This window comes from Streptomonospora alba, from assembly GCF_000826685.1.
Lineage (GTDB): Bacteria > Actinomycetota > Actinomycetes > Streptosporangiales > Streptosporangiaceae > Streptomonospora > Streptomonospora alba.
The window spans coordinates 1-115,343 of sequence record NZ_JROO01000003.1; the positions used below are offsets into that span (position 1 = coordinate 1).

98 protein-coding genes (1 of these 98 running past the window's edge) are annotated in these 115,343 nt (G+C 71.6%); 31 read left to right on the forward strand and 67 right to left on the reverse strand.

Going from position 1 to position 115,343, the window contains the following annotated elements:
* Positions 1-40: 40 nt before the first annotated feature.
* The 7 genes from LP52_RS00770 to groES all read right to left on the reverse strand — a co-directional run bounded on the left by LP52_RS00770 (position 41) and on the right by groES (position 8,931).
* Positions 41-1,768 carry a glycerol-3-phosphate dehydrogenase/oxidase gene (locus LP52_RS00770; RefSeq protein WP_040269834.1) on the reverse strand — a complete coding sequence of 576 codons (1,728 nt, stop codon included), beginning with the start codon at positions 1,766-1,768 and terminating at the stop codon, positions 41-43.
* 164 nt (positions 1,769-1,932) lie between these two features.
* Positions 1,933-2,814, reverse strand: coding sequence for a lytic murein transglycosylase (locus tag LP52_RS00775; protein ID WP_040269836.1), 882 nt, complete (start codon positions 2,812-2,814; stop codon positions 1,933-1,935).
* Positions 2,815-3,028: 214 nt separating this feature from the next.
* Positions 3,029-4,132 (reverse strand): GuaB3 family IMP dehydrogenase-related protein, encoded by a 1,104-nt coding sequence (locus LP52_RS00780; RefSeq protein WP_040270016.1) that lies wholly within the window; start codon positions 4,130-4,132, stop codon positions 3,029-3,031.
* Positions 4,133-4,294: 162 nt separating this feature from the next.
* A complete protein-coding gene (gene guaB / locus LP52_RS00785; RefSeq protein WP_040269838.1) occupies positions 4,295-5,788 on the reverse strand; it encodes an IMP dehydrogenase in 1,494 nt (497 codons plus the stop codon).
* Positions 5,789-6,045: 257 nt separating this feature from the next.
* Positions 6,046-6,669 carry a sigma-70 family RNA polymerase sigma factor gene (locus LP52_RS00790; RefSeq protein WP_040269840.1) on the reverse strand — a complete coding sequence of 208 codons (624 nt, stop codon included), beginning with the start codon at positions 6,667-6,669 and terminating at the stop codon, positions 6,046-6,048.
* Positions 6,670-6,907: 238 nt separating this feature from the next.
* A complete protein-coding gene (groL, locus tag LP52_RS00795; RefSeq protein ID WP_040269841.1) occupies positions 6,908-8,518 on the reverse strand; it encodes a chaperonin GroEL in 1,611 nt (536 codons plus the stop codon).
* 101 nt (positions 8,519-8,619) lie between these two features.
* Positions 8,620-8,931, reverse strand: coding sequence for a co-chaperone GroES (groES, locus tag LP52_RS00800; RefSeq protein WP_040269843.1), 312 nt, complete (start codon positions 8,929-8,931; stop codon positions 8,620-8,622).
* A gap of 193 nt (positions 8,932-9,124) precedes the next feature.
* Here groES and LP52_RS00805 point away from each other — a divergent pair, with 193 nt between their 5' ends.
* Complete coding sequence (locus LP52_RS00805; RefSeq protein WP_040269844.1) at positions 9,125-10,393, forward strand: class I SAM-dependent methyltransferase; 1,269 nt, start codon at positions 9,125-9,127, stop codon at positions 10,391-10,393.
* A gap of 397 nt (positions 10,394-10,790) precedes the next feature.
* On the forward strand, positions 10,791-12,965 hold the full coding sequence (locus LP52_RS00810) for an apolipoprotein A-IV repeat region-like domain-containing protein (protein WP_040269846.1): 2,175 nt from the start codon (positions 10,791-10,793) through the stop codon (positions 12,963-12,965).
* Positions 12,966-13,229: 264 nt separating this feature from the next.
* Here LP52_RS00810 and tsaD read toward each other — a convergent pair whose 3' ends face one another.
* From tsaD to ectA, 18 genes are all read right to left on the reverse strand, one after another.
* Positions 13,230-14,270, reverse strand: a complete 1,041-nt coding sequence (tsaD, locus tag LP52_RS00815) for a tRNA (adenosine(37)-N6)-threonylcarbamoyltransferase complex transferase subunit TsaD (RefSeq protein WP_040269848.1) — start codon at positions 14,268-14,270, stop codon at positions 13,230-13,232.
* Positions 14,270-14,809 carry a ribosomal protein S18-alanine N-acetyltransferase gene (gene rimI / locus LP52_RS00820; RefSeq protein WP_052809293.1) on the reverse strand — a complete coding sequence of 180 codons (540 nt, stop codon included), beginning with the start codon at positions 14,807-14,809 and terminating at the stop codon, positions 14,270-14,272. The genes tsaD and rimI overlap by 1 nt, the downstream gene beginning before the upstream one ends.
* Before the next feature lie 23 nt (positions 14,810-14,832).
* The gene (gene tsaB / locus LP52_RS00825) at positions 14,833-15,510 is read right to left on the reverse strand and encodes a tRNA (adenosine(37)-N6)-threonylcarbamoyltransferase complex dimerization subunit type 1 TsaB (protein WP_040269850.1); all 678 of its coding nucleotides are present in this window, start codon (positions 15,508-15,510) and stop codon (positions 14,833-14,835) included.
* 11 nt (positions 15,511-15,521) lie between these two features.
* Entirely contained in the window at positions 15,522-16,043 is a 522-nt protein-coding gene (gene tsaE / locus LP52_RS00830) for a tRNA (adenosine(37)-N6)-threonylcarbamoyltransferase complex ATPase subunit type 1 TsaE (protein ID WP_040269852.1), read from the reverse strand.
* A gap of 130 nt (positions 16,044-16,173) precedes the next feature.
* Positions 16,174-17,298, reverse strand: a complete 1,125-nt coding sequence (gene alr, locus LP52_RS00835) for an alanine racemase (RefSeq protein ID WP_040269853.1) — start codon at positions 17,296-17,298, stop codon at positions 16,174-16,176.
* 63 nt (positions 17,299-17,361) lie between these two features.
* On the reverse strand, positions 17,362-17,826 hold the full coding sequence (locus tag LP52_RS00840; RefSeq protein ID WP_040269854.1) for an SRPBCC family protein: 465 nt from the start codon (positions 17,824-17,826) through the stop codon (positions 17,362-17,364).
* A 91-nt stretch (positions 17,827-17,917) separates the two neighbouring features.
* Complete coding sequence (locus LP52_RS00845; RefSeq protein WP_040270020.1) at positions 17,918-18,892, reverse strand: NUDIX hydrolase; 975 nt, start codon at positions 18,890-18,892, stop codon at positions 17,918-17,920.
* Positions 18,885-20,987 (reverse strand): RNA degradosome polyphosphate kinase, encoded by a 2,103-nt coding sequence (locus LP52_RS00850; protein WP_052809275.1) that lies wholly within the window; start codon positions 20,985-20,987, stop codon positions 18,885-18,887. Before LP52_RS00850 ends, LP52_RS00845 begins: the two co-directional genes overlap by 8 nt.
* A 153-nt stretch (positions 20,988-21,140) precedes the next feature.
* Positions 21,141-21,824: a GOLPH3/VPS74 family protein gene (locus LP52_RS00855; protein WP_040269856.1), complete on the reverse strand. Its 684-nt coding sequence runs from the start codon at positions 21,822-21,824 to the stop codon at positions 21,141-21,143.
* Between the two features lie 116 nt (positions 21,825-21,940).
* The gene (locus LP52_RS00860; RefSeq protein WP_157036145.1) at positions 21,941-22,855 is read right to left on the reverse strand and encodes a CPBP family intramembrane glutamic endopeptidase; all 915 of its coding nucleotides are present in this window, start codon (positions 22,853-22,855) and stop codon (positions 21,941-21,943) included.
* 227 nt (positions 22,856-23,082) lie between these two features.
* Entirely contained in the window at positions 23,083-23,919 is an 837-nt protein-coding gene (ehuA, locus tag LP52_RS00865) for an ectoine/hydroxyectoine ABC transporter ATP-binding protein EhuA (protein ID WP_040269859.1), read from the reverse strand.
* Entirely contained in the window at positions 23,906-24,544 is a 639-nt protein-coding gene (gene ehuD, locus LP52_RS00870; RefSeq protein WP_040269860.1) for an ectoine/hydroxyectoine ABC transporter permease subunit EhuD, read from the reverse strand. The genes ehuA and ehuD overlap by 14 nt, the downstream gene beginning before the upstream one ends.
* Positions 24,541-25,266 carry an ectoine/hydroxyectoine ABC transporter permease subunit EhuC gene (ehuC, locus tag LP52_RS00875; RefSeq protein WP_040269862.1) on the reverse strand — a complete coding sequence of 242 codons (726 nt, stop codon included), beginning with the start codon at positions 25,264-25,266 and terminating at the stop codon, positions 24,541-24,543. The genes ehuD and ehuC overlap by 4 nt, the downstream gene beginning before the upstream one ends.
* 13 nt (positions 25,267-25,279) lie before the next feature.
* Complete coding sequence (gene ehuB, locus LP52_RS00880; protein ID WP_040269864.1) at positions 25,280-26,203, reverse strand: ectoine/hydroxyectoine ABC transporter substrate-binding protein EhuB; 924 nt, start codon at positions 26,201-26,203, stop codon at positions 25,280-25,282.
* 334 nt (positions 26,204-26,537) lie between these two features.
* Positions 26,538-27,446: an ectoine hydroxylase gene (gene thpD / locus LP52_RS00885; protein WP_040270022.1), complete on the reverse strand. Its 909-nt coding sequence runs from the start codon at positions 27,444-27,446 to the stop codon at positions 26,538-26,540.
* Between the two features lie 233 nt (positions 27,447-27,679).
* Positions 27,680-28,090: an ectoine synthase gene (locus LP52_RS00890; RefSeq protein ID WP_040269865.1), complete on the reverse strand. Its 411-nt coding sequence runs from the start codon at positions 28,088-28,090 to the stop codon at positions 27,680-27,682.
* 123 nt (positions 28,091-28,213) lie between these two features.
* Positions 28,214-29,479: a diaminobutyrate--2-oxoglutarate transaminase gene (ectB, locus tag LP52_RS00895; protein WP_040269868.1), complete on the reverse strand. Its 1,266-nt coding sequence runs from the start codon at positions 29,477-29,479 to the stop codon at positions 28,214-28,216.
* A 95-nt stretch (positions 29,480-29,574) separates the two neighbouring features.
* A complete protein-coding gene (gene ectA / locus LP52_RS00900; protein WP_040269871.1) occupies positions 29,575-30,189 on the reverse strand; it encodes a diaminobutyrate acetyltransferase in 615 nt (204 codons plus the stop codon).
* A gap of 723 nt (positions 30,190-30,912) precedes the next feature.
* Here ectA and LP52_RS00905 point away from each other — a divergent pair.
* Positions 30,913-31,179, forward strand: a complete 267-nt coding sequence (locus tag LP52_RS00905; protein ID WP_040269874.1) for a WhiB family transcriptional regulator — start codon at positions 30,913-30,915, stop codon at positions 31,177-31,179.
* Between the two features lie 254 nt (positions 31,180-31,433).
* Positions 31,434-32,102 (forward strand): copper resistance CopC family protein, encoded by a 669-nt coding sequence (locus LP52_RS00910; protein ID WP_040269875.1) that lies wholly within the window; start codon positions 31,434-31,436, stop codon positions 32,100-32,102.
* 90 nt (positions 32,103-32,192) lie between these two features.
* Here the strand turns inward: LP52_RS00910 and LP52_RS00915 are convergent, their stop codons facing one another.
* On the reverse strand, positions 32,193-32,954 hold the full coding sequence (locus tag LP52_RS00915; protein WP_040269876.1) for a PP2C family protein-serine/threonine phosphatase: 762 nt from the start codon (positions 32,952-32,954) through the stop codon (positions 32,193-32,195).
* 266 nt (positions 32,955-33,220) lie between these two features.
* A complete protein-coding gene (locus LP52_RS25510) occupies positions 33,221-34,027 on the reverse strand; it encodes a Rossmann-fold NAD(P)-binding domain-containing protein (protein WP_052809276.1) in 807 nt (268 codons plus the stop codon).
* Between the two features lie 494 nt (positions 34,028-34,521).
* On the opposite strand from LP52_RS25510, the gene LP52_RS00925 reads away from it, so the two are divergent.
* Both LP52_RS00925 and LP52_RS00930 read left to right on the forward strand, forming a co-directional pair.
* Positions 34,522-35,769: a glycosyltransferase gene (locus LP52_RS00925; RefSeq protein ID WP_040269878.1), complete on the forward strand. Its 1,248-nt coding sequence runs from the start codon at positions 34,522-34,524 to the stop codon at positions 35,767-35,769.
* Between the two features lie 90 nt (positions 35,770-35,859).
* Positions 35,860-36,822 (forward strand): anti-sigma factor RsbA family regulatory protein, encoded by a 963-nt coding sequence (locus LP52_RS00930; RefSeq protein ID WP_052809277.1) that lies wholly within the window; start codon positions 35,860-35,862, stop codon positions 36,820-36,822.
* A gap of 376 nt (positions 36,823-37,198) precedes the next feature.
* Here the strand turns inward: LP52_RS00930 and LP52_RS00935 are convergent, their stop codons facing one another.
* Positions 37,199-37,549 carry an STAS domain-containing protein gene (locus LP52_RS00935; protein ID WP_040269880.1) on the reverse strand — a complete coding sequence of 117 codons (351 nt, stop codon included), beginning with the start codon at positions 37,547-37,549 and terminating at the stop codon, positions 37,199-37,201.
* A gap of 350 nt (positions 37,550-37,899) precedes the next feature.
* Positions 37,900-38,652 (reverse strand): GAF and ANTAR domain-containing protein, encoded by a 753-nt coding sequence (locus tag LP52_RS00940; protein ID WP_040269881.1) that lies wholly within the window; start codon positions 38,650-38,652, stop codon positions 37,900-37,902.
* 182 nt (positions 38,653-38,834) lie between these two features.
* Between LP52_RS00940 and LP52_RS00945 the strand changes: the two genes are divergently transcribed.
* A complete protein-coding gene (locus LP52_RS00945; protein ID WP_040269883.1) occupies positions 38,835-39,998 on the forward strand; it encodes a GAF domain-containing protein in 1,164 nt (387 codons plus the stop codon).
* Positions 39,999-40,121: 123 nt separating this feature from the next.
* On the opposite strand, the gene LP52_RS00950 is transcribed toward LP52_RS00945, so the two are convergent.
* Positions 40,122-41,135, reverse strand: a complete 1,014-nt coding sequence (locus tag LP52_RS00950) for an NADP-dependent oxidoreductase (protein ID WP_040269885.1) — start codon at positions 41,133-41,135, stop codon at positions 40,122-40,124.
* Between the two features lie 173 nt (positions 41,136-41,308).
* On the opposite strand from LP52_RS00950, the gene LP52_RS00955 reads away from it, so the two are divergent.
* From LP52_RS00955 to LP52_RS00965, 3 genes are all read left to right on the forward strand, one after another.
* The gene (locus LP52_RS00955; RefSeq protein ID WP_040269887.1) at positions 41,309-42,325 is read left to right on the forward strand and encodes an aldo/keto reductase; all 1,017 of its coding nucleotides are present in this window, start codon (positions 41,309-41,311) and stop codon (positions 42,323-42,325) included.
* 187 nt (positions 42,326-42,512) lie between these two features.
* The gene (locus LP52_RS00960) at positions 42,513-43,382 is read left to right on the forward strand and encodes an aldo/keto reductase (protein WP_040269888.1); all 870 of its coding nucleotides are present in this window, start codon (positions 42,513-42,515) and stop codon (positions 43,380-43,382) included.
* Between the two features lie 277 nt (positions 43,383-43,659).
* Positions 43,660-45,267 carry a CocE/NonD family hydrolase gene (locus LP52_RS00965; protein ID WP_040269890.1) on the forward strand — a complete coding sequence of 536 codons (1,608 nt, stop codon included), beginning with the start codon at positions 43,660-43,662 and terminating at the stop codon, positions 45,265-45,267.
* Positions 45,268-45,380: 113 nt separating this feature from the next.
* Here LP52_RS00965 and LP52_RS00970 read toward each other — a convergent pair whose 3' ends face one another.
* The 3 genes from LP52_RS00970 to LP52_RS00980 form a co-directional block, all read right to left on the reverse strand.
* Complete coding sequence (locus tag LP52_RS00970) at positions 45,381-46,139, reverse strand: hypothetical protein (protein ID WP_040269892.1); 759 nt, start codon at positions 46,137-46,139, stop codon at positions 45,381-45,383.
* Between the two features lie 540 nt (positions 46,140-46,679).
* Complete coding sequence (locus LP52_RS00975; RefSeq protein ID WP_040269893.1) at positions 46,680-47,318, reverse strand: response regulator; 639 nt, start codon at positions 47,316-47,318, stop codon at positions 46,680-46,682.
* 17 nt (positions 47,319-47,335) lie between these two features.
* Positions 47,336-51,652 (reverse strand): HAMP domain-containing protein, encoded by a 4,317-nt coding sequence (locus LP52_RS00980; RefSeq protein ID WP_040269894.1) that lies wholly within the window; start codon positions 51,650-51,652, stop codon positions 47,336-47,338.
* A gap of 390 nt (positions 51,653-52,042) precedes the next feature.
* Here LP52_RS00980 and LP52_RS00985 point away from each other — a divergent pair, with 390 nt between their 5' ends.
* A complete protein-coding gene (locus LP52_RS00985; RefSeq protein WP_040269895.1) occupies positions 52,043-54,244 on the forward strand; it encodes a GAF domain-containing SpoIIE family protein phosphatase in 2,202 nt (733 codons plus the stop codon).
* A 404-nt stretch (positions 54,245-54,648) separates the two neighbouring features.
* On the opposite strand, the gene LP52_RS00990 is transcribed toward LP52_RS00985, so the two are convergent.
* The 10 genes from LP52_RS00990 to LP52_RS01035 all read right to left on the reverse strand — a co-directional run bounded on the left by LP52_RS00990 (position 54,649) and on the right by LP52_RS01035 (position 66,291).
* A complete protein-coding gene (locus LP52_RS00990; protein WP_040269897.1) occupies positions 54,649-55,254 on the reverse strand; it encodes a response regulator transcription factor in 606 nt (201 codons plus the stop codon).
* Positions 55,251-56,558, reverse strand: a complete 1,308-nt coding sequence (locus LP52_RS00995; RefSeq protein WP_052809278.1) for a sensor histidine kinase — start codon at positions 56,556-56,558, stop codon at positions 55,251-55,253. Before LP52_RS00995 ends, LP52_RS00990 begins: the two co-directional genes overlap by 4 nt.
* Before the next feature lie 200 nt (positions 56,559-56,758).
* The gene (locus LP52_RS01000) at positions 56,759-57,622 is read right to left on the reverse strand and encodes an ABC transporter permease (protein WP_040269899.1); all 864 of its coding nucleotides are present in this window, start codon (positions 57,620-57,622) and stop codon (positions 56,759-56,761) included.
* Between the two features lie 53 nt (positions 57,623-57,675).
* Positions 57,676-58,677 (reverse strand): ABC transporter ATP-binding protein, encoded by a 1,002-nt coding sequence (locus LP52_RS01005; RefSeq protein ID WP_040269900.1) that lies wholly within the window; start codon positions 58,675-58,677, stop codon positions 57,676-57,678.
* Positions 58,678-59,017: 340 nt separating this feature from the next.
* Complete coding sequence (locus LP52_RS01010) at positions 59,018-60,469, reverse strand: NAD(P)/FAD-dependent oxidoreductase (RefSeq protein ID WP_052809279.1); 1,452 nt, start codon at positions 60,467-60,469, stop codon at positions 59,018-59,020.
* A gap of 116 nt (positions 60,470-60,585) precedes the next feature.
* Positions 60,586-61,446 (reverse strand): ABC transporter permease, encoded by an 861-nt coding sequence (locus LP52_RS01015; RefSeq protein WP_084722778.1) that lies wholly within the window; start codon positions 61,444-61,446, stop codon positions 60,586-60,588.
* Positions 61,443-62,327 carry an ABC transporter permease gene (locus tag LP52_RS01020; RefSeq protein WP_040269902.1) on the reverse strand — a complete coding sequence of 295 codons (885 nt, stop codon included), beginning with the start codon at positions 62,325-62,327 and terminating at the stop codon, positions 61,443-61,445. The genes LP52_RS01015 and LP52_RS01020 overlap by 4 nt, the downstream gene beginning before the upstream one ends.
* A 2-nt stretch (positions 62,328-62,329) precedes the next feature.
* The gene (locus LP52_RS01025; RefSeq protein WP_040269904.1) at positions 62,330-63,490 is read right to left on the reverse strand and encodes a polyamine ABC transporter substrate-binding protein; all 1,161 of its coding nucleotides are present in this window, start codon (positions 63,488-63,490) and stop codon (positions 62,330-62,332) included.
* 181 nt (positions 63,491-63,671) lie between these two features.
* Positions 63,672-64,814 (reverse strand): ABC transporter ATP-binding protein, encoded by a 1,143-nt coding sequence (locus LP52_RS01030; RefSeq protein WP_040269906.1) that lies wholly within the window; start codon positions 64,812-64,814, stop codon positions 63,672-63,674.
* 22 nt (positions 64,815-64,836) lie between these two features.
* On the reverse strand, positions 64,837-66,291 hold the full coding sequence (locus tag LP52_RS01035; RefSeq protein ID WP_040269908.1) for a gamma-aminobutyraldehyde dehydrogenase: 1,455 nt from the start codon (positions 66,289-66,291) through the stop codon (positions 64,837-64,839).
* Between the two features lie 201 nt (positions 66,292-66,492).
* Between LP52_RS01035 and LP52_RS01040 the strand changes: the two genes are divergently transcribed.
* Together LP52_RS01040 and LP52_RS01045 are read left to right on the forward strand one after the other, a co-directional pair.
* Positions 66,493-67,875, forward strand: coding sequence for an aspartate aminotransferase family protein (locus LP52_RS01040; RefSeq protein WP_040269910.1), 1,383 nt, complete (start codon positions 66,493-66,495; stop codon positions 67,873-67,875).
* Between the two features lie 89 nt (positions 67,876-67,964).
* The gene (locus LP52_RS01045; protein ID WP_040269912.1) at positions 67,965-68,534 is read left to right on the forward strand and encodes a carboxymuconolactone decarboxylase family protein; all 570 of its coding nucleotides are present in this window, start codon (positions 67,965-67,967) and stop codon (positions 68,532-68,534) included.
* Between the two features lie 161 nt (positions 68,535-68,695).
* On the opposite strand, the gene LP52_RS01050 is transcribed toward LP52_RS01045, so the two are convergent.
* The 5 genes from LP52_RS01050 to LP52_RS01070 all read right to left on the reverse strand — a co-directional run bounded on the left by LP52_RS01050 (position 68,696) and on the right by LP52_RS01070 (position 74,319).
* Positions 68,696-69,460 (reverse strand): crotonase/enoyl-CoA hydratase family protein, encoded by a 765-nt coding sequence (locus LP52_RS01050; RefSeq protein ID WP_040269913.1) that lies wholly within the window; start codon positions 69,458-69,460, stop codon positions 68,696-68,698.
* Positions 69,461-69,536: 76 nt separating this feature from the next.
* Positions 69,537-70,310 carry an SDR family NAD(P)-dependent oxidoreductase gene (locus tag LP52_RS01055; protein ID WP_040269914.1) on the reverse strand — a complete coding sequence of 258 codons (774 nt, stop codon included), beginning with the start codon at positions 70,308-70,310 and terminating at the stop codon, positions 69,537-69,539.
* Between the two features lie 224 nt (positions 70,311-70,534).
* Positions 70,535-71,596 carry an ROK family glucokinase gene (locus LP52_RS01060; protein WP_040269915.1) on the reverse strand — a complete coding sequence of 354 codons (1,062 nt, stop codon included), beginning with the start codon at positions 71,594-71,596 and terminating at the stop codon, positions 70,535-70,537.
* A gap of 115 nt (positions 71,597-71,711) precedes the next feature.
* Positions 71,712-72,536 carry a hypothetical protein gene (locus tag LP52_RS01065; protein ID WP_040269916.1) on the reverse strand — a complete coding sequence of 275 codons (825 nt, stop codon included), beginning with the start codon at positions 72,534-72,536 and terminating at the stop codon, positions 71,712-71,714.
* A gap of 418 nt (positions 72,537-72,954) precedes the next feature.
* The gene (locus tag LP52_RS01070) at positions 72,955-74,319 is read right to left on the reverse strand and encodes a KamA family radical SAM protein (RefSeq protein ID WP_169775325.1); all 1,365 of its coding nucleotides are present in this window, start codon (positions 74,317-74,319) and stop codon (positions 72,955-72,957) included.
* 391 nt (positions 74,320-74,710) lie between these two features.
* Here LP52_RS01070 and plsX point away from each other — a divergent pair, with 391 nt between their 5' ends.
* Positions 74,711-75,817 carry a phosphate acyltransferase PlsX gene (gene plsX, locus LP52_RS01075; protein WP_052809281.1) on the forward strand — a complete coding sequence of 369 codons (1,107 nt, stop codon included), beginning with the start codon at positions 74,711-74,713 and terminating at the stop codon, positions 75,815-75,817.
* A 69-nt stretch (positions 75,818-75,886) separates the two neighbouring features.
* The gene (argS, locus tag LP52_RS01080; RefSeq protein WP_040269918.1) at positions 75,887-77,620 is read left to right on the forward strand and encodes an arginine--tRNA ligase; all 1,734 of its coding nucleotides are present in this window, start codon (positions 75,887-75,889) and stop codon (positions 77,618-77,620) included.
* Between the two features lie 232 nt (positions 77,621-77,852).
* On the opposite strand, the gene LP52_RS01085 is transcribed toward argS, so the two are convergent.
* Together LP52_RS01085 and LP52_RS01090 are read right to left on the reverse strand one after the other, a co-directional pair.
* Positions 77,853-78,638 carry a cellulose binding domain-containing protein gene (locus LP52_RS01085; RefSeq protein WP_040269919.1) on the reverse strand — a complete coding sequence of 262 codons (786 nt, stop codon included), beginning with the start codon at positions 78,636-78,638 and terminating at the stop codon, positions 77,853-77,855.
* 198 nt (positions 78,639-78,836) lie between these two features.
* Positions 78,837-79,466: a hypothetical protein gene (locus tag LP52_RS01090; protein WP_040269920.1), complete on the reverse strand. Its 630-nt coding sequence runs from the start codon at positions 79,464-79,466 to the stop codon at positions 78,837-78,839.
* Between the two features lie 405 nt (positions 79,467-79,871).
* On the opposite strand from LP52_RS01090, the gene LP52_RS01095 reads away from it, so the two are divergent.
* Entirely contained in the window at positions 79,872-80,489 is a 618-nt protein-coding gene (locus LP52_RS01095) for a YceI family protein (RefSeq protein WP_040269921.1), read from the forward strand.
* 232 nt (positions 80,490-80,721) lie between these two features.
* On the opposite strand, the gene rbsK is transcribed toward LP52_RS01095, so the two are convergent.
* The 4 genes from rbsK to LP52_RS26945 form a co-directional block, all read right to left on the reverse strand.
* Complete coding sequence (gene rbsK, locus LP52_RS01100; protein WP_040269922.1) at positions 80,722-81,645, reverse strand: ribokinase; 924 nt, start codon at positions 81,643-81,645, stop codon at positions 80,722-80,724.
* Between the two features lie 93 nt (positions 81,646-81,738).
* Entirely contained in the window at positions 81,739-82,581 is an 843-nt protein-coding gene (locus tag LP52_RS01105; RefSeq protein ID WP_040269923.1) for an exodeoxyribonuclease III, read from the reverse strand.
* Between the two features lie 140 nt (positions 82,582-82,721).
* A complete protein-coding gene (locus LP52_RS01110) occupies positions 82,722-83,039 on the reverse strand; it encodes a hypothetical protein (RefSeq protein WP_040269924.1) in 318 nt (105 codons plus the stop codon).
* The gene (locus LP52_RS26945) at positions 83,036-83,389 is read right to left on the reverse strand and encodes a hypothetical protein (RefSeq protein ID WP_157036147.1); all 354 of its coding nucleotides are present in this window, start codon (positions 83,387-83,389) and stop codon (positions 83,036-83,038) included. Before LP52_RS26945 ends, LP52_RS01110 begins: the two co-directional genes overlap by 4 nt.
* A 148-nt stretch (positions 83,390-83,537) precedes the next feature.
* Here LP52_RS26945 and LP52_RS01115 point away from each other — a divergent pair, with 148 nt between their 5' ends.
* From LP52_RS01115 to LP52_RS01135, 5 genes are all read left to right on the forward strand, one after another.
* Positions 83,538-83,774: a GntR family transcriptional regulator gene (locus LP52_RS01115; RefSeq protein WP_169775326.1), complete on the forward strand. Its 237-nt coding sequence runs from the start codon at positions 83,538-83,540 to the stop codon at positions 83,772-83,774.
* Positions 83,775-84,423: 649 nt separating this feature from the next.
* On the forward strand, positions 84,424-85,149 hold the full coding sequence (locus LP52_RS01120; protein WP_040270043.1) for a response regulator transcription factor: 726 nt from the start codon (positions 84,424-84,426) through the stop codon (positions 85,147-85,149).
* Positions 85,150-86,550 carry a sensor histidine kinase gene (locus LP52_RS01125; protein WP_040269925.1) on the forward strand — a complete coding sequence of 467 codons (1,401 nt, stop codon included), beginning with the start codon at positions 85,150-85,152 and terminating at the stop codon, positions 86,548-86,550.
* Between the two features lie 149 nt (positions 86,551-86,699).
* On the forward strand, positions 86,700-88,637 hold the full coding sequence (locus tag LP52_RS01130) for an acyl-CoA dehydrogenase family protein (RefSeq protein ID WP_040269926.1): 1,938 nt from the start codon (positions 86,700-86,702) through the stop codon (positions 88,635-88,637).
* A gap of 174 nt (positions 88,638-88,811) precedes the next feature.
* Entirely contained in the window at positions 88,812-90,020 is a 1,209-nt protein-coding gene (locus LP52_RS01135) for a winged helix-turn-helix domain-containing protein (RefSeq protein WP_040269928.1), read from the forward strand.
* A gap of 30 nt (positions 90,021-90,050) precedes the next feature.
* Here the strand turns inward: LP52_RS01135 and LP52_RS01140 are convergent, their stop codons facing one another.
* Positions 90,051-90,596, reverse strand: a complete 546-nt coding sequence (locus LP52_RS01140) for a GNAT family N-acetyltransferase (RefSeq protein WP_040269930.1) — start codon at positions 90,594-90,596, stop codon at positions 90,051-90,053.
* 237 nt (positions 90,597-90,833) lie between these two features.
* Positions 90,834-91,976 (reverse strand): acetyl-CoA C-acetyltransferase, encoded by a 1,143-nt coding sequence (locus LP52_RS01145; RefSeq protein WP_040269932.1) that lies wholly within the window; start codon positions 91,974-91,976, stop codon positions 90,834-90,836.
* 462 nt (positions 91,977-92,438) lie between these two features.
* Between LP52_RS01145 and LP52_RS01150 the strand changes: the two genes are divergently transcribed.
* Positions 92,439-93,581: an acyl-CoA dehydrogenase family protein gene (locus LP52_RS01150; RefSeq protein ID WP_040269934.1), complete on the forward strand. Its 1,143-nt coding sequence runs from the start codon at positions 92,439-92,441 to the stop codon at positions 93,579-93,581.
* Between the two features lie 35 nt (positions 93,582-93,616).
* Positions 93,617-93,784: a hypothetical protein gene (locus LP52_RS27580; protein ID WP_040269936.1), complete on the forward strand. Its 168-nt coding sequence runs from the start codon at positions 93,617-93,619 to the stop codon at positions 93,782-93,784.
* Between the two features lie 27 nt (positions 93,785-93,811).
* Here LP52_RS27580 and LP52_RS01160 read toward each other — a convergent pair whose 3' ends face one another.
* The 3 genes from LP52_RS01160 to pdxH all read right to left on the reverse strand — a co-directional run bounded on the left by LP52_RS01160 (position 93,812) and on the right by pdxH (position 97,953).
* Entirely contained in the window at positions 93,812-96,064 is a 2,253-nt protein-coding gene (locus LP52_RS01160) for an ATP-binding SpoIIE family protein phosphatase (protein ID WP_040269937.1), read from the reverse strand.
* A 197-nt stretch (positions 96,065-96,261) separates the two neighbouring features.
* Complete coding sequence (locus LP52_RS01165; protein WP_040269939.1) at positions 96,262-96,972, reverse strand: metal-dependent transcriptional regulator; 711 nt, start codon at positions 96,970-96,972, stop codon at positions 96,262-96,264.
* Between the two features lie 315 nt (positions 96,973-97,287).
* Positions 97,288-97,953: a pyridoxamine 5'-phosphate oxidase gene (gene pdxH, locus LP52_RS01170; protein WP_040269940.1), complete on the reverse strand. Its 666-nt coding sequence runs from the start codon at positions 97,951-97,953 to the stop codon at positions 97,288-97,290.
* A 147-nt stretch (positions 97,954-98,100) separates the two neighbouring features.
* On the opposite strand from pdxH, the gene LP52_RS01175 reads away from it, so the two are divergent.
* Positions 98,101-99,207 carry a citrate synthase 2 gene (locus tag LP52_RS01175; RefSeq protein ID WP_040269942.1) on the forward strand — a complete coding sequence of 369 codons (1,107 nt, stop codon included), beginning with the start codon at positions 98,101-98,103 and terminating at the stop codon, positions 99,205-99,207.
* A gap of 105 nt (positions 99,208-99,312) precedes the next feature.
* Here LP52_RS01175 and LP52_RS01180 read toward each other — a convergent pair whose 3' ends face one another.
* On the reverse strand, positions 99,313-99,663 hold the full coding sequence (locus LP52_RS01180) for a transcriptional regulator (RefSeq protein WP_238580677.1): 351 nt from the start codon (positions 99,661-99,663) through the stop codon (positions 99,313-99,315).
* Positions 99,660-100,301, reverse strand: a complete 642-nt coding sequence (locus LP52_RS01185) for a hypothetical protein (RefSeq protein WP_040269945.1) — start codon at positions 100,299-100,301, stop codon at positions 99,660-99,662. Before LP52_RS01185 ends, LP52_RS01180 begins: the two co-directional genes overlap by 4 nt.
* A gap of 426 nt (positions 100,302-100,727) precedes the next feature.
* On the opposite strand from LP52_RS01185, the gene LP52_RS01190 reads away from it, so the two are divergent.
* From LP52_RS01190 to LP52_RS01205, 4 genes are all read left to right on the forward strand, one after another.
* A complete protein-coding gene (locus LP52_RS01190) occupies positions 100,728-101,660 on the forward strand; it encodes a hypothetical protein (protein WP_157036148.1) in 933 nt (310 codons plus the stop codon).
* Positions 101,661-101,916: 256 nt separating this feature from the next.
* Positions 101,917-103,047: a phosphoserine transaminase gene (gene serC / locus LP52_RS01195; protein WP_040269949.1), complete on the forward strand. Its 1,131-nt coding sequence runs from the start codon at positions 101,917-101,919 to the stop codon at positions 103,045-103,047.
* A gap of 182 nt (positions 103,048-103,229) precedes the next feature.
* A complete protein-coding gene (locus tag LP52_RS01200; protein ID WP_040270045.1) occupies positions 103,230-104,225 on the forward strand; it encodes a glycerophosphodiester phosphodiesterase family protein in 996 nt (331 codons plus the stop codon).
* Entirely contained in the window at positions 104,222-105,172 is a 951-nt protein-coding gene (locus LP52_RS01205) for an aminoglycoside phosphotransferase family protein (protein WP_052809283.1), read from the forward strand. The genes LP52_RS01200 and LP52_RS01205 overlap by 4 nt, the downstream gene beginning before the upstream one ends.
* Positions 105,173-105,636: 464 nt before the next feature.
* Here the strand turns inward: LP52_RS01205 and LP52_RS01210 are convergent, their stop codons facing one another.
* The gene (locus LP52_RS01210) at positions 105,637-106,713 is read right to left on the reverse strand and encodes an esterase-like activity of phytase family protein (protein ID WP_040269951.1); all 1,077 of its coding nucleotides are present in this window, start codon (positions 106,711-106,713) and stop codon (positions 105,637-105,639) included.
* A gap of 100 nt (positions 106,714-106,813) precedes the next feature.
* On the opposite strand from LP52_RS01210, the gene LP52_RS01215 reads away from it, so the two are divergent.
* Positions 106,814-107,539, forward strand: coding sequence for a 3-keto-5-aminohexanoate cleavage protein (locus LP52_RS01215; RefSeq protein WP_040269952.1), 726 nt, complete (start codon positions 106,814-106,816; stop codon positions 107,537-107,539).
* Between the two features lie 293 nt (positions 107,540-107,832).
* Here LP52_RS01215 and thpR read toward each other — a convergent pair whose 3' ends face one another.
* From thpR to LP52_RS01235, 4 genes are all read right to left on the reverse strand, one after another.
* Positions 107,833-108,456: an RNA 2',3'-cyclic phosphodiesterase gene (gene thpR, locus LP52_RS01220; RefSeq protein ID WP_040269954.1), complete on the reverse strand. Its 624-nt coding sequence runs from the start codon at positions 108,454-108,456 to the stop codon at positions 107,833-107,835.
* Between the two features lie 142 nt (positions 108,457-108,598).
* Positions 108,599-109,873, reverse strand: a complete 1,275-nt coding sequence (locus tag LP52_RS01225) for an MFS transporter (protein ID WP_052809298.1) — start codon at positions 109,871-109,873, stop codon at positions 108,599-108,601.
* A 239-nt stretch (positions 109,874-110,112) separates the two neighbouring features.
* Complete coding sequence (locus LP52_RS01230; RefSeq protein ID WP_052809284.1) at positions 110,113-110,562, reverse strand: MarR family transcriptional regulator; 450 nt, start codon at positions 110,560-110,562, stop codon at positions 110,113-110,115.
* Between the two features lie 170 nt (positions 110,563-110,732).
* The gene (locus tag LP52_RS01235) at positions 110,733-112,232 is read right to left on the reverse strand and encodes an NCS2 family permease (protein ID WP_040269955.1); all 1,500 of its coding nucleotides are present in this window, start codon (positions 112,230-112,232) and stop codon (positions 110,733-110,735) included.
* 193 nt (positions 112,233-112,425) lie between these two features.
* Here LP52_RS01235 and LP52_RS28825 point away from each other — a divergent pair, with 193 nt between their 5' ends.
* Positions 112,426-112,857: a DUF2530 domain-containing protein gene (locus LP52_RS28825; protein WP_084722779.1), complete on the forward strand. Its 432-nt coding sequence runs from the start codon at positions 112,426-112,428 to the stop codon at positions 112,855-112,857.
* 135 nt (positions 112,858-112,992) lie between these two features.
* On the forward strand, positions 112,993-114,510 hold the full coding sequence (locus LP52_RS01245; RefSeq protein ID WP_052809299.1) for a DUF7059 domain-containing protein: 1,518 nt from the start codon (positions 112,993-112,995) through the stop codon (positions 114,508-114,510).
* Between the two features lie 116 nt (positions 114,511-114,626).
* Here LP52_RS01245 and LP52_RS01250 read toward each other — a convergent pair whose 3' ends face one another.
* Positions 114,627-115,343, reverse strand: partial view of a sacsin N-terminal ATP-binding-like domain-containing protein gene (locus LP52_RS01250; RefSeq protein WP_040269957.1) — the end only. It continues 2,400 nt past the right edge of the window; the window shows 717 of its 3,117 coding nt (coding positions 2,401-3,117); its start codon lies beyond the right edge, outside the window; the stop codon is at positions 114,627-114,629.

The following is a 115,343-nucleotide window of genomic DNA, read 5'->3' on the forward strand; positions in this document are numbered from 1 at the left end:
ACCGTTGAAGACACCCTCGGCGCCGGCCGGGCCCCGGCTCCTAGCTCACTCCGTCGGTGACCGCCGCCGCGGGGACGATCTCCGGTGCGCCGTGCTGGATGGCGTCGGCCTCGTTGTCGTTGTCCTGCTCCTGTGCCGCGCGCTCCACCTCGATGCGCTTGCGGTAGTAGGCGACCTCGCGCTGGATGTGCTCCTCGCTCCAGCCCAGCTGATCGCCCATCAGCCGCGCCGCCTCCTCCGATGCCGCGATGCCGCGGTCCCAGGTCTCGATGGAGATCCGGGTGCGCCGCGCCAGTACGTCGTTGAGGTGGCGGGCGCCCTCGTAAGCGGCGGCGTAGGCGACCTCGGCGCGCAGGTAGTCGTCGGCCCCGGTGAGCGGCTCCTTGAGGTCGGGCCGCTCCTCCATCATCGCCAGGATCTCGTCGATCATGGTGCCGTAGCGGCGCAGCAGGTGGGTGATCCGCGAACGGTGCAGCCCCGATTCCGTGGCCAGCTTGCGGCGCTGGTTCCACATGGCCGCGTACCCCTCGGCGCCCGCGAGCGGCAGCCGGTCGGTCACCGACTCCGGGATGCGGCCGTCGAGCCCGTGAGCCACCGCGTCGACGGCGTCCTTGGCCATGACCCGGTAGGTCGTGTACTTGCCGCCCGCGATCAGCACCAGGCCCGGCACCGGGTGGGCGACCGTGTGCTCGCGGGAGAGCTTGGAGCTCTCGTCCGACTCCCCCGTCAGCAGCGGACGCAGACCCGCGTAGACACCCTCGACGTCGTCCCTGGTCAGCGGCACTCGCAGGACCGAATTCACGTTGTCGAGGACGTAGTCGATGTCGCGCCGGCTGGCGGCCGGGTGCGCCTTGTGCAGGTCCCAGTCGGTGTCGGTGGTGCCGATGATCCAGTGGCGGCCCCACGGGATCACGAACAGCACGCTCTTCTCCGTGCGCAGGATGAGCCCGGAGGACGCCTGGATGCGGTCGCGCGGCACCACCAGATGGATGCCCTTGGACGGGCGCACGTGGATCTGTCCGCGCCCGCCGACCATCTCCTGGATGTCGTCGGTCCACACGCCCGCCGCGTTCACGACCTGCTTGGCGTGGATGTCGAACCGCTCCCCGGTCTCCAGGTCCTCGGCCTGGGCGCCGGTTACGTGCTCGCCCTCGCGCAGGAAGCCCACCGCCTGCACCCGCGAGGCCACGTGTGCACCGTAGGTCGCGGCGGTGCGCAGCACCGTGAGGACGTAGCGCGCGTCGTCCACCTGGGCGTCCCAGTACTGTACGGCGCCCACCAGCGCATCCCGGCGCAGCGCCGGGAAGACCCGCAGCGCGCTGCCGCGCGTGAGGTGGCGGTGGTGCGGCAGCCCCCGGGTGTTGCCCATGGACATGGCGAGGGTGTCGTAGAGGGTGACGCCGGCGCCGACGTAGGGGCGCTCCCAATGCTTGGTCAGCGGGTAGAGGAACGGCACGGGCTGCACCAGGTGCGGCGCGAGGCGGTGCAGCATCAGGCCGCGCTCGATCAGGGCCTCGCGCACCAGCTCGAAGTCCAGCTGCTCCAGGTAGCGCAGACCGCCGTGGACGAGCTTGCTGGAGCGGCTGGAGGTGCCCGACGCGTAGTCGCGCGCCTCGATCACCCCGACGGTGAGCCCGCGGGCGACGGCGTCCAACGCGACGCCGGCTCCGACGATGCCCCCGCCCACGACCAGGACGTCCAGCTCGGTCCCCGCCATGGCCGCAAGTGCCTCGGTCCGATGATCGGGCCCCATCCGCGCTGCAGTCATCTCACGCCTTCCTTGCGACTGGTGCCTTGCCGGGCCGCACAGAACGCCCCACCGTCAGGCTAACCTGACACGCCCGGCCCAACCCGGTGGCGCGCCTCCCACCGCGCGCGTGCGGCGCCGAGGCCCCCGGCCGCGCCGCCGGTGCGGCGCGGCTCGGTCACGCCTCACACGGCATCGTCGGCCGCCCGGGCGTACCGGTCGGCGAAGTCGAGCACGTCGTCGCCGTAGCTGCGGGATTCGTTGTAGGTGAGAATCGCCTCCCACCAGCCGGAGTCGCTGGTGAGGTCGCGCCCGTCGGCGCACAGGTAGCGCGCCGCGGCCAGGGCGGCGTCGTCGATGTCGTGGGGGTCGGCCTCGCCGTCGGAGTCGGCGTCGGCGCCCCACTCGTCCCACGTCGTGGGGATGAACTGCATCGGCCCGACCGCGCGGTCCCACGTCCCGTCGCCGTCGAGCGCACCGCCGTCGGTGTCGGCGATCTCCGCGGTGCCGCGGCTGCCGTCGAGCGGGATGCCGATGACCTGCTCGGTGGTGCGCCCGTCGTCGCCGACCTCGCCGCCTGCGGCGGTGCCGTGTCCGGACTCCACCTGTCCGATGCCCGCAAGGGTGGGCCAGGAGATCCGGCAGTCGGGCTGCTCGCGCATGAGGCTGAGCTGAGCGCCCGCGTAGCCCTCCAGTGCACGGCGCGGCGTACCGGTGGCCTCGGAGACCGTGTCGAGCCACTCGGGACTGGGCGCGGCGCCGACGGCCCGCTCGGAGTCGGGCGAGGGCCTGTCGTCAGCCGCCAGGGCTCCGTCCTGTGCCTGCGCCGAACCGGTGGCGGCCGGAACCGTGTCGATGCTGCCGGCGGCGTCGCCGGGGCCCGGCGGCAGCTCGGGGGCCCGGTGGGGCTGAAGCGTGCCGGCGACGGCCGCGACCCCCGCGGCCACCCCGAGAGTCGAGGCCACCGCCGCGGTGGCGACGGCGACCCGCTTCCATCGGGCGGGTTGCGAGGCTTCGGCGGGCGAGGCGGGGGGCGCCTCGGAACCGGTGACGGGGGAACCGCTCACGGACACCTCATTCACATTTCGGACACGATCGGCCGGGAGGGAGTGTGTCGGTTGGGCGCATGCGGCGCCAACGTGATAGTGCACCCCATTCTGAGGGTCCGAGTCAACTACCTACGCGGCCTAGGCTCACCTCGGAGCGGGGGCGACGGCGCCGGTGCGCCGCGCCTGCGGGGGCGGCGCGCACCGGCGCGCGGGCTCCGGGTCCGACGGCGCCTCAGTTGGGGTCGACCACGACCTCGACGCGCTGGAACTCCTTGAGGTCGCTGTAGCCGGCGGTGGCCATGGTGCGGCGCAGGGCGCCCGTCAGGTTCATGGACCCGTCGCTGGTGAGCGAGGGCCCGTGCAGGATCGACTCCAGCGAGCCGATCGTGCCGACCTGCAGCCGCTCGCCGCGCGGCAGCTCCCCGTGGTGGGACTCGGTGCCCCAGTGGTAGCCGCCGCCGGGGGCCTCCGCGGCGCGCGCCAGCGGCGAGCCGATCATCACGGCGTCGGATCCGCAGGCCAGCGCCTTGGCGATGTCGCCGCTGCGGGTCATTCCGCCGTCGGCGATGACGTGCACGTAGCGGCCGCCCGACTCGTCGAGGTAGTCGCGGCGGGCCGCGGCGACGTCGCCGATCGCGCTGGCCATGGGCACCGACACACCCAGCACCGAGCGGGTGGTGTGGCCGGATCCGCCGCCGAAGCCCACCAGCACGCCCGCCGCGCCGGTGCGCATCAGGTGCAGAGCCGCGGTGTAGGTGGCGCAGCCGCCCACGACCACGGGCACGTCCAGCTCGTAGATGAACTGCTTGAGGTTGAGCGGTTCGGCGCGGCCCGAGACGTGCTCGGCGGAGACCGTGGTGCCGCGGATGACGAACAGGTCGACCCCGGCGTCGATCACGGCCTTGTGGTACTGCGCGGTGTGCTGCGGCGAGAGGCGGGCGGCGGTGACCACCCCGGACCGGCGGATCTCCTCGATACGCCGTCCGATCAGCTCCTCCTTGACCGGCTCGGCGTAGATCTCCTGCAGCCGGCGCGTGGCGGCCTCGTCGTCGAGCTCGCGGATCTCCTCCAGCAGCGGCTCGGGGGACTCGTAGCGCGTCCACAGCCCTTCGAGGTCGAGCACGCCCAGCGCGCCCTGCCGCCCCATCGCGATGACGGTCTCGGGCGAGGCGATGCTGTCCATCGGACTGCCCATCAGCGGCGTGTCGAAGCGGTAGGCGTCGATCTGCCAGGTGATCGACACCTCTTCGGGGTCACGGGTGCGGCGGGCCGGCACGATCCCGATCTCCTCGAGTTCGTAGGCGCGGCGCCCGTTCTTGCCGAGCCCGATCTCCAGCTGAGCCAACGCTTGGGTCCCCTCTCGCGTGCTTCACCGGCGTAGCCGACCGGCGGATACTGCGGCGGCGAGTCTATCCGGCGCGCCGCCGCGGCGCCCCTGCGCCCGCCGTGCCTCCTCGCGTGACGTGGCGTGGCGGCGCCGGGCCGCGATACTCCGTTGTCAGCGGCGCCCGTGGTAGTTGGGGGCCTCGACGGTCATCTGGACGTCGTGGGGGTGGCTCTCCTTGAGGCCGGCCGAGGTGATCTGCATCAGCTGGCCGTGCTCGTGCAGGTCCGCGATCTCGCGCGCGCCTGCGTACCACATCGACTGGCGCAGCCCCCCGATGAGCTGGTCGGCCACCGTCTCCAGCGGGCCGCGGTAGGGCACCTGGCCCTCGACGCCCTCGGGGATCAGCTTGTCCTCGGTGGCGACGTCGGCCTGGGAGTAGCGGTCCTTGGAGTAGGAGCGCCCGCGCATCGCGCCCAGCGAGCCCATGCCGCGATAGGTCTTGTACTGCTTGCCGTTGATGAAGACGAGGTCGCCCGGGCTCTCCTCGACGCCGGCGAGCAGGCTGCCCAGCATCACCGTGCTGGCGCCGGCGACGATCGCCTTGGCGATGTCGCCGGAGTACTGCAGCCCGCCGTCGGCGATGACCGGCACCTGGGCGGGCCCGGCGGCCTTGGACGCCTCCATCACGGCCGTGACCTGCGGCGCCCCGACACCGGCCACGACGCGGGTCGTGCAGATGGAGCCGGGCCCCACGCCGACCTTGACGGCGTCGGCGCCGGCGTCGATCAGCGCCTGCGCACCGGCGCGGGTGGCGATGTTGCCCGCGACGACGTCGGCCGAGGAGTTGGCCTTGAGCTTGGCGACCATCTCGGCGACGCCGGAGGAGTGGCCGTGGGCCGTGTCGACGACGACGAAGTCGGCGCCGGCCTCGATCAGCGCATGGGCGCGCGCCTCGGATTCGTCGCCCACGCCCACGGCGGCGCCGACGACCAGGCGGCCGTCGGCGTCCTTGGTGGCGTCGGGGAACTGCTCGCTCTTGATGAAGTCCTTGACGGTGATCAGACCGCGCAGCCGGCCCTGGGCGTCGACCAGCGGCAGCTTCTCGATCTTGTTCTTGCGCAGCAGCCGGAAGGCGTCGTCGCGGCTGACCCCGACCGGCGCCGTGATCAGCGGCATCGGGGTCATGACCTCGTGGACGGGGCGGTCGCGGTCCAGTTCGAAGCGCATGTCGCGGTTGGTGACCATGCCCACCAGGCGGCCGTCGGCGTCGGTGACCGGAGCGCCGGAGATGCGGTAGTGGGCGCTGAGCGCCTCGACGTCGGCCAGGGTGTCGTCGGGTTTGCAGGTGACAGGGTCGGTGACCATGCCGGCCTCGGACCGCTTGACCAGGTCGACCTGGGCGGCCTGCTCCTCGACGGAGAGATTGCGGTGCAGCACGCCCGCGCCGCCCTGGCGTGCCATGGCCACCGCGGCGCGGGCCTCGGTGACCGTGTCCATGGCCGCTGACAGCAGCGGGATGCGCAACCCGATGTTGCGCGAGAGCCTGCTCCCGGTGTCGACCTCGCCGGGTTGCAGGTCCGAGTAGGACGGGACCAGCAGGACGTCGTCGTAGGTGAGCCCCGGCGGCAGAACCTTGCCGCCGTCCCCCGTGAACAGCTGCGTCATATATCTTCCCAACCACTCGCGCGTGTTGTTTCATCCTAGGACGGCGGTGGAGCGCCGCGAGGCGGTTCGGCGGCAGCCGCCGGGCCGGTGTCGAGGCTCACAGCGCCCGCCGCACCGGCGCCGCGGCGCCGGTGCCCGGGCCCTGGCGGCAGCGGGAACCGGGTGCCCACGGTTCGCTGCCGACGCCCTGACACGGTGTCAGGAACGAGCGGCCGAGAGTGACATCGTGCGACGCGACGCTCGGCCGCTGCGCCGCGTCAGATCAGCCGGTTGGCCGCGGCCACCTTGCGCAGGCGGACCAGGGCGCGGTGCTGGGCCACACGCACGGCGCCGGGCGACATGCCCAGCGCGTGGCCGGTCTCGTCGGCGGAGAGCCCGGCGATGACCCGCATCACCAGCAGGCGCCGCTGCTGCTCGGGCAGTTCGTCGAGCAGGGCGCGCGCCCGCTCGGCCTCGGCGCTGCGCACGGCCGACTCCTCGGGGCCGGGGCCGTCGTCGGCGCAGTCGGGCACGGCGTCGGTCGGCACGTCGGCGCGGGTGGAGCGGCGCAGCGCGTCGGCGACCTTGTTGGAGGCGATCTTGAACACGAAGGCCGCGAACGGCCGCCCCTTGTCCTCATAGCGCGGCAGTGCCGCCAGCAGGGCGATGCAGACCTCTTGCGCCACGTCGTCGGAGTAGTGGACGTATCCGGCGACGCGGGAGAGTTTCGCACGGCAGTAGCGGACCACCATCGGGTGGACCTCGCGGATGAGTGAGTCGACCGCGCCGTCGTCGCCCTGGACGGCAAGCGAGGTCAGATGATTCAGTTCCGTCTCGTTCGCTCTGCGCAGGGCCTCGGCTCGGCTCGCGAGCGCGCCCCCCGCTGCGCGTGGATCCGTCACGTCTCGCATCATGCCCCGCCGCACGGGTTTACACGTCACCAAATGCGGCTACAGAATGATCACATTCGACGGAAAAGCCGCAAAAGCGGCGCGTGGCCCGTGCTGAAGCGGGGCGCCCGATGATAATGAACGACCCCGCGCCCGCCGTGTGCGGACGCGGGGTCGGTGCCGGACCGGGCCGCCCGTGCGGCCCCGGTGCGGCCGAGGTCGAGCGGGCGGAGCCGGCCGTGGAGCCGACTCAGTGGCCGTGGCCGTGGCCCTGGCCCTCGTCCTCGTCTTCCTCGGGCTTCTCGACGACCAGCGCCTCGGTGGTCAGCAGCATGCCCGCGATCGAGGCGGCGTTCTGCACCGCCGAACGGGTGACCTTGACCGGGTCGATGATGCCGGCCGCCATCAGGTCGCCGTAGGTCTCGGTGGCGGCGTTGTAGCCCTGGCCCACCGGCATCTCGCCGATGCGGTAGGTGACCACGTAGCCCTCGGCGCCGCCGTTCTCGGCGATCCAGCGGGCCGGCTCCGGCAGGGACTGGCGCAGGATCTTCACACCGGTCGCCTCGTCGCCGGACAGACCCAGGTCGTCCAGCTCCAGGGCGGCGTGCACGAGCGCGGAACCGCCGCCGGCGACGATGCCCTCCTCGATCGCGGCGCGGGTGGCCGAGATCGCGTCCTCCAGGCGGTGCTTCTTCTCCTTGAGCTCCACCTCGGTGGCCGCACCGACACGCAGCACGGAGACGCCGCCGGCCAGCTTGGCCAGGCGCTCCTGCAGCTTCTCGCGGTCCCAGTCGGAGTCGCTGTTCTCGATCTCCTTGCGGATCTGGTGGACCCGCTCCTCGACCTCGCTCTGCTCGCCGTTGCCGTCGACGATGGTGGTGTCGTCCTTGGTGACGGTGATGCGGCGGGCGCTGCCCAGCACGTCCAGCTCGGCGTTCTCCAGGCTCAGGCCGACCTCTTCGGCGATGACCTGGCCGCCGGTCAGGGTGGCGATGTCCTGGAGCATGGCCTTGCGGCGCTCGCCGAAGCCGGGAGCCTTGACCGCGGCGACGTTGAGGGCGCCGCGGATCTTGTTGAGGACCAGCGCGCCCAGGGCGTCGCCTTCGATGTCCTCGGCGATGATCAGCAGCGGCTTCTTCGTCTGGACGACCTTCTCCAGCAGCGGCAGGAGGTCGTTCAGGCTGGAGATCTTGCCCTGGTTGATCAGGATGAGGGCGTCGTCCAGGACCACCTCCTGGCGCTCCTGGTCGGTGACGAAGTAGGGCGAGACGTAGCCCTTGTCGAACTGCATGCCCTCGGTGAAGTCGAGGTCGAGGCCCATGGTCGGGGCCTCCTCGACGGTGATGACGCCGTCCTTGCCGACCTTGTCGAACGCCTCGGCGATCATGTCGCCGATCTGGGCGTCCTGGGCGGAGTTGGTGGCGACGTAGGCGATGTCGTCGCGCTCGCCGATCTCGCGGGCGCGCTCGATGAGGACGTCGGCGACCTTCTTGGCGGCGGTGTCGATGCCCTTCTTCAGCGACATCGGCGAGGCGCCGGCGGCCACGCTGCGCAGGCCCTCGCGGACCAGCGCCTGGGCGAGCACGGTGGCGGTGGTGGTGCCGTCGCCGGCCGCGTCGTTGGTCTTGGTGGCGACCTCCTTGACCAGCTGGGCCCCGAGGTCCTCGTAGGGGTCCTCCAGCTCGATCTCGCGAGCGACGGTGACACCGTCGTTCGTGATGGTGGGCGCACCGAACTTCTTGTCGATGACGACGTTGCGGCCGCGCGGGCCGAGCGTCACCTTCACGGAGTTCGCGAGACGGTCGACACCGCGCTCAAGCGAGCGCCGCGCGTCGTCCTCGAATTCCAGGATTTTGGGCATGGTGAGCTTCCTCTATCCGTACACCTACGGCGGGTAAGAAAAACCGCCCCGCCCGGCAGCGTGCCGGCCGGGGCGGGAGAGTCTCGTCGGCTGACGAGGTCTTACTTCTCGACGACCGCGAGCAGGTCGCGGGCGGAGAGGACGAGGTACTCCTCGTTGTCGTACTTGACCTCGGTGCCGCCGTACTTGCTGTACAGAACGATGTCGCCGACGTTCACGTCGAGCGGGATGCGCTTGTCGCCCTCGTCGTCCCAGCGGCCGGGGCCCACAGCGAGGACCTCGCCCTCCTGGGGCTTCTCCTTGGCGGTGTCGGGGATGACAAGGCCGGAGGCAGTGGTCTGCTCGGCTTCGAGGGTCTTGACGACGACGCGGTCCTCAAGCGGCTTGAGCACAGTCTTGGTGGCGGTCGACACGGTTGTGACCTCCCCCTTCGGGTTCGATGATACGAAACTGCATGCTTGGCAAAGGGGCGACCACGGCGGCCTGCCGTCGCGGGTGCCAGACCGGCCTCGTCGCAATTAGCACTCTACCTTGGGGAGTGCCAGTATGGAACATTAACCGGGCCCATGGGGCGCGTCAAACGACTGGTCACGGGGGAACATCGTGGTGTCCAGCGGGCAAACCGCACCCGACACGGCAGCGTTCTCGGCTCTTCTCACCAGCGCCGGGGGCCGTGTGCTGGCCGCGGCGGAATCGGCTTCGCCCGACCCGCTGAAGGCGGCCACGGCCCTGCGCAGCGAAGCCGAGCGAGCACTGGCCGAGGCGGCCGGCGAGGCCGGCGCGCCCGACGTCGCGCCTGCCGATCTGGCCGGCGCGGCGCTTACGCAGGCGCGGCTGCGCGCGCGGGCGAAGGCGAAGTTCGGCGCGCGCGCCGAGCGCATGTTCTTCACCGAGCCGGGGCTGGAGCAGGCCACCCGCATGTCCGTCGCCGGCTACCGCGCCCGCCGGTTGGCCGCGGCGCTGGGCGAAGGGGCGCGCGTGGCCGACCTGGGCTGCGGCGTCGGTGCCGACGCGATCGCCGCGGCCGAAGCCGGACTCGAGGTGGAGGCCGTCGAATCCGATCCGCTGACCGCCGCTGTGGCCGCGGCCAACGCCGCACAACTGGGCCTGGAGGGGCGGATGCGCGTGCGCCAGGGCGATGCCGCGGCGGTCGCCCCCGACGCCTACGACGCCGTCTTCTGCGATCCCGCCCGCCGCACCACGCGCGGCCGGGTCTTCGACCCCGACGCCTACTCCCCGCCCTGGGACGCGGTCATGGACCTGGCCGCGCGGGCGCCGGCCTCGTGCGTCAAGGCCGCGCCGGGCATCCCGCATGAGCGCATCCCCGAGGGGGCCGCCGCCGAGTGGGTCTCGGTGGACGGCGACCTCAAGGAGACGGCGCTGTGGCAGGGCCTGGGCGACAGGCAGGTGCGCCGCGCCACGCTGCTGCGGAGTGACGGCTCGGCTCCCGCGACGCTGGCCGCCGACCCCGACGCCGGCCCCGCCCCGGTGGGCCCGCCCGCGCGCTACCTCTACGAGCCCGACAACGCCGTGGTGCGGGCGCACCTGGTGGCCGAGGCCGCGGAAAGGGTCGAGGGCGCGCTCCTGGATCCCGACATCGCCTACATCACCTCCGACCGCCTCGCCGCGACGCCGTTCTGCCGCGCCTTCGAGGTGCACGAGACCATGCCGTTCTCGCTGAAACGGCTGCGGTCGCGCCTGCGCCGGATGAAGGCGGGAACGGTAACGATTAAGAAACGCGGTTCGGCCGTGGACGTCGACAAACTGCTCCGCGACCTCAAGCCGAGCGGCCCGGAATCGGTGGTCGTCGTACTCACGCGCGTCGGGGATCGCCCCTTGTGCCTCCTGTGTTCCGAGGTCACGGCCTTGCTGTAGACACATCCCCCAGCTGCGGCAAAACGGAAACCCCGTCACAGGCGTGACTATGGCCGCGATCAGTACTAGCGTGACGCAGCAGACCGGCCATGACGATTGGCGGCCAATCCCCCCATCTTTGCCAGTCAAGCACGGCGAATAAGGCTCATGTCGTTAAACTGATCCCACTGAATCCCTTCTCCCCGTCCTGGATTCGACCGGCGACGCAGCATGGTGGCCGGCGGCCGCCGATACTCGGCCCTCCCGCCGCGACCACGGTCGTCACCGCGCGTGGCCGCGGGACCCCCGAACGTGACAGCGGCATCAGCCCCCTGGCGCCGCGCCGGCCGATCCCAGGAGCACACCGCCCATCCACGGCCGAAACGGGTGGGGGCGCCAGATCTTAAGGAGCACCTCGGTGGAACAGACCAACCACAACTTCCTCAACGGGGGAGGTCAGACCGGGATCTCCGACCGCATGCGGGACCTCCTCTCACGGGCCGCGCAGGACCAGATCTCCGAACAGAAGTCCCAAGGTGCGGTCAACGAGGAGATGCGCCAGCGCCTGGAAGGCATGGAGTGGCTGCTGCGCGAGTTCCGCGAACGCGAGTTCGCCACGCTCGCGGAGTCGGTCGCCAGCGTCCAGGCCCGGGTCGACGAGCTCTCCTCGCGCCCGCCGGAGTGGGCCGAGACCCTGGCCGAGCACATCGCCCTGGTCGGGGAACGCGTCAAGCCGCTGGCGGAGATGTCGGCGCTGCGCGCGGACATCCGCACCATCACCGGCCACCTCGACACCACGCTGACCCGGCTGCAGGAGCTGGCCGAGTCCGGCGAGCAGACCTCCGGCCGGATCGACGCGCTCACCGAGCGCGTCGAGAAGCTGGCCTCCTCCACCGAGGCGCGGTTCGGACGCATCGACGAGGCCGTGGAGGGCGTCACCGCGAACACTCAGGAGCTGCGCGACTCCCTGACGGCCCTCACCGAGCGTGTGGAGGCCCAGCACGACACCGCCATGGGCACCGCCGCCGAGCGCCACGAGGCCGTCACAACGGCCCTCACCGAGGGCCGCGAGGCGCTTTCCGCAGCCATCGAACAGGGCCGCACCTCCGTCGAGCAGGCCGTGTCCGAAGGCCGCGAGCACCTGGTGACCTCCATCGGCGAAAGCCACGACACCCTCGAATCCACCCTGCGCGAGCAGCACACGCAGCTCAGCGACAAGCTCGACACCACCGCCGAGTCGCTGCGCGGCGCCACCGAGCAGAGTCGTGACGCCGTCACCGGCGCGGTCTCCGAGGGCGTCGACCGCCTCGACGCGCAGTCCCAGGAGCGCCACACCGCCCTGACCGAGGGCATCGAGCGGCTCGGCACCACCGCCGAGGAGCACCACGGCAGCCTTCGCGAGGGCATCGAGCGGCTGGACGGGCGCACCGCCGAGAACCACACCGAGGTCACCGCCCAGCTGACCGAGAGCGTCGCGCGGCTGAGCAACCAGGCCGAGGAGAACCAGGCCGAGGCCACCGCCGCGGTCGCCGACGCCAACAACGCGGTCACCAAGCTCGCCGAGTCCACCGAGGAGCGCCTCGGCGACCTGCGCACCCACGTCCGCGACCGGCTCGCCGAACTGCACGAGCAGCTGGAGCTGCACCGCTCCGAACTGCGCGAGCGCGACGACCAGCAGCGCGCCGAGCTCGCCGGCAAGCTCGACGAGACCGCACAGGGCCTGCGCGCCAAGACCGAGGAGGACCTGGCCGCCACCACCGCTGCGCTGGCCGAGCTTCGCGGCACGGTGGAGGAGCGCACGACCGAGCTGCGCGAGTCCGTCGACACGCGCATCGGCGAGCTGCGCGAGGCCGTGGACGAGCGCATGGAGGCGCTGCGGCAGCAGGGCGACGAGCGCCACGGCACGCTCGCCTCGGCCGTCGAGGAGCAGCGCGCCGCCGTCGACGCCCGCCTGGAGCAGGCCCGCGAGGAGCTGGCCGGCAAGGTCGACCGCCACTTGGAATCCGTCAACAGCAAGTTCGAGCACGGTCTCGGCCGCCTGACCGACCGCTTCGACACCTTCGAAGGGCACTTCGACGGCAGCTTCGAGGGCGTCGAGGGCAAGATCGACGGGGTCAGCGGGCGCCTCGACGGCATCGAGGGCCGCGTCACCGGGGTCGAGGGCCAGTTCGAGGGCGTCAACGGCCACATCGGCGGAGTCGACGGCCGCCTGGAGGCCGTGGACGACCGCCTTGAGGCCCTCAACCAGCGCCTGGCCCAGCTTCCGGCCACGCTGGAGGTCAGCGAGGTGCACCGCCGCCTCACCGAGCTGCTCGACCGCCCGGTCATCGACCCCACCGAGAAGCTGGACAGCCTGGACGGGCGCCTCAAGGAGGGCATCGACCCGCTGCTGCGCGAGGTCCAGGCCCGCCCGGACCGCCACGAGTTCGACGAGGCGATCACCGAGGCCGTCGAGACCTCGCACGACGACATCACCAAGCGCCTGGCCGCCCTTGAGGAGACCATGCTCGCCCTTGCCGAGGCCCTCCTGCGCCCCGGCCGCGACGGCAAGAAGAAGCGCCGCCAGGACGATGACGACGAGGACGACGACTAGTCCCTAGAGCCGCACCCGCCGAGCTGTGGAAGGGGCGGGGCGAGGACCGTACCGGTTCTCGCCCCGCCCTGAGTGTGAGCGCAGCGGTGGCGCCCAGCCCGCGTGGGGGCACCGCCCCGGACGGAAGCGAAGGAACCCTCGCGGCGGCGACCCGGGCCCCGCCGGGCCGAAGCCCTTCCGTCGCGCGGTCCGGGGCGCGTGAGCTCCCCGGACACCCCTTACCGAGGCCCCTTACCGCACCGGCCGAATGCGGCGGGCTCCTCCCTATGCCGCGAGCGGGCGGTCCACCGGGAGTGAGGTGTCGGTGGCCAGTTTCAGGGTGGACGGAGGGAGGTCGGCTGCGACGACCTCGGCTCCGAGGGCGGCGATCATGGCGCCGTTGTCGGTGCACAGCCGCGGGCGGGGCACGCGCAGCGTGATGCCCGCGTCGCCGCAGCGCTCCTCCGCCAAAGCCCGCAGGCGCGAGTTGGCGGCCACGCCCCCGCTGATCACCAGGTGCTCCACGCCGTGCTCCAGGCACGCGTCGACCGCCTTGCGGGTGAGCACGTCGACCACCGCCTCCTGGAACCCGGCCGCGATGTCGGCCACCGGCAGGTCGCGCCCCTCGCGGGTGCTGTCCTCCACCCAGCGAGCGACGGCGGTCTTGAGCCCGGAGAACGAGAAGTCGTAGGTGCCGTCCCCCCACTTGCCGCGCGGGAAGCGGATGCCCCGCGGGTTGCCCTCGCGCGCGGCCTTGTCGATGGGCGGGCCGCCGGGGTAGGGCAGGCCCAGCAGTCGCGCCACCTTGTCGTAGGCCTCGCCTGCTGCGTCGTCGACGGTGTCGCCGAGCTGCTGCACGTCGGTGGCCAGGTCACGCACCAGCAGCAGCGAGGTGTGCCCGCCCGAGACCAGCAGGGCGATGGCGGGCTTGGGCAGCGGGCCGTGCTCCAGTTGGTCCACGGCGACGTGGCCGACCAGGTGGTTGACGCCGTAGAGCGGCTTGCCCAGCGCCATGGCGTAGGCCTTGGCCGCCGAAACGCCGACCAGCAGCGCGCCGGCCAGTCCGGGGCCGGCGGTGACCGCGAGCGCGTCGACGTCGGCGAGCGTGGCACCGGCCTTGTCCAGAGCGCGGTGCACGGTCGGGGTCATGGCCTCCAGGTGCGCCCGGCTGGCTACCTCGGGCACGACCCCGCCGAAGCGGGCGTGCTGGTCCACGCTGGAGGCGACCTCGTCGCTGAGCAGTTCGCAACCGCGCACCAGCCCGACCCCGGTCTCGTCGCACGAGGTCTCGATCCCCAGGATCAGGGGCAGATCTGCCGCACTCATCACGCGTTCTCCTCGTCGTCTCCGGCCGTGTCAGCCGGATCCCCGAACTCCAGGGCCTCTCCCGGCTCGCCGCCCCCCGTGGCCGCGATCGCCGCGGCCGGCGCGGAGCAGCGCATCACGATCGCGTCCACGCCGTCCCGGTAATAGCCGCGCTTGATCCCGACGTCGGCGAACCCGAACCTGCGGTAAAGCTCGCGAGCGCGCAGGTTGTCCGCGCGGACCTCCAGGTCCACCTCGTTCACAGCACGCGAGTACGCCTCGCTGAGCATCGTGGTCACCAGCGCGGTGGCGATCCCGCGGCCCCACCAGGCACGGTCGACGGCGATGGTCTGCACGTCGCCGTGCGGCGCGACGGCACGCAGGCCCGCGTAGGCCACGACCGGCCCCTCGCCCTCGCCGCCGACCTCGCCGCGGCACGCGACGAAGTAGTGCCGGGTGGGCTCGGCGAGCTCGGAGCACATCATGTCCTCGCTCCAGGCGTCGTCGGGGAACATGGTGCGCTCCAGCTCCATCACGGCCGGAAGGTCGAAGTCGGTCATCGGCCGTATGCGGAAGCCGCGGTTCACGTCGCCTGCCACTGGCGCACCTTCTTCGGCGTGCCCGGCTCGGCGGCGTCCGGGCGGCGCAGGTAGAGCGGTCGGGGTTCGTCGAGCTTCTCGCCCGCCACCAGCCGGCGCAGCGCGACCTCGCCCAGCGCCTCGGCGGTGGGGTAACGGGGCTCGGCGTCGGCGGCCTGCGGGCCGAGCACGTCGGCGTAGAGGTGGGCGCCGTGGCCGATCACCGGAAGTCCTTCGGTGTCCACGGCCGACGGGCGGTCCACCGCGATCTCACCGGTACGCGTGCGCGCGTCGGAGTAGCGCGCCCAGAAGATCTCCTTGCGGCGGGCGTCCGTGGCGGCGATGAAGGGGGCTTCGCGGCCGGAGGCGAAGGCGATCGCGTCCAGCGTCGGGACCCCGTGGCAGGCGATGCCCAATGCCTCGGCCAGGGCGTGGGCGGTGGACAGGCCCACGCGCAGGCCGGTGTAGGGGCCGGGGCCGATCCCCACGGCGATGTGCGTGAGGTCGCTGAAGGCGGCGCCGGCTTGGGCCAGGCTCTCGCCGATCTGCGGGCTGAGCAGCTCGCCGTGGTGGCGGGCGTCCACGGTGGAGGCGGCGGCCCGCACACGCACGCCGTCGTCGCGGGCTTCGCAGACGGCGCTGGTGATGGCCGGGGTCGCGGTGTCGAAAGCCAGGAGGAGCACGATCGTTCAGCCTATTCCGCATCCAGGGCGAGGTGGGACCAGCGCACGCCGATGCCCGTCAGAGTGACACGGCGGGTGTCGTCGGGGTGGCGGGCGATGGTGATCTCCAGCCGCTCGTCGGTGAGGTGCTCGGCGATTCCCTCGCCCCATTCGACGGCGGTCACCGAATCCTCCATCGCGGAGTCGAGGTCGAGGTCGTCGAGTTCCTCTACGCCGCCGAGGCGGTAGGCGTCGGCGTGCACGAGCGCGGGACCGCCGGTCTCCGAGGGGTGCACCCGCGCGATGACGAACGTCGGCGAGGTGATGGGACCGCGGACGCCCAGTCCTTCGCCGATGCCCTGAGTCAGGGTCGTCTTGCCGGCGCCCAGCGGTCCGCTGAGGACCAGCAGGTCGCCGGGGCGCAGCAGGCCGGCGATGCGGCGGCCGAGGGCACGCATCGCGGAGTCGGTCTCAGCGGTGACGAACACGGTGTTCGCGCGGGTGCCGGGTGCGGCGCCGGAGTCGGATCCGGCGGTCGGGGTCGTCTCGGTCATAGGCTCGCAGCACTGTCTCGATCTGATGCGGCGGTGGATCCGTCCACATGAACCAGGGTAGGCGGGCCCCGCCACCGGCTCGGACGCCGGCGGAGGCGCCCGGGCCCCGGGCCGCGGTTCCCGCCGGGTGTCAGCCGGTGCCGCCGTAGACGCGCGGGACGCGCGCGGAGATGCGGGTGACGATCTCGTAGGGGATGGTCCCCAGCATGTCGGCCCAGTCCTGGGCGGTGGGCTCGCCCGAGTCGCCGGGGCCGAACAGCACCGCCTCGGGTTCGGCACCGAGGGTGTCGTCGCCGAGGTCGACCATGAACTGGTCCATGCACACGGTGCCGGAGATCGTGCGGCGCCTTCCGCCGACCTGGACCGGTCCTGTGTTGGTGGCGTGGCGGGGCACGCCGTCGCCGTAGCCGAGCGGGATCAGCGCCAGGTTGGCCGGGCGGTCGGTGGTGTAGCGGTGTCCGTAGGAGACACCGCTTCCGGCGGGCACCCGCTTGACCAGGGCGACGGCGGTGCGCAGGGTCATGGCCGGGCGCAGGCCGGTGTCGGCCAGGCCGGGGATGGGGCTCAGTCCGTAGCTTGCGATCCCCGGGCGCACCAGGTCGAAGTGGGCCTCGGGCAGGGTGAGGGTGGCCGCGGAGTTGGCCAGGTGGCGCACCTCGGGCTCCAGCCCGGCCTTGCCGGCGATCTCCAGCGCCTCGTGGAAGGCGGAGGTCTGGGCGGCGATGGAGGGGTGGCCGGGCTCGTCGGCGCAGGCGAAGTGCGAGAACAGCCCGGTCACGCGGATCAGCCCGTCGGCCTCGGCGCGCGCGGCGGCGGCGACGGTCTCGGGCCACTGGTCGGCGGTGAGGCCGCCGCGGTTGAGTCCGGTGTCGGCCTTGAGGTGCACACGCGCGCGGCGCCCCGTCTCGCGGGCCGCACCGGCGATGTCGCCGATCAGGGACGGCGTGCTGACGCCCAGGTCGATGTCGGCGGACACCGCCTGGGCCACGGGCGCGCGAGGCGGCAGGATCCAGGCGACGAGGGGGCAGGTGATGCCGGCGCCGCGCAGCTCCAACGCCTCCTCGATGAAGGCGGTGCCCAGCCACTGGGCGCCTCCGGCCAGCATGGCGCGGGCGGCGGGCAGCATGCCGTGGCCGTAGCCGTCGGCCTTGACCACGCCCATGACCGCTGCGCCGGGTGCGCGCCGTGCGAGCACGGCGGTGTTCTCACTGATCGCGCTCAGGTCGATGCGGGCTTCAGCGAACGAGGGCGGCATGGCATCAAGTCTGGCACGGGCGCGAGCCCGCGCGGCGCGCATCGGTGCAGCGCGCCGCGCGGGCTACTCCGCGCCTTCGGTGGTGTCCTTGTCGGGGGTGCCCTCCTCGGCGAGGCGCTTGAGGCGCGGCAGCGTCTGCTCGATGCCGCGGGCGTTGCGGGCCGGGTAGCCGATCAGCATGTAGAAGGCCGACATCCGCGTGTAGTCGAAGGTCTCGGTGACCCGGGTGGTGCCGTCGTCCACGGGCTCCAGCCGCCAGCGCCAGATGTGGGGGCCGATGTGGCTCCAGGCGATCAGCCGGTTCTCCTCGTACTCCACGACCCGGTTGGAGGTGCTGTAGGGCAGGCCCATGCGCATGTCCATGCCGAAGCGCGAGCCCGGACCCAGGCGCTCGGCGTCGCCGCGGGCCTGCTGGACGGTGCCGGAGCCGTCGAACTCGTGGTGGCGGCGGGGGTCGCTGATGATGCGGAAGATGCGCTCGGCGGGAGCGTCGATCACCACGCTGCGCGATACCTGGTGTTTGGCCATGCCCGCATCCTCTCAGCCGCCGCGGCGAGGGCCCCGCCGGGAACCCCCGCCCCTCGCCACGGGCACGCCTGTGCGGTGACCGCAGGGCGTGCTAAACGCGCGCGGAGTGGCGCTCCATCGCTGCCAGGCGGCCGTCGGCACAGGACAGGTGCAGCACCCAGAAGGCGCCCTTGCGCAGCGACAGCTGCTGCGGGACGGGGGCGTCCAGGCGGCCCAGGGCGGCGCGCACCAGGCCCGAGACCAGTTCGCCGTGCGTGCACACGGCGGTGGGCACGCCCTCGTCGATCAGCGCGTCCAGGGCCGCCCGCGCCGCTTCGGCGTCGACCGTGGTCCCGGCCTGCGCGGAGTCGGCGGTGAAGGCCCGCTCGGTGCGCATGGGGGCGCAGTTGGCCGCCGAGTAGGGGGTCATGGTCTCGACGCAGCGTGCCGCCTCCGAGCTGACCACACGCAAGGTGCCCAGGGCGGGCAGCACACGGGCGAGCGCGTCGGCGTCGCCGCGGCCCTCCGCGTCGAGCGGCCGCAGCAGGTCGTCGCCGTCCCGACCGCCCTTGGACCCGGCCGAGGCGTGGCGCAGCAGGACCAGCGGGACGGTCTCGGCGGGCCCGGCGGCGAACTCGTCCAGCACCTCGGCGTCGCTGCCGTAGGTGAGGCGGTCGCGCGCCCGGTCCACGGGAAGCCACTCCAGCGCGTCGACCTCGTCGCCGGGCTCGAAGCGGGACTCCCCCCGGGCCGTGGCGGCCCACCACTCGACCTGTTTGGGCCAGCCGTCCTTGAGATAGCGCTGCGGCGGCAGCCGGCGGCCGAGGACGGGCAGCAGGCCGGTCTCCTCCGCTGTCTCGCGCACGGCGGCGCCGAGCACGTGCTCGCGGTTCTTGACCTTGCCCTTGGGCAGGGTCCAGTCGGCGCGCTCGGGCCGGTGCACCAGCGCGACCTCGCGCGCGCCGGGCCCGCCGCGCCACAGCACGGCGCCGGCGGCGCGAATGGGCTCCAGGTACCCGCCCGGCGGAATTCCGCGCTCCGGGGCGGTGTCGGCGGCGCTGCCGGGGACGCGGGGGCGGTCAGACATCGACGGCCCGCATGCGGCGGTCGCCGCGCAGCGCACTCTGCAGTTCCAGGAGCCGCTTCCCCGTGTCGCCGCGGACGACGCGGTGCCAGTCGCCGTCGGGCTCCATACGCCACGAGGCGGTGGCGTCGGCCATGGCCAGGTCCATCAGCTCGACCAGGCGAGCGCGCTGGGCGGGGTCGTCGATCCTGACCAGGGCCTCGACCCGCCGGTCCAGGTTGCGCGGCATGAGGTCGGCGCTGCCCATCCACACCTGCGGCCGCCCTCCGTTCTCGAACACGAAGATCCTGGAGTGCTCCAGGAACCGTCCGAGGATACTGCGCACCCGGATCGTCTCGGACAGCCCCTCCAGTCCGGGCCGCAGGACGCAGCTGCCGCGCACCCACAGGTCGACGGGCACTCCCGCACGCGAGGCCTCGTAGAGGGCGTCGACGATCTCCTCGTCGACCAGCGAGTTGACCTTGATGCGGATGCGGGCCGGCTCGCCGCGCGCGTGGGCCGACATCTCCTGTGCGATGCGCTGCATCAGGCCGCTGCGCAGGCCCGAAGGCGCCACGAGCAGCCGGCGGTACTCGGACTTCCGGGAGAAGCCGGTGAGGTGGTTGAAGAGGTCGCTGAGATCCTCGCCGACTTCGGGGGCGGCGCTGAACAGCCCGAAGTCCTCATACACGCGGGCGGTGCCGGGGTTGTAGTTGCCCGTACCGACGTGGCAGTACCGGCGCACTGTGCCGTCGTCGTCCTCGCGCACGACCAGGGCGAGCTTGCAGTGGGTCTTCAGGCCGACGACGCCGTAGACGACGTGGCAGCCGGCCTCTTCGAGCTTGCGCGCCCACAGGATGTTGTTGTGCTCGTCGAAGCGCGCCTTGATCTCGACCAGGACGACGACCTCCTTGCCGGCGCGCGCGGCGTCGATGAGGGACTCCACGATCGGGGAGTCGCCGCTGGTGCGGTAGAGGGTCTGCTTGATCGCGACGACTCTGGGGTCGGCGGCGGCCAGGGCGAGGAAGCGCTCGGTCGTGGTGGTGAACGACTCGTAGGGGTGGTGGACCAGCAGCTCCCCGCTTCCGACGGCGTCGAAGAAGCCCTCCTGGGCCAGGGCGTCGGGCTCGGCGGGTACCACCGGGGAGAAGCGCAGGTCCGGGCGCGGCAGGTCGGCGATCTGGTCGAGCCCCGCGAGGTTGAGCGGCCCGGGCACCCGGTAGATCTCGCGCTCCTCGGCGCCCAGCTCGCGGCGCAGGATGTCCAGGACGTCCTCGGAGATGGTCTCCTCGACCTCCAGCCGCACGAGCGGGCCGAAGCGGCGCCGCCGCAACTCGTTCTCCAGCGACTGCACGAGGTCGTCGGTCTCGTCCTCGTCGAGTTCGAGGTCGGCGTTGCGGGTGACCCGGAAGGCGTGGTGCTCCAGCACCTCCATCCCCTCGAACAGCACCGGCAGGTGAACGGCGACGACGTCCTCGGTGGGCACGAAGCGGTCGCCGCCCAGGTCGACGAACCGGGTCATGGCCGCGGGCATTTTGACGCGGGCGAACATCGTCCGACCGGTCTGCGGGTCGCGGACGGTGACGGCCAGGTTGAGCGAGCGGCCCGAGATGTAGGGGAAGGGGTGCGCGGGGTCGACCGCGAAGGGCGTGAGCAGCGGGTAGATCGAGCCGTGGAAGAGGACGCGCATGCGCTCCCGCTCGTCGGCGTCGAGGTCCTCCCAGCGCACGAGGCGGATGCCGGCCTCGGCCAGGGCGGGGGCGACCGAGTCGTGCAGGCAGCGCGCCTGGCGCAGCATCAGTTCTCGTGAGACGTCGGAAATGCGCCGCAGCAGCTCGTCGGGGTGGTGGCGGGTGGCCGAGGTGACGGCTACGCCGGTGGCCAGTCGCCGCTTGAGCCCGGCGACGCGGACCATGAAGAACTCGTCGAGGTTGCCGGCGAAGATGGACAGGTAGCGGGCGCGTTCCAGCAGCGGTGTGTCGGCGTCCTCGGCGAGCTCCAGGACCCGCTGGTTGAACCGCAGCCAGCCCACTTCGCGGTCGAGGAAGCGATCGGCGGGGAGATCGGCGTTTCGTCCCGTATCAACCGGTTCTGCAGTCACCGGGGCAGGTTCTCCCATTTCGCTGAACGGGAGGGGACGCCGCGGTTTCCGCGCGGTGACACCGGCCGGGGCGGAAGCCCCACGGCACGGATCCGCCCGGTCGCCCGGGCCGCGGGCCCGGTCGCCGTCGGCGAGCGCCGACGGCGAGCGGGCACTCTCCGCGGCCGCCCCTCAACCGCCTCCGCCGGATGCGCCTGCGGCTCCGGCGGTTATCGCCACGGCGGCGACCGCGGTCTCGATCGACCGGATCACCTCGCGTACCGCCCGTCCGATGTCGTCGCGGTCCGTGACCGCCTTGATCCGCCTGCGCCGGTCGCCGGCGGGGACGTCGGCGAACAGCTTGCCGTCCAGGCGCACGGCCCCGATCAGCGCGAGCAGCGCCGCCGAACGGGCGTCGGGCGCGTCATGGCCCAGCAGCACCGAGCGCAGCCCCCAGGCCTCCTGCTCATGGTCCTGTTGCTGCGGACGGTAGTTGTCGACGGGGAAGATCCACAACACGCGGCCCGGCTCGTGGGTCAGCACGCCGACGGAGACGGCACGGCCGACGAGGCGCTGGCGCAGCCCTCGCTTGTTCAGCCGCTGCACCCACCACGTGACCTTGCGGGGCCGCGACTCCGCCGCGATGCGATCGGCCATCCCGTCGACATCGGGGTCCCCGGTGCGGGGCTTGCCGGTCGCGTGGAGCCGCCCGCCGCCGTCGAGCATGATCACACCGGCCAGTACGGCCTCGGCGACCAGCGCCCCGGCCAGGCCGCACTGCAACCGGTTGGCGTCGGCGAAAGGGCGTCCGGTGTCGGGCCGGTAGGCGAGCAGCAGCAGGTCGTCGGTGAGTATGCGCGGGGCGGGCCGGTCCATGCCGCTTCCTCCGGATCCAGGTGCTGGGACCTACAAGTATCCCAGCGCGTCGGCGTCCGGCCCGTAACCGGATCCGGCCACCCGCGGCCGCGCTGCGGGGCGGCGGCCCCGTGCGGCTACACGAGCTGCAGGGCCGGCGCCACCCGCAGCAGCACGATGCCGCTGCGCAGCAGGATGTTGAGCCAGATGTTGCGGTAGGCGGCCCACAGATAGCCCTGCAGCACCCCGACGCCCGCGTAGAACACGAGCGCGTGCACCACCCCGAACTCCAGCTCCTGCGCCTGGCGCGAGAAGTCGCCGAACTCCGACAGGTACACGCTGGCCGCGGTGAACAGCACCACCCCTGCCAGGAGGCCGGTCCAGCGGCCCAGAACGCGCTCCAGGCGCGTCTGCAGCAGGGCGCGGAAGAAGATCTCCTCGGGGACGGCCACGGCGGCCACGATGGCCACGACCGCGGCCACCGCGACGACCGCGTTGGGCGCAGGGGCGGGATAGATCACCAGGGCCATCAGAGCCAGCACCACCACGCTGGGAACCGCACCCATCCAGCGCCAGCGCTCGTTCACGCCCATGGCGATCATCGGCATCACGGTGCTGTAGCCCGCGGTGGTGAAGCCGCCGAGGTCCACCACCACCAGCGGCAGCACGAACAGCAGCAGGATGCGGACGGGAGGCATCATGACCTCCCAGCTCACCGCGGGGAAGAAGACCGCCGCGAAGAAGGAGACGCCCAGGGTGGCGATGAGGAACAGCACCAGCAGCAGCATCAGCCAGGCCAGCTCGTAGGGCATCGAGTGCCCTTCGAGGGCCGCGCGGACCCGTTGGTCGAGCCGCCTGCTCCTGCCGTGGTCGGTGAGGACCGCGATGAGCACGACGCCCACCGCTACCGGCAGCAGCAGAGCCCCGTGGGCTATCGCCACGGCCCCGGTCACGTGCATCGGAACGACCGGGTTCAGCACAAGCGCAACCGCCAGGGCCGTCACCGCTGCAGCGGCGCCCCATTTCAGTAACCGTCCGAATGACTTCGCCACCGGCCTCCCCCCAGCTCAGGACCTCAGTCTCTCCTGTCTGAAGGGAAAGGTGACGCAATGGAAACGGTATGTCGTTACTCTCCGTTTTTTTACTTTCCGCAGAGGAAAGTGGGCTTGGGGGTACCGCGCCGCCCTTGGGGCGTGAATCGCCGCGAATGGTTACGGCGGCGCGTGGGCACCCGGCGCGGACCCGGCTGAGAGGAAGCGGAGCCGCGCCGGGTCCGGCCTCAGCCGTTCTCGAGGACCGCCTTGAGGAACGACTTGGTCCGCTCCTCCTGCGGGTCTCCGAAGATCCGCTCGGGCGGGCCCTCTTCGGCGACCTGACCCTCGTCGAACATCAGCACGCGGTGCGAGACGTCGCGGGCGAAACTCATCTCGTGAGTCACGCACAGCATGGTGATGTCGGTGGTCTGGGCGATGTTGCGCAGCACGTCCAGCACGCCGGCGACCAGCTCGGGGTCCAGCGCCGAGGTGACCTCGTCCAGCAGCAGGATCTGCGGCCGCATGGCCAGCGCGCGGGCGATCGCCACGCGCTGCTGCTGCCCGCCGGAGAGCTGAGTGGGGTGCGCATCGATCTTGTCGCTGAGCCCCACCAGGTCCAGCAGGTCCTCCGCGCGCTGGTTCGCCTCGTCCTTGGCCACGCCCAGGCTGTGCACGGGGCCCTCGGTGACGTTCTTGCGCACGCTCATGTTCGGGAACAGGTTGAACTGCTGGAAGACCATCCCGATGCTCTTGCGTGCGCGCCGCAGGTGGGTCTCGTTGGCCTTGACGAGCTTGCCGCCGCGGCGCATGTGCGACAGCGGTTCGCCGTTGACCCAGATGACGCCGCCGTCGATCGACTCCAGCGTCATCAGCAGCCGCAGGATCGTGGTCTTGCCCGACCCGCTGGGGCCGATGAGCGTGACGCGTTCGCCCGGCGCGACGGAGAAGTCCAGCTCGTTGAGTACGACGTTGCTGCCGTACCGCTTGACCACCTGGTCGAACCGGACGATCTCCCCGTTCGAGGGCTCCTGTTCGGACCGCGCGCCGACGGCCCCCGTGCTCTGACTCTCAGACTGCTGCATAACGGCGCTCCAGACGTCGGATGATGACCGCGGAGGGCACGCTCACGGCCAGGAAAAACAAGCCCGCCAGGGTGTAGGCCTCCATGCTGCGGAACGCCTCGGTGCCGATCGCCTTGGCCATGAACATCATCTCGGGCACGGTGATGGCGAACAGGTAGGGCGTGTCCTTGAACATGGAGATGAGGTAGTTGCCCAGCGGCGGGATGACCTTGCGGATCGCCTGGGGCATCACGACCGCGCCCCACACCCGCAGGGGCGGCAGGCTCAGCGCGCGGCAGGCCTCCCACTGGCCCTTGGCCACACCCTCGATCCCCGATCGGTAGACCTCGGCCGTGTAGGCCGCGTAGTGCACGCCCAGCACCGAGATGCCGATGGTCAGCGGCGCGACGGTCGGCGGCGCCAGCGCGAACACGAACAGCAGCTGCACCAGCACCGGTGTCGTCCGGATGAACTCGAAGACCACGAAGACCACCGGGCCGATGTAGTCGACGCGCCGCAGGATTGCGACGGCCAGCCCGAGGATCAGTGCGACGACGTAGCCGATGACGGTAGCCTGGATGGTGACGACCAGCCCCTGCAGCAGCTGGGGGATGATGCTGATCGCGAACTCGGTGTCCCAGTTCACTTGGCCGTCCCCACTTTCGTTCCGGGTGTCGGCGGGCGCAGCAGATCCCGCAGACCGCCACGCGCCGGCGCCCTGCCCAGCCGCCGGTTGGCCCGGCGCTCCAGCGTCCGCATGCCCACGATCAGCAGTTGGGCGATGGCGAAGTACATGACCATGGCGCTGCCGTAGGCCAAGACCGTCTCACCGGTGGTCTGGCGCATGTTCCCGGCCACGTCGGTGAGGTCGGCGACGTTGATCAGCGACACGATCGCCGAGGCCTTCATCAGCTCGATGATCAGGTTGCCGAAGGTGGGCAGCATCTGCGCCCAGGCCTGCGGCAGCAGCACCAGCCACATCCGCCGCCCCCACGACATGTTCAGCGCGATGGTGGCCTCGGTCTGCGCCCTGGGTACCGCGTTGATCGCCGCACGCACCACCTCGGCCCCGTAGGCGCCCACGTTCAGCCCCAGCGCCAGGACGCCGGCGAACATCGGGGACAGCTCGTAGGGCGTGATCTGGGGGACCGCGTAGGCGAACCAGAACAGCAGCACCAGCGCCGCCACGCCGCGGAACGCCTCGGTGTAGACCGTGGCCACGGCCCGCGCCGCGGGGTTGCGCAGCGTCCCGACGATGCCGACCACCATCGCCAGGACGAACGCCAGCGCCGACCCCAGCACGGTTACCGTCAGTGTGATCAGGGCCCCGTCCAGATAGGCGGGGAATCTATTGAGGAAGAAATCCACGGGGGATCCTCGTCTAGCCGTTTTCCGCCGAGCACAGCTCCTCGGTGGTCAGGTCTCCGGGGTGGGCCGTCTTGTCGAAGCCGAACTCCTTGCCGATCTCCGTCAGTCGGCCGCTCTCCTTGAAGTCGGCCAGGACCTTGTTGAACTCGTCGAGGAGCTCCGTGTCCTTCTTGCGGAAGGCGAACCCGCCGGCGGGCTTGACCTCCTCGCCGTCGATGACGGGGGTGAAGCCCTCGGTCACCTCGTAGCCGTCCTGCATGCCGCGCTGATCCATCTGGTAGTTCAGCGAGAACGTGCTCAGCCCCACGGCGTCCACGCGGCCGTTCTCCAGCAGGTCGAGCATCTGAACGGCGTTGTCGCCCAGCGTCATCTGGTTCTTCTTGACCCCGGCGCCCTCGGCGTAGTTCTGCTCCACAGAGGCGTTGAGCACCGCGATGGTGACGTCGGGGTTCTCGGCCACGGACTGGTAGGTCTCCAGGCCCAGGGGGTTGCCCTTCTCCACCATGAACGCTTCGAGCACCTTGTAGTCCGGCTCGGCGAAGGCGACCTCCTTGCAGCGCTCGGGGGTGATGTACATCCCGGCGGCGACGACGTCGAAGCGGCCCGCCTTCAGACCGGGGATGAGGCCGTCCCAGCTGACCGTCTCGGCCTCGATCTCGTCGATGCCCATCTCCTTGGCGATCGCGCGCAGCAGCTCGGGCGCCTCGCCGGTGACCTCGCCGTTGTCGTCGATGAAGCCGAACGGCGGCTCGTTGTTGATCGCGGCCTTGATGGAGCCCTTCTCGCGCAGGCTCTCCAGCAGACTCTGCCCTTCGGAGGGCTCGGTGCGGGAGCACGCGGCCAGCCCCGGCCCTGCGGCCAGCGCAGCGGCGGTGATGCCGCCGGCACGGAGGACATCGCGGCGGCCGAAGTGACCCAGGGGACTGCTGTTGCTCATTGCTCATCTCCTCGTCGCGAAACTAAGGGGGTCGGCGAACAACGCGGCGCTCCCTCCCGCGCGGGGAAGGAGCGCCGTGCGGTGGTACGGACATGCGTGGCCCCTAAGGCGAAGCCCGACCGTCTCAGAGAACGGGTCGCCTCGGTACCCCCGGTCACGCGGGGCGCCCGGCACCAACCGGCGCCTGCGGACTCCGTGCCCATGATCGCCCTGGACTAACGGAGGCGGAATAGCACGTTATGCACTGGTTATCCCGGTGCATGGCCGAGACCGGCCCCGTAACGATCGGGCCACGGACGCCGTACCTTCGTCTCGTTGCCGCCGTGTTCCCCGGTCATTTCACGGGGGTGAAATCGCGGGCGCCCAGGAAGTGCGGCCGCGGACGGGCCGCGGCGAAGGGCGTCTCGCAGGTGTTCTCGACGCTGTTGTAGACGACGAACACGTTGGACCGCGGGAACGGCGTGATGTTGCCGCTGGAACCGTGCATGCAGTTGGAGTCGAACATGACGGCCCCGCCGGCCGGCCCGGTCAGCACGTCGATGCCGTGCTGGTCGGCCAGGATCGACAGGCTGCTCTGGTCGGGGGTGCCGATCTCCTGCTTCTTCAGCGATTCGCGGTAGTGGTCCTCGGGGGTCTCACCGACGCAGGACACGAAGGTCCGGTGCGAGCCCGGCATGATCATCAGCGAGCCGTTGTGTTCGTAGTTGTCGGTGAGCGCGATGGAGATGCTCACCGCGCGCATCCGCGGCATGCCGTCCTCGGCGTGCCAGGTCTCGAAGTCGGAGTGCCAGAAGAAGTCGGTGCCCGAGAATCCGGGCTTGTAGTTCACCCGGCTCTGGTGGATGTAGACGTCCGAGCCCAGGATCTGGCGTGCGCGGTCGACCAGCCGCGGATCGCGCACGAGCTCGGCGAAGACCGGGCTGATGGTGTGCACCTCGAAGACGGAGCGGACTTCGTCGGACGCCCGCTCGACGACGGCGCGCTGATCCTGCTTCAGCTCGTCGTCGGAGCTCAGTCGCGACAGCTCGGATCGGAAGGTCTCAAGCTCGTCGGGGGTGATCAGGGACTCGATCTGCAGATAGCCCTTGGCGTCATAAGACTCAAGGGTCGCGGAGTCCATCGGACCGCTCGCCGCCTGGTTCCAGACGGTCGGGTCCTTGCGGTACAGCAGGGCCGGCTGCTGTCCCTTGCGGGTCGGGTAGTCGTCCATGGTCGGCTGCTCGAAGTGTGTCGTCGCAGTCATGGCCATACCCCGGAGGGATTCGCTCCTTTTCTCTGCACGCGCGGCGTCCGGCGGCCGCGCTGGGTTCGCGTCCTCGTTTCCGTTCGGCGGTCTCGTTCTCACGGCGCCTGTGCGCCTATGGCTCGCGTGAGCGCCGAGCGCCCGCGCTTGCCGTCGAAGACGACGGGGCGGCCCCGCCATGCGGTCCGCCCCGTGCAGGCGGAGCGCGGACCCGGCCGCGCCCCGCCCGGGTCCTACTTCGCCGAGGAGTCGTCCCCGTCCTCGGTCAGCAGAGGGTACACACCGTTCTCGTCGTGCACCTCGCGGCCGGTCACCGGCGGGTTGAACACGCACAGCACCCGGAAGTCGGTCTTGGGCCGCACCGTGTGGTGCTCGTGGCCGTTGAGGAGGTACAGCGTGCCCGGCGTGATCAGGTGGGTCTCACCGGTCTCGTCGTTGGTGACCTCCGCCTCGCCCTCGATGCAGTGCACCAGCTCGATGTGGTTGGCGTACCACATGCTGGTCTCCGTGCCGGCGTAGAGCACGGTCTCGTGGAACGAGAACCCGACCTTGTCCTTGGCCAGGACGATCCGGCGGCTGCGCCAGGTCTCTGTGCGGATGTCGGCGTCGGTGCCGTCGACATCGCTCATGCTGCGCACGATCAAAGTGCATGCTCCTCTTGCTTGCTCCGGTAGGCCGAAGGCGGGGTCCCGGACGGGCCGGGCCGTCCGGGACCGAACCGCCTTCACGGCCAATTGTGGGGGCGCTCGGCCCCTGCCCACTGCTGATCAGGCAGGCTGGGGCGTCTTCATCGCGGCGCGGGCCGCATCGGCGATGATCGCCAGGCCTTCCTCAAGCTCCTGCTCGGTGGACGTCAGCGCGGGCAGCAGCTTGGCCACCTCGTCCTCGGGCCCGGAGGTCTCGACAAGCAGGCCGCGCTCGAAGGCCTCGCGGCTGAGCACGTTGGCCGCGCCGGGGCGCTCCAGCACCAGGCCGCGGGCCATGCCGCGGCCGCGCACGTGGGCCTCTTCGGGGCCCAGCTCCTCGGCCACGGCCCGCAGGCGGCGGTCGATCAGCTGGCCCTTGGCCTCGGTGGCCTGCTGGAAGGAGTCGTCGCTCCAGTACTTCCGCATGGCGGCGGTGCCGGTCACGAAGGCCGGGTTGGGGCCGCGGAAGGTGCCGTTGTGCTCGCCCGGCTCCCACACGTCCAGCTCGCGCTTGAACAGCGTGAGGGCCAGCGGCAGGCCGTAGCCGCTGATGGACTTGGACAGCGTGACGATGTCGGGCTGGATGCCGGCGTGCTCGAAGCTGAAGAACGGACCGGTGCGGCCGCAGCCCATCTGGATGTCGTCGACGATGAGCAGCATGTCGTACTCGTGGCAGACCTCCTGGAGGCCGCGCAGCCACTCGGCGCTGGCGACGTTGATGCCGCCCTCGCCCTGCACCGTCTCGACGATGACCGCGGCGGGCGCGTCCAGACCGCTGCCGCTGTCTTCCAGCATGCTGCGGAACCACAGGAAGTCGGGCGTCTGGCCGTCCATGTACCTGTCGAAGGGCATGGTGGCCGAGTGGCTCAGCGGGACGCCGGCCCCGCCGCGCTTCATGGAGTTGCCGGTGACCGCCAGGGCGCCCAGGGTCATGCCGTGGAAGCCGTTGGTGAAGCTGATGACGGTCTCGCGCCCGGTGTACTTGCGGGCGAGTTTGAGTGCCGCCTCGACGGCGTTGTTGCCGGCCGGGCCGGGGAACTGCACCTTGTAGTCGAGTCCGCGCGGTTCGAGGATCGTCTCGCCGAAGGTCGACAGGAAGTCGCGCTTGGTGGTCGAGTACGCGTCGAGGCTGTGCACGATCCCGTCGCTCATCAGGTAGTCGATGAGTTTGGATTTCAGTTCCGGGTTGTTGTGCCCGTAGTTGAGGGAGCCCGCACCGGCGAAGAAGTCGAGGTAGGGACGCCCCGACTCGTCGTATACGTAGCTGCCCCGAGCCTCGTTGAAGACGACCGGCCAGCTACGGCTGTAGCTGCGGACTTCGGATTCGAGGCGTTCGAAGATCTCCATCGTGAGTTCCTTGAGTCCTTTCCCCAGGTTCGTGGGCTCACAGAGTGTGTAGCGCGTGGGGGTCGGGGTTGTTCAGCTCTGGTGTGAGTGGGCTGTCAGATATCGGCGGACGTGCTGCTGTCAGTGTCCGGTCGGCCCAGCGGGCCGATCCGGACCAGGTCTTCGGGTTCGTGGCCCTCGCTGTCGTCGGCCGGGAAATGCTCACGCCCGAACAGCGGGCTCCACACCGCCGTACATTCCCTGGACCGGGCAAAGGATTCGAACAGCGCGCGCGATGCTGCGTTGTCCGGCGTCACCGTGGCCTCCAGGTGCGTAAGCCCGAGTGCGGCGATCCGGTCGCCGATGTGGTCGAGCATGCGGCGTGCCAGCCGGCGTCCGCGGAAACCGGGATCCACGCCCACCTGCCACAGGAAGTAAGTGTCAGGATAGGCGGGGCGGACGAATCCGGTGACGAAACCGCGCGGATTGTGCTCGCTGTCACGTGCGATGACGCTGGTCGCGGCGAAGTCCCGGCTCCACAGCGTGTAGACGTAGGGCGAGTTGATGTCGAGCCCGGAATCGCGGGCGAGCCGCCACAGGTCGGGGCCGTCGGCGATGGTCGGCTCCTGCATACGGATGCCGTCGGAAGCCGCCGGGCCGCCGACTACAGCGGGCTTATCCCCGGTGTCGGCCACGGCGCTGGTCTCGTCGTCGGTCTGTTGGTCAGGCACGTCGATGGAACATAGCGAACGATTCTGAGCAGCGTTTCCAGCCGCCGAACGGTGTATGTTTCAGCGCTGTTTCAGCGGGTATGGCCTGTCTATTTTGCCCGGGTCGTCACTTTGCGTCGCCATCGGGAGAGTTCGCGCACCTCCCGGGGAAGCACCTCTCACGCCATGCTCACCAGGGGTTCAGGCCACCGCCCGGGAGCACCGGGAGACGGGCTCGGCGCTGCGCGCCAGAGCAGATTGTGCCGGTTCTCAGGCAAACATAGGGGACTCGCAGCGAATTTTAAGGGTGCGTTAAGTCACAGGGATTCGGGTGGATGCTCGCGACATAGCCGCCCGCGTCGCGACCCAAGACAGGGAACGGCATCGGCGCCCGCGCATGCCGGGATCGCCCGTCCTCCTCTCCGGCGCGCCCCGCACCGGCGCCTCCGCGGACGATCGGGCCGCACGAAAAGGGGAGGCGGCGCGATTCGGGGGTAGCGGGCGCGACGACCGCCGAGCGCCCCGGCGCGACTCCAGCGCCGTCACCCGGCACGTGTGCGGACTTGAAGCGCGGCGAAAAATTTTGGCAGACTTTTCGTAGTACGACCACTCGTAGTACTACGATGGGTCGCATCGCGATGGGGCGACGGCCACGCCGCTCCCTGCTGCGACCAGACACGTCCTCCGCGCGGCGCCCGGCCGACCGCTCCCGCGCGGGGACCGGCCAGGGAACGGAGGCTCCTGGTGAACCGCCTTTACCACGAAAGCGAAGACTGGGTCGCCCAGGGCGCATGCCGCCAGTACGACCCCGAACTCTTCTTCCCCGTCAGCACGACGGGCCCCGGACAGCACGACGCTGATCTCGCCAAGGCCATCTGCCGCACCTGCGTGGTCCGGGCGGAGTGCCTCGACTGGGCGCTGCGCGCGGGCGAACCGCACGGCGTCTGGGGCGGCACGACACCGGAAGACCGCCGCTACATGCGCCGCGAGCCGCTGCCGATGGCTTCCTGAAGCACCCGCGGCCCCGCAAAGCGCGGATCCGGCTCCGCGCTGCGACGAAGACGCACAGACACCGTGCCCACGTGCGAACGGGGGGATGCGCGGCGCCCACGGCACGGCGTCGCCTATAGGTTGAGGAACCGTACGGCCCCTGCGAGCGCTCGGTTCCGCGCCCGGCGGTACGGGCCCGCGCACGCCGTGCCGGCTCCGGGCGGGAACCGCCCGCCCGGCCACAGCCCCGCCCCCGTCCATAAGGAACCCCGCCGATGACCCTGGCCACGCCCGCACTCCCCGATCCGGCCCTACAGCGGCGGCGCCCGTCTCGGGCGCGGCGCCCGGCGGTCGCCGCCGCAGCCCTGCTCGGCTCGCTGGCCCTGGCGACCGCGACGGCGCCGGCCGCCCTTGCGCACGACACCCTGATCGGCTCCTCGCCCGAGGACGGCGACAAGCTGGACACCGCTCCCGACGAGGTGGAGCTGACCTTCAGCGGCGACGTCGGCGAAGGCAGCAACGCCATCGTGGTCACCGGCCCCGACGGCGAGAACCACGAAGAGGGCGAAGTCCGAATCGACGGCCCGGACGCGTCCGTGGGCCTGCAGGAACTGCCCGCCGCCGGCGAGTACACCGTCGCCTACCGCATCATCTCCTCCGACGGCCACGCGCTGGAGGACGAGATCGCCTTCTCCGTCACCGAAGAGGCCGTCGCCGACTCCAGTCCGTCGCCCGAACCCGAGGCGTCCTCCCCGCAGGACGGCGGCGGAGCCGACGAGGGCGCGGACGCCGAGGAGTCGCCTGCAGCGCAGTCGCCGACCGACCCCTCCCGCCTGGGCCCGGTGGCCGGCGTTGTGGTCGCGATCGCCGTCCTCGCCCTGATCGCCATTCTGCTCATCCGCCTGCGCAACCGCCCCGGCGGACGCGGCGGCGAGCAGGACTGACCTCCGCGCACCGCCGCCGGTCTCGCAGCGGCCGTGGGCGCCGACCGCGCGGCCCGTCGGCGCCGCGCGACCGGCGCCGACGGACGGCGCTCAGACGCGGCGGGCCAGCAGGATGCTGATGTTGTCGCGGCCCCCGGCCTCCATGGCCGTCTGCCACAGGCCGTGCACGGCGCCCTCGTCGCTTCCGGCCTCGGCGATGATGCGCTCCATCTCCGCCACCGTCACCAGGTCAGAGAGGCCGTCGCTGCACATCAGCCAGGCGCTGGGGTCGGGCTCGTGGTCGCGTCCCACGTGGGGCAGCATCGCGGTGCTGCCGCTGCCGCCCAGCGACTGGGTGATGAAGTTCGTGGTGACCGGCTTGCCGTCGTCGGAGGGGGGCAGAGGGGGCGAGTCGTCCTCGGAGAGCTGGCGCAGCCGAGTGCCCTCCAGCCGGTAGGTGCGCGAGTCGCCGACGTTGAACCAGAAGTTGCCGTCGGTGTTGAGGAGCAGACCGGCCACCGTCGTTCCCATTCCGGAGAACTCCGTGTGCTGGGTGGCGTGGTCCTTGATCTCCTCGTCGATGTTCTTCAGCAGGACGTCGACGTCATCAGGGCTCACCAGCCGCGGACTCATCTCGGCCATGCGGTGCACGGCGTGCTCGGAGGCGATCTCGCCTGCCGCGTGGCCGCCCAGGCCGTCGGCGACGGCCAGGATCACCGGCTCGGTGAGCGGAAGCACGCACCGGGCCGGGAGCGTCATGTTGGCACTGGCGACGGTGAGCGCGCCCATGACCACCGCATCCTCGTTGGCCGTGCGTACAGCGCCCCGGTGCGTGAGGGCCGTGACCGTGACTTCCCCACCAGCGACACCCATACGCCCAACCTCCTGTTTCAACGGCAGTGGCTGCCGAACAGTCCCAAGCGGCGCCTGGCCGTACGGGAGGCCGCGGCGCTTTGATCATGCAACCGTATCCGGGGACCGCTGATCGTGGTCAAAATCCGCCTACATCATGGCGGAAATCGCCCTCATACGCAGTTCCCGGCGACTTCGTCGCCACCAAACTACGGGCGCACTCTACGCCCCAGCGAACATCCGTCGGCAGGAAGCCACGGAACCTGCGAATCGTCGATGTCCCGCCCCTAGTGCGGACGCGGAACCTGGGCTACTCCTACCACTTCGCCGGAGCGCCCGTCTTCTGCGGCCAACTCCGCGACCGCCGCGGCGACGGCGGCCTCGGTGTCGGCCGAACGGGGAGCGAGGCAGTTCACCCGTACGCGCCGCTCGCCCAGCGAGCCCGCGAACGACCGCAGCGCCGCGCGCGCACGGGGACTTCCCGCGCCGCGCTCGCCCAGCAGCACCGCGACGGCGCCCTCGCTGAGGAAGGGCCGGGCCGCACGCACAGTGCGCAGCACGGAGCCCAACTCCGAGCCCTGGTGCAGGTGCGGTGCGGCCCCGGGGGCCACAGCGGCACCCAGACCGCCCGTGCGGTGGGATCCGGTGTCGTCGCCGACCGCCGTCGTGCCGCAGACCACCAGCAGGTCGAGTGCGCCGAACTCCAGCGCGGTGTAGGCGACGGCGGTGCGGCCGTCACTCTCGCTGGCCGGGTCGCAGTGGATCGGCAGCGACCAGGCTCCCAGTGCCGATACGAGCCCGGCGGTCAGCAGCACAGGGTCGTCGCTCGCAAGCTGCCGGGGCACCGGCCGCGCTCCGGGAGCCTGACCCGCCAGCCGCGTGGTGTCGGCGACCGCCACGGCGGCGCCCTCCTTGGCCAGCGCGGCGGCCACGGTTCGCCCCGGCCCGCCGCCGGCCAGCCCGCCGATGACCAAGGCGCGGCGTCCGTGCAGTGCGTCGCGGGGCGTGTAGTCGGGCAGGGGATCCGGTACGTCCCGGGCTCCGCCACGCGGAGAGCGCGCCGCGGCGGCACTCCCGGGGGGCCGCGCAGTCATGGTCCCTCGTACTTTCGAATCACAGGAGACACCTACGCGGCCAACCGTGCCCGAGGGAGCACCCGCCAAACGCGCCCCCGCGGCCACCGACCTCCCCTCGGACACGACATCGCAGGCCACAGCCCCTGTCTTGTTCGGCTCTCCGCGCCTCTGGCATAATCGTTCCCGTTGGGTGTCTAAGACGCAGACACACCGACGTTCGCGCGCTCGCCGCGGCGCTGATCCATCGCGCCTGGGTTCCGGCGAGCGCTTCTCGTTTCTCTGCGAACGCTCGAAGGTGTGATCCGCATGCGTCTGGCCCTTTGCTTTTCTCGACCTCTCCCCTCGCCCGGTGCCTCCTGCCGCGCGCCCGGTCTGCGCCGAACCCGCCGCGCCCTGCGGCGGCCGCCCCCGCCGCGCCTCGCGCCCACGGGCGCCGCCTGCGCGACAACGCCACCCTGCGGCCCGGCATCCGTCTTCGTATCGGGTCGTCGTCTCGCCCTGAGGAGCCACACGTGAAGATCGCAATGATCGCCGAGCACGCCAACCCGCTGCCCGCGCACAAGGGCGAGCCCGCCTGCGGCGACAGTGTCCAGATCGCCGCGCTCGCCCGCCACCTGGCCAAGGCGGGCCATCGCGTGACGGTCTACTCCCGTAAGCACTCCCCCGGTCTGCCCGAACGCTCGCGCATGGGCCGGGGTGTCATGGTCGAGCACCTCTCGGCCGGGCCCGAGCGACGCGTGGAGGAGGGCGCGGCCGCCGAGCACACCGGCGCCTTCGCCCAGACGCTGGGCGCCAGGCTCGCCGAGGAGCCCCCCGACGTGCTGCACGCCTTCGGCTGGACCAGCGGCCTCGCCGTGGTCTCGGCCGTCCAGGCGTGCGCCGAGGACGGCGCGCAGCCGCCCATCGTGCAGACCTTCCGCTCCCTCAACGCCGCCGAGCAGCGCGCCGGCCTGCCCGAGCGGCCCGACCGCGCCCGCATCGAGGCCGCGGTCGCCGGGCACGCCGACCAGATCGTGGTCGGCTCCGCCGACCAGCGCTTCGAGCTCGCGCGCATGGGCGTGCCGCGCGCCAAGGTCAGCGTGGTGCCCTTCGGTGTCGACACCGACCACTTCAACGCCGAGGGCGGCTCCTCGGCCGACACCTGGAGCCCGCGCCGCGGCGGCCGCACCCGGATGGTCTCGGTGACCGACCTGGCCGCCGGCGGTGCCGAGGTGCTGATCGCCACGCTGCGCCGGCTGACCGACGCCGAGCTGACCATCGTCGCCGGTCCGGGACAGGAGGAGCTGCCCCTCAGCGACGACGCGCGGCGCGTGGAACTGCTCGCGAAGGAGGCCGGCGTCGACGACCGGCTCAGCCTCACCGGCCCCGTCGACCGCAAGGAGCTGCCGCGGCTGCTGCGCTCCGCCGACGTCTACGTATCCGGCGCGCCCTACGAGTTGTGCGGAGGCGCCGTGCTGGAGGCCATGGCCTGCGGACTGCCGGTGGTGGCCCGCGGCGCAGGTGTCGTAAACGAGGCGGTGCTGCACGGCACGACAGGCACTCTGCTGCGCGCCGCCCGCCCCGACGCGCTGGCCCGCGCGGTGCGCTCGCTGACCGCCGAGCCCACCATGGCCACCGCCTACGGCATCGCCGCCGGCGACCGGGCGGCCTCCCGGTTCACGTGGGAGCGCGTCGCGGCCGAGACCGAGCGCGTCTACCAGCGCTGCTGCCCCGCCCAGGAGGCCGAGCTGCCCTATGCCGCGGGCGATGGTGCACACTAGGCGGCGATCGTGCACCGGCGCCGGCGTCGGCGCACGAGGCCGAGCGGAGAGGCCAGCGGCTGCGGCTAGGAGGGCTGCCGGGTTGAGTCGATGACGTCGCGTGCGGAGACGGCCGGAACGGGCACGGAGGAGACCGGGGGGTTCCAGCACCGCGGTGTGTTCTACTCCTCGGCCGCGGACCTGCGCGACCGGGTCCTGCCCCGGATGCGCGCGGCGCGCCGGGACGGCGACCGCGTCGTGCTGGGCGTCGCGCCGGAAACCCGCGCAGCGCTGCTGTCCGGCCTGCCGGCGGCCGACGCCTCCCACGTGGAGCCGCTGGAGGCCGCCGAACTCTACGATGCTCCGGGCCGCACACTGGCGGCCCTGCACTCGCGTGCCCGCGCCGAGCATCCCCGCCCGGTGCTGGTGGTGGGCGAACCCCCGCTGCCGTCGGAGGACCCGGTGCGACTGCGCGAGTGGCACCGCCTGGACTCGGTACTCACGCGCGCGCTGGCCGGAACCCGGCTGCGGCTGCTGTGCCTGCACGACACCCGCACGCTGCCCGAGCGGGTGCGGCGCGACGTCCGGCGCACCCACCCCGTGCTCGTGGCCGAAGGCGACGAGCACGGCAGTCCCGACTACGTCGACCCGGCGTCGTTCAGCGCGCCCGACCTCGCGCGTCCGCTTCCCGCGCCCGCCGGCGAGCAGCGCACCCTGGAGTTCGACGCCGACCTCGCGGCGTTGCGCACCGCGGCGACCGAGGCGGCCGAGAAGGCCGGCGTCCCGCGAAAGCGGCTGGGCGACCTGGTCCTCGCCGTCAACGAACTCGCCGCCAACGCCGTGGAGCACGGCGGCGGCGCCGGCACCCTCACCCTGGGGCGCAGACCCGGCTGGCTGCTCTGCGACGTCGCCGACCGCGGCACCGGCCTGCACGACCCGCTCTTGGGCTACCACCCGGCCGACCCGCTGAGCCCGCGCGGCTACGGCCTGTGGATCACCCGGCAGCTCTGCGACTACATGGAGATCAGCTCAGGAGCGCACGGCAGCCGGATCCGCCTGCACTTCGCGACGTGAGCCGCCGGGCGCGGCACTGATGACGGGCCGGTAGAGCAAGCCCGCCGTGCGCTCGGCGGCAAACGGGCTCTCAGCGCTTCGCGCACACACGCCCCGTCGCCGCACCCTCCGGGCCGATCCGCTCCAGGAGATCTCGGCGGGTTCCTCGCTACCGGCCCCGAGCCGCCGGACAGTCCCGCGCCCTCGATGAAGCCACGAGGGCCTCGTCCCTGGGACGGAGATGGCACCGACCGAAAACCACCCACGACCCGCCGCCACAGAAGGCCGCGGCAACGGGGCTGCGTGCGCGGAGCGCGTGTGCCTGCGTGCCGCCGAGCGCACGCCGCGCTTTCGCTCGGGCGCCACCCGCCGGGCCGTTTCCACGGGCGCCGGGCCGTCAGGCGAGTACCGTCTCCACGGCGTGGCCGGTGTCCTCTTCGATACGCAGAACCTGGTCGATGCCGGCGATCACGAACAGGCGCAGGACGCTGCGCTGGGGCGCCGCCACCGCGAGGCCGACTCCCTCGTCGCGGGCCTGGCGGTAGGCCGAGACGAGCACTCCGATGCATCGGGAGTCGCAGAAGGTCACCAGTGACAGGTCGATCACCACGCCCCGCCACGGCGGGTCGGCCGCGAGCAGGCCGTCGAGCACATCGGCGAGGCCCGGCGAGGTGACGGCGTCCAGCTCGCCCTCCGGGGCGACCACCACGACGTCGCCCTCCGACCGGACCGGGATCTCCGTCGCCACAGTCACGTTCCTCGATTCCCGCTGGAGGCGCTGCGCGCCGTGGACTCTCTCATCCCTCGCCCGCCGCCCTCGCCGGAACGCTGCGCGCCGCGGTCGTGGCCGGTCCTATCCCCAACGCGAGGAGGAGGGCGATGGTTCCCCCCGATCCGGCACGGCCGGACCGGGCGGCTCCGGCTGGCGCCAACACTAGCCGCACGGCAGCGGGTGCCACAGGGTGCGTTGCACAGCGTCATAACACCGATACGCCGACTGCACGCCGCGCGCTTCTGCGGGACCGCCGTCCCGACGCTCCCCGCCGCCGGCCGTGCCCGAACCCCGGATGGCGCCCGCGGATGCGGCGCCCCCTCCGGCTACCTGCCGTTGTTGTCGGCGTGCTCGGCGACCAGGCTGCGTGCCACGTCGGCGACCTTCATCCGGTGGCGTTGGGCCACCCCGCGCAGCTCGGCGAAGGCCTCGTCGGCGCCGCAGCCGCGAGCGTGCATGATGATGCCCTTGGCCTGGTCGATGACGGCCCGCACCGACATCGCGCGACGCATGTGGGCGGCCTCACGTGCGACGTCGGTGTAGCGGTCGGCGGTGTGCAGGGCGACGGCGGCGTGTTCGGCCAGCAGCGCCATCAGCGGGGTCACCACCGATTCGTCGAAGGCGTCGGCGCGGCCCGAATGCACGCCGAAGGTCACCACCTCGCCCTCCAGCTCGCAGGGGAAGGTCACCGACGAGCGGTCGCCGCACTGCACGGCCATGCTCGTGTAGGTGGGCCAGCGCTCCTCGCGCAGAACGTCGTCCACCGTCACCGGACGCATCTCGCGCACCGCCTCGACCGTGGGGCCCTCGTCGGTGGTGTATTGGTACTCGAAGGCGGTGGCGAGGTCGGAGTGGGATGCGCCGTAATCCACGACGACGTGCCGACCGGCCACCTCCTCCGACTCGTCGGAGCGGTCGTCGCCGGGCGCGACGTCGTGCCAGATGACCACGAGCGCCGCGGAGCACCCCGGGACCTCGCGGGCGGCCGCCGCGCTCATCCGGTCCAGCGCGCGCTCCGGTGTGGCGGTCTCCGCCTGGCCCAGCGCGCCGATCTCGCGCGCGAGGCGGTCGACCCACATGGGCACGTCCCCCTTTCCGGTCCGGATGCCCCTGCGGTGTCCGGACTGCCGTCCAGGGGCACTGCGGGCGGACCGTGGCTCTACGGTAATCGTGATCTCACCGGCCTCGTCGCATGCGCTAGCGTCATTGCGGGGCCGGGCCCGCCCGGCGGCCCGCGCCCGTCCACGTCAGGAGTGCAAGCGTGCCGGACAACCTCGCCGACCTGCAGCGCGAGATCGCCGAACTGGGCGACCGCGTGGCGGCGCTGCGCAGCACGCACACCATGTATCCGGACGACTCCGCCGAGACCGCCGATGCGGCGCTGGCCGAGCTGGGGTTCGCACAGCACCTGCTGCAGGACTGCGGGCAGCGGCTGGCCACGGCGGAGTCGGCCTCGGCGCCGCGCCGGTCCAACGGCGACGACGAGCGCTCGGTGCTGCGCGCGGTGTTCAGCCAGCTGAGCGTGCCGGCGGTGCTGCTCGACCACGAGGGCTACATCCGGCGTATCAACGCGATCGGCGCCGACCGGCTGGGCAGCTCTCCGGGCTACCTCTCCGGCAAGCCGTTCGCCAACTTCGTGGACCTGCGCCGCCGGGCGGCGATGCGCTCGCGTCTGGCCGCGGTGCTGCGCAGCGGGGATCCGGCGTCCTTCGACTCGCGGCTGGCCCAGCGCGGGTGGGCCGAGGACGTGCACATGACGCTGACCCGGCTGGACGTTCCCACCGAGGCCGCGCCACTGGTCCTCGTCGTGCTCTCGCCACCGCCGACCGGCGGGGACGAGGGCCCCGCGCCGCTGGAGCCGGAGGTCGAGGACCAGGTGGTAGTGCTGGCGGCACGCCGGCTGGATGTGCTGACGCGGATGACGCGGCTGCTGCTGGCCAGCGCGGGCCCGGGCGGCGCGGGCCGCCCCCTGGCGCTGGACGACGCGGCGGCGCTGCTCGCCGACTCCTACGCCGACTGGGTGATCGTCGACGTGTGCGACCTGCCCGACAGCGCCGAGCAGGCCCGCCGCGCGGTCGTGTCCGGCCCTTCGAGCGAGGAGCGGCCGCGGGAGCTGGTGCGCGCACTCGACCCGTTGGGCTCGGAGATCCCCCGCGAGGTGCTGAAGCGCGGAAAGTCGGTGCTCAACCAGCTCATCGAGGACGAGACTGCGCTGGGACAGGCCGAGGGCGGCGCCCCGGTGCTCAGCGCCCTGGGCGCCGGATCGCTGATGTGCGTCCCGCTCAAGGGCAGCCGCGGCGTACGCGGGGCCCTCACGCTGATCCGCCGCAGCAACCGCGGCAGCTTCCGCCTGGCCGACCTGGGATTGATCGAGGAGATCGGCGAGCACATCGGACTGGCGCTCCCGCCCCGCTCGGCGGAGTGACCGCAAGCGGGGCGACACAGCGCCGCCCTCGACGGGAAGCGAGCCGGGCCGCTCGCCGGGTGGGCCGCGCCCCGTCGCCGCGGCCCACCCCCTGGCGGACCGCGGCGCGAAGCGCCTGCGTGCTCACAGGCGGACGATCATCTTGCCCGTGTTCTCCCCGCGCATCATGGCGAGGAACGCGTCGGCGGCGTTCTCGATGCCGTCGGCGAAGGTCTCATCGGCCCGGATCGACCCGTCGGCCAGCCAGGTGCCGACGTCCTCAAGGAACGCGGGCATGCGCTTCATGTGGTCGCCGACGAGGAAGCCCTGCATCATCACGCGGCGCGCGATGGTCTGGAACATGTCGCGCGGGCCGGGAGCCGGCTCGGTGGCGTTGTACTGGGAGATCATCCCGCACAGGGCCATGCGCCCGTGCTTGCGCATGTTGTGCAGGGCGGCTTCGAGGTGCTCACCGCCGACGTTGTCGAAGTAGACGTCGACGCCCTCAGGGGCGAGCTCGGCCAGCCGCTCGGCGACGGGGCCGTCGTGGTAGTCGAAGGCCGCGTCGAATCCGAGGTCGTCGCGCACGTACTCCACCTTGGCCCTGCTGCCGGCGCTGCCGATCACCCTGCCGGCGCCCCGCAGCTTGGCCATCTGGCCGACGGCGCTGCCGACGGCGCCCGCCGCGCCCGAGACGAACACGGTCTCGCCGGGGGCCATCCGGGCGACGTCGAAGAGCCCCACCCACGCGGTGAGCCCGGTCATCCCCGCGATGCCCAGATAGGCGGTCACGGAGGGCACGAGGTCGGGATCGAGGACCCGCGCCTCGGCCGCGGGGATCGTGGCGTACTCGCGCCACCCCCGGTTGTGCAGCACGAGGTTCCCCTCGGCGACGCCGTCGGCGCGCGACGCCGCGACCTCGCCCAGCGCGGCACCCTCCATCGGCCGGTTCAGCGCGAACGGCGGGACGTAGGACTCCACGTCGTTCATGCGGCCGCGCATGTAGGGGTCGACGGAGATGTAGCGGTTGCGCACCAGGAGCTCGCCGTCCGCCGGCTCGGCCACGGGCTCGTCGACGATCCGGAAGTGCTCCGGGACCGGCTCGCCTTGCGGGCGCGAGACCAGGTGGACGGCGCGGCCCGTTGCCGGTGTGGTCACTGATACCCCTCCTCGACGCTGTCGACCGGCCGCCTATCCGCGGCCCGGGACAGCCTAACCATGCAGGCGGCCGAGATCGGTCGTTGAGACGGCCCGGAGCGTCGCATAGGTTGACCGCAGGCGGGCCGAGTGCTCGCCTACCGCATGTGCGACGTCACGAAAGGCCGTCGGCAATGGAGTACGCACCGCTGGGCCGCACCGGCGTCAGGGTCAGCCCGCTCACTCTCGGCGCCATGAACTTCGGCTCCTGGGGCAACAGCGACCACGACGACTCCGTGCGCATCATCCATCGGGCGCTGGACGCCGGGATCAACGTCATCGACACCGCCGACGTGTACTCGGCGGGCGAATCCGAGGAGATCGTCGGCAAGGCCCTCGCCGGGCGCCGAGACGACGTCGTCCTCGCCACCAAGGCCCACGCGCCGATGGGAACGGACCCCAACATGCGGGGCAACTCCCGGCGCTGGCTGGTGCGTGAGGTCGAGAACAGCCTGCGCAGGCTGAACACCGACCACATCGACCTGTACCAGATCCACCGGCCCGACCCCGACTGCGACGTGGACGAGACGCTGGGCGCGCTCACCGACCTCGTGCGCGCCGGCAAGATCCGCTACGCCGGGTGCTCCACATTCCCGGCGCACCAGATCGTCGAGTCGCACTGGGTGGCCGAGCGGCGCGGCCGCGAACGCTTCGTCACCGAGCAGCCGCCCTACTCCATCCTGGCGCGCGGCATCGAGACCGATGTGCTGCCCGTGGCGCGCAGGTACGGCATGGGTGTGCTGCCGTGGAGCCCGCTCGCGGGCGGATGGCTCTCCGGCAAGTACCGCAGGGGCGCCCAGGTGGACAGTCCGCGGATGGCCCGGATGCCCGACCGCTACGACCCCTCCAAGCCGCAGAACGAGGCCAAGCTGGAGGCGGTCGAGCAGCTGGTGAGCCTGGCCGAGGACAACGGTCTTACGCTGATCGAACTCGCGCTGGCCTTCGTTCTGGAGCATCCCGCCGTCAGCTCGGCGATCATCGGACCGCGGACCATGGAGCAGCTGGAATCGCAGTTGGGCGCCGGGGAGGTCCGGCTGTCGGCCGAGACGCTCGACCGCATCGACGAGATCGTCCCGCCGGGCGCCAACCTCAATCCGGCCGACGCGGGGTGGAGCCCGCCGGAATTGCAGGCCGCCGCGCGGCGCCGCTGAGGCGGCCCGCGTACCGCGGAGTACAATCCCAGCTCGGCCGCCGTCGACCCGCCGCACCCTTCGCCCTCGGACGGCGCGGCTGCGCACCGCGCTTCCGGGCACCCACCGGCGGCGGAGCGCGCCGACACCCGCAGGGCCGGGGCCGGGCCGGTCGGCGGGCGGCGAGCCACCACGAGAGGAACACGTTTTGACCCAGTCTACCGCGCGGCCCGCCGCGGCCGCGGGCACGTTCGACGTCGGCGGCGAGCTCACCGTCAACCGCCTGGGGTACGGGGCGATGCAGCTCACGGGGCCGGGGATCTGGGGCGACCCCTCGGATCCCGCCGAGGCCGTGCGCGTGCTGCGGCGCGCCGTCGAGCTCGGCGTCACGCTGATCGACACGGCCGACGCCTACGGGCCCTTCGTCAGCGAGGACCTCATCGCCCAGGCGCTGCGGCCCTACTCCGACGAACTCCTGATCGCCACCAAGGGCGGGCTGACCCGCCACGGCCCCGACATCTGGCTGCCGGTGGGCCGCCCCGAGTACCTGCGTCAGTGCGTGGAGATGAGTCTTCGCCGCTTGGGTCTGGAGCGCATCGGGCTCTATCAGCTGCACCGCATCGACCCGCAGGTGCCGCTGGAGGACCAGGTGGGCGTGCTCGACGAGATGCGGCGGGAGGGCAAGATCGCCCACATCGGCCTGTCGGAGGTCGGCGTGGCCCAGATCGAGGCGGCCCAAGCCGTCACCTCGATCGCCACGGTGCAGAACCTCTACAACCTCACCAACCGGGCCTCCCAGGACGTGCTGGACTACTGCGAACGCCACGGCCTCGGCTTCATCCCGTGGTTCCCGCTGGCGACGGGCGAGCTGGCACAGCCCGGCGGCGTGCTGGCCGCGGCGGCGGCCGAGCACGGGAGCTCGCCGGCCCAGCTCGCGCTGGCCTGGCTGCTGCACCGCTCGCCGGCGGCGCTGCCCATCCCGGGCACCTCCTCGACCGGGCATCTGGAGGAGAATCTCGACGCGGCACGGATCAGCCTCTCCGACGCGGAGGTCGACCGGCTCACGGCCCTGGCCTGACCCCTCCGGAGCTTCACCGCTCAACCGCCCGGCCGGCGGCGGCGCCCGCAGTGCGCCGCCGCCGGCCGGGTTTCGTGTTTCTCGGAGGCGCCAAGCCGCGGGATGTGACCCCCTTTACACCGCGAGGGCGACGGTTTAACTTAACTCTTGAGTAACTTACCCCCCAGTAAATGCGCGGCCGAGCGGTAGGCGCGACCATCGCCGCACACACGGACCGAGACCGCCCCCGATCCCCCGCCCCCTCCGGCCCTCGCCGGACGACGCGTCCGAGGTCAGCATGCACACAACGCGCACACTGCTGGCGAGCGCACTCGCCTCGATACTCTTCGTGTTCATATTCGCACCGCCCGCATCGGCTACGACGCCGGGTACCGGCGCCCAGGTCTCCTACGAGACCGTTCCGGGCCACGGCGGTATCGACCTCAAGGCCATGGTCATCACCCCCACCGGCTATGACGGCCCCCGGCCGCTGCTGGTCATGCCCGCCGCCTGGTCCACCAGCAACCTGCTCTACGTGGGCGCCGCAAAGCGCCTGGCCTACGAGTCGGGCTATCAGGTCATCAGCTATACCTCCCGCGGGTTCTGGGACTCCGGCGGCGAGGTCGAGGTCGCCGGCCCCCAGGACGTCGCCGACGCCCGCGCGGTCATCGACTGGGGCCTGCGCGAGACCGATGCCGACTCCGAGCGCATCGGCATGGCCGGCATCTCCTACGGCGCCGGGATCAGCCTGCTCACCGCCGCCGAGGACGACCGTGTCAAGGCCGTGGGTGCACTGAGCGGCTGGAGCGACCTGGCCGGCTCCATCTACGCCAACGAGACCATCAGCTTCCAGGCCGTGGAACTGCTGCTCACCTCCGCCCGCCTCACCGGGCGGCCCGGCGACGCGCTGCAGGAGATGGAGTCCGAATACCGCAAGGGCAACGTCCAGCCCGCGCTGGAACTGGCCCCTGAGCGGTCGGTCTCCACCAAGATGGACGCCCTCAACGCCAACGGGCCGGCTGTCATGATCGGCCACGCCTGGAACGACGGCATCTTCCCGGCCGGCCAGTTCACCGACTTCTACGGTGCCTACACCGGGCCCAAGCGGCTGATGCTCTCCGCCGGCGACCACGCCACGCCCGAGGCGTTCGGCGCGTTCGGACTGCCCAACGAGACCTGGGAGTCGCTGACCCGCTGGTTCGACCACCATCTGCGCGGCGCCGACAACGGCATCGACGCCGAGGACCCGGTGCGGGTCAAGCCCAACAACGGCGGCGAGTGGGCCTCCTACCCCGATTGGGAGTCGGTGACCGAGCAGCGGACCACGCTGCATCTGGGCGAGCCCGAACGGTCCTGGAGCAACTGGCAGTACACCGGCGGCCTGGAGGAGGAGCCGCGCACCGGCTGGGACTACGGCGTGCGCGCCGGCGTCGGCACCACCGCCGAAAGCGGAACGCTGCTGCTCAGCGGCGCCCTGCAGCAGTTCGCCCGGATCCCCACCGGCGTGTCGCTGCCGCTGGTGGACCGCCGCCGCGCCGGGGTGTGGACCGGCGAGGCCCATCCCGACGGCGTGCGGATCAGCGGAACGCCGCAGGCGGAAGTCACCGTGACACCCACGGACAGCGAGCAGTCCCTGTACGTCTACCTCTACGACGTCGACCGGCACGGCACCGGCTCGCTGGTCACGCACAAGCCCTACACGCTGCGGGACGCCGAGCCGGGGCAGCCCGTGGACCTGGACGTCGCGCTGGAGCCGGTGGTGTGGGAGGTCCCGTCCGGACACCGCCTGGCGCTGGTGGTCGACACCCGCGACGCCCGCTACACCGACGAGTCCGACATCGGCGAACGTGTCGCCTTCGGCTCGCCGGAGTCCGACCCCGCCGCACTGACGGTGCCCACCGCCTGAGGAGGGCCGCCCGCGGCGCGCGTCCGCCGATCCCGCGGCGAAAGCGGGGGCGCCGGCCGAGCCGGCGCCCCCGCCCCTGCGCTGTTCGGGCGGCCACCGCCGCGCCGGATGCCTCAGGAGCGCCGCATGAAGTAGAACATCAGCCCGAACATCGCCAAGCCGACGATCACCAGCAGGCCGCCGGCCACGGCTCCGCCGATCAGCAGGGCCTGCGGCGGGCCGTCGTCCCCGGCCGCTACGGGCTGCTCGGAGGCGCCGCCGTCGGTGTCGCCCCCGCCGTCGTCCCCGGGGGTCTCCGTCACGGCGGGCTCGCCGGTGACGTCGACGGTGGCCAGCGCATCGGTGCTGCTGTCGGGCGAGCAGATGGTGGTCGAGGGGCCGGCGCTCTGGTCGACGTCGATGGTGATGTCCCCCGGGGACAGCGTGACCTCGCCGGGCATGCTCGGTGTGAACGTGCCGCTCAGCGACGACTCGTCGAAGGTCTCCTCGTTGTTGCCGCCGAATCCGCCCTCGGCCTCGGTGGAGGCGGAGGCGCTCGACGACGGCGCGGCCTCGCCCGCCAGCGCGACCTCGGCCGTGAGGGTGCCCGAGGTGATCTCGCCGCCGTCGGTGTAGGAGAAGTACTTGAAGTCGTCCGGTTCCACCTGGAACTCGATCTCCTGGCCGACCTCGCCCTCGGAGGGAGCGGCGACGTAGACCTCGATGTCCAACGACTCCGACAGGTCGCCGACCTGGTCGTCGCAGGTGTAGCTGTAGGTGCCCGAGGCGCCCTGCGGGCTGTCCGCCCACGCGGGCGTCGCGATGAGCGAGGCTCCCAGGCCCAGGCAGACGGCGGCGAGGCCGGAGACTGTGCGGGACGTCGTACGGGACACGGTCGTCGCTCCAAAGAGTCCGAGGGAAGGCAACTTCGTTTACGCGCCGCACCACGTGCAGCGACTCGATCCAGCAGGAACCGAGCGGTCCTGGCCGTGGCGGCGAAGCATGCGGCGTATGACGGGAGGATCGGGTCAGGCTACACCGGGTCGCACGACGGGCCCGAGACGCCGTGCAGTGCACGAATAGGCATCCTAGAAGGATCTATGCCCCGATCCGGGACGATTCGCCCTTCGTTACACACACGAGACCGCGGGCCCACGGCGTTCCGCGCCGCCGCGAGGGCGGAACCGCCCGATCTTCACTGGTTCAGACGCCGCCGGGTCGGAGCCGGTTCCAGCGCTTGGCCACGGACCGGCCCGGATCGCACGGGCACGGGCGGGCAGGAGCGCCACCACGCCTCGTAGGTGAAAGCGGCGGTGGGAGGCGGTCGGGTGCGGCGGCCCCAGGGGGTGGAGGCGCCGGCGGACGGGACGGACGCGGGGCGCGCTCGACCGCGGCACGGCGGGCGGCCGGATCCGGCCGCGCGCCGGTGGCCGCTACTCCGGGCCGCGTATCGCGTCGACCAGAGTGGTCAGCTGCGCCACCGACCTGTCGAGATCGCGGACCGCCTCGATCGTGCTCGGATCGCTGTCGTGCTCGTCGGTGACGACCTTCTCGCGCAGCGACTCCAGGTTGGCGTTGATGTCGGCGACCCGGCGGGAGAGCTGGTCGGCGACCGGCGCCGCCGACTCGCCGGTCTGGGTGGAGAGGTCGCGCTGCAGCATCTGCGACTGCGTGCGCAAGCGCTGCTTCATCTGGTGCAGCTCGACGAAGACCTCGACCTTGGAGCGCAGCACCCACGGGTCGAACGGCTTGGTCAGGTAGTCGATCGCCCGGGACGCGTACCCGCGGAAGACCCGGTGCCGGTCGATGCCGGCACCGGTGAGGAAGATGATGGGCACCTCTTTGGTCTTCTCGCGCTGCTTGATGTGGGAAGCGGTCTCGAAGCCGTCCATGCCCGGCATCACGACATCGAGCAGGATGACCGCGAACTCGTCCTCGAGGAGCGCTTTCAAGGCCGCCTCGCCCGAATTCGCGCGCACCAGGTTCTGGTCCAGGGAGGTGAGGATGGCCTCCAGGGCCGTGAGGTTCTCGTCGCGGTCGTCAACGAGGAGGATGTTGGCCTTCTGCGGCACGTCTGCTGCTCCTGCTCCTAGTCCGTGCTTTCCGGGCTGTCGGGGTTCTGCGGGGGCTCCTGACCTTCGCCGTCGCCGTCCAACCACTTGCGGATGACATTCAGCAGGTGGTCGAGGTTGACGGGCTTGGTCACGTAGTCCGATGCACCCGCCTCCAGGCTCCGTTCGCGGTCGCCCTGCATCGCCTTGGCGGTCAGCGAGATGATCGGAAGCTCCGCGAACTGCGGCATCTCCCGGATGGCCCGCGTGGTGGCGTTGCCGTCGAGCTCGGGCATCATGATGTCCATCAGCACCAGCTCGACGTTCTCGTTGGCCTCCAGCTTCTCGATGCCCGAGTGGCCGTTGTCGGAGAAGTGCACCCGCAGCCCGTGCGCCTCCAGCGCGCTGGTCAGCGCGAACACGTTGCGGATGTCGTCGTCGACGATGAGCACCTCGCGCCCGGCCAGTGCCGCGTCCCGCTCGGGGTCGGGGGAGGCACCGGTCTCGGCGGACGCGCTCTCGCCCTCGGTCGCGCTCTCGGCGGGCTCGGCCAGGGCGGGCACCGACACCGGCTGCTCCTCGGCTCCCTCGGGCTCGCTCTCCTCCTCGACCTCGGCGGGCTCGATGGTCTCCAGCGGGCTCAGGTCGGCCGGGCTGTCGGGCACCTGCACGTCGACGTCGGTGAGCGGCTCGATGTCGGCGCGAGCCCCGGTCACCGGCTCCGGCGGGGAGTCCAGCGAGGCCTCCATCCGCTCGGCGGTGCCCTCGGGCACGCGCACCGGCAGCAGCAGAGTGAAGGTGCTGCCCTCGCCGTGGACGCTCTGCACCCGGATCTCGCCGCCCAGCAGCCGCGCGTAGTTCTGGCTGATGGACAGCCCCAGGCCGGTACCTCCGAAGCGCCGGCTGGTGCCGCCGTCGCCCTGGTGGAACGCCTCGAAGACCACCTGCAGCTTGTCGTCGGGGATGCCGATGCCGGTGTCGGCCACCGAGAGCGCGACGATCTCGTCGTTCTCGCCGAACATGTCGAGGTCGGCGTCCTCCAGCGCCCAGGCCGGCTCGATGAGCAGCCGGACCTCGCCGGTGCTGGTGAACTTCACCGCGTTGGACAGCAGGTTGCGCAGGATCTGCTGCAGCCGCTGCTCATCGGTCCACAGGTAGCTCGGGATGTCCGGGGAGACGTCCACGCCGAATGCCAGGCCGCGTTCGGCGGCCATCGGGCGGAAGGACGCCTCGACGTAGTCGACCAGCTGGCTGATGGACACGTCGGTGGGCTGCACCTCGGCCCGGCCGGCCTCGACCTTGGCAAGGTCCAGGATCTCGTCGATGAGCTGGAGCAGGTCGTGGCCCGCCTTGTGGATGGTCTGAGCGAACTCCACCTGCTTGGAGGTGAGGTTCTGCTCGCTGTTGTCGGCCAGCAGCCGCGCCAGGATGAGCAGGCTGTTCAGCGGCGTCCGCAGTTCGTGCGACATGTTCGCCAGGAACTCGGACTTGTACTTGGAGGAGACCTGCAGCTGGTGGGCGCGGTCCTCCAGCGAGCGGCGCGCCCGTTCGATCTGGCGGTTCTGCAGCTCGATCGCGCGGTTCTGGCTGGCCAGCTGCCCCGCCTTGCTGTGCAGCTCGGCGTTCTTGCGGCGCAACTCCTCCTGCTGGCGCTGCAGCTCGTTGGAGCGCTCCTGCAGCGCGTTGGTCAACTGGCGCGACTGCAGCAGCAGGTACTCGGTCTTGGAGTTGGCCAGGATCGTGTTGACCGTGGTGCCCAACTGGGCCATCAGCTGGCGCAGGAAGTCCAGGTGCACCTCGCGGAAGCGCCCGTAGGAGCCCAGCTCGACCACGCCCAGGACCCGGTCCTCGGAGATGATCGGGAAGATCGCTATGGTCAGCGGCGCCGCCTCGCCCAGGCCCGAGCCGACCTTGACGTAGCCCGACGGCACGTCGTGGATGATCATCTCGCGCTTCTGCGCGATGACCTCGCCGACCAGGCCCGAGCCCGAGCGCACCCGGCGGCGGTCGTCGTCGGGGCGGTAGCCGAAGCTGCCGAAGAGCAGGAAGACCTCTTCGTCGTCCTTCTCCTCGGGCAGGTAGCAGGCGCCGTGCTGTGCCTCGACCAGCGGGGTGACCTCGGTCATGATGAGTCGGGCCAGCTCGTTGAGGTCGCGGTGGCCCTGGATGTGCCCGGAGATGCGCGCCAGGTTGCTCTTCAGCCAGTCCTCGTCGCGCTGCGAAGCGGTGGTCTCGCGCAGATTGCTCACCATCAGGTTGATGTTGTCCTTGAGCTTCTGCATCTCGCCGCGGGCGTCGACCTGGATGTTCTGGGTGAGGTCGCCGCGGGTGACCGCGCTGGCCACCTCGCCGATCGCGCGCACCTGGGTGGTCAGGTTGCCGGCCAGCTCGTTGACGCTGTCGGTGAGCTGCTTCCAGGTGCCCGAGACGCCGTCGACCTTGGCCTGGCCGCCCAGCTCGCCCTCGCTGCCGACCTCGTGGGCGACGCGGGTGACCTCGGTGGCGAACGCCGAGAGCTGGTCCACCATGATGTTCACGGTGTCCTTCAGCTCCAGGATCTCGCCCTGGGCGTCGACGGTGATCTTCTTGGACAGGTCGCCCTTGGCCACCGCGGAGGTGACCTGGGAGATGTTGCGCACCTGGGTGGTGAGGTTCTGCGACATCGAGTTGACGTTCTCGGTGAGGTCCTTCCAGATACCCGAGACGCCCTTGACGTCGGCGCGGCCGCCCAGCTTGCCCTCGGTGCCCACCTCGCGGGCCATGCGGGTGACCTCGTCGGAGAAGGAGTCGAGCTGGTCGACCATGACGTTGATGGTGTCCTTCAGCTCCAGGATCTCGCCCTTGGCGTTGACCGTGACCTTCTTGGTCAGGTCGCCGCGCGCGACCGCCTGGGTGACGATGGAGATCTGGCGCACCTGGTGGGTCAGGTTGTTGGCCATGGAGTTGACGTTGTCGGTCAGGTCCTTCCAGACGCCCGAGACGCCGCGCACGTGCGCCTGGCCGCCCAGCGTCCCCTCGGTACCGACCTCGCGGGCCATGCGGGTGACCTCGTTGGCGAAGGACTCCAACTGGTCGACCATCGTGTTGACCGTGTCCTTGAGGTCGAGCATCTCGCCCTGGGCGTCGACCGTGATCTTCTTGGACAGGTCGCCCTTGGCCACCGCCGTGGTCACCTGCGAGATGTTGCGCACCTGGTAGGTGAGGCTGTTGGCCATGGAGTTGACGTTGTCGGTCAGGTCCTTCCAGATGCCCGACACGCCCTTGACGTTGGCGCGGCCGCCCAGCTTGCCCTCGGTACCGACCTCGCGGGCCACCCGAGTGACCTCGTCGGCGAAGGAGTCGAGCTGGTCGACCATCGTGTTGACCGTGTCCTTGAGCTGAAGCATCTCGCCTTGGACGTCCACGGTCACCTTGCGGCTCAGGTCGCCGCGCGCCACGGCCGTGGTCACCTGCGAGATGTCGCGCACCTGGTTGGTCAGGTTGTCGGCCATGGAGTTGACGTTGTCGGTCAGGTTCTTCCAGATGCCCGACACGCCCTTGACGTTGGCGCGGCCGCCCAGCTTGCCCTCGGTGCCCACCTCGCGGGCCACCCGCGTGACCTCGTCGGCGAACGTCGACAGCTGGTCCACCATGCCGTTCACGGTGTCCTTCAGCTGCAGCATCTCGCCCTGGACGTCGACCGTCACCTTGCGGCTCAGGTCGCCTTCGGCCACCGCGGTGGTGACTTCGGAGATGTTTCGCACCTGCGCAGTCAGGCGCGAGGCCATCTGGTTGACCGACTCCGTGACGTCGCGCCAGGCGCCGGAGACCCCGTCGACCTTGGCGCTGCCGCCCAGCTTGCCCTCGGTGCCCACCTCGCGGGCCACCCGAGTGACCTCGTTGGTGAACCCGTTCATCTGGTCGGCCATGCGGTTGACCGACGTGGCCAGACGCAGCAGGTCGCCGTGCAGCGAACCGTGGCGGCTGGTGAGGTCGACCCGCTGGGAGAGGTCGCCGCCGGCGACCGCGTCCAGAATCTGGGCGACGGAGGTCACAGGCTCGCTTACCTCGTCGAGCAGCTGGTTGAGCGACCTGACGCTCTTGCCCCACGCGCCGCGGGCGGGGCTTACGGCGATGCGCTCGTTGAGCCGGCCCTCGGTGCTGACGACACCGCCGACCCGCTGCAGCTCGCTGCTGAGCTGCTCGCAGTGGTCCAGAACCTGGTTGAACACGGAGGCGATCTCACCCGAGCGGCCCTCGCCGCGAGAGTCCAGCCGTACACTGAAATCGCCGTCTCGCATGCTGTAGAGCGCGCGGAGCAGCTCGTCGAGCTGTGCATCGTGCTTGTCGTCCGGCGCCCGTGTGGCCTCGGGCATGATCCCCTCCTAATACTGCTCACTACGGGCATCTCGGGCCGGTTGGGGGACCGGGGGCCGCCTGTTCGAGGAGTGATCCGACCTGGCAGGATCGTCGTCCCCGGTCATCGACGCACCGTACCGTTAAGGACGATGGCCATACCAGACGTCAGCCGAGATGGACCGCGAGCTCCAGGTTATGCGGCCCAACAGCCCACTGGACGAACGTTCTGAAATGATGACTCCGTTGCTGTCCCCACTCTGCCCGCTTCGGGGAGCGCACGCGGACACCGCGGGTCGTCGCCGATCGAAGGGATCGGGAGCCGGGACCTCCGCGGCCGCCCTGCGGTCGTCCCCGCCTTCCTCCCGCAACTGGAGAGACCGTACGGCTTCACGATGCCACACGAGACGATGAAGGCCGCCCGGCGCGAGTTCTCGCCCACCCCCGGGACCGCGGCCGAGGCGCGGGAATTCGTGCGCGACACCCTCAGCGAGTGGAGCGCCGACCAGTCCGCCGACGACGTCGTCCTGCTCGTCAGCGAGCTGGTCACCAACGCGGTCGTGCACGCCGAGAGCATTCTGGAGCTGGTCGTACGCCGCCTGCCCGGCGCGGTCGAGGTCGTGGTGGCCGACCGGGTCCCCGAGCGCGCCGTCCCCCAGGCGGGCCCGCTGTCGGTCGACACCTCCCCCTCCGCCGACCCCGGGCGCAGCGGCGGGCTGGGCCTGGCGCTGGCCGGGGCGATCGCCACCAGCTGGGGCGTCAGCTACAGCAAGGACGACAAGGCCGTCTGGTTCCGGATCCAGGACGAGGCCGGCGAGGATGCGAAGGACCCGGTCGAGAACGGTGAGGCCGCCGGCTCCTCGCTCGAGCCGCCGGCGCCGGTGCGCCCTACCCGGCGCCGACCGGTCCGACCCAACCCCTGGGCCGCGCTCGACGCCGCGCTCTCGGCGCGCCTGCCGCTGCCCGAGCTGCTCGACCGCACCGTGGAGTACTCCCGCTCGGCGCTGGGCGGCGACGCCGCCTATATCGCCCTGGCCACCACCGACGAGACCGAGTGGGATCTGCGCGCGGCCACCGGCCTGACCGACGAGCCCTGGCGGCCGTTCCGCAGCCGCACGGAGGAGACCTTCCCCTCGGTGACACCGGCGCCGGGGGCCACGATCAACGACGACCTGATGATCGCCCGTGCCCACCGGGGCAAGCTTGCCCAGGCCGGGATGCGCTCGCTGGTGACCGCGCCGCTGATCGTCGACGGCCGCGTCACCGGGCTGATCGGCGTCGCCTCGCGGCGCGTCCGGCACTTCGGCGACACCGCCGCCAAGCGCCTGCAGGACGGCGCCGACCGCATCGCGCTGCCGATCGAGCGCGCGCGGCTGGCCGAGGTCGAGCTCGCCCGCCGCGCCAGTCTGAGCTTCCTGGCCGAGGCCAGCGACCTGCTCACGGGCACCCTCGACGAGCAGATGACCGCGGCGCTGGCCTGCCAGCTGGTGGCCTCGCGGTTGGGCAGCTGGTGCGCGGTGCACTCCACCAACGAGATGGGCACCACGCGGCTGACGCACGCCATCCACCGCAACGAGAACTACAACGACGTGCTGCGCACCCTGCTGACCGAGCTGCCGCCGCACGTCCAGCGCGAGGCGCGCCCGCTGTGGAGCCGCGAGATGCTCTCGGCCGCCGGCCTGGTCGACGAGCTGCTGCTGGAGCTGGCCGAAGGGCCCGCCATCAGCGTGCCGCTGGTGGCCCACGGCCAGATCCTGGGCCGGCTGACGCTGGGCAAGGACGCCGACGAGGACTTCACCCGCGACGACGTCGACGTGGTCGACGACCTCGCCCGCCGGGTGTCCTCGGCGATGGAGAACGCTCGGCTGTACGCGGGCCAGACCTCGATGAGCGAGGCGCTGCAGCGCAGCCTGCTGCCGGCGAAGGAGAAGGAGCCGGCCATCCCCGGAGTCGACCACGCGGTCTTCTACCGCTCGGCCGACGAGCGCACGGTGGTCGGCGGCGACTTCTACGACGTGTTCGCCACCGACGGCCGGTGGTGCTTCGCGATCGGCGACGTGTGCGGCACCGGCCCCGAGGCCGCGGCGGTCACCGGCCTGGCGCGGCACACCCTGCGCGCGCTGGCGCGTGAGGGGTTCTCGCCCGCCCACATCATGGACCGGCTGAACAAGGCCATCCTGGACGAGAACACCAGTACCCGGTTCCTGACCATGCTCTACGGCGAGATGACCCCGCTGGGCGCGCCGGGCCAGGGCATGCGCCTGCGCCTCGTCTCGGCCGGCCATCCGCTGCCGCTGCGGCTCAACCAGAAGGGCGAGGTCGACTCCGTCGGCAGCTCCCAGCCGCTGCTGGGCGCGTTCGAGGACGTCGACTTCTTCACCGAGACCCTGGAGATCGGGTCGGGCGACGTGCTGCTGGCGGTCACCGACGGCGTCACCGAGCGCCGCAACGGCGCGGCGATGCTCGGCGACGAGGGCCTGCGGGACATCTTCGCCAACTGCTCGGGCCTGACGGCCCAGGCCGTCATCGTCCGCATCGACCGCGACCTGGAGGAGTTCGCCCCGGGCGGCCACACCGACGACACGGCCATGCTTGTGCTGCGGTTCCTCTAGGCACCACCGAGGTCGGGACACCGCCCCGGCATGGGTGGGGTGGAGGGGTCGGCCACCGCACCGGCGTGCCCGCAATCCAGTAGGTGGGCTGCGGCGATGGGGCGCAGCTCGCCCAGCGAGCGATCCCGCTCGCTGCCACCGCCACCCACCGGCGACGCTTCGCGTCACGTGTTTCGCCGGGCAGCCGAGCGCACGCCGCACATTCCGAAGAGCCGCAAGCGCGCCACCCGAGCGGTGGTGCACCGTTCCAGGCCGGATCTCCCGCCGCGCGGCGGCAAGCAGGCGGCGGCGCTTCGCGCGCACGGCCCCATCGCCGCGACCTCTCGGACAGCCGGCTCCGCGCGGGTTCCGAGGGGGTCCTTCCCAGCCCGCAGGCGCTTCGGCGAACTCCCCGGACATCGGGCCTAAAGCCAGCCCATGCCCTGCGCGGTACGGATCGCCGACATGCGGTTGGCGGCGCCGGTCTTGGTGATGGCGCTGGAGAGGTAGTTGCGCACGGTGCCTTCGGTCAGGTGGAGGGTCCGGGCGATGTCCGCCACCGCCCCTCCCTCGGCCGCGGCGCGCAGCACCTCGGTTTCGCGGCCCGTCAGCGGGTTCTCCCCCGAAGCCATCGCGGCGGCCGCCAGCTCGGTGTCGATGTAGCGCCCGCCGCCGTGCACCTTGCGTATCGCACCGGCGAGCTGGTCCACGGGCGCGTCCTTGGCCAGGAAGCCGCGCGCCCCGGCGGCCAGCGCACGGCGCAGGTAGCCGGGGCGGCCGAAGCTGGTGAGCATCAGCACGCCGCAGGCGGGCGCCGCGGCCCGCAGTTCGGCGGCGACCTCCAGCCCGCCCTTGCCGGGCATCTCGATGTCGAGGACCGCGATGTCGGCCTCGGCGCGGGCGACCGCTGCGGCGACCTCGTCGCCCCGCCCCACCTGGGCGGCCACCTCCAGGTCGGGTTCCAGACCGAGCAGGGCCGCGATCGCGCCGCGCACCAGGTGCTCGTCGTCGGCGAGTACCACTCGGATCACGCGGCCACGTCCTCTCTGCCCGGCTGCTCGCCGCCTGCGCTCCCGTCGCCGCCGTCCGGCCGTTCCGGCAGCGGCAGGACGGCACGCAGCAGGAAGCCCGTCCCGACAGAGGCCGGCCCCGCAGTGAGGGCTCCCCCGGCGGCGGAGACACGCTCCGCCAGCCCGGCAAGGCCGTTGCCGAAGGGCGCGGCGGCATCGGCGCCCTGCTGCGCACCGTCGTCGAAGACCTCGGTGACCAAGGCGGATCCGTCGCGGCGCAGAGCGACGGTGCAGTTCCTGGCCGAACTGTGCCGCAGTACGTTCGTGGTGCCCTCGCGCACCACCCACGAGGCGATCGACCGCTGCTCGGCGGGGACGTCGACGTCGGCGCCGCTGACGGTGCAGCGTACTCCCGCGGCGGTGAGGACCGCCTGGACTCCCGCGGCTTCGGCGGCCAGGTCCACGTCGCGGTAACCGGACACGGCGGTGCGCACCTCGCGCAGCGCGTCGCGCGCCAAGTGCTGCACGGCGCTCATCTCGCGGGAGGCCGCCTGCGGGTCGATCCCGGTCAACCGCGCGGCCAGTTCGCTCTTCACGGCGAGTGCGGAGAGGCTGTGTCCGAGCAGGTCGTGCATGTCGCGCGCGAAGCGCAGCCGCTCCTCGGAGACAGCCAGGCGCGCCTGGGCGTCGCGGGCCGCGTGCGCCTCGGTGACCAGGTCCCACAGCGCGATGATGGCGACGTTGCTGGCCAGCAGGACGACGAAGACGACCAGTTGGAGGACCGCCAATACGGCCAGGGCGGCCGCGCTCTCCCTCAGCGAGGACCCGCCGATCGCCATACCGACCAGGAGGGGGGCTAGACCGGCGGCCAGCATCAGCACCGTGTATGCGGCCTTGTGCCGGAACCGGCCGGTGACGGCGACGCTGGCGGCCCAGAACTGGGACGTGCTCAGCGCTGGAGGGTTGGGGCCGAGTAGCCCGACCGCGACCAGCAGGAGCAGATAGGACAGCACCACGTCGCGGCGCAGCGCAGTGGCCGGGCGGTCGATGCGGGTGCGGATGACACGCATCGACGCATAGGCCAACGCGAGCGAGCACAGCACCCCGGCAGCCGACAACGCCACGCCCGCGCCGCCGGGGGCACGGCTGGCGAACGTCGTCATCGCCTCGTTCGGCGCCCCGATGTTGGTCGCCGCGAAAGCCGGGGACAGCACGCAGAACACCGGCGTGCTCAGCGACAGCGCAAGCACGATACGGCGTGCGCGGTCGATCCTGCGGCCGCTGCGGTCCGAGTGGGCCAGCGCCGTCGTGTCGTGGTCCGCCACCCGCGTCCTCCTCCCCTGCCGATCCGGTATCCGCGCCGATCAGCCTAAACGCCCGGGGGCCGGCCTCGGCCCGGCCGACAGGCCCCGGGGGTCCCGGCGAGCGCACACACGGATACCGGCGGGGCCGGCCGTCCTCCGGTCCCCGCCGCTCCGTGCCGCCGACGGGAGCGCGCCCGTGCCCCGCCGGCGGTGCCTGACACTCATCCCGGCTGGCGCGGGTCCCAGCGGAAGTAGCGCAAAGCCAGCACCGACAGGGCCGTCCAGACCAGCACCACCGCCAGCGACGGCAGCGCGGCGGCCCACAGGTCCAGCCCCGTCGCCGGGCTCGCGCCGGCCAGTCCGCCGAACACGTCGTGGCCGGTGTATCCGCCGCGCAGCAGATCCACCACGGGCGCCATCGGCAGCAGCCGGCAGACCGTCTCGAGTTCGCCGGGCATCATCTCCAGCGGGACCATCAGCCCGCTGGAGGAGTAAAGGGCCAGGAACGGCAGCATGCTGATCATCTGCGCGCTCTCGGCGTTGCGGGCCAAGCGGGTGGACGCGGCGCCCAGCAGCACCATGGTGACCGTGCTCAGCACCACGGTCAGCGCGACCATCACCGGGTCGGCCGGAAGCTCGCCGGATCCGCCGATCAGGACACCCACCGGCACAGCGGTGAGCAGCACGACAACGGCCAGCACCGAGAGTGTGGTCGCGCCGAACAGCGCGAGGGGCGGCACCCCGCTGGCGCGGAAGCGCTTGAGGATCAGCTGCTCGCGGCGGGCCGCGTAGGTGTTGGAGACGTGCATGATGCCGATCATCATGATGATGGCGGCCGGGGAGCCTGTCAGCGCCAGGGTCTCGTTGGAGACGCCGGGAACGGGCGACTCCCCCTGCGTGACGACCCCGAGGAAGACGAAGACCAGGGGGAACAGCACGAAGAACAGGGCCGTGCGGTAGCGGTAGATGAGGGTGAACTCGGTACGGGTCAGCCGCAGCGTCTGGCGGAGTGTGCTCACGGGCCGGCGCTGCCGCGCCCCCGCGGTCCCCGTCGGCGCGGCGGTGGCCGTCTGCTGAGTGGTCATGGCTGGGTCCTCTGCTGTGGTGCGGTGGGGGCTCGTGGGCTGCGGGGGGCGCCTCAGCCGGAATCCTGTCCGCCGGAGACCACCTCGGCGGCGCCCTCGGCGACGCTGAGGAAGACGTCCTCCAGCGAGGCGCTGCGCAGCTCCAGCCGTTCCAGTGCGGTACCGCTGCGGCGGGCCCACTCCAGCAGGGGCTCCATGGCGCGGTGGGCGCGGCCGTCGGCGTCGTCGCCGCGGACGGTGTAGCAGACCCACGCCTCACCTCTGCGGATCTCGGCCGCCGCGGTGGCGCCCGGCAGTTCGGGCAGGTCCTCGACGCGGACCCCGGCGGGCATGCGGAAGGCGATGCGGTCGCCCCACCGGAGGACGACATCGCGCACGGTGCCCTCCGCCCTGGTCTCGCCGCGGTGCATGATCGCCAGCCGGTCCGCGAGGCGCTCGGCTTCCTCCAGGTAATGCGTGGTCAGCAGGATGGCCATGCCTTCACGGACCAGGCCGGCGATGGTCTCCCAGGTGGCCCGCCGCGCCTCGGGGTCCATTCCGGTCGTCGGCTCGTCCAGAAAGAGGGCTTCGGGCCGGGAGAGCACCGCCAGCCCCAGGTCCAGCCGGCGCTTCTGCCCGCCGGAGAGCTGGCGCACCTGCACGCCCGCCTTGTCGGTGAGCCCGGTCAGTTCCAGCACCGCGTCGCGGTCCATCGGATCGGCGGCCAGGTCGCGGGAGAGGTCGACGGTTTCGGCCGTGGTCAGCTCCGGGAACAGCCCGCTGTGCTGAAGCACGGCGTCGACACGGCCGCGCAGCTCAGGCGGCTGGCCGTAGGGGTCGGCGCCCAGCACGCGGACCGATCCCGCGGTGGGGCGGCGGAACCCCTCCAGCGTCTCGACGGTGGTGGTCTTGCCCGCGCCGTTGGTGCCCAGCAGCGCGAACAGTTCACCTCGCTCGACCTCGAAGGAGATCCCGCGCACCGCTTCGAAGTCGCCGTAGCTCTGCCGGAGGTCGCGGACGCTGATCGCGTGTTCGCCGGAACCGGTCCCGGCCGTCGGCTGCTCTGCTGTGCTCATGGGCCCGATTCTTCCGCCGCGCCCGGGGCCCGGCCCAGATTCCGATGTCACCGACGGATCGTGAGGAGTGCCCGTGCACGGCCATGACAGCTGTCATGCCCGCGCCCTACCGGGTTTTCCGGTCCGCACCACGCCCTACCGGGCTCGGAGGACACCCCCGACAGCCTGCCGAAGCCGAGTCCGCCGGCACGAAACGCCGTTGCGGCGACGAATCCCGACGAGACCGCTGGTCAGGATGGGGAAACAGGCCGAAGGCCGTCACCGGTTCGACCGCGCCTTCCACGCCGAGGCCCTTGAGGACGTCTTCGGCTGACGCACGGGGCCGAGCCGACGGCTGCCGTCAACTGTCGAAACCCATGCCCAGGGAGTCGAGGGTGCGCAGCCACAGGTTGCGGCGGCCGCCGTTGCGGTCGGCGGCGGCGATGGCCCGCTGGGTGGCCTCGATCCCGGCGTAGCGCAGCGGCTCGGGCGGGAAGGGAACGGGTTTGGTGCGCACCATGTCCAGCCGGGTGCGTTCGGTGTCGGCGCCGTCGAGGCGGTCAAGCATCACCTGGGCGCCGAAGCGGGTGGCGCCCACGCCGAGGCCGGTGTAGCCGGCGGCGTAGGCCAGGCGGCCGCGGTAGGCGGTGCCGAAGAACGCGCAGAAGCGGCTGCAGGTGTCGATCACCCCGCCCCAGCTGTGGGTGAAGGAGAGCCCTTCCAGTTGCGGGAAGGTCGCGAAGAAGTGGCGCGCGAGGCGGTGGAAGGTGTCGGGGCGCTGGTCGTAGGCCGGGCGGACGCGGCCGCCGTAGTGGTAGACGACGTCGTAGCCGCCCCACAGGATGCGGTTGTCGGCGGTGAGCCGGTAGTAGTGGAACCGGTTCGCCGAGTCGCTGAGGCCTTGCCGGTTGCGCCAGCCGACGGAGGCCAGTTGCCCGTCGCTCAGCGGTTCGGTGACCAGCGCGTAGTCGTAGACGGGCGCGACGAAGTGCCGGATGCGCCGCAGCGGGCCGGGGAACGCGCCGCCGCCCCAGGCCACGCGCTCGGCAAGCACCGAGCCGCCCGCCGACTCCAGCCGCAGTCCGCCGCGCTCGGGGCGGATCGCCCGCACGGGGGTGTTCTCGCGGATGCGCACGCCCAGCCGCAGGCACGCCTCGCGCAGGCCCCACGCCAGCTTGGCCGGGTGCACCATGGCCACGCCGTCGGGGTCGAACAGGCCGCCGATGTAGGTGGGCGAGTCGGCCTCGGCGCGTGCCTGGGCACCGGTGAGGGTGTGGACGCGCCGGCCCAGGGCGCGCAGCGCAGCGGCTTCCGCGTGCAGGTCCTCGACCTGCCAGGGCTCGGTCGCCACGGCCATCTCGCCGGTGCGCTCGAACTCGCAGTCGATGCCGTGGCGGTCGACGGAGTCCTGGATCGCGTCGAGGTTCCGCCGGCCCAGCCGCTCCAGTTCGGCGATCTCCTCCGGCCAGCGCTGGGCGCCGTTGCCGTGGCCGTGGCTGAGGCTTGCCGCGCAGAAGCCGCCGTTGCGCCCGGAGGCGGCCCAGCCCGAGGTGCGCGCCTCCAGCAGCACGACGTCGCGTCCGGGGTCGCGCTCCTTGGCGATGAGGGCCGTCCACAGCCCGCTGAACCCGCCGCCGACGACGGCGAGGTCGGCGCGCTCGGCTCCCGCCAGGGCGGGCGCGGCCTCGGGAGCGGCGTGACCGCCCGCCTCGGGATCGAGCCAGAAGGTGCGGGGGCGTGCTGCGGCCAGCGCCCGGGAGGCCAGGGCGGCGCCGGACGCCTGCCGCTCAGACGCTGATGCGGACGCGGACACGTGGATCAACTCCGTTCGCGGTGGCGGATGCCGGGATTTGAGCGGGGGCGGGCACGATGCGTCTCGCGGCCCGGAGGCCCGGCGGTGCAGCCGCCGCACCGCCGGGCGCGCGGGTGTCAGCGGCTGCGGCGCCGCGCCAGGACCGTGTTCGCGACGGCCAGCAGCACGCCGAGCCCGAAGATCAGCGTGCCCATGACGTTGACCTGCGGCGGGATGCCCACGCGGGTGGAGCCCCAGATCCACAGGGGGAACGTCTGGGTGCTGCCGGAGACGAACGAGGTGATGATGAAGTCGTCCACGGACAGCGCGAACGCGATCAACCCGCCGGAGGTGATCGCCGGCACCAGCAGCGGCAGCGTCACCAGGCGGAACGTGGTCAGCGGCGTGGCGCCGAGGTCACGCGCCGCCTCTTCGACGGAGGGGTCCATCGTCAGCACCCGCGCCCGCACCGTGATGGCCACGAACGACACGGAGAACATCACGTGGGCGATCAGGATCGTCCAGTAGCCCACGGCGAGGTTCATGGTCAGGAACATCGACAGCAGGGACGCTCCCAGTACGACCTCGGGCGCCGAGATCGCCGAGAACATCACCAGGTTGGTGGCCGACTGCCCGAGGAAGCGGTAGCGCCCCAGGGCCAGGCCCAGCAGGGTGCCGAGGAACCCGGCGATGAGCATGGTCAGCACCGCGATGGTGACGGTGTTCAGCAGCGCGACGTTGAGGTCGGGGTAGGCGAAGGCGTCGGAGTACCAGCGGAGGGTGAACCCCTCCCAGGTGACGTTGTGCCGTCCCGCGATGTCGTTGAAGCTGAACACGACCATGAACGCGATGGGCGCGAACAGCCAGCACAGCACCGTCCACGTGAAGTACTTGCCCCAGTCGGGCCGGCGCCGTGCGCCCCGGGGGCGCCGCACGGACCCGGTGGCCGAAGCGCCGGCATCCGGGGCTCCGGGGCCGGTCTCGGTCGCGGTGGTCATCGGGCCTGCACCTCCATCACCTGCTCGGTTCCCAGCGCCTTGGCGTAGCTGAAGATCCCGATCAGCAGAGCCGCCATGAGGATGAAGGTGATCGCCGCAGCCAAGGGGTAGGCGTTGTTCACCAGGTACTGGGTCTGGATCACCTTGCCGATCATGGTGTTGTCGGCGCCGCCGAGCACCGTGGCGTTGACGTAGTCGGCGCTGGTGGGGATGAACACCATGATCACACCGGCGAACACGCCCGGCAGCGACATCGGCAGCACCACCCGGACGAAGGCCTGCACGCGGCCGGCGTAGAGGTCGTGGGCCGCCTCGACCACACCGTGGTCCATGCGCTCCAGCACCGCGTAGATCGGCAGCACCATGAACGGCAGGAAGTTGTAGGCCAGCCCGAAGACGACGGCGGTCGCCGAGTTGAGGACGCCGAAGTCGCCCGGCAGCAGGCCCAGGCTCTTGAGCGTGCCCAGCACGACCCCGTTGTCGGAGAGGATGAACCCCCACGAGATCGTCCTCAGCACGAACGACACGAAGAACGGAAGCAGGACCAGCAGCAGGTAGGTGGACTTGTAGGCGCCGCCCTTGAACGCGATCCAGTAGGCCACGGGATAGCCGATGGCGACGCACAGCAGGGTGGCCAGGCCGCCGTAGAGCAGGGAGCGCAGGATCTGCTCCCAGTACAGCTCCACGGCCCGGGCGTAGTTGCCGATCTCGAAGGTGAACGTGTAACCCGCGGCGAGGCCGCCGGTCATCAGCGACATCGAGATCACGCTGGCGATGGGCGCGACGAAGAACAGCGCCAGCCACAGCCAGCCGGGCAGAACCAGGGCGTAGGGCGCGAGCCGAGCGGTGCGCCCGCGTTTGCCCTCTCGCGTGGCCGCCATGGTCACGCTTGGGAGACGGCCAGGAAGAGCGGAGCGAACTCTTCCTCGTTTTCACTGGTCACGGGCACGTAATCGTGCAGCTTGGCGTAGTCCTCCTCGGTGGGGAAGACCAGAGAGCTGTCCGCGACGCGCTCCAGGGTCTCCTTCTCGTCGCCGGAGGCCTCAGCGGCCTTTTCGCGCAGGATGCCGCGGGAGGCGGGGACGGGGGTGATGTAGTTGATGTACTCGGTCAGTCCCGCCGCGATCTCCGGGTCGTAGAGGAAGTCCATCAGCATCAGCGCGTCCACCGGGTTCTTGGCCGTGGACGGGATCATCATGTTGTCGCTCCACAGCGTGGCGCCCTCCTCGGGGACGACGAACTTCAGGTTGGTCCCCTCCTCGGCGTTCTGCTGGAAGATGTCGCCGGACCAGGCCATGGACATCCAGATGTCGCCGTTGCTCAGCGGCTGGATGTAGTCCTGGGAGTAGTAGCGCCGAACGAGGCCCTTGTCGCGCTGCTCCTGAAGCGCGTCGGCGGCGGCGATCCAGTCGCGCTGATCCGAGTCGGCCGGGTCGACCCCGGTGTAGAACAACCCGAAGTTGGCCAGCTCCTGGGGATCGGCGAACATGCCGACCTTGTCCTCGAACGCGGTGTCCCACAGGTCCGCGACGCTGGTGATCTCCCTGTCGACGTACTCGGGGTTGTAGGCGATGCCGGTGATGCCCGAGGCGTAGGGGATCGTGTAGCGGTTGCCGGAGTCGTAGCTGGTCTTCTTGTAGACGTCGGCGGCGTGCTCGGCGAAGTTGGGCAGCCGGCTGTGGTCCAGCGGGGCCAGGTAGTTGAGCCCGATGAGCTTGTTCAACTCGATGCCGTTGGTCAGCACCATCAGGTCGTAGCCGATGGGTTCGGCCTGGGCGAGCATGGGCTGGATCTTGCCGAAGAAGGACGGGTTGTCCTGAATGGCCTCGTCGTAGTCGACCTTGATGCCCGTCTCCTCGGTGAAGGCCTTGAGCTCGGGCTTGCCGGGGTCCATGTACAGCGGCCAGTTGGCGAAGTTCACCCGGCCGTTGCTCTTCTTGTCGTCCCAGAAGCCCTTCGAGCTGGTCGACTCGCCGCCTTGGCCCTCGACTCCGCACGCGGAGAGGGCGAATCCGGCGGCGGTCAGTCCCGAGAGTCCGAGCATGCTGCGTCGGTTGAGTCGTGGCTGGGTGAGCCCGCGCGCGAAGGCGGCCTGCGCGGGGGTGAGGCGTCGGGTCACGGCTGTCCGCTCTTTTCTGCTGGGGGGTGGGGAGGGCCGTTCGGATCGGCAGGAGTCCGACGGCGACGGTCCGGCTGCTGCCCGGGGGCGGCACCCGCTCCGGTGCCTAGCCCGGAAGGGCGTAGGCGTGCTCCGGTCGCCACGACACCCAGACGGTTTCGCCGCGCTCGGCGGCACTCGCGGCGTCGGAGGCGTTCTGCCGGAAGACGACGACCTCGCTGCCGTCGCCCAGCCGGACGGTGTAATGGGTGGCCGAGCCCAGGTAGACGACCTCGGTCACGGTGCCGGCCAGCCGCGCCCGGTCGCCGGCGGGCTCCTCGGCCTCCATCGCGATCTTCTCCGGGCGCACGGTCAGGTCGACGCGGGCACCGGCGGGCGCGTCGCAGGAGGCCCGGACCTCGCCCGCCCCCTCGATCCGCACCGTGGCGACCTCGCCGCTGCGGCCGGCGACCGTGCCGCTGAGAAGGTTGGAGGTGCCGATGAATCCGGCGGTGAAGCGGGTGGCGGGCCGCTCGTAGACCTCGGCGGGGGTGCCGAGCTGTTCGACGCGGCCGCCGTTCATCACAGCGATGCGGTCGGACATGGTCAGCGCCTCGCCCTGATCGTGGGTGACGTAGACGAAGGTGATGCCCACGTCGCGCTGGATGCGCTTGAGCTCCATCTGCATCGCCTGGCGCAGCTTGAGGTCGAGCGCGCCCAGCGGCTCGTCGAGCAGCAGCGCACTGGGCCGATTGACCAGGGCGCGGGCCAGAGCGACCCGCTGCTGCTGGCCGCCGGAGAGCCTTCCGGGCTTGGTGCGCTCGCGTCCGTTCAGCTCCACCAGCTCAAGAGCCTCGGCGACCTTGCGCCGGATCTCCCCCGAGGCCTCCCGCTTGCGCCGCAGCCCGAAGGCGACGTTGTCGAAGACCGTCATATGGGGGAAGAGCGCATAGCTCTGGAAGACCATGTTGACGTCGCGCCGGTGGGGCGCGACGCCCGTGACGTCGTCGCCGTGCAGGCGCACCGTCCCCGACGTGGGGGACTCGAACCCGGCGACCATGCGCATGGTCGTGGTCTTGCCGCAGCCGGAGGGGCCGAGCAGAGAGAAGAACTCCCCCTGCTCGATGCGCAGGTCGATTCCGCGCACGGCCTGCACGTCCTCGCCGCCCGAACGGTAGGCCTTGGAGATCTGCTCCAGGCTGATGGCGGGCGTGCCCGCACGGGCGCCTGCGTCGTGGCGGGTGCGCGGCTCCTCGGTGGCGGTGGCCATGGGGCGACTCCTCGACGATGTGCTAGTCACGGCCGATGTAACTCATGACGTGCTTGACGCGGGTGTAGTCCTCCAGGCTGTAGAGCGAGAGGTCCTTGCCGTAGCCCGAGTGCTTGAACCCGCCGTGCGGCATCTCCGCGATGAGGGGGATGTGGGTGTTGATCCACACGCAGCCGAAGTCCAGGCGGCGCGAAACGCGCAGCGCGCGCCCGTGGTCGCGGGTCCACACGCTTGAGGCCAGACCATAGCGGACGGAGTTGGCCCATTCCACGGCCGCGTCCTCGTCGTCGAACCGCTGGACGGTGATGACCGGCCCGAAGATCTCGTCGGTGACCATCTCGTCGCCCTGGCGCAGGTCGGAGACGACGGTGGGCGCGTAGAAGTAGCCCGTGTCGCCGACGCGCCCGCCTCCCGCCATGATCCGGGCGTGCTCGGGCGCGCGCTCGACGAACCCGCTGACGCGCTCCAGCTGCGCGGCGTTGTTGAGCGGTCCGTAGGCGGCGTCGGTGTCGTCGGGCCCGGCGGTGGTGGTCTTCGCTGCCTGCTCGGCCAGCGCCGCGGCGAGGTCGTCGTGCACGCCGGGCGCGGCGAGGACGCGGGTGGCGGCAGTGCAGTCCTGACCGGCGTTGAAGAAGCCGGCCTCGGCGATGCCGGCGGCGGCCTTCTCGACGTCGGCGTCGTCGAAGACGATCACCGGCGCCTTGCCGCCCAGTTCCAGGTGCAGCCGCTTGAGGTCCTTGGAGCCCTGCTGGGCGACCTCCAGTCCGGCGCGGGTCGAGCCGGTGAGCGACACCATCCGGGGGACGGGGTGGTTCACTAGGGCGCGGCCGGTGTCGCGGTCGCCGGTGACGACGTTGAACACGCCGGGCGGCAGGAACTCCGCGGCGATCTCGGCCAGCAGCAGAGTGGAGACGGGCGTGGTGTCGGAGGGCTTGAGCACCACGGTGTTGCCGGCCGCCAGCGCGGGGCCGATCTTCCAGGAAGCCATCGCCATGGGGTAGTTCCACGGCGTGATCTGGCCGACGGGGCCGATGGGCTCGCGGCGGATCCATGAGGTGTGGTCGGCCATGTACTCGCCGGCGGCCTTGCCCTCCAGGTTGCGCGCGGCGCCAGCGAAGAACCGCAGCGCATCGGTGACCTGCCAGAGCTCCTCGTCCCTGGTGAGCTGGACGGGCTTGCCGCAGTTGGCCACCTCGGCCGAGACCAGCTCGTCGGCGCGCTCCTCGACCGCGTCGGCGAAGCGGTTGAGGGCGATCTGCCGATCCGCGGGGGTGCTGTCGCGCCAGCCGCCGTCGAAGGCCTTCTGCGCGGCGCTGAAGGCGGCGTCGACCTCGGCGGGGCCCGACAGGGCCGCCTGCGCGAACACCGCTCCGGTGACCGGGTCGACGAGGTCGTAGCTACGCCCGTCCGCCGCGTCGACGTACTCGCCGTTGATGAAGTTGCACAGCCGCCGAGGGCGGCTCGACTGGTCCTGCACGGGGGCTCCTCCCGGTGAATGGGGACGCAGGGGGCTGGTGGCTTCCCCGTACCATGGCAGACCCTGTGACCAGTAACAAGGGATTCCGTTGTAAATATCGAGTGGCGCAGCGGATACTTGACATAGTTCCGAAGACTGCGACTATTTCACTGGGTTGACCAAACGGTCCCCGCTCATCACGACCCGATCAGGGGGAGCCAAGTGACAGCCCGGCATTACGACACGTCAGGTGCCCTCCAGCAGGCGGCCAAGGACCACCTGTGGATGCACTTCACCGAGATGGCCGCCTACACCGACTCCGACATCCCCGTCATCACCCGGGGTGAGGGCGCCTACGTCTACGACGACCGCGGACGGCGGCTGCTGGACGGGCTGTCCGGGCTGTTCGTCTCCCAGGCCGGCCACGGGCGCACGGAGATCGCCGAGGCGATCGCCGACCAGGCCCGCGAGCTGGCCTACTTCCCCATCTGGACCTACGCCCATCCCACCGCTGTGCGCCTGGCCGAGCGCCTGGCCGACCTGGCGCCCGGCGACCTGGACCGCGTCTTCTTCACCACCAGCGGCTCCGAGGCCGTCGAGAGCGCGTGGAAACTGGCCCGCCAGTACTTCAAGGCCATCGGTCAGCCGACACGGCACAAGGTGATCAGCCGCGAGACCGCCTACCACGGCACCAGCCTGGGCGCGCTGTCCATCACGGGCGTGCAGGCCCTGAAGACGCCGTTCGAACCGCTGGTGCCCAGCACGATCCAGGTGCCCAACACCAACATCTACCGGGCGCCCGTCCACCGCGACGACCCCGAGGCGTTCGGCGCCTGGGCCGCCGACCGGATCGAGCACGCCATCGTGCAGAACGGCCCCGAGACCGTGGCCGCCGTCTACGTCGAGCCCGTGCAGAACTCGGGCGGCTGCTTCCCTCCGCCGCCCGGCTACATGCAGCGGGTCCGCGAGATCTGCGACCGCTACGGCGTGCTGATGGTCTCCGACGAGGTCATCTGCGCCTTCGGGCGGCTCGGCGAGTACTTCGGCGCCGAGCGGTTCGGTTACCTGCCCGACATGATCACTTTCGCCAAGGGCGCGACCTCGGGATACGTCCCCCTGGGCGGGGTGATCGCGCGCGAGCGGCTGGCGGAGCCGTTCACCGAGCCGGGCGGCATGTTCACCCACGGCATCACCTTCGGCGGCCATCCCGTCGGCGCCGCCGCGGCACTGGCCAACCTCGACCTCTTCGAGGACGAGAAGCTGCTGGAGAACGTGCGCCGCAACGCACCGGTCTTCCGCGCCACGCTGGAGCGCCTGTACGACCTGCCCATCGTCGGCGACGTCCGCGGCGACGGCTACTTCTACGGCATCGAGCTGGTCAAGGACAAGAACACCCGCGAAACCTTCACCGAGGAGGAGGCCTCCCGACTGCTCAAGGGCTTCCTCTCACCCGCCCTGTTCGAGGCCGGGCTGATCTGCCGCGCCGACGACCGCGGCGATCCCGTCGTCCAGCTCTCCCCGCCGCTGATCTGCGGCCCCGAGCACTTCGACGAGATCGAGGCGGTGCTTCGCGACGTGCTCACCCGGGCCTGGGCGCAGTTGTAGGGATGGAGGCCGCGCCGGGCCGCCGCCCCTCCACGGCGTGCGGGGGCCGCTGTGGAGCGGCGAGGGCCCGGCCGCGGCATAATCGCAGGATGCACCACGGCCGGATCCACTGGTACGCCCCCGACGAGCTCGGCCCCGAGCAGCGGGCGATCTACGACGGCGTGCTGGCCAAGTACGGCAGCGAACCGCCTTTCGCGCTGTTCGACGAGCGCGGCAGGCTGCACGGCCCCTTCAACGCGATGCTGGCCGCGCCGGGCGTGGGAGCCGCGCTCCAGCGGCTCAGCGCGGCCGTGGGTGCGCACACCTCCCTGCCCGAGCGCGTCCGCGAGCTGGTGATCTTGACCGTGGCCGCGGCGCGGGACAGCGCGTTCGAATGGTCGGCGCACCGCCGCCTGGCCGCCGGAGCCGGGCTGGCCGAGGACGAGATCGCGGCGCTGAGCATAGGCACCGCGCCCGAATCCTTCGGTCCGGCCGATCGCGCGGCCCTCGACTTCGCCCGGGCACTGCTGCACGACCGCGACGCCTCCGACGCCTGCCATGGGCGGGCCGCGGAGCACTTCGGGGAGGCGGGCGTGGTCGAGCTGGTCACCCTCGTGGGCTACTACGACATGCTGGCCACGCTGATGCGCGCACTGCGCGTGCCGCTGCCGCCGGAGTAGTGCGCCGAGGGCCGGTGGGCGTCCGTTTCGAGCACCCGGCCGCCGAGCGCACGCCGCACTCGGGGAACAGGAGTCCCGCTCGGAACCGTCCCCGCCCCAGCGGTGGTGCCGCGCGGCGAGCGGGCACCGCCGCCCGCCGCGCGGACCTGCCTACGCGGGGCTCATTCGCCCTTCCACTGCGGCGCGCGCTTCTCGGCGAAGGCGGCGGCACCCTCCATGGCGTCGTGGCTGACGAACACAGGGCCGGTGATCTCGTCCTGGCGCTGCCACATCTCGTCGCTCGACCAGTCCTCCGACGCACCGATGACCTGCTTGGAGACCGCGACCGACAGCGGGGCGTTGGCCGCGATGCGCCCCGCGAGCCCGCGGGCGCCCTCCAGCGCGCCGCCCGATGCCGTCACGCTGTTGACCAGGCCCAGCTCGGCCATGCGCGGCGCCTCGACGAAGTCGCCGGTCAGCGCGAACTCCATGGCGATGTTGCGCGGGATGCGGTGCTGCAGGCGCAGCAGTCCGCCGCCGCCTGCCACCAGGCCGCGCTTGACCTCGGGAATGCCGAACTTGGCGTCCTCGGCGGCGATCACCAGGTCGCACGCCAGTACCGCCTCGAACCCGCCGGCCAGCGCGTATCCCTCCACTGCCGCGATCAGCGGCTTGCGGGGCGGCCGCTGGGCGAACCCGGCGAAGCCGCGCCCCTCGACGGTGGGCACCTCGCCCTGCATGAACGCCTTGAGGTCCATGCCCGCACTGAAGGTCTCCCCCGCCCCGGTCAGGATGCCCACGACCAGGTCCTTGCGAGAGTCCAGCTCGTCCAGCGCCGCGGCGATGCCCTGGGCCACGGCGGCGTTCACCGCGTTCTTGGCCTTGGGGCGGTTGATGGTGATGACGGCGACGCCGTCCTCGGCGGTGAAGCTCACCTCGTCGCTCATCGCGCTCCTTACTCGGTCTGCGTGGCCGGCGGGCGGCCGACCGCTGCCTGCGCCGCCCCGCCCGCCGCGGACGGCACTACTTCGGCGGCATCCGCAGGCCGCCGTCGAGCCGGACGGTCTCGGCGTTGATGTAGCCGTTCTCGACCAGCGCGCGGGCCAGCTTGCCGAACTCGCCGGGCGTGCCCAGGCGCTTGGGGAAGGGCACCGGGGCCGCGAGGCGCTGCTTGAACTCCTCGGACTCGGGGCCCTGGCCGTAGATCGGGGTGTCCAGGATGCCCGGTGCGATGGTGTTCACGCGGATGCCGGCAGCGGCCAGGTCGCGGGCCGCTGGCACGGTCATGCCGATGATCCCGCCCTTGGAGGACGAATAGGCGATCTGGCCGATCTGGCCCTCCAGGCCGGCGACCGATGCCGTGTTGACGATCGCGCCGCGCTCGCCGTCCTCGGTGGCGGGCTCGGTCTGCGACATCGCTGCCGACGCGAGCCGCAGCACGTTGAACGTGCCGATCAGGTTGACCTCGACGACCTTCTTGTAACTGGCGAGGTCGTGAGGGATGCCCTCCTTGTTGACGGTACGGGTGGCCCAGCCGATGCCCGCGCACGACACCGCCACGCGCAGCGGCTTTCCGGTGTCGACGGCCGCCTGCACCGCGGCCTGGACCTGGTCCTCGTCGGAGACGTCGGTGGACACGAACGCTCCACCGACCTCCTTGGCCAGCGCCTCGCCGCGCTCGGCGTTCAGATCGGCGATGACGACCGTCGCACCCGCCGAGGCGAGTTCCTTGACGGTGGCTTCACCCAGCCCGCTTGCGCCGCCGGAAACCAGGGCGGCAACTCCATTCAGCTCCATGTGCGGCACTCTACAGACCCCGGAGGACGCAGACTAGAACGAGGTTCGGTTTGCGGGGACACGGCTGGGCACCGCCGGTCGAAAGGGTGCGCCGAGAGCCCGAGGAACCCGCCGAGAACGCCGGAGGCGGATCGCCGAAGGGGGCGCGCCCGCTGCGGTGGCGGATCGCGGACGGTTCCCGGGGAGCCCCCCGCCTGAGCGCGAGCGGCCGGCGCTCGGCGGGACTAGCGCGAGCGACCGCGGATGCGGACCGAGCTGCCGATGCGGCGCTGACGGCGGCCCTGGCGCCACCGCGGCAGCGCGTCACGGGCCAGGTCGGCGGCCCCGATCAACCCGGCCTGGTTGCCCAACTCGGCCGCTACGACGCCCGGCTCGGGCCGGTAGCCGCGCCCGGTCAGGGCGCGCCGGAAGGCCTGTCTGGCCGGCCCCAGCAGCAGCTCCCCGCTCTGCGAAACACCGCCGCCGATGACGAACAGCTCCGGATCGAAGGCCGCCGCGAGATTGGCCAGACCCACGCCCAGCCAGCTCCCGACCTCCTCCAGCAGCTCCACACAGGCCATGTCGCCCCCGCGCGCCAGCTCGCTCACCAGCGAACCGGTGATCAGCGAGGGAGTGCCGGACACGGCGCCCAGCAGGCCGCGCGCCACCGGCGAGTCGGCGGCGGCCAGTTCGCGCGCCTCGCGGGTGACCGCGTTGCCGCTGGCGTACTGCTCCCAGCAGCCGCGGTTGCCGCACTCGCATCGCCGCCCGCCGGGCACCACCGTCATGTGGCCGAACTCCCCGGCCATGCCGTGGCGGCCGCGGTAGAGCTCGCCGCCGATCACGACGGCGCCGCCGATCCCGGTACCCAGGTTGACCACAATCGTGTCTTCGGCGTCGCGTCCGGCCCCCACGCGCGCCTCGGCCCACGCCGCGGCGTTGGCGTCGTTCTCGACCACCACCGGAAGCTGCAACCGGGCGCGCAGCGCCTCGCGCAGCGGCTCCTCGCGCCAGGACAGGTGCGGCGCGAACAGCACGGTGGAGCGCTGCTCGTCGACGAACCCCGCCGCGCCCACGCCCACCGCACGCACCGGAAAGTCGCGCCGCAGCTCGGCGACGACGTCGGCGATGGTGTCCTCGACGACCTTGGGGCTCTTGCTGCGGTCGGGGGTCTCGGCGCGGGAGCGCGCGAGGATGCTGCCGCCGGGTGTCACCACACCGGCGGCCACCTTGCTGCCGCCGATGTCGACGCCGATCACCAGCCCGCGGTGATGGATCCGGGCGGCGTTCTCGCGCGAAGAAGCCATCGTCGGGCCACTCTAGACGACCCTGGGCCGCGCCCTGGCGGACGTCGGCGCGTAGCAGCCGTCACACTCGCCGACCACCGGGCTCCCTACGGCCGAACGCCGTGCGACCCCTGTTTCAGCCCGCTCGGGAAAACGCGGACGGCTCGCCCGACGGCCGACCGGATCCCGGCTCGGCGGGAAGCTCCACGTCGTGGCGCCCGGCGATGAGCTCCTGAACACGGATCTTGGCCTTGATCAGCGGACGGCGGATGCGCAGGTCACGGCGGATCGCCTGGGCCAGCTTCGGCGAGCCGGGCGGGTAGCGCCAGCGCGCCCACGGCGACCCCGGCACCGCCAGGCGCACGGCCGCCACCACCGAGATCGCCGGCAGGAACACTCCGGTCAGCCCGGTCCAGATCTTGCCCTTGAGCAGGCTGACGACCGAACCGGCCAGGTTGATCAGCGCAAGCGCCAGCAGCCCCGCCTCGACCCAGGTCTGCCAGCCGCCGGGGCCCACGCTGTGCAGCCAGGTCCAGCCGAAGGGGCGCAACCCCGTCAGCAGCAGACCGGTCAGCGCGACGGCGACGAACACCGCGTCGACCGAGGCGCGGCCCTTCTCGTTCCAGTAGACGTCGCGCAGATGCAGGATGAGCGCGAACTCGTCGAGTACCAGCGCCGAGCCCAGCCCGAACAGCCCCGCGGCCACGGCGATCGGCACTCCCTGGCGGTCGGGGACCACCAGCGCCGCCACACCGCCGACCATCATCAGCCCCACACCGAAGACCACGTGGTGGATGTGCAGGCCGCCCGGTCGCAGATTGCCCGGCCACCAGCGGACCCCCGCGCGGATCATCCGCACGCTCATCCGGATCAGCAGGAAGCCGGCCACGAACGCGACGAAGAAGCAGAAGAGCGGCAGACGGCCCGTCGACACGACGGTGCTGCCGAACCAGTCGACCATCGGACTCCTCGAGTGCGATACCGGCCTGGGAGCAGAGGGGGTGAGGCCGCGTCCACACTACGTGGCACCGACCGAGCGGAGCACTTTCGCCACCGTGTACACAGGCCGAAGTCCGCGCGACAACGGGCGGCGGCCCGGACCGGTACACCCCTGAGGCCCCGTCGCGGCGGCTTGCATCGACTCCGGGTCCGCCAAAAACGCCTTCCACTCGTAAACAGGGAAGGAGATGTGCCCCTGCTCACGGTCCCGAGTGCCTCTGAGGTCGACTGCCGTGGGTGTTCGGCGCGCCTCGGGCCTCCGGTGCTGCCGCAACCGCCCTTCCGCCGTCCGGCGCGGGCGGCGCGCGGCCGAGCCCGTGCGCTCGGCCGCGCCCGAATGAACCCGAGTGGATCCCCGCCGGACGTCCGGGAACCGGCCGTCAGGGGTGGGCGGTGCCGACGAGAGCGGAGGCGTCCTCGCGCGGGCCCTGCTCATGGGGGAAGCGTGTCGCCCCGAGCGCGGGCTCCAGGTCGGACAGCCAGACGGCCTTCTCGTCATAGCGGGCGAAGAAGGGCTTGCCCACCAGTTCGGGGTCGCGCGCCTGGATGAAGTGGCACACGAACACCTTCTCGCCGGCGACCTCGGTGACGCCGTCGATGCACACCTTGCCCGGGGTGGCCGACATGGAGGGGCCGCGCACGGTGCGGGCCAGGCCGGAGACGTTGGCGAAGGCGCCGCGGAAGATCTCGTAGGCCTCGGCCAGCGGGACGGCGAAGTAGTCCTGCGGGCCCGTGTCGCGCTCGACGAACATGTAGTAGGGCACCATGCCGTGGCGGACGTGGGTGCGCCACATGCTCTCCCAGACGGCCGAATCGTCGTTGATCGTGCGGATCAGCGGCGCCTGGGTGCGGATGACGGCCCCCGTGTCGCGGATGCGCCGCACCGCGTCCTGGACGAGGGCGGGCGCCATCTCGTTGGGGTGGGAGAAGTGCGCCATGAACGCCAGGTTCTTGCCCGAGGCGACGACCTGCTCGAACAGGCGCAGGGTGTCGTCGGCGTCGGGATCGGTGGTGAAGCGCTGCGGCCAGTAGCCCAGCGCCTTGGTCCCGATGCGGATGGACTCCAGGGTCTCCACGCCCAGCAGCGGCTCGATGTAGCGCCGCAGGACCGAGTCGCCCATGATCATCGGGTCGCCGCCGGTGAACAGGACGCTGGTGACCTCGGGGTGGTGGTGCAGATACTCGACCAGGTGGTCGATCTCGCCGGAGGCGAACTTCAGGTCCGGTTCGCCCACGAACTGCGCCCAGCGGAAGCAGTAGGTGCAGTACGCGTGGCAGGTCTGTCCCTGCTTGGGGAAGAACAGCACGGTCTCGGAGTACTTGTGCTGCATGCCCTCCAGCGGGTCCGTGCCGTCGGCGGTGGGCACGTTGAGGTCCATCTGCCCGGCCGGATGGGGGTTCAGCCGGCCGCGGATCTCGTTGGCCGCGGTGTTGATCTCCTTGCGCGAGGCGTCCCGGCGCAGCAGGTCGGCCATCCGCGAGACGTCGGAGGAGGGCAGCATGTCCGCCTGGGGGAAGACCAGCCGGTAGATGGGGTCGGCCGGCGCGGCGTCCCAGTCGATCAGCTCGTCGACGACGTAGCTGTTGACCCGGAACGGCAGCACTGTGGCGACCGCACGGACCGCGAGGCGTTCAGCCTCGCCCAGCCCGGCGCGAGCCGTGAGCTCGTCCAGGTGTTTCGTCGTGTAGGCACGAAACCGACGTCCGGCGGACGGGGACGGTGCCGCGTCGTGCGTCAAGCTCACGTGTCTCCTTTCCTGGGGGCGACGACCCGCCGTGCGGGGGGAGCAGGGCAGGCGGTAGCCGGGGAGCCCGCGGTCGGCGAGCTTCCCTGGTAATCAGTCAGCGGGTTGTGCCGCCGGTCGGGGCGATCGGCCCGAACCGGGCGGAAAAGAGTCATACCCGAACCTGCGCGGTTCGTACCCGATTTCCGGGCATCAACCGCTGATCAGGGCGTTTCGGGCGCGGTCGGCCGGTCCGCCCGCGGCGGCCGGCATCTCGCAGCGTAACGTGGACCGCGTACGGTCAGGTGCGCCCGTCCGCAGGACCGCCGCCGATCGCGGCCTACGGGCCTGCGCCCGCGGCGTTTCCGGAGGGGATCTGGCCCGTGCTTCCGGCAATCGATGGAGGGGACGGGTGAGCACACCCCAGACAGGCGTCCGCAGCGTGCACAGCGGACCGGTCATCGCCCTGGACGCCATGGGCGGCGACCACGGTCCGCAGGAGGCGGTCCGGGGAGCCGTGCGGGCGGTGCGCGAGCACGGGCTGCGTGTGGTGATGGTGGGCAGGCGCCCCGAGCTCGTGCGGCTGCTGGCCGAGGAGGACGCGGCGGGCGCCATTCCGATCGTGCACGCCGAGGACGCGCTGGCGATGCACGAGGGCGCGCTGGCGAGCTGGCGCCGACCGCGTTCCAGCGTCGCCGTGGCCTGCAAACTCATCCGGCAGGGTGAGGCCAGCGCGCTGGTGTCGGCGGGATCGACCGGCGGTGTTGTCGCCACCTCGACAGTGCGGCTGCGCACCCAGCAGGGCATCATGCGCCCGGCCCTGGCCGTGTCGCTGCCCACCCGCCCCGGTCCCACCGTCCTGCTCGACGCCGGCGCCAACGCCGACGCCAAACCCGAGATGCTGGTGCAGTTCGCCCACCTCGGCGCCGCCTACGCCCGCAGCGCCTTCGGCGTGGAGAACCCCAGGGTGGCGATGCTCACCATCGGCGCGGAGCCGGGCAAGGGGAACCGCCTGGCCCGCAAGACCGCGGAGCTGCTCACCGCGGCGGCCGCCCAGGCGCCGCAGGCCCAGCGGCTGGACTTCCGCGGCAACGTGGAGGGCCACGACCTGCTGGCGGGCGAGGTCGACGTCGTGGTCACCGACGGGTTCACCGGCAACGTGGCGCTGAAATCGGTCGAAGGCGCCGTGCGCTTCACCATGGACGCCGTCGCCGAGGCGATGACCTCCAGCACCGCGGCCAAGGCCGGCTCGCTCCTGCAGCGCAAGGCCCTGCGGGAACTCCGCGGCCGGCTGGACAGCGACACCTACGGCGGCGCCGTGCTGCTGGGCCTCAACGGCAGCGTGGTCATCTCCCACGGCGCCAGCCGCGGGCCGGCCGTCGAGCGGGCCTGCCGACTCGCCCACGACCTGACCGCAGGGGGCATCGGCGAGGAGGTCCGCAGCCGGGTGCAGTCCGGCGCGCGCTCGGCGCGGCGGCAGCGCCTGGGACCGGGCGGGGAGGAGCAGCCCGCCGGCTAGCGGAGCCTGGGCGCCCGGGCCCGTGGAGAACCGAACACGGGCGGTTTAGCAGCTCGGTAGGCTTACACCATGGCCGCCCCGCAGGAGATCCTCGCAACACGGGTCCAGTCCGCACTCGGCGCCGCGCTCGGCGCCGAATTCGCCGAGACCGACCCCGTCATCCGTCCGTCCCAGTTCGCCGACTACCAGGCCAACGCCGCCCTGGCACTGGCCAAGCGCCTCGGCCGGGCACCGCGCGACGTCGCCGCCGACATCGTCGCGCAGCTGGACGTCGATGACATGTGCCGCCAGGTCGAGATCAGCGGCCCCGGCTTCGTCAACCTGACACTGCGCGAGGACTGGATCGCCGCGCAGGCCCAGGAGCTGCTGAACGACCCGCGAGCGGGCGTGCCGCAGCAGGAGTCCGAGACCGTCGCGATCGACTACTCGGCGCCCAACGTGGCCAAGGAGATGCACGTCGGCCACCTGCGCACCACCGTCGTGGGCGACGCCCTGGTGCGCGTGCTGGAGGCCCTGGGCCACGACGTGGTCCGCCAGAACCACATCGGCGACTGGGGCACCCCCTTCGGCATGCTGATCGAGCACCTGCTCGACGTCGGCGAGGGCTCGGCCGAGGCCGAGCTCGTCAAAACCGACCCCAACGCCTTCTACCAGGCCGCGCGCGAGCAGTTCGACGGCTCCGCGGAGTTCGCGGCGCGGGCGCGCAAGCGCGTCGTCGACCTCCAGGCGGGCGACGCCGAGACCCTGCGGCTCTGGCGGGAGCTGGTCGAGCTCTCCACGGTCTACTTCAACCGCATCTACGACAAGCTCGACGTCACGCTCACCGACGCCGACCTCGCCGGCGAGAGCAAGTACAACGACATGCTGCCCGGCATCTGCGACGAGCTGGAGCGCGAGGGGATCGCCGAGATCAGCGACGGCGCGCTGTGCGTCTTCCTCGAAGGCTTCACCGGGCGCGAAGGCAAGCCGGTGCCGCTGATCGTGCGCAAGAGCGACGGCGGCTACGGCTACGGCACCACCGACCTCGCCACGGTCAAGTACCGGGTCGAGCATCTGGGCGCCCGGCGCCTGCTCTACGTCATCGGCGCCCCGCAGTCCCTGCACCTGCGCATGGTGTGGGAGACCGCGCGCAAGGCGGGCTGGCTGCCCGAGGACGTCGAGCCCGTCCACGTGCAGATCGGCAACGTGCTGGGCGCGGACGGCAAGATCCTGCGCACCCGCAGCGGCAAGCCGATCCGGCTCGTCGAGCTGCTGGACGAGGCGATCGAGCGCGCGGCCAAGGTGGTCGCCGACAACCGCCCGGACCTGGACGAGGACACGCGTGCCGGCATCGCCCGCGAGGTCGGCATCGGCGCCGTGAAGTACGCCGACCTCTCGGTTTCGCACGACTCCGAGTACGTCTTCGACTTCGACCGGATGCTTGCGCTCAACGGCAACACCGGGCCCTACCTGCAGTACGCGACGGCGCGCATCCGCTCGATCTTCCGCAAGGGCGGCGTGGACCCGACCGCCGCCGCGGGCCCGGTGGCGGTCACCGAGCCCGCCGAACGCGAACTGGCGCTGGCGCTGCTGGGCTTCGGTCCGGCTGTGGCCACCGTCGGGGCGACGCTGGAGCCGCACCGGCTGTGCGCCTACCTTTTCGAGCTCGCGCAGGCGTTCACCGGGTTCTTCGAGCACTGCCCGGTGCTGCAGGCCGAGGACCCGGCGGTGCGCGACTCCCGCTTCGCACTGATCGCGACCACGCTGCGCACCCTGGAGACCGGGCTGAACCTGCTGGGTGTACGGGCGCCGGAGCAGATGTAAGGGCAGCCGGAGGCCGTGGGGACGGGGCGCTCGCGCATTGCGCGGGCGCCCCTCCGCTTGCCGGGACCGGTCCCCGCCACTCCGGCCACGCGCCGCGGTCGGCGCACGCGCATCGCGATGCCGGCATGGCCGCGGCCGCTGCGACGACCGCCCCGGGGACCCGGAGGGGCGCACCCGGCTCCGGGCCGCGCTTGGGCCGATCGAGCCGCTTCGCGAACCGGCGGGCGCCGCCTCAGCTCGCGGAGCAGCTGACCGAGGGCCGGCCGTTGTCGCCGTCGTGCTTGCCGACGAATCCGAAGCCCGCGCTCTGGCCCGCGGACAGGGAGCCGTTGCGGCCGGCGTCGGTGGCGGTGTAGGTGCCTCCCCCGCCGGAGACGTCGGCGTTCCACGCTTCCTCGATGGTCTGGCCGTCGGGGAACGCGATGGTCACCGTCCAGCCGCTGATCGACGCGTCGGCCCTCACCGTGACCCTGGCCTGGAAGCCGGAGGACCACTCGTTGGGGACCGAGTAGCCGGCCTCGCATCCTCCGCCCGAATCCGGCCCGGAGCCGCCCGCGGAGTCCGGGCCGTTTCCGTCGCCCCTGTCGCCGCCGGGCCCCGCGCCGTCAGGGCCTCCGCGCCCGTCGGGCCCTTCGCTCCCCAGAGCACCGTCCCCGCCGTCGTCGCCGTCTCCCCCGTCGTCCTGCTGCGATTCCCCGGCTTCCTCCTGGGGCTCCTCGGATTCCTCGTTCTCCGGAGGCGCCGAAGGGGCCTGCGCCTCCGCCGAGGACTCCTGCTCGCCGTCGGCGACAGGAGCGTCGGCGGGGCCGGAACTCGTCGCGGGTGCGGGAGGAGGCGGGTCGCCCACGCCGACCCGGGTGTCGTCGCCGCTGAGCGCCATCCCCGTGATGAGCACGCCGCTGCAGGCCAGAGCGGCGGCCAGGGCGCCGACCGCGAGCACGCGGCGCTTGCGACGCTCCCGCCTGCGCCGAGCGGTCCGCGTGAGAACGGGGCCGGCGTCGGACGTGTCGCTGCTCATAGGGATCGCTGACCTCTCGAGGGTGGGAGCGCCCGCGCCGGTTACATCGAGTGCTGGGTCACGCGGCCACGGGCCACATAAGGGTACAACGCAGTCATTTCACACCAAGGCGGACTGCCGTGCCGGATCCGGCCACCGCCACGAAGCGCCGCCGACCGGCACCGGCGGGCTCGTCCGGCTCGGGCGGTCGACCGGTGGCTAGAAGGGGTAGTCGGCGTACTCGTCCACGTCGGTGCCGTCGGGGGACTCGGGGGTGTTCCAGGCGTCCCCGTCGCCTTCGTCCCGGTCGTCGTGGTCGGCGCCGCCCTCCTGCCACGGCGGCCGCCCGCGCCCGTCCCGGTCGTACCGGTCATACCGGTCATACCGGTCGTCGTCGGGCCAGTCTCCTCTGCCGGAGGGGCCCGCGCTCCCGTCGTCCTCGTCGCCGTCGTCGTCAGCGCCCTGCTGCCGGCCCTCGCCGCCACCGGATGGGGCGCCGCCGCCGGCGCCTCCGCCCGATGAACCGCCGTCGTCCGGTTCGTCCTGGGGCTGCTGCGAGGACGCGGGAGCCGCTGTAGGAGCGGCCGCCTCCGCCGTGGTCTGCCGCTCGCCCTCCACCACGGGCGAATCCGTCGGGCCGGCGCTCATACCGCCCGGCGGCGGAGGGTCGTCCACGCCCACCTCGCTGCCCTCGCCGCTCAGCGCCAGGCCCATGGCGAGCACGCCGCCGAAGGCCAGACCGGCCGTGAGCGTGCTCGCCGCGAAGAGGAGGCGCGTGCGGCGCCGCTCCCGCCTGCGCCGAGCGGTCCGGGTGAGGACGGCCTCGGAGCCGTGAGTGTCGCTGCTCATACGGGTCGCTGACTTGTCGGGGATGGGCGCACCGGCGCCGGTTCCCTCGTGTGCAGGGGGTCCCACGGCGCCCACGCCCCACAAGGGTACAGCGCGGACATCCCCGAGCAATGCGGACCATAGGGCCGGATCAGGCCGCTCCGCGCCCCGGCCGGATGCGTGGAGCGCCACCGCCCGCATCGCAGCGGCGTGTGAGTAATACGACAACGGCCGAGGTGAAAGACGACCGAAAGCGGCCTTTCACCACGTGCCGATACCCCTTGACCGTCCCGGACGGGCGGAGGGGAGCCGTGTCTGCACCGCGGATCGCGCACGCGCCACCTGCGGCGCACCCCCAGGAGCGGTGCCGACCGGCATCGAAACGGGATATTAGCCTGAGAGAGACCAAACGAGGGGAAAGCAGACATGAACCCACTCCCGCCTGAGGGCTACGACTTCGGTCCCGCGCCGGGCCATTGGCACCTGGATCCCATCCATTCGTGCCTCATCTTCGTCGCCCGGTATCTGCGCTTCGGCCGGGTGCAGGGAACGTTCAGCGACGCCAAGGGCGCCGTCATGGTGGCCGAGGACCCCCTGCAGTCCAAGGTCGACGTCAGCATCCGCGCGGCCTCGGTCAACACCGGTGTGCAAGCCCGCGACGACCACCTGCGGTCGCCGGACTTCCTGGACGTGGAGACTTACCCCGAGATCCGGTTCACCAGCACCCGGATCGAGGAGCGCTCACTGCAGAAGCGCACCTTCTACCTGCACGGCGATCTGACGATCCACGGCACCACGCTGCCGGTCACCTTGGAATGCCAGTGGGCGGGCGAGGCTCCCGACTACGCGAACCCGGAGGACACCTACGGCCACTTCTTCGCCGGCAACACCCAGATCCGGCTGTCCGACTTCGGCATGGGCGACGGCGGCCCCGTGCCCTGGGGCGGGCGCCTGGTCGGCGACACGATCGACATCGTCCTGGAACTCCGCGTCCAGGACACCGACCCCATCCACTTCCTGCGCTCCATCGGCCACGTCGCCTGACGCCGGACACCGGGCCGTACGGACTCCCCTCGCACGCCGGTTCCCCCGCCGGCGGCGACCGCGGGCCCGGCTCAGCGGACAGGGACGGCGCGGCCCACGGGGGCAGGGCGACGAGAAGGCGTCCCCCGGCAGCCGCCGGCAGGACCTCACCCACACCGTGATACGCGCCCGCAGGAACGGCGCCACGGGATCCCGCTTCGCGCGGCGGGCAGCCCGCATCCGCGCTCGTAGGTCAGTCCCGGGCCAGGAGCTCCTCGACCTCGGCGCGCTCGGGCATGGAGGGCGCCGCACCGTGGCGCTGGACGGAGATGGCGGCGGCCGCCGCCGCGAAGCGCAGGCACTCCTCGGGCGGACGCCCCTCGGCCCGGGCGACTGCGAACGCGCCGCAGAATGTGTCGCCGGCGGCGGTGGTGTCGACGGGGCGTGTTTTGCGGGCCGGCACGTGGACGGGCTCGCCGCCGCGTGCGCCGTACAGGGAGCCGTCCGCGCCGAGAGTGACGATGACCTCGGGCACGGTGCGCAACAGCGCGGCAAGCGCGGTGCGCGGATCGCTCTCTCCGGTGAGCCTCGCCGCCTCATGCTGGTTGGGCACCAGCAGGTCGACGTGCTCCAGTAGCTCCCCTGGCAGATCGCGCGCCGGCGCCGGAGTCAGCACCGTCGGTACACCCGCGGCACGTCCGGCGCGTGCGGCGGCGGCGACGCCGTCCATGGGCAGTTCGAGCTGCAGCAGCAGGACCGCGCTGCCCTCGATCAGCGCCTGATCGCCCTCCCGCAGACCGGTGACCTCGCCGTTGGCGCCGGGGACGACGATGATGGAGTTGGCCCCGTCGGCCTCCACGACGATGTGGGCGGTCCCCGAGGCGCCGCCCAGGGTGCGCAGCCCGGAAACCTCGATGCCGCATTCGACGAGGTTGGTGCGCAACTGGGTGCCGAACGCGTCCTCGCCGACGGCGCCCAGGAACGCGGTGTCGGCACCGGCGCGGGCCGCCGCGACGGCCTGGTTGGCGCCCTTGCCGCCGGGAACCTGGCTGAACCGGGTCCCGGTGACCGTCTCACCCCTACCTGGAGCGGAGTCCACGTAGGCGACGAGGTCCATGTTCACGCTGCCGAAGACCGCGATGCGCGGTCGTACCGAGGGAGTGGTGGTCGAGCTCACAGCCCGACCATATCGGGCCGTCGCCGCTCGGCCGTTATCCCCCGCCCGCGCCCGCCCAACGAGCGCGGGGCTGTCGCGGTCGGCCGGGGCGGCTCAGCCGCCGGCGAGCCCGGTGGCGTCGGCGGCCGCGGACTCGTCCTCGGCGCCGCCGTCGAGGTCGACCATGACCGGGGCGTGGTCGGAGGCGCCCTTGCCCTTGCGTTCCTCGCGGTCGATGACCGCGCCCGACACGCGCGAGGCGAGTGCGGGCGAGGCCAGCACGAAGTCGATCCGCATCCCCTTGCGCTTGGGGAAGGAGAGCTGCTTGTAGTCCCAGTAGGTGTAGACCCCGGGGCCGGGGGTGTAGGGGCGCACGACCTCGGCGAACCCGGAGTCGACGAGGCTGGTGAAGGCGTCGCGCTCGGGCTTGGTCACGTGCGTCTTGCCCTCGAACTCGGCCATGTCCCACACGTCGTCGTCCTGGGGGGCCACGTTGAAGTCGCCGCACAGCGCGAGCTGGGCCTGCGGGTTTTCGGCCAGGCACTCGGCGCCGTAGGCGCGCAGCGCCTCCATCCAGCGCAGCTTGTAGTCGTAGTGGGGATCGTCGACCTCGCGCCCGTTGGGCACGTACAGGCTCCACACCCGCACCCCGCCGCAGGTGGCGCCCAGCGCACGGGCCTCGGCGGACTCGGTCTCGCCCCAGCCCGGCTGCCCCGGGAAGCCGATCTGCACGTCCTCGATCCCCACACGGGAAAGGACGGCGACGCCGTTCCACTGCGAGAGCCCGTGGTGGGCGACCTCATAGCCGAGGTCGGTGAAGAGCTCCGCGGGGAACTGGTCGTCGCGGCACTTGGTCTCCTGCACGGCGGCGACGTCGACGTCGCCGCGCTGCAGCCACGCCGCGATCCGCTCGCCGCGCGCCCGGACACTGTTGACATTCCACGTCGCGATTCGCACACCGCCAGGCTAGCGCGCGGGAGTGACAGTTGCGCTGCACTGGCGGAACACGGGGAGCACGCGGGTTCCGCGATCGAACGGCCGCAGCCGTCAGCCGCCCGCGGACGTCTGCGGGCGGCCCTGTGGTCGGAGGGTGTGTACTACTGGTCGTCTCCCTCGTAGCCGCACGTCCAGATGCCGCCGTGGCGCTTGTAGCAGTGCGGGAACACGGTCATCGGGCTCACCCCGCTATGACCCGAGGGGATTCCGCTGGTCCAGCGCACGGAACGACCGCAGGGGCGGCCGGGCGGCGCGGGGATCGCGTCGACCGTGTAGGCGCGCAGGTATGTGCCTGCGAGGGTTTCGGCGTGCACGGCGCATGCGAGGAGCACGCGGACCAGCGCGCCGCGGTCGGTCGCCTCCAGCGTCCACACGGCTTCGCAACCGCAGTCATGGACCGTGCTCAGTTCGACGCTCACCGCGCACCCCCCGCCGCGGCCAGATCGGCGATACCGCACCGGTCGGCTTCTACGCGCTGCGCTTCGCGCTTCTGCTCCCAGAGTCGGACGTAGGGCCTGACGGGGTCGGGAACATCCGGCCCGCCTGCGGGCAACGCGTCGAAGTCGAGTACGGGGATCGCGCGGGCATAGCGGCGGACGCGACGCGCCTTGACCCTTCGTGTACGCGGCCGGCCCTTCGTCTCGACGACGCTGTGCGCCGCGGGGACGCCGGGGACGTTCCCAAGGGGCGCCGCCACGTGGTGGCGCCCGGCCGGCGGGGAGAATAGTACGCCCCACAGTGCCGCGGCCAGGGCTACTAGAGTATGCATCGGCAACCGGTCCTTTCGGTTGTCCGGCCCCCGGAGAGTTACCGCTCTCGCGGGGGCACAGTATTTGGTTGGCAAAAGCACAGCATACATATAGCACGCCTAGCATGCCAGCATTGCTGCGCATCCTAGCCGTGCCTAGCTTGCCCGCGTGGAATGGCGTGAAGGCATCCCGAGATGGGTCCAGATAGCGGATGAACTGGAAGAGCGCGTCCGCGACCGGCGCTACCCGAGCGGTACGCGCGTGCCGAGCGTGCTTCAGCTCATGGAAGAGTTCGGGGTCGCGAGCGCTACCGCACAGAAGGCTTTGTCAGCCCTGCGTGAGCGCGGGTTGACCTATACGGAACCCGGATTGGGCTCGTTCGTGCGCGCGCACCCGCGCGAGTAAGCGCCCGCAGCGCACGGGAGCACCGGAGACTGTTCCCCGTAGCAGCGACCAGGCGAAGTGAGGGCGGGTCGACCGAGGGTAGGACGAATCCACGGAAGTGGCCTCGGTGCGGCCGTCCTCCGCACCGAGGCCTCTTCCCTATTCGTCGGGCTGTGATCGCACGCGACGCCCCACGGGCGGCGGAGCCGATCGTCGCCGTCCAGTGGGACGCCCGGCGCCGCCTTCGGGTTCGCGCCGATGGAGCGGGAATCGCGGGAATCTCCGACCGCCCCGTGGACCTGCGACGACGCTGGACCCGGTACAGGGCCTCCGTGTACCCGCGCCCGCAGACGGCCACGGTTATCAGGACATTCCCAGCCTGTGCTCGGCGCTGGCACAGCCCGCTGCGGCATCCTTGCACCGGGCCGCACACCGTGGCCGGCCCGGCTTCGCCTCCGCGCGCCCCCGAAACGCGCGGACGTGAGGCCACAGCGGGGGCGGCGGGCCCGGCGCTCCCCGCAGGCGCCCCTGCCCCCGGCGCCGACCGCCTCGGTCGAGCCCCGCCCGCCCCGCGCGTGCGGGGCTCGCGGCGTGTCCTGCTGTCCCCGGCCTGCGGCATCATGGAAGACCAGGCCGGAGGCCGCTCCGGAACCGCTCAGAGGTGGAATGCATGCGCGAGACCGCGACCCGCTCGCACGTCCTGGTAATCGACGACGAGCCCAACATCCGCGACCTGGTACAGGCGGCGCTGCGCTTCCACGGTTTCAGCGTGGACACCGCCGAGACCGGTGGCGAATGCCTGGCCAAGGCGCGCGAGCAGCGTCCCGACCTCGTGGTGCTCGACGTGCTGCTGCCCGACATCAGCGGATTCGAGGTCTGCCGGCAACTGCGCGACTCCGGCGACGAGGTCCCGGTCATATACCTCACGGCGCGCGACACGCCCTCCGACACCGTCACCGGACTGTCCCTGGGAGGCGACGACTACGTCACCAAGCCGTTCTCCGTCGAGGCGCTCGTGGCACGCGTGCACGCGCTGCTGCGGCGCGCGCGCCGCGACGACAGCGGCGGCGACACCGACCGCGACGACGAGGGCGTGCTTCGGGTGGACGACCTCGAACTCAACGAGCGCACCTGGACCGTGCGGCGCGCCGGCGTGCCCATCGAGCTCTCGCCCACCGAGTTCCGCCTGCTCGCCTACCTGATGAGCAACGCCGGGCAGGTGCTGACCCGGGCGCAGCTGCTGGAGAACGTGTGGGGCTGGGACTACGCGGGGCAGTCCCAGATCGTGGAGACCTATGTCAGCTACCTGCGGCGCAAGCTCGACCCGCTCGGGCCCGCGCTCATCCACACCCAGCGCGGCGTGGGTTACGCACTGCGCACGCGGGACAGTGCTTAGATGACCCACCGCGGAGGACTGCGCCGCCGCCTGCTGGTAGGGCTGCTGGCGGTCACCGGTGTCGGGCTGCTGGTGACGTGTGTCGTGGGGTTCCTGACCCTGCGCAGCTTCATCACCGAGCGCATCGACGCCCAGCTCCAGCTCACGGCCGAGCGGGCGATGGTGCGGCTGGACAACGACACCCCTCCCGCGGGCGTGGACGCGCCCAGCCCTTCGCCCTACTTCGTGGTGCTGCTCGACGACGACACCGGCGCGATCAGCCAGGTCTACGGCGACAGCTACCGCGAGGACGTGGTGCTGGACCGCATCCGCACCATCCCGCGCGGCACATGGCGCGACTACGGCGCGTCGGGCGAGATCTTCGAACTGGACGGTGTCGACCCCGACGTCGCGCCCTACCGCGCGACGGTGCGGCTGCGCCCCGACACGATCATGGTGGCGGGCGTGCCCACGGGCGACCGCGAGCAGTACCCCTGGCGGCTGGTGGTGACCCAGACGATCACCGCGGGCCTGCTGCTGGCAGGGCTGACGCTTGCGGGGCGCTGGCTGATCGGGCGGGGCCTGCAGCCGCTCGACGACATGGCCACCACCGCCAACCGCATCAGCGTGGGTTCGGACATGTCGGTGCGGATGCCGGGGTCGGGCGCGCACAGCGAGGCCGGACGGCTGGCGGCGGCCATCAACACCATGCTCCAGCGCATCGAGGACTCCTTCGCCGCCCAACGCGCGTCGGAGGAGCGGGTGCGCTCCTTCGCGGCCGACGCCTCGCACGAGCTGCGCACCCCGCTGACCACCATCCGCGGCTACGCCGAGCTGTACCGGCAGGGCGCCATCCCCGAGGACGAGATGCCGGGGGCCATGGAGCGCATCGAGAACGAGTCGCAGCGCATGAGCCGGCTGGTCGCCGAACTGCTGGAGTTGGCGCGGCTGGACCGCACCGGGGCGCTGAAGCGTAGCGAGACCGACCTGACCGTGCTCGCCGGCGAGGTGGTGCGCGACGCGCGTGCGCTGGAGCCCGATCGCGAGATCACGCTGGAGGCGCCCGAGGAGCTGTGGTGCGACGCCGACGAGGCACGGTTGCGCCAGATCCTGGCCAACCTGCTGGCCAACGTCCGCGAGCACACCTACGAGGACACGCCGACGACGGTCCGGCTGCGCTCCGAAGGCGACACCGCCGTGCTGGAGGTGGCCGACCAGGGGCCGGGCATGGTGGCGGAGGACCTGGGGCGCGCCTTCGACCGCTTCTACCGCAGCAACCGCACCCCGGGCAGCGGGAGCGGTCTGGGCCTGTCCATCGTGCACGCCATCGCCGACGCGCACGGCGGCGGCGTCGACCTGGACTCGGTTCCGGGGGAAGGCACCACGGTGACGGTGCGGATCCCGCTGCACGCCGGGGACTGAAGGCGCCGCGACCCCGCCGGACACGCCGAGCCCAGGGGCGCCGCGCCGGGCCGTTCGCCATGCTTCGCACCCCCTACCGGCGGGTAGGAGCGTGAAACAGGCCACAAGCACCGTGGCACCCCGCTGTGCTGGTGAGGTGATCCGAAGATATGACCGCGGTGAACCGCGAGACCGCTGCCGAGCACGTAGACGAGCGGCAGGCCCGAGCGGTGGCCGAGGCCGCCCGTGAGACCGAATGGCGCAAGCCCAGCTTCGGCAAGGAGCTCTACCTCGGCCGGCTGCGGCTGGACCTGGTCCACCCCTACCCCCGCCCCGCAGCCGAATCCGTGCAGGAGGGCGAGGAGTTCCTCGCCCGGCTGCGCGACTTCTGCTCCACGATCGACGCGCAGCGCATCGAACGCGAGGACCGCATCCCCGACGAGGTCATGCGCGGCCTCAAGGAGCTGGGGGCGCTGGGCATGAAGATCCCCCGGGCCTACGGCGGGCTCGGGCTCAGCCAGCTCTACTACAACCGGGCGCTCACCCTCGTCGGCTCGGCCTGCCCCGCCATCGGGGCCCTGCTGTCGGCGCACCAGTCCATCGGCGTACCGCAGCCGGTGCGGATGTTCGGCACCGAGGAGCAGAAGCGCGCCTTCCTGCCCCGCTGCGCGACGACCGACATCAGCGCGTTCCTGCTCACCGAGCCCGACGTCGGCAGCGACCCGGCGCGGCTGCACGCCACCGCCACACCGACCGAGGACGGCTCGGCCTACCTGCTGGACGGCGTGAAGCTGTGGACGACCAACGGCGTGGTCGCCGACTTGCTGGTGGTCATGGCACGCGTGCCCGAGAGCGACGGGCACCGCGGGGGCATCTCGGCCTTCGTCGTGGAGGGCGACTCCGAGGGCATCACCGTCGAGAACCGCAACACGTTCATGGGCTTGCGCGGCCTGGAGAACGGCGTGACCCGGTTCCACCGGGTGCGCGTGCCCGCCGAGAACCGGATCGGCGAGGAGGGCAAGGGGCTCAAGATCGCACTGTCCACGCTGAACACCGGTCGGCTTTCGCTGCCGGCGATGTGCGTGGGCGCGGGCAAGTGGTGCACGAAGATCGCCCGCGAGTGGTCGCGCGAGCGGGTCCAGTGGGGACGACCGGTCGGCAAGCACGAGGAGGTCGCCAAGAAGGTCTCCTTCATCTCGGCCACCACCTACGCCATGACCGCCATGCTGGATCTGGCCAGCCAGTTCGCCGACGACGAGCGCAACGACATCCGCATCGAGGCCGCCATCGCCAAACTGTGGTGCTCGGAGATGGCCTCGCAGGTGGCCGACGAACTCGTGCAGTTGCGCGGCGGCCGAGGTTACGAGACCGCCGCGTCCCTGGCAGCCCGCGGCGAACGCGGGATCCCCGCCGAGCAGACGCTGCGCGACCTGCGCATCAACCGGATCTTCGAAGGAAGCACGGAGATCATGCACCTGCTCATCGCCCGTGAGGCGGTCGACGCCCACCTGTCGGTGGCAGGCGACATCATCGATCCCGAGGCCGATACCCAGGCCAAGGCCCGGGCGTTCGCCAAGGCGAGCGGTTTCTACGCCACCTGGCTGCCCACCCTGGTGGTCGGCGAGGGCCAGCGCCCCGGCTCCTTCGGCGAGTTCGGGCCGCTGGCCGGGCACCTGCGCTACGCCGAGCGCGCGTCCCGCAAGCTGGCGCGCTCGACCTTCTACGCGATGTCGCGCTGGCAGGGCAAGATGGAGACCAAGCAGGGCTTCCTGTCGCGTGTGGTCGACATCGGCGCGGAGCTGTTCGCGATGAGCGCCGTAGTGGTGCGCGCCCACAGCGACCGCGAGCAGGCCCCGGAGCGCGGCCAGAGCGCCTACGAACTCGCCGACGCCTTCTGCCGCCAGTCGCGGCTGCGAATCGACGCGCTGTTCACCGCGCTGTGGGACAACACCGACGACATCGACGGCAAGCTCAGCCGCCGCGTCATGGACGACCACTACACGTGGCTGGAGGAGGGCGTCGTCGACCCCTCGTCGCCCGGCCCGCTCATCGCCCAGGTCGATTCGGGCCGCTCGACCAAGGAGGACGTCCACCGCAAGATGGGCTGAGGGACCGGGGCACCGGCCCAGGCCGTGCGGCTGTCGTCGCGGCGCCCTCGGCGCCCTCGGCGCCGGCGGCGGCCGCACGAGGCCGGATCCTCGCCGGGCCTGAGCGGCCCGGGGTACGCCCCGGCCCCCCTGCTCTCCGCCGATCGTCTCCACCCCCCGCTAGCCTCAGAACCGATGAACGAATCCGCTCTGCCGCACCCCCGTCGCGACTCCACGCTCTCCGCGGCTCAGGCCCGCCGTGTGGCACTCGCGGCCCAGGGCTTCGCCGACCCCGCGCCCTCTGGTCCGCCTACCGCCCGCCACCTCCAGCGGGTGATCAACCGGGTCGGAGCCATCCAGATCGACAGCGTGAACGTGCTCGCCCGCAGCCAGTACCTGCCGGTGTTCGCGCGGCTGGGCCGCTACGACCCCGCGCTGCTGGACCGCGCCGCCACCCGGCGCGGCGGTCGGCTGGTGGAGTACTGGGCGCACGAGGCCAGCCTGATCCCGCCGTCCACCCACCGGCTGCTGCGCTGGCGCATGGACCGCGCCCACGACGAGGCGTGGGGCGCCATGCGCCGCACCGCCGACGAGCATCCCGGCCTCCTCAAGGCGGTGCGCGAGGAGGTCGAGCGCATCGGCCCGGCTACCGCGCGGCGGATCGAGACCGCGCTGGAGCACGGTTCCGATCGGCCGCGCGAGCACTGGGGATGGAACTGGTCGCTCGTCAAGCGGGCGCTGGAGTTCCTGTTCTGGTCCGGCGAGGTCACCACCGACGGCCGCACCGCCCAGTTCGAACGGCGCTACGACCTGACCGAGCGCGTACTCCCGCACGAGGTCCACAACGCCCCCGATCCCGACCCCGCCGACGCCCGGCGCGAACTCATGGCGATCGCGGCGCGCGCCCACGGCGTGGGCACCGAGCTGTGCCTGCGCGACTACTTCCGGCTCGGCGCCGCCGAGGCCCGCACGGCTCTGGGCGAGCTGGTCGAGGCCGGCGAGGTCGTGCCTGTCGGCGTCGCCGGCTGGCAGCGGCCCGCCTACCTGCACCGCGACGCACGCGTGCCGCGCAAGGTCGACGCCCGTGCGCTGCTCAGCCCGTTCGACTCGCTGGTGTGGGAACGCTCGCGGGCCGAGGCTCTGTTCGGCTTCCGCTACAGGCTGGAGATCTACGTCCCCCCGGCCAAGCGGGTGCACGGCTACTACGTGCTGCCGTTCCTGCTGGGCGAGGACCTGGTGGCGCGTGTCGATCTCAAGGCCGACCGCAGGGCCGGGCGGCTGCTCGTGCGGTGCACCACGCTGGAGGAGTCCGCTCCGCCCGAGACCGCCGAGGAGCTGCACGCTCAACTGGAGCGCATGGCCGCGTGGCTGGAGCTGAACGAGGGCGTGCGCTACGAGGAGTGACGGCGGTGCCCGCCGGAAGCGGGCCGCGCCTCACGTGCCGAGCGGCTTGGCCAGCTCCTCGAAGACCAGGTCGTCGCGCTTGGGCAGGCCGAACCGCTTGTCGCCGTAGGGAAAGGGCACGGTGCCGCCGGTGCGCCGGTAGCCGCGCCGCCCGTACCAGGCGATCAGGTCCGCACGCTGGCGGAGCACCCTCATGCGCATGGCCGTGCTGCCCAGCTCCTCGGCCGCGGCGCGTTCCGCCTCGGCGAGCACGCGGCGTCCCAGTCCGCCGCCCTGGGCCTCGGGCCGCACAGCGAACATGCCGAAGTAGGCGGAGCCGTCTCCGCCGTCCGTGAGTTCGCAGCAGGCCACCGGCCGGCCGCCCTGCTCCGCGAGAAGCACGCGGGTCTTGGGCCGGGCGAGGAGGTCGGCGATCTTCCCGGCGTCGACGCGCTGGCCGCCGAGCAGGTCGGCCTCGGTGGTCCAGCCCCGCCGCGAGACGTCGCCGCGGTAGGCGGAGTTCACCAGCTCGACCAGCACGGCCACGTCGCCTTCGTCGGCGTCGCGGAAGACGGGCCCGCTGGCCTCGGCGGTCATCCGGACTCCTCTCGCTGCAGAACGAGCATCACTCTACTGCCCGAGCTGCCGCGGGTGGGCAGGTGTGGCAGCCGTTCGGCGGCTGCCGGGGCGGAGGCGCCGTCGCGCCGTCGCGGTGCCGCGGTGCCGCGGTGCCGCGGTGCCGCGACGCGAACGGCGGTGCGCCGGCGGGACCGGCGCACCGCCTTCGGGTGTGCGCGTGGCGCGCGGGCGGCGCGCCTCATGCGGGGCGGGGCGCTACACCCGCTCGATGATGGTGGTGTTGGCCTGGCCGCCGCCCTCGCACATGGTCTGGAGGCCGTACCTGCCGCCCGAGCGCTCGAGTTCGTGCACGAGCTTGGTCATCAGCACGGCGCCGGTGGCGCCCAACGGGTGGCCCAGGGCGATGGCACCGCCGTTGGGGTTGGTCTTGGCGGGGTCGGCGCCCAATTCGTCCAGCCAGGCCAGCGGGACGGGGGCGAAGGCCTCGTTGATCTCGGTGACGTCGATGTCGTCGATGCCCAGCCCGGACTTGGCCAGGGCCGCGCGGGTGGCCGGGATGGGGGCGGTGAGCATGTACACCGGGTCGTCACCGACCAGGGACAGCTGGACGACCCGCGCGAGCGGGGTGAGCCCGTGCTTGTCGACGGCGCGCTCGGAGGCGATCATGAGTGCGCCCGCGCCCACCGAGACCTGGCTGGCTACGGCGGCCGTGAGCGCCCAGCCCTCGCGCAGCGGGTCCAGCGAGGCCATCTTCTCCAGAGTGGTCTCGGGCCGCACGCCCTCGTCCCGTGCGACGCCGGCCAGCGGGGCGATCTCCTTGTCGAAGTACCCGGCGTCGCGCGCGGCGGCGGCGCGGCGGTGGCTCTCCAGCGAGTAGCGCTCCAGGTCCTCGCGGCTGTAGCCCCACTTCTCGGCCATCAGCTGCGCGCCGCGGAACTGGGAGATCTCCTGGTCGCCGTAGCGCTTGTGCCAGCCCTCGCCGAAGATGGCCAGATCGGCGTCGAAGGCGTACTTGGCGTTGGCGCCCATGGGGACCATGCCCATGTTCTCCACACCCGAGGCCACCACGAGGTCCTGCGTGCCCGACATGACGCCCTGGGCGGCGAAGTGCACGGCCTGCTGGGAGGAGCCGCACTGGCGGTCGATGGTGACGCCCGCGGTGGTCTCGGGCAGTCCCGCCGACAGCCACGCGGTTCGGGCGAGGTCGAGGGCCTGGGGGCCGACCTGGCTCACGCAACCCATGACGACGTCCTCGACCGCCTCCGGGTCGGCCCCGGTGCGGTCGACCAGCTCCCGGAGGACGTGTGCCCCCAAGTCCGCCGGGTGCACGCCTGCGAGGGCGCCCTTCTTCGTTCCTACCGGGGTCCGGACGGCCCCGACGATGTATGCCTCAGCCACTGTGCCCTCCTGGGAGCCTGCTGTTTCCGCTACGCGTGGATCCTTAACCGAACCATATTCGGTTTCCGGATGCAGGCAAGGGGACGGGGGCCGCCGGACGGCCGCACGACACGGGGCGAAGCGGCGGCGCGACGGCGGCCTCAGCTTCTACCGCGATACCGGCTACGGCGGGGTGATTCGCCCGGTTCGCCCCGCTCTATCGCCCGCATCAGCGTTGATCTTGTACCTACGGGCACATGTGATCGCTCACAGTGACCGTAAGTACAAGATCAACGGGGGTCGGCGAGCACACGGACCCAGCTGGACGCGGTGGACAGCGGAGGCGCCGCTCGGAGCCGGGGCGGACTTCGCCGGAGCTTCCATCCGCCCGCGCCCGACCGAATCGTGTTCGGTTACGGTGGTGATGCGCGCGGGGCGCGGGCGCGCGGACGGCGGAGCCCGCAACGAGACAAGGAGCCGGCCATGCACAGGGAGCTCTTCGAGACCGACCACGATCTCTTCCGCGAGTCGGCGGCCGAGTTCCTCAAGCGCGAGGTGGTCCCCTACCACGGGCAGTGGGAGAAGGACGGCATCGTTCCGCGCGAGGTGTGGACCAAGGCAGGCGAGGTCGGCCTGCTCGGACTGGGCGTGCCCGAGGCCTACGGCGGCTCGGGCAGCGACGATTTCCGGTTCAACGCCGTGGTCTCCGAGGAGATCTGCCGCGCCGGCGCCAGCGGTCTGGGATTCACGCTGCAGAACGACGTCATCGCGCCCTACCTGGTGCGGCTGACCACCGAGGAGCAGAAGCGCAGGTGGCTGCCCGGCTTCGCCTCGGGCGAGCTGATCACCGCCATCGCCATGACCGAGCCGGGCGCGGGCAGCGACCTGCAGGCCGTCAGCACCACCGCCGTCCGCGACGGCGACGAGTACGTCGTCAACGGGCAGAAGACGTTCATCACCAACGGCATCAACTCCGACCTGGTGATCGTCGTTGTGCGCACCGACCCCGACGCCGGGGCCCACGGACTCTCCCTGCTGGCGGTCGAGCGGGGCACGCCCGGTTTCGAGCGCGGCCGCAACCTGGACAAGATCGGGCTGAAGGCACAGGACACCGCCGAGCTGTCGTTCACCGACGTGCGTGTTCCGGTGGACAACCTCATCGGCGAGGAGAACCAGGGGTTCGTCCACCTGATGGAGAACCTGCCCCAGGAGCGGTTGTCGATCGCCGTGGCCGCAACCGCCGGTGCCGAGAAGGTGCTGGCCGAGACCATCGAGTACTGCAAGAACCGCGCCGCCTTCGGCCGCCCGATCAGCAAGTTCCAGAACACGCGCTTCACGCTGGCCGAGCTGGCCACCGAGGCCGATCTCGCCCGCACCTACGTCGACCGCGCGATCACACTGCTCAACCGCGGCGAGTTGACCGTCGAGGACGCCGCCAAGGCCAAGTGGTGGACCACCGAGTTCGCCAATCGGCTCATCGACCGGTGCCTGCAGCTGCACGGCGGGTATGGATACATGATGGAATACCCCGTGGCGAAGGCGTGGCAGGACGCCAGGATCCAGTCGATCTTCGGCGGCACGACCGAGATCATGAAGGAGATCGTGGGTCGCTCGCTGGGTCTGTAGCCACCCCCTCGACGGGTTACGGCGAAAGGGTCACGATGAGCGGCGCGTGGGACGGCCTGATCGTCCTCGGACTCCTGATCATCCTGCTGGTACTGGGCGTGCGGAGGCTCCGGCCCCGCATGCACGTCCCGTGGACCACCGGCGGCATCGTGGTCTGCTTCATCTTCGTCGTACTGCTGCTGTGGGCGTGGTCCAACCGCTGAAGTCGGAGTAGGCGGACCGCGGTCCGCCTACTCCGACTTCAGCGGGATCTCGAACCAGACCGCCTTGCCGTCGGGTGTGGGGCGCGAGCCCCAGCGCGCGGCGAGCTGGTCGACGAGGTAGAGTCCGCGGCCGCCCTCGTCGTCGGCGCCGGCGCTGCGGATGCGCGGCAGCCGCAGGTCGCGGTCGAAGACCTCGACCCACACCGAGGCCGCACCGCGCCGCAGCCGCAGCAGGAACTCGCTGGGCTGGGCGGACTCGGAGTCGTCCTCGGTCTCCTCCAGCAGGTCCGCCCAGTCCTCGTCGAAGTCCTCGCCCTCGCCGAAGTCGCCGCCCAGATCCAGGCCCGTGCCGGAGTCGCGCACCCCGTCGGTGGTGAACTCACGGCGCGCTGGGTGGGGCGTGGCGTGGATGACCACGTTGGTCACGATCTCCGAGACCAGCAGGCAGGCCAGCTCGGCCTGGTCGCGGTCCATGCCCCAGTTCTTGAACGTGCTGGAGGCCAGGTGGCGGGCGTCGCCCACGGTGGGCGCCTCGGCGATGAACCAGCCCTCCTCCATGGCGAGCTCGCCGGAGTGGGTACGCACCACCAGCAGCGCGGTGTCGTCGTCGATCTCGCCGGGGACCGCGTTGACCGCCGTCTGGGCGATCTGCTCCACGTCCTTGTCGGCGACCTCGCGCACGCGCCGACGCAGCTGCTCCAGCGAGCGCCGCACGTCGACGGTGCCGCCGATGGGGCGCCGGTCGACCAGGCCGTCGGTGTAGAGCAGCAGCGTGGCGCCGGCGGGCAGTTCGAGGTCGGCCTGGTGGTAGACGGCGTCGTCGTAGGGGGCTCCGCGCAGCTTGACGCCCAGCAGGGTGTCGGAGACCTCCAGCGACAGCTCGTCGACGCCGTCGTCGCAGATCAGCAGCGGTGCCTGGTGGCCGGCGTTGGCGTAGGAGAGCCGCCGCGACCACGCGTCGTAGACCATGTACAGGCAGCTGACGCTCGGTACCCAGGTGCCGCCGGAGTCGTCGGGACGACCGAGGCGGCGCACCCATTCGTCCAGTTCGCGCAGGATGTCGGCGGGCTCGCGGTCGGCCTGGGCGAACGCGCGCAGCGCGGCGCGGAGCTGGCCCATGACGGCCGCGGCGTGGGGACCGCGCCCTTCGACGTCGCCGATGACGATGCCCACGCGCCCGGCCGAAAGCGGGATGACGTCGTAGAAGTCACCGCCGACCTGGGTCTGGATGCCGTGGCCGTGCGCCTCCAACGGCTTGGCCGGAACGTAGCGGTGGGCGATGGACAACCCGTCGAACGGAGGGAACGAGCGGGGCAGGAGGCTGTGCTGGAAGGCCAGCGCGGTACTGCGCTCCTCCTCGAACAGGCGCGCGTTGTCGATGGCCAGGGCTACGCGCGAGGAGAGGGCGCCGACGAGGTCGCGGTCGAAGGCGCCGTAGCGGGTCTTCTGCCGCGGGGAGATCCGGGACAGAGCGAGCGTGAGCACGCCCAGGAGTTCACCGCGGGCGCGCAGGGGCGCTGCGATCGCCGAAGTCACCCCCACCTGCTCGGCAACGCGGGCCGAGCGCCTGTCGTCGTGGCCTGCGGCGCCGGCGTAATCGCCGACGAGCACGGTCTCCATGCGCCGCATCGCGGTGTAGACGAAGTGGCGGTCGGGGTAGGTGACCTCGTCGCCGACGTCGAACCAGGTGCCCGGCGGCGGGGTCCAGCCCTCGGCGTGCACGGAGATGCGGCGGACGAGCCGGTCGTGGTCGAAGAGGTCGATGAAGCAGTGGTCGGCGAACTGCGGAACGAGGATCTCGGCGACGGCCTTCATCGTGGAGTCGAACTCCAACGAGCCCGCCAGGCGGCTGCCGACCCGCTCCAGGATGCCGTAGAGGTCCTCGACGCGGCCGCTGCGCAGCGCCTCGCCGGCGAAGACCATGAACCCCTCGACCGCGCCGGAGTCGTCCTTCATCGGCACGGCGTTGACGCGAACGTGCAGCCAGCCGGCTTCGGGGCGCCTGATGGCGAAGGTGCCGTCCCAGGTGTCGCCTTGCAGCGCGCGCCGCGAAAGCTGGTTGGCGCGCTCGAGATCGGACTCCTGGATGCCCAGGTCCGCCAGTGTGACACCGCCCGGTTCGACGTCCTCGGGCAGCCCGAACAGCTCGCGCGCGAAGGGGTTGATGTAACGCAGACGACTGGCGCGGTCGGACACGAGGACGGCGATCTGCGCCTGCTCGAAGACCGCGTCCCCGGTGAGGGCGTCGTCGTCGTAGAAGGCTTCCCCCCGTCGGTTCATTCAGCCGCCACCTTGACCTCGCCGGCCGCGGTCACGATGCCGCGCCGTACGGTCCGCTCTGCCCCGGCGCGGTCGATCCGATCGCGCCGGTGACCGCGCGCCATGGGCCGAGCATAGCCCCACTGCCACGGTATCTGCAGTGCAACGTGACATTTCGGCCCCTGCGCCCACGCGTGCGCGCAGAGTGGGGGGCGTGTTCAGGGCTTGGTGACGAAAATATGGCTGGCGATCTGCCGGGACAGTTCGCTGGGCTCGCCATCCTTGCCGCTACCACCAATCACCTGTACGCCGTTGTCGGTCTCGACGAGGGTAACTTCCTGCTCCGGTTGTACCCCGGCACGCTTGAGATCGAGCATGATCTCGGTATCGCTCTGCAACTGCTCGCTGATGCGCCGTACCTTCACCCGGGTCTCGGCCCCGTTGGCGACGTCGAGCATCGGCACGATGGACTCGCCGGAGAAGGGCTCGGCCGCGTAGTCGGCCAGTCCCAGCTCCTCCAGGGCGGGGATGGGGTTGCCGTGCGGGCACACCGAGGGGGCGTTGAGCAGCCGCACCAGGCGCTCCTCGACCGCCTCGGAGATGACGTGCTCCCAGCGGCAGGCCTCGACGTGGACGTCCTCCCACGGCAGGCCGATGACGTCGACGAGCAGGCGCTCGGCCAGGCGGTGCTTGCGCATCACGAGGGTGGCGAGCCGATTGCCCTCGTCGGTCATCGCGAGGTGGCGATCGTTTTCGACGCGCAGCAGGCCGTCGCGCTCCATGCGGGCGACGGTCTGGCTGACCGTGGGACCGCTCTGCTGGAGGCGCTCGGCGATGCGCGCCCGCAGGGGCACGATGCCTTCCTCCTCCAGCTCGAAGATCGTGCGGAGGTACATCTCCGTAGTGTCGATAAGCCCGTGTGCGGTCAAGGCTCCCCTCCCCTCATGGGCCGTCGAGAGTCGACGACGGCAGACTCTCAACACAGACCGGCCGCACGGGATTCCGGTTGCCCTCCCGGACCCCTGCCCGGACGGGAAACCGACCGCTGCGCCCTGGCCGCGGGAGCGGCCACCGATTGCCCACCATCATACCCCGGCAAGAGACAACCCACTTCGCCGCAATGTGCCCAATACCACACACCCGCACGCAGCCGGAACGCCGCGGGCACGGAGTCGGCGAGCGGCCGCCGCGCCCGCGGGCACACCCCTGAGGGGCCCGCGCCGGCCTGTGCTCGTCGGGTCAGCTTACGGCGCCAACCGGTCCAGCTCCCAAACGCCCTCGGCGGGCGTACCGGCGGTCAGCAGGTAGCGGAACCGGTCGTGCATGCGGTCGGCCCGGCCCTGCCAGAACTCGACCTCCTCGGCCAGAACACGGTAGCCGCCCCAGTAGGAGGGCCGCGGGATCTCCTCGCCGCCCGGCCACACACCGGCGAACTCGGCGTAGAGCGCGTCCAACTCGGCGCGGTCGGCCACCCGGGTCGACTGGCGCTCGCTGGCCCACGCGCCGAGCTGCGAACCCCGGGGACGGGAGTGGAAGTAGGCGTCGTTCTCGGCGTCGGTGAGCCGCTCGGCACGGCCCGAGACCTGCACTTGGCGGCGGATCCCGTGCCAGGGGAACACCAGCGCGAGCCGGGACTCCTCGGATAGCGCCCGGCCTTTGCGGGAACCGTAATTGGTGAAGAAGCGCAGGCCGGAACGGTCGTACCCTTTGAGGAGGACGGTCCGCGCCCGAGGTGCTCCGTTCGGCTCCACCGTGGCCACGACCATGGCGTTGGGTTCGGCCAGACCGGACGTGTGCGCCTGTGTGAACCACGTGTGAAACTGCTCCATAGGGTGGGGCGCCATATCGGCCCTCCGCAGCGGCGGACCGTCGTAGGGCTGCCGCAACTCCGCCGGATCGCAGTCGTTCACAGTGGAGCATCCTCACACGTCTTGTGGGGTAGGCGCCAGCTGCACAACCGCCCGGCCAATGACACCTCGCGTGCCACCGAGACCTGACCGAACGGCCCGCCGGACGCACGCGCACGAGCGGGTCGCGACAACACGGAGGAAGCCGGTATGTCGGACTTCAAACCCGGGCTCGAAGGAGTCGTGGCGTTCGAGACCGAGATCGCCGAACCCGACAAGGAGGGCGGCGCCCTTCGCTACCGCGGTGTCGACATCGAGGACCTGGTGGGCAAGACGGCCTTCGGACGCGTCTGGGGGCTGCTGGTCGACGACAGCTTCTACCCCGGGCTCCCGTTCGCCGAGCCGGTCGCCCAGGTCGTGCGCAGCGGCGACATCCGCGTCGACGTCCAGAGCTCGCTGGCGTCGCTGGCACCGCTGTGGGACTTCAAGCCGCTTCTGGACATCGACGACGACCAGGCCCGCGACGACGTCGCCAGGGCCGCTTCGGCCACGCTGTCGCTCATCGCCCAGTCGGCCCGCGGCGACCTGCCCGAGGTGCCCCGCGCCCGCATCGAGGAGGGTTCCTCCGTCGTCGAGCGGTTCATGATCCAGCTGCGCGGCGAACCCGACCCGCGCCACATCAAGGCCGTCGACGCCTACTGGACCTCCGCCGCCGAGCACGGCATGAACGCCTCGACTTTCACCGCGCGCGTCATCGCCTCCACCGGCGCCGACGTCGCCGCCGCCCTGTCGGGTGCCGTGGGCGCGATGTCCGGGCCGCTGCACGGCGGCGCGCCGGCGCGCGTACTGCACATGCTCGACGAGACCGAGCGCATCGGCGACGCGCGGACCTATGTCGCCCGTGCTCTGGACGAGGGCGAGCGCCTGATGGGCTTCGGCCACCGCGTCTACCGCGCCGAGGACCCCCGCGCCCGGGTGCTGCGCCGAACCGCCAAGGAACTCGACGCGCCCCGGTACGAGGTCGCCGAGGCCCTGGAGAACGCCGCGCTGGAGGAGCTGCACGCGCGCAAGCCCGACCGGGTTCTGGCCACCAACGTCGAGTACTGGGCCGCAGTCGTGCTGGACTTCGCCGACATCCCGACCGAGATGTTCACGTCGATGTTCACCTGCGCCCGCACCGCCGGGTGGGCCGCCCACATCCTGGAGCAGAAGCGCACCGGACGCCTGGTGCGCCCCAGCGCCGAGTACACCGGCCCGACGTCCCGCAGCATCGACGACGTCCCGGGCGCCCAGGACGCGCTGAAACAGGGCGTGTAGGCGGGCACACGCCGACAGCCGGGTACCGGTCGCCGCATGGCCGCGGGGGCGTCCCGCCCCAGCGGCGGCGCCGGGAGACGTCGGCGCAACGCGCCCCACCGGTGCTCACAGCTCAGTGTGGTCGGCCGGCTCGTCCGGCGCGTCGGCGAGTGCGCGGAGGCCGTCGAGGTGCTTCCAGTGCTCGGCGGCGGCGGCACGACCGGCGCCGGTGAGCTCGACCCAGGTGCGCGCGCGGCGGCCCGCTCCGGTCTTGGTGATCGCGACGTAGCCGGCCTGCTCCAATTTGTTGAGGTGGCTGGACAGGTTGCCCTTGGTCAGCCCGGAGAGATTCTGCAGAAACACGAAGTCGGCCCCGCTCACCGATTGCAGCACGGTGGTGATCAGCAGGCGCGCCGGTTCGTGGATGACGCGGTCGAGGCCGTTGGCGGCCTCGTGGGCGCCGGATTCGCTCATCATCGCGCCCCTCGGGCGTCACGCATGGTGCGCACCAGGAGTCGGTGATCCAGCGCCCCGCCCACCAGCAAGGCCGCGCCGAAGGCCCACATGAGGCTGGGCGCGGCGAGGTCGGGGCTGTTCAGCGGATGGCCCCCGCCGGTCCACAGCCCCACGGGCGCCAGCGCGATCACGGCCACGAGGGCGCAGATCGCGCACCAGTGGCGGACCAGTGCCAGGTCTCGCCAGCGGCCCCGCACCACCACCGGGATCCAGCTCATCACCGACATCGTGACCGCCACCTGCAGGCCGGTCAGCCACACCGCGATCTGCCCGCTTTGCGCCAGCACGTACCGCCCTGCGAGACCCAAGGCGACGAACACCGCCACGGCCACGACGACCACCAGGGTCGTGGCGACCACGTCATCGGTGCGCACCCGGCCGAATTTGCGCTCGTAGTAGCGGCTGATCGGAATCCCGGCGAGCAGCGCGAGCACCAGGAAGGGCAAGGCGAGCATCGAGCTCTCACCGTCGAGGTTCAGCGCGCCCACGACGAGCAGGGCGACGCCCATGGGCAGGGGAATCAGGCCGCGCAGGTGGTTGAAGTTGGCGGCCACGGCGGCCGCCCGCTGCATACGGGCCGTTTCGGACTCAGGAGACATCAGTCCTCCACTAAAGGTTTGCACAGCAAACTCAACACACTCGGAGGCTACGCCGACCTCATAAGGTTTGCAAGACAGACCTTTGTTGCCCGACCGGAGCCCCGCATCCGACCGTCAGCGCCCACGGAGCCTGCTCGCCCCACGGCGGCACACACGGCTGCACGGCCCTTCGCAGAGGCGCCCGACGGCGCTGCCGCCGCGCGCGGCTTGCATCCCCCGGGCGGGCGTCTCGGCCGGAGACACGAGAAGAAGCGGAAGCGGGGAATCGGCTGATCTCCCCGAAAACCGCATTCATCGGACAGGACCGACTCCGGTCTGATATTTCACGTCAGCCCTTGATTCGCCCTGCCCGAAATCCGGAATCGGGAATCGCGATCCGATCCCGCGATTGCAGACCCTGCAGCGTAATCCGCTAGCGTCCGCGTCATGCCCGGAATAGACCACGAATTGCAGGTACTCCTCCTGCAGAACCGGCCGGACACCCCAGCGGAGATTCTCCGCACGGCGTTCGGAATGGAGATCCCCGCCTACGACCGCGCCGAGACGGGGTGCGCGGACCTCACCTCGTTCTCCCTCAAAGAGACCAAAGCGGATCAGGTGAGCGTCCTCTTCGGCGCCGACGGCCGGCGCCTCATGGCCATCATCAGCGAGGTCCAGGCGAAGCCGGACGACGAGAAGGCCTACACCTGGCCGCTCTACACCTCGATCGTCCGTGAGAGGCTGCGCTGCCCGGTGCACCTTCTCGCGCTGTGCCCCGACCGGCGGACCGCGGAATGGGCGCGAAAGCCCATCGGCGAGCGATCAGGAAGCTTGGCATTCCAGGCATCCGGATTGGGGCCGGACAATATGCCGGTAATCGCCGACCCCGCCCGGGCGCAGCAACTGCCCGAGCTATCGGTATTGTCGACCGTGCTGCACGTCAATCACGCCGAAAACCCCGCCGTCCTGGATGCGGTCCAGGCGGCACTGGATGTGCTTCCCGAAAAACGCAGGGAAGACTACTATGACTACATCTGGTGGAAGCTCAACGAACCCGCTCGGCAACTATGGGAGACGATGATGCAGGCCGAGAAGTACGAGTGGCAGGGTACGTACCGGCGCAAGATCGAGGAGAACGAAGCCCGAGGATTCGCTCGGGGCGTCGCTCGGGGCGTCGCCCAGGGCATCGCCCAGGGCATCGCCCAAGGCGTCGCCGAGGCTAAGGCCGAGGACATCCTGCGGCTCCTGGACTCCCACGGCGTCGACCTCAGTGACGGCCAGCGCGAGACCATCAAGACCTGCACCGACATCGACCGGCTCGACACCTGGTTCGACCGCGCGCTCAAGGCCACCACCGCGCGCGACGTATTCACACCCTGAGCGGCGGACCTCCAGGGTTCGGCTCGAGGACCGAGGGGGACGATGAACGCCCAGCAGTACGAATGACAGGGCGCCCACCGGCGCAAGATCGATGACGTCCGGGCCGAGGCACAGGCCGGAGCCCGGGCCGGGCCTAGCGGGCAACCCATAGCGGGCGACCTCACCGCGCCCCGGCGAGCCCCGACCGCCGCTCTCGCTGCGGAAACACCGCTAACCCGCCCCCCTTGCCTGCGGTGCGACTTCGCCAGCCACTACCCTGGCGCAGGTGACCGACATTCAGATTCCCGCGAACCTGCTGCCCAGCGACGGCCGCTTCGGCTGCGGTCCGTCGAAGGTCCGACCCGAGCAACTCTCCTCCCTCGCGTCGTCCGGCTCCGGCTACATGGGGACCTCGCACCGGCAGAAGCCGGTCAAGTCCTTGGTGGCGCGGGTGCGGTCCGGTCTGGCGCAGCTCTTCGACCTGCCCGACGGATACGAGGTGGTCGTCGGCAACGGCGGCACCACCGCCTTCTGGGACACCGCCGCCCACGCGCTGCTGCGCCGCAAGTCCCAGCACCTGTCCTTCGGCGAGTTCTCCTCGAAGTTCGTCAAGGTGGCCAAGGGCGCGCCGTGGCTCGACGAGCCGAGCGTCATCAGCACGGACCCCGGAACGCACGGCGAGCCCGCGGCCGAGGACGGCGTGGACGCCTACGCGCTGACCCACAACGAGACCTCCACCGGTGTCGCCATGCCCATCCGGCGGGTGCCCGGAGCGGCGGAAGACTCGCTGGTACTCGTCGACGCCACCAGCGGAGCCGGCGGCCTTCCGGTGGACATCTCCGAGACCGACGTCTACTACTTCGCGCCGCAGAAGTGCTTCGCCTCCGACGGCGGACTGTGGATCGCCATCATGTCCCCGAAGGCGCTGGCCCGTGTCGACGAGATCGCCCAGAGCGGCCGCTACATCCCCGAGTTCTTCTCGCTGACCACCGCGGTCGACAACTCCCGCAAGGACCAGACCTACAACACGCCCGCCGTGGCCACGCTGATGCTGCTCGCCGACCAGATCGAGTGGATGAACGCGCAGGGCGGCATGGACTGGACGGTCGGCCGCACCGCGGAGTCCTCGTCGATCCTGTACTCCTGGGCCGAGAAGACCGATTACGCCAGCCCGTTCGTCGCCGAGCCGGCGCAGCGGTCGCAGGTCGTAGGCACGATCGACTTCGCCGACAGCATCGACGCCGCCGCTGTGGCCTCGACCCTGCGCGCCAACGGCATCGTCGACACGGAGCCCTACCGCAAGCTGGGGCGCAACCAACTGCGCATCGGCATGTTCCCGGCGGTCGAGCCCGCCGACGTGCGCACGCTCACGGAGTGCATCGAGTACGTGGTGGGCAAGCTGTCCTAAGGACCCCGCCCCGGCCCCCGCCGATCCCTGCTCGCGCCCGTCGGGCGGCGAGGTGACCGGTTCGCGCGGCCGGGCGCGGCACGGTACACATGATGGCCTGCACGGACACGCTGTCCGGGCAGGCCATCACTTGCGAGCGGGTGTCCCGCGCCGATGCGGGCATCCAGGGACGGAAAGCGGCTGTGCGCAGAAACAAGCAGGAGCCCGAACTCAAGATCGTCTCCCACCGGGGCGCGTCGGGGCACCGCCCCGAGCACACGCTGGCCTCGTATGAGCTGGGGGCGCGTTTCGGCGGCGACTTCATGGAGATCGACCTGGTCGCTACGGCCGACGGGACGCTGGTGGCCCGCCACGAGCCCGAGATCGGCGATACGACGGATGTGGCCGAGCGTCCGGAGTTCGCCGACCGACACGCCACCCGCACGATCGACGGGCGCGAGTACACGGGGTGGTTCGTCCACGACTTCACGTTGGACGAGATCAAGACGCTGCGCGCCACCGAGCGCATCCCCGACGTCCGCCCCGACAACGCCTCCCACGACGGCGACTACGAGATCCCCACGCTGCAGGAGATCGTCGACCTTGCGGGGCGGATGACCAAGGAGCTGGGCCGGCGCGTGGGGATCTACCCCGAGACCAAGCACCCCGCATACCACACCGGCCTGGGCCTGGACCTGGAGCCGCCGCTGCTGGCGGCGCTGCTGGACAACGGGCTCACCGGGCCCGAGCCCGAGCTGCCGGTGTTCCTGCAGTCCTTCGAGAGCGAGAGTCTGCGCAGGCTCGTGGACGCGGGGCTGCCGCGCGTGTTCCTGATGGGCACGGAGGAGCACTGGAAGCCGTATCTGACCCCCGAAGGGCTGGCCGGGGTCGCGGAGTTCGCCGAGGCCGTCGGGCCGGCGAAGGACCTGGTGATCCCGCGCGACGAGGACGACACCCTGAGCGAGCCCACCTCGCTGGTCGAGGACGCGCACGCGGCGGGCCTGGTCGTGCACCCCTGGACGTTCCGCAGCGAGAACCGCTTCCTGCCCGCGGACCTGCGCAGCGGCGGCGCCCCCGACGACTTCGGCGGGTTCGCGGCCGAGTACGAGGCCTTCTTCGCCGCCGGAGTCGACGGTGTGTTCACCGACCACTCGCGGCACGCGTTCCTGGCCCGGGAAATCTACCTGGAAGGCGAGTGAGCACGGTTTCGGAGAAGACCGCGGCTCCCGCGCCGCTGCCCAGGAGCGTTGCGCGCAACGTCGATGCCCTGGACGGCGGCAGGGAGTGGCTGGAGTCGCTGCCGGGCACGCTCGCCGACTTGCAGGACGGCTGGGACCTGCACCTGGGACGCACGTTCACGGGCGGAACCTGCTCGTGGGTCGGTGCGGCCCGTACCGCGGACGACGAGCACGCCGTGCTCAAAGTGTCCTTCCCGCACCGCGAGGCCCGAGGCGAGGCGGAGGCGCTGCGCTTCTGGGACGGTGCGGGCGCGATCCGGCTGCTGCGCTCCAACGCTGACGGCTTCGGGCTGCTGCTGGAGGCCTGCGAACCCGGCGCCGCGCTGCGGGACGCGGCGGGTGAGCCCGAGGACCTGCTCACCGCAGGGCTGGAGGTGCTCGCGCAGCTGTGGAGCAAGCGGCCGGACCCCGGCCTGGGACTGGAGCCGCTCCAGACGGTCGCCGACGACTGGGCCGGACTGGTGGCCGAACGCTGGCCCCGCCTGCGCCCCGAAGCCGACCCGCACCTGGTGCGCACCGCGATCGGCCTCCTGGAGTCGCTGCCCCGCACAGCCGAGCGCAGCGTGGTCCTGCACGGCGACATCAACCCGGGCAACATCCTCGCCGCCCAGCGCTCCCCGTGGCTGGCCATCGACCCCAAGCCCATGGTGGGCGACCCCGGCTACGACCTGTGGCCGCTGATCATGCAGCTCGACTCCCCGATGCGCCTGATCGAGCCGGGCCCGACACTGCGCCGCCGCTTCGGACTGGCCGCCGACATCCTCAGCGAGCCCGCCGACCGCCTCATGGCCTGGTCGACGGCCCGCGCGGTCGAATCGGCCTTCGACCGCTACAACATCGGCGCGTACAAGGCAGGCGACGCGGAACTCGCCCAGGCGACGGCGCTGGCGGACGCGGCCGGGTTGTAACGGCGGAAGCGCCCCCCGAGGGCAGGCGAGGGGCCGGGAGACGGCGCCCCGGGCCGAAGGGCGGGGCGGAGGGCCGAGTGCGGACAGCCGTGTGGAGCGCCGCAGCCGCTTGTGGGTTTCGGATCATGAGACAGGCTGAATCCGGCATTCCATGCACGATTTCCACACAAGCGACATAGCTGTTGAGCTGCGCAAACATACCCCAGAACATAGTTATCCACAGGATTCGCGAAAACCTGTGGACAATACCGCCAGGGCCTGTGGACAACGCGCGGCGCCGGAGGGCCGGAAACGCGGGCATCAGGCCCCGGAAGACGGTTGCGGCGAGACGATCACCGTTGCCGCGAGCAGACGGCTGAGCGCCCGGCGGCCGGCGGCCGACGACGGATTCCGCCGAGCGTATCCGCAGAGGCACTCGCGCCGCGGCGATCCCGCACTGCTCGCCCTTCTCCCCTCGGCTCTGCTCAGCCGCGGCGGGCCAAGAGGGTGATGGCGGCGATCAGTACCGCGGCCAGGCCCGCGCCGGTCCAGATCAAGGTGGCGGCTCCGGTGCCCGCGGGATCGTCCTCGTCGGAGCCCGAGGCCGCGCCTCCGCCGTCCTCGGCGTCCCCTCCGGCCTCCTCGGAGGCGTCCTGCCCGTCCTCCCCGTCCGCACCGGGAACGTCCAGCGGCACGCTCCACACCGGGCTGCCCGGTCCTTCGGTCCCCGCGAGGAGAGCGCTCCCGTCGTGGGAGAAGGCCAGCGACTCTCCCTGGTCGGACTCCGGCAGGGACACGCGGTCGACGACGCGGCCGCGCACGCCTTCCGAGGCGTCGTAGACGCTCGCCGACCAGTAGGTGCGCACGGCGTAGTGGGCCCCGTCCGGGGAGAAGGCGGCGTCGGTGGCATACAGCGGGGCGGAGTCCACCCGTGTGAGGGTGTTGGCGCCCTCCGCGTCCAGCCGCTCCGGCGCCGCGTAGACGCCCCCGGCCACCTCCTTGCTGATGACGTAGAGGCGGCCGCTATCGGGGTCGACCATCATCGCCTCGGAGTCGCGCCCGCCGTCCTCGTAAGTGAAGGTGAACGTGGTCGCCCGGATCGTCTGGTCGGTGAGGTCGCGCGGTTCGGGCAGGCGGTAGACGCGGATGTTCGGCCAACCGCCCTGGAAATTGTCGCCGATGTCGCCGACGTAGACCGCGGGCTCGCCGTCCTCGCCGGGGCCGACCGAGATCGCCTCCCAGTCGCGGACCTCGACCCCCTCGCCGACCAGACTCACCGTCGCCAGGGTGCGGCCCTGATCGTCGACGGCGTAGATCTCGGGGCCGTAGCCGCCGCTGTCGTTGTGCGTCCAGTAGACGCCGTCGTGCCGACTGGAGGCGGCAAGGCCGCTGGACTCCTGGATCCGCTCATCGGTGATCCGGAACAGCGGGTCGGCGGCCTCGGGGGCGCCGCCGCTCTGCGAGGGCGCTGGGGCCGGGCCGTCGGCTGCGGCCGGCACCGCCGGTGTCGCGTGCAGCGCCGCGAGCGCGAGCGAGACCGCGAGCACGGCGCTTCTCCTCATGACGGCAATCCTGTCATTCTCAGCGTGCCCGCGTGGCTTGCGACCCTCGCCTTCTGGGCATGCTCCGCATACAGACGCGCTTGAGCGGAAGGATGACCGTATGCGGATCGTCGCCTGCCTCAACGGGGACCGGCGCCCCGGGGCGCATCCCGCGCTGCCCGTTTCACACGAGCAGGTCGTCGCCGACGCACGTGCGGCGGTGGACGCCGGAGCCGACGAGATACACGTGCATCCGCGCGACGGTGCGGGCGCGGAGTCGCTGGAGCCGCAGGCGGTCGCGCCGCTGCTGAAGCTGCTGCGCGCCGAGCTGCCCGACGTGCCCGTCAGCGTCACCACCGCGCTGTCGGCCGAACCCGATCCCGTGCGGCGCTACGACCTGGTGCAGCGTTGGAGCGCCCTGCCCGACGCGGCGACGGTGAACCTGCACGAGCCCGGATCGATCGAGGTCGCCCGCCTGCTGATCGACCGCAGGGTCGGCGTCGAGGCCGGAGTGTGGACGGTTGAGGCCGCGCGCATCCTGGTCGCCTCCGGTCTGGCGGAGGACTTCGTCCGAGTGCTGGTGGAGCCGATGCAGGCCGCCACCGAGGAAGCGCTGGCCAACGCCTCGTCCATCGACGCCGTCCTCGACCGGGCCGGGATGGAGCTGCCGCGGCTTCTGCACGGCCGCGACCGTACCGCCTGGCCGGTGCTGGAGACGGCCGTGGCCGCGGGCCGCGACGTGCGCATCGGCCTGGAGGACACGCTGCGCGACCCGGACGAGAACGCGGCCGAGGGCAACGCCGCATTGGTGCAACTGGCCACCACACGCACCTCGGCGGCCGCCTAGCTCCGTCGGGCGCGCGCTGCGGCGACACCGGCCTCAGCTGAGCAGCGCGCCGATGACGACGATCAGCACGATGGCCCCGAGCACCGTCGGCAGCAGCCAGCGCTGCTTCCGGTTGTTGGTGAGCATGCTCATGGTCGTCCGGCCTTACTCGCGTCCTGCGGGCGCGGGGTCGCCGCGTCCGGATGTGGGTGTGCCGTGCTCCCGGCCTCCGCCGCGGACGGCGCCGCCCGGTGCCCGCGGCCCTTCGCACTCCGGCGCACGGCTTTCGGGCGGTTCGGGCGCTCGGGGCGGTTTCAGCCTAATGCCCAGGTGGCCAGGGTCTCGTACCGGGGCCGCCGCGGGTGGTGGCTGCGGACCAGGTGGATCTGTCCGATGGTCCAAAAGGGCGTGGCCAGGGCGCTGAGGCCGTACCGCAGCGCCGTCATGTCGGTGGGCGGCCGACTGGCGGCCAGGGTCAGATGCGGCACGAACGCGCGCCGGTCGCCCTTGATACCGGATTTCCGGGCGACTTTGCGCAGCCCGTCGGCCAGCAGTGTCACGCCGTCGACGTCGCCCTCCAGCCCGGCCCACAGCACGGTCGCGTGCTCGGTGTCGCCCGGGAAGGTGCCGCCGCCGCGCACGGCCACCTCAGGGCGCTCGTGCCGGGCGGCCTCGGCGGCGAGCCTGCGTTCCACCTGCGGCACGTCGTCCTCGGGCACCTCGCCCAGGAACAGCAGCGTGAAGTGCCATTCCTCGGGATCGCGCCAGCGCAGCCCCTGCCCCAGGCGCGGCCGCGCACCGGGATCGGCGGCCCGGTCGGCCGTGTCGAGCGCGCGGCCGGCGACGTAGAGCCGGTCGGCCGCGCTGAGCGCGCTCGCCACGCGCCCCACCTCGTCCAGGACCTCCTGCGGCGGGTATACCGCGACGAACAGCCTCATACACCACCCCGCATCGTCGTCCTCCCGATGATCGCGAGCCGCAGCATGCCAGCGGGCGCAGCCGCGCGGTAGGGGCTTTCGCGCACGAACACCGCCGCCGCCCGCACGTACGCCCGCCCGCGGGAGCCGGGCGGCGCCGCGGTCACCCGCTTCCGCCGGTTCCGCCGGCGCGCGCAGGCAAGGCCGAAACCCGCACGAACGGGCGCCGCGGCGAGGGCCGCACCCGCACCCGCAGACTGCGCGCCAGCAGGACGGACACCACGGCGACCACAAGCACGCTCACCGCACCGCCCACTCCCAGACTGGCACGCGGACCGAACGCGTCGGCCAGGAATCCGACGATCGGGGCGCCGATCGGGGATACGCCGAGGAAGACGAGCATGTAGATGCTCATCACCCGCCCGCGCATCTGCGGCTCCACGCTGAGCTGGAACGTGGCGTTCAGCGAGGTGGTGAAGGTCATGAACGCCACGCCCATGACCACCAGGGCGGCCACGAACCAGCCGTAGCTCGGCGCCGCCGCCGAGACGCCTTGCAGCACGCCGAACGCCAGCGCACCGCTGAGTACAAGGCGCAATCGGGGCCGCTCCCGGCGCGCGGCGATCAGCGCCCCGGCGAGCGCGCCCACGGCCAGCGCGGCGGCGGCCGTGCCGAATGCGGCGGCGCCCGTCTCGAAGACGTTGTTGGCCATCAGCGCGATCTGGTTCTGCACGTTGGCGCCGAACATCTGCACGAAGATCGTCATCACCAGCAGCAGCACCAGATCGGGGCGGGACAGCACGTAGCGCACGCCCTCCATGGTCTGGCCCTTGGTGCGCGGCGCCCGCTCGGTGACGTCGAGTTCGCCGGGCCGCATCAGCCACAGGCCGCCCAGCACGGCCAGGAAGGACGCGGCGTTGATCAGGAAGACGGGGCCGCTGCCGATGGCCGCGATCAACAGTCCGGCGATAGCGGGGCCGGCGACCCTGCCGAACTGGAAGCTGGCGCTGTTCAGCGCGACGGCGTTGGGCAGGTCGCGGTCGCCGACCATCTCCACGACGAAGGTCTGGCGCGCGGGGTTGTCGACCACGGTCACCAGACCCAGCGCGAAGGCGAAGACATAGACGTGCCACACCTGGGCGGCCCCGAGGGTCGCGAGCACGCCCAGCCCCGCGGCGAGGACGCCCATGGCGGCCTGGGTGGCGATCAGCAGGCCGCGCTTGGGGAGCCGGTCGACCAGCGTGCCGCCCCACAGCCCGAACAGCAGCATGGGCAGGAACTGCAGCGCGGTGGCCAGGCCCAGCGCGACACCGCTGCCGCCGCTGAGCTGGAGCACAAGCCAGTCCTGGGCGACGCGCTGCATCCAGGTGCCGCTGTTGGAGACCACCTGCCCGGCGGCGAAGAGCCGGTAGTTGCGGATGGCCAGCGAGCGGAACATCGCGCTGCCGGGCGGGGACCGCCGCCGCGGCGGCTCGGCCCGGTCCCCGCCGCCGTCCGCGGAGCCTTCCCCAGGCCCTCCGGCGGAGCCGCCGGGCGCGGGCTCCGCTTCCTCCTCGGAGCCGGACGCGGCCGGTCGATCGGACTCGCTCATGTCCTGTCGCGGCGCGCAGCCGGTGTCGCCCGCGTCGCTCCCCCATCGGTCCTCGGTGCGGCCGTGCGCCGCCGGATCGGGCGGTCCTAGGACTCGGCCAGCCGGTCCAGGATCTCCGCCGCGCGGCGCAGCGTGTCCTTCTCCTCGGGTGTCAGCTCCTTGAGGCGCTGCGCCAGCCACGCCTCGCGGCGGCGCTGATCGGCCCGCACCAGGTTCCGGCCCTCCTCGGTGATGCTCACCAGCTGCCGGCGCTGGTCCTCCGGGTGCTTGATGCGCCGCACCAGCCCCCGTTCCTCCAGCGTCGCCACGATCCGGGTCATCGACGGCGGCTGCACCTTCTCGCGCTCCGCGAGCTCCCCCGGTGTCATCTCCCCGTGGCGGGCCAGGGTGAAAAGCGCCGCCCCCTGGCCGAGCGACACCGACGCGTCGGGCCGCTGCGCCCGCAGCCTCCGGGCCAACCTGCCCACGGTTACACGCAGCACCGACGCCAGCCCGGCGTCGGTCCTGATCTGACGCGACAGCGGAGACTTCTCCATTAGCGGAACTCATTACTTTTGCTAACAAAATCGAGCCTCGGGGTGATTCCCCGGACATCCGGGAAACCGCACCCGACCGGTCCGCGGGCGCAGCCGCGAACGCGATCCGGCGGATGCGCCGGCGGCGGCTGCGGCCCCCGGTGCCCGCAGCCTAGCCGGACGTCAGCGGGTCACAGACCCAGCAGCTGCTCGATCGGGCCCAGTGCGAAGTACACCGCGAAGGCGACGGCGACGACCCACAGCAGAGGGTGGATCTCGCGGATGCGACCCTGGACGATCTTGATGATCGTGTAGCTGATGAACCCGACACCGATCCCGTTGGCGATCGAGTAGGTGAACGGCATCATCACGATGGTCAGGAAGGCCGGGATCCCGATCGCGTAGTCGGAGAAGGGGATCTTGGTTACCTGGGTGACCATCATGAAGCCGACGATGATCAGTACCGGCGTGGCCGCCTCGAACGGCACCAGCTGCACCAGCGGCGAGAACAGCGTCGCCACCAGGAACAGCGCGCCGGTGACCACGGGCGCGATGCCGGTGCGCGCACCCTCGCCCACACCCGCCGCGGACTCGGCGAAGACCGTGTTGACCGAGGCGGGAGCGAGACCGCCGCCGATGGTGCCCAGCGAGTCGACGATCAGGACCTCGCGGGCGCGCGGCACGTTGCCCTTCTCGTCCAGCAGGCCCGCCTGCCCGGCGACGCCCACCATGGTCCCCATCGTGTCGAAGAAGTCGGCCAGCAGCAGCGTGAAGATCAGCAGGATGACCGTGATCGTCCCGGCGTTGGCGAAGCTGCCGAACAGATTGAACTGCCCGATCAGGCTGAAGTCGGGCAGGGAGACGACGTCGCCGAACGAGGTGGGCAGCGACGGAACCGTCAGCGACCAGCCCTCGGGGTTCACCTTGCCCTCGCCGTCGTCCATGGGCCCGATGCGCGCGAACGTCTCGATGACGATCGCCACGACGGTGGCCACGATGATCCCCAACAGCATCGCGCCGCGCACGTGGTTCACGATCAGCGCGATGGTCAGGACCAGGCCGATGACGAACACCAGGACGGGCCAGCCCGACAGCGACCCGCCGTCACCCAACTGCACCGGGACCGTGGAGTCGGCGGCATCGGGGACGCGGCGGACGAAGCCCGCGTTGACGAATCCCACCAGCGCCAGGAACATGCCCACGCCCACCGCGATGGCGCTCTTCAGCTCGGGCGGGATGGCCCGGAACACCGCAGTGCGGAACCCCGTCAGCACGAGCACCAGCAGGATGACGCCTTCGAGGATGAGCACACCCATCGCGTCGGCCCAGGTCATCTGCGGTGCCAAGGAGTAGGCGACGAGGACGTTGAGCCCCATGCCCGCCGCCAGCGCGAACGGGTAGCGGCTGACGACGCCCATCAGGATGGTGATGACGCCGCCGACGAGCGCCGTGGTGGCCGCCACCTGGGTGGTGCCGAGAGTCTCGCCGTTCATGTCTTCGGCGGTGCCGATGATGAGCGGGTTGAGAACGATGATGTAGGCCATGGCGAAGAACGTGGCCAGGCCGCCGCGGATCTCCCGGGGGAACGTGGACCCGCGCTCGCGGACGTGGAAGTAGCGGTCGAGGCGGGCGGCTAGGCCGCTCTGGCGCTCGGCGTGCCGGTCCTCATCGGGCTGTGGCGTTGCATTCACTCGTTTGACCTTGGCAGACGGGGATTAAGGGACGAGGTCAGACTAATTGCAGCTTCACACGAATCGACAAGCGGCCGTGCACCCCGCGCTGGTGGGATCCTACGAACGGCCGCAGGCGGCCCCGCGCTGCGGGCCCGTGGCACGTCAGAGCGCGCCGAAGGGCGGCCGGACACCCATCGACTAACCTGAAACCGTGCGCCGTCCCCGCAAGCCCGACCCCGAGGTCATGGAGAGCGACTACCGCGTCCCCACGGCCCTGGGCACGGCTGCCTGGACCGCGGCCCTGATCGCACTCGTCGCCATGGGTGACGGCCTCGCCGAACAGGACCGCTGGTGGCGCTGGGTGTGCCTGACCGGAGCCGCCCTGGGCGCGTTCGGCTTCCTCTACATCCCCCGCCACCTGCGCAGGAATCCCGAGTCCGAGGCGCGCCGGGCCGCCGACGCGCCGGGCGCGATCGCTCCCCGCGACACCCGGCGCCAGGAGACCGCCGCGGCCGAAGAGGGCCGCGACGACGCGGGCGGGAAGCCTGCCGGTGAGGCGTCCGCCGCCCGCGCGCCGGACGGCCGGCCGGGCGGCGGACCCGACGGCGATCCGGGCGGCGATCCGGGCGGCGACCGCCGGTGACCCGCAGCCCTGCGGTCCGCCGGCGCCGGGGCGGGCGCCCGGCCGAAGCCCTCGGCGCAGGTGCGGCGCGGCGACCACGGCCGCCGCACCTGCACGATCACCGCATCAGGGCGCGCCCCGCTGCCGCGAACGCACATGTCACGGGCAGCGCTCCCCGATAATGGGCGCGTGTCTGATTCGTTTCGCCCTTTTCCGCACGCGCTCGCCGACCGGCTCCGCAAGACGCTGCTCGACGCCGACTACACCGTCTCCGGCGTGCGCGACCGGCTCGGCGACATGGCTTCGCGTGCGCTGGCCCGCGAGCAGCTGACCCCCGCCCTGCGCGCCACGGGCGGCGAGGAGCGGCTCGGGGTGCTGCTGCGCCTGTGGTGGCTGCAGGAGCCGATCGCCGAGGGTGCCGCACGCGCCGTGCTGCCGATCGACGACCTCGCCGACGCCGGCCTGGTCTCCGTCGGCGAGGGCAGCGTCCGCGCGCGGGTGCATCTGGCGCCCTGGGAAATGGAGGAGGGCCGCCCGGGCTTCGTCGTCTCCGACCCCACTGTGCGCCCCGGGCAGGGCACGCCGCGCCCCGACCACGTCGTCGGCGCGGGCGGGGCGTCGGCGAGCCTGTCCCAGCTGCTGGTCCGCGGCCCCTTCGAACGCGCCCTCGACGTCGGCACCGGCTGCGGTGTGCAGGGGCTGCACCTGGCCTCGCGGGCCGCGGAGGTGGTGGCCACCGACGTCAATCCGCGAGCACTGCACCTGGCCGAGATCACTTGGGCGCTGTCGGACGTGCCCCACGTGCGGCCCCGGCAGGGGTCGCTCTACGAGCCGGTCGCCGACGAGCGCTACGACCTGATCGCGTGCAACCCGCCGTTCGTGATCACTCCCGACGCCCGCTACACCTACCGGGAGTCCGGCCTGGCCGGAGACGCCGTCTGCGCCGAACTGGTCCGGCGGGCGCCGGGCCACCTCACCGACGGCGGCTGGTGCCAGATCCTGGCCAACTGGCTGCACGTGGAGGGTGAGGACTGGCGCGACCGCGTCGGCGAGTGGGTTGCGGGCACCGGCTGCTCCGGGTGGGTGGTCCAGCGTGACGTGCAGGACCCCGCCGAGTACGTCGAGCTGTGGCTGCGTGATTCCTGCGAGGTGGGAAGCCCCGAGTACACCCGGCGCTACGACGCGTGGCTGGACTACTTCGAGCGGGAAGCCGTCCAGGGCATCGGATTCGGGTGGATCAGCCTGCGCAACGACGTCGCCCAGGACGCGGCGGTGCGCGTCGAGGAGTTCCGCCACGAGATCGAGCAGCCGGTGGGGCGCTACCTGCCGGAGATCGTCGACGGTGCCATGACCGCCAACCGGCTGACCGACGCGGCGCTGCTGTCGGCGCACGTGGCGCTGGCGCCCGAGGTGGTCGAGGAGCGCATCGCGGTGCCCGGCGCTCCCGACCCCGAGCGCATCCTGCTGCGCCAGCGCAGCGGCCTGCGGCGGGTCTCCCAGGTCGGCACGATCGAGGCCGCGTTGGCCAGTGTGTGCGACGGAACCATGCCGGTGGGTCCGCTGCTGGACGCGATCGCCGAGCTCACCGACCGCGACCCCGGCGAGATCCGCGCCCGCACCCCCGACGTGCTGCGCTCCCTGATCGCCGAGGGCTTCTTCCGGGTGGCGCGGTAGCCGTATCGAGGTCCCGGGCGGCCCGCCGGGGCGTTCGCGCGGAATCCGGTGCTCCAGGGGTGCCCGGCTCCCGGTCGAGGCGGGCGGACCGGTCGCCGCCGGCCCGCCCCCCGTGCTCAGTCCAGGTCGGCCTCGGCCAGCAGGACCGGCAGGGCCTTGGGGTCGCGCAGGACCGCGGCGATCAGGTGGCGGGACTCCCAGCGGTCGGCGAGCCAGCACAGCGTGCGGGCCAGGCCGTCGGTGGTCGAGGCGTGGCCGGTCTGGCCGTCGCAGAACCACTCCACGGCGGTGCCGTCCACGATCAACTCCTCGTGGTGGACGTAGGTGAGCAGCGCGCCGGGCAGGAACGCGGCGACCTCGTCGGGCACCGGCAGCACCTCGCCCGTGGACTGGACCTCCCCCTCGATCTCCTCGCCGGCCAGCGCCAGGTCCAGCACGTCGGCCAGTGCGGCCGCCGAGTGCGCCGGGGCCAGCACGGCCGGGTGCCCGCCCAGCAGCGGCAGCAGGTCGGGACTGTCGACCACGACCGCGTCCTCGGGATCGGCCAGCACGATCGCGCCGCCGTGGACGGCGCGGACCCGTTCGGGCGGGGCGACGCGATCGGCGTCGACCTCGGCCAGCGCGATCCACAGTTCGCGCAGCGCCCGGCGGTCGACGTGGCGCCGCGAATCGGCCATGCGCTCCAGCAGATCGTCGGGGCCGTCGGTCTCGGCCAGCAGGTCGGCCAGGCGGGAGCGTACCCCCAGCGCGGCCGCCAGCGCGTCGTCGAGCCCGCCCGGCGCGGGGTCGTAGAGTCCGGCCAGCACGGCGTCGGCGTCGGCGGTGCGCAGGTC

Bases quoted from the DNA above. Each gene is read 5' to 3' on its own strand.
- LP52_RS01130 (WP_040269926.1), top strand. From the start codon at position 86,700: ATGACCGCGGTGAACCGCGAGACCGCTGCCGAGCACGTAGACGAGCGG.
- LP52_RS01210 (WP_040269951.1), bottom strand. From the start codon at position 106,713: ATGAGGAGAAGCGCCGTGCTCGCGGTCTCGCTCGCGCTCGCGGCGCTG.
- argS (WP_040269918.1), top strand. From the start codon at position 75,887: ATGGCCGCCCCGCAGGAGATCCTCGCAACACGGGTCCAGTCCGCACTC.
- LP52_RS01060 (WP_040269915.1), bottom strand. From the start codon at position 71,596: ATGGCTTCTTCGCGCGAGAACGCCGCCCGGATCCATCACCGCGGGCTG.
- LP52_RS01000 (WP_040269899.1), bottom strand. From the start codon at position 57,622: ATGACCACTCAGCAGACGGCCACCGCCGCGCCGACGGGGACCGCGGGG.
- LP52_RS00985 (WP_040269895.1), top strand. From the start codon at position 52,043: ATGAAGGCCGCCCGGCGCGAGTTCTCGCCCACCCCCGGGACCGCGGCC.
- LP52_RS01020 (WP_040269902.1), bottom strand. From the start codon at position 62,327: ATGGCGGCCACGCGAGAGGGCAAACGCGGGCGCACCGCTCGGCTCGCG.
- LP52_RS01125 (WP_040269925.1), top strand. From the start codon at position 85,150: ATGACCCACCGCGGAGGACTGCGCCGCCGCCTGCTGGTAGGGCTGCTG.
- LP52_RS01015 (WP_084722778.1), bottom strand. From the start codon at position 61,446: ATGACCACCGCGACCGAGACCGGCCCCGGAGCCCCGGATGCCGGCGCT.
- LP52_RS00980 (WP_040269894.1), bottom strand. From the start codon at position 51,652: ATGCCCGAGGCCACACGGGCGCCGGACGACAAGCACGATGCACAGCTC.
- LP52_RS00930 (WP_052809277.1), top strand. From the start codon at position 35,860: ATGACGTCGCGTGCGGAGACGGCCGGAACGGGCACGGAGGAGACCGGG.
- LP52_RS00840 (WP_040269854.1), bottom strand. From the start codon at position 17,826: ATGGCCAAACACCAGGTATCGCGCAGCGTGGTGATCGACGCTCCCGCC.
- LP52_RS00965 (WP_040269890.1), top strand. From the start codon at position 43,660: ATGCACACAACGCGCACACTGCTGGCGAGCGCACTCGCCTCGATACTC.
- rimI (WP_052809293.1), bottom strand. From the start codon at position 14,809: ATGACCGACTTCGACCTTCCGGCCGTGATGGAGCTGGAGCGCACCATG.
- LP52_RS00850 (WP_052809275.1), bottom strand. From the start codon at position 20,987: ATGGGAGAACCTGCCCCGGTGACTGCAGAACCGGTTGATACGGGACGA.
- guaB (WP_040269838.1), bottom strand. From the start codon at position 5,788: ATGACGCAGCTGTTCACGGGGGACGGCGGCAAGGTTCTGCCGCCGGGG.
- LP52_RS00910 (WP_040269875.1), top strand. From the start codon at position 31,434: ATGACCCTGGCCACGCCCGCACTCCCCGATCCGGCCCTACAGCGGCGG.
- LP52_RS00770 (WP_040269834.1), bottom strand. From the start codon at position 1,768: ATGACTGCAGCGCGGATGGGGCCCGATCATCGGACCGAGGCACTTGCG.
- LP52_RS00915 (WP_040269876.1), bottom strand. From the start codon at position 32,954: ATGGGTGTCGCTGGTGGGGAAGTCACGGTCACGGCCCTCACGCACCGG.
- tsaD (WP_040269848.1), bottom strand. From the start codon at position 14,270: ATGAGTGCGGCAGATCTGCCCCTGATCCTGGGGATCGAGACCTCGTGC.
- LP52_RS25510 (WP_052809276.1), bottom strand. From the start codon at position 34,027: ATGACTGCGCGGCCCCCCGGGAGTGCCGCCGCGGCGCGCTCTCCGCGT.
- ehuB (WP_040269864.1), bottom strand. From the start codon at position 26,203: ATGAGCAACAGCAGTCCCCTGGGTCACTTCGGCCGCCGCGATGTCCTC.
- LP52_RS01095 (WP_040269921.1), top strand. From the start codon at position 79,872: ATGAACCCACTCCCGCCTGAGGGCTACGACTTCGGTCCCGCGCCGGGC.
- alr (WP_040269853.1), bottom strand. From the start codon at position 17,298: ATGCCGCCCTCGTTCGCTGAAGCCCGCATCGACCTGAGCGCGATCAGT.
- LP52_RS00855 (WP_040269856.1), bottom strand. From the start codon at position 21,824: ATGGACCGGCCCGCCCCGCGCATACTCACCGACGACCTGCTGCTGCTC.
- LP52_RS01190 (WP_157036148.1), top strand. From the start codon at position 100,728: ATGCCCGGAATAGACCACGAATTGCAGGTACTCCTCCTGCAGAACCGG.
- thpR (WP_040269954.1), bottom strand. From the start codon at position 108,456: ATGAGGCTGTTCGTCGCGGTATACCCGCCGCAGGAGGTCCTGGACGAG.
- LP52_RS01050 (WP_040269913.1), bottom strand. From the start codon at position 69,460: ATGAGCGACGAGGTGAGCTTCACCGCCGAGGACGGCGTCGCCGTCATC.
- LP52_RS01245 (WP_052809299.1), top strand. From the start codon at position 112,993: ATGTCACGGGCAGCGCTCCCCGATAATGGGCGCGTGTCTGATTCGTTT.
- LP52_RS01065 (WP_040269916.1), bottom strand. From the start codon at position 72,536: ATGGTCGACTGGTTCGGCAGCACCGTCGTGTCGACGGGCCGTCTGCCG.
- ectB (WP_040269868.1), bottom strand. From the start codon at position 29,479: ATGGAGATCTTCGAACGCCTCGAATCCGAAGTCCGCAGCTACAGCCGT.
- LP52_RS01175 (WP_040269942.1), top strand. From the start codon at position 98,101: ATGTCGGACTTCAAACCCGGGCTCGAAGGAGTCGTGGCGTTCGAGACC.
- LP52_RS01045 (WP_040269912.1), top strand. From the start codon at position 67,965: ATGCACCACGGCCGGATCCACTGGTACGCCCCCGACGAGCTCGGCCCC.
- LP52_RS00940 (WP_040269881.1), bottom strand. From the start codon at position 38,652: ATGTGGGTCGACCGCCTCGCGCGCGAGATCGGCGCGCTGGGCCAGGCG.
- LP52_RS01225 (WP_052809298.1), bottom strand. From the start codon at position 109,873: ATGTTCCGCTCGCTGGCCATCCGCAACTACCGGCTCTTCGCCGCCGGG.
- LP52_RS01085 (WP_040269919.1), bottom strand. From the start codon at position 78,638: ATGAGCAGCGACACGTCCGACGCCGGCCCCGTTCTCACGCGGACCGCT.
- LP52_RS01180 (WP_238580677.1), bottom strand. From the start codon at position 99,663: ATGATGAGCGAATCCGGCGCCCACGAGGCCGCCAACGGCCTCGACCGC.
- LP52_RS26945 (WP_157036147.1), bottom strand. From the start codon at position 83,389: ATGCATACTCTAGTAGCCCTGGCCGCGGCACTGTGGGGCGTACTATTC.
- LP52_RS01215 (WP_040269952.1), top strand. From the start codon at position 106,814: ATGCGGATCGTCGCCTGCCTCAACGGGGACCGGCGCCCCGGGGCGCAT.
- LP52_RS01140 (WP_040269930.1), bottom strand. From the start codon at position 90,596: ATGACCGCCGAGGCCAGCGGGCCCGTCTTCCGCGACGCCGACGAAGGC.
- LP52_RS01005 (WP_040269900.1), bottom strand. From the start codon at position 58,677: ATGAGCACAGCAGAGCAGCCGACGGCCGGGACCGGTTCCGGCGAACAC.
- LP52_RS01025 (WP_040269904.1), bottom strand. From the start codon at position 63,490: ATGCTCGGACTCTCGGGACTGACCGCCGCCGGATTCGCCCTCTCCGCG.
- LP52_RS01030 (WP_040269906.1), bottom strand. From the start codon at position 64,814: ATGGCCACCGCCACCGAGGAGCCGCGCACCCGCCACGACGCAGGCGCC.
- LP52_RS01185 (WP_040269945.1), bottom strand. From the start codon at position 100,301: ATGTCTCCTGAGTCCGAAACGGCCCGTATGCAGCGGGCGGCCGCCGTG.
- LP52_RS01120 (WP_040270043.1), top strand. From the start codon at position 84,424: ATGCGCGAGACCGCGACCCGCTCGCACGTCCTGGTAATCGACGACGAG.
- LP52_RS00955 (WP_040269887.1), top strand. From the start codon at position 41,309: ATGGAGTACGCACCGCTGGGCCGCACCGGCGTCAGGGTCAGCCCGCTC.
- LP52_RS00845 (WP_040270020.1), bottom strand. From the start codon at position 18,892: ATGTCTGACCGCCCCCGCGTCCCCGGCAGCGCCGCCGACACCGCCCCG.
- LP52_RS27580 (WP_040269936.1), top strand. From the start codon at position 93,617: ATGAGCGGCGCGTGGGACGGCCTGATCGTCCTCGGACTCCTGATCATC.
- LP52_RS01090 (WP_040269920.1), bottom strand. From the start codon at position 79,466: ATGAGCAGCGACACTCACGGCTCCGAGGCCGTCCTCACCCGGACCGCT.
- LP52_RS01135 (WP_040269928.1), top strand. From the start codon at position 88,812: ATGAACGAATCCGCTCTGCCGCACCCCCGTCGCGACTCCACGCTCTCC.
- LP52_RS01160 (WP_040269937.1), bottom strand. From the start codon at position 96,064: ATGAACCGACGGGGGGAAGCCTTCTACGACGACGACGCCCTCACCGGG.
- thpD (WP_040270022.1), bottom strand. From the start codon at position 27,446: ATGACTGCGACGACACACTTCGAGCAGCCGACCATGGACGACTACCCG.
- LP52_RS01055 (WP_040269914.1), bottom strand. From the start codon at position 70,310: ATGGAGCTGAATGGAGTTGCCGCCCTGGTTTCCGGCGGCGCAAGCGGG.
- tsaE (WP_040269852.1), bottom strand. From the start codon at position 16,043: ATGACCGAGACGACCCCGACCGCCGGATCCGACTCCGGCGCCGCACCC.
- groL (WP_040269841.1), bottom strand. From the start codon at position 8,518: ATGCCCAAAATCCTGGAATTCGAGGACGACGCGCGGCGCTCGCTTGAG.
- ehuA (WP_040269859.1), bottom strand. From the start codon at position 23,919: ATGCAGCAGTCTGAGAGTCAGAGCACGGGGGCCGTCGGCGCGCGGTCC.
- LP52_RS01150 (WP_040269934.1), top strand. From the start codon at position 92,439: ATGCACAGGGAGCTCTTCGAGACCGACCACGATCTCTTCCGCGAGTCG.
- LP52_RS01230 (WP_052809284.1), bottom strand. From the start codon at position 110,562: ATGGAGAAGTCTCCGCTGTCGCGTCAGATCAGGACCGACGCCGGGCTG.